This window comes from Rathayibacter sp. KR2-224, assembly GCF_049446075.1.
Classification (GTDB): domain Bacteria; phylum Actinomycetota; class Actinomycetes; order Actinomycetales; family Microbacteriaceae; genus Humibacter.
On the sequence record NZ_JBMSEB010000003.1, the window covers coordinates 225,547 to 340,889 of the forward strand.

Consider the following 115,343-nt stretch of genomic DNA (forward strand, 5'->3'; position numbering starts at 1 on the left):
ACCGTGAGCACTCTGTTGAGCAGCATGATGCCGTGCTCGCTCCATGCGGTGAGATCCCCATGCTCCGGTGTCTGCAGCCCGAGGTCGCTGCGCAGCTCGCGGTAGATGTTCTGCAGGCTCCGTGGGACGGGGCGAACGTGCCGTTCGACCGCGAACGAGAGCCCGATGGGATGCCCGGGCGTCGGGTAGGGATCCTGCCCGACGATGAGCACGCGAACGTCGGCGAGCGGGTACCGGAACGCGCGCAGCACGTTCGCACCCGCCGGGAGGTACGGACGACCGGATGCCACCTCCTGCCGCAGCCACTCCCCCATGGCCGCGATGTCGGCGGCGACGGGTTGCAGCGCCTCCGCCCATCCGGCATCCATTGAACCGTCCGCGACGAGTTCGGCGAGCGTCTTGGGCACTACGTGAGACTCCTCACGAGCACGCCCTTCTCGTCCTTGGTCACCGCCCACACCGTGCCCGCCCCACTCGCGCGCAGCGGACCCGATCCGACCGCCAGCACCGTTGCCTCGTCGATCGCGATCACCTCATCGAGTGCTCCCGAGTCGACGGCGGCGATGGCACGGGAGAGGTTGCCCCATTGCACAGCGTGCACGTCGACGGAAACGTCGATCAGCCCGAGCCCCTCCTCGATGGTCAACTCGTCGAGATCCTCGGCGGCTTCCTTGGGCGCCACCTCGACTCCGCCGATCAGCCATCCACCCAACAGCGCCCGGTCGGGAGCAATGGCGGCGCCCGCCGAGAAGCCCAGATACGGCACGCCCGATTCCACCTCGCGCCTGATCCTGGCGGCATGCGGGGCGAAGGCGGTCAGGTAGGCGGGCGTCAAGCCGCCACCGACGAGGATGCCGTCGGCTCCGTCGAGCGCCGATGCAGGCATCCGCTCGCCCTCGCCGACGACGGTGGTGCTCACCTGCACGGCGCGGTCCCCCGCCACCTTCCGCACGACAGCTGCGAGTTCGTCTCCGTGTCGCGGCTGGGCGCCCTCGCGCACCGTCAGCACCGCGATGGCCGCCGGCCTCTCGTCCCCTGCTCGCGCGACGGCCTCTGAGACGAATCCTCCGTAGACCGCCTCCTCGCTGCCGTCGCGGAATCCCCCGCCGACCAGGAACACGCTCATCCAGTCTCCTTCTCGTCTTCCGCGTCGTGCGGCGAATGCCCTGGCGGGTGATCCCGCCCCTCAGACCCGGTGTTGTGACGCCGAATGGTCTCGTTGAAGTACGAAACGACGGTGGCCGTCGTGATGCCGACGATGAGGATACCGCTGAGCACGAGCATGATCGCAAGCACGCGACCGAACGTCGTGACGGGAACCATGTCGCCGTATCCGACGGTGGCCATGGTGACCACCGCCCAGTAGATCGCGTCGCCGAGGCTGACGATGGTGGCACCGTGCGCGCCGCGCTCGGCCGCCACGATGGTGACCGAGATGGTGTAGATCCACAGCACGATGAACCCCAGCGCATACGTCACGAGACGTGCGCGCACGGCCGAGCCGGTGTGGGCACGGAAGAACGAGATCCTCCGCAGCTCCCTCAGCAGCCGGAACGGCCGGAAGATCGGCAACAGCGCCGCGAGCAGGTCGGGAACGTTGCTTCGCACGAAGGTCCATTTGTCGGCGGCCAGCGCCAGGCGCAGCACATAATCGACGACGAAGACGATCCAGATGGCGCCAAGAACGACCACGAGCAGCGCGCCTTCACCGTCACCGATCGATGGATCGAGGCAGCGGATGCTGTAGCCGACCAAGAAGACGACCGACAGCACCAGGAACGGCCACGAACTCCACCGTTCCCACGCGGCCGCCGCGCGTTCGCGGTCACTTGCGCTGTGGTCGCTCACACGCCTTCGTCACTTTCGGCTCGCGACACGCAGTTCGCCCCGGTGCAGCACGTGGGGCGCTGCCTGGGCGACGGGTTTGACGACGATGAGGTCGAGGTCGACGTGCGGCGGACGCTCGACGGCCTCCACGATCGTGTATGCGACGTCGTACGCGGTGAGCGGCTCCGGAACGCCCTCGTACGTCGCCTCCGCTCTTTCCCGGTCACCGCCGAAGCGCGACAACGAGAACTCCTCGGTCTGCACCATTCCGGGCGCCACCTCGATGACGCGCAACGGCTCCCCGTTCAACTCGAGGCGCAGCACCTCGGTGAGGGCGTGCTCTGCGAACTTCGCGGCGTTGTAACCGCCGCCTCCGGGGTAGACGGTGTGGCCCGCGATCGACGTGACATTGACGATGTCCGCGTGCCCGACTGCATCCGCCGACTGGCGCAGCAGCGGGAGCAGCGCCGAGATCACGCGCTTCGTGCCGAGCACGTTGACGTCGTACATCCAGGCCCAATCGTCTACCGACGAGTTCTCCACCGAATCGAGTCCGCGTGCTCCTCCCGCGTTGTTCACGAGCACCTGCACACCTTCGGATGCCAGGTGGTCGCGCAACGCGTCCACCTCGGCCTGCACGGTGATGTCGGCAGGGAACGCCTCTGCCCCCGTCTCGTCCGCGAGTGCCTTCAGGCGCTCGGCGCGGCGGGCAACTGCCGTCACCTCCCAGCCGTGCTCTCGCAGGAGGCGTACCGTCGCCTCGCCGATGCCCGTGCTCGCTCCTGTCACAACCGCCCGCTTGGATGCCATGTGTTCCATTGTGTCTGAACGCCGGAGCGCGGCGTCGGGATGGCCGGCCGGACGAGAAAGCTGCCCTCGTTCGACGAGACCGGGATTACGCCGTGTTGCACCTGTTTTTGGGCGGGAAAGAGGCCATGCCTAGCCTGAACACATGCGGCGCGAAGGTGCGCCGACCCCCGGCTGACCGTGCCAGAGGCACAACCGAGTACCGATCGGAAGAGAATCATGACTGACGCCGCACAATGGCAGTTCGAGACCACTCAGATCCACGCGGGCGCCGCCCCCGACCCGGTGACCAACGCCAGGGCGACGCCGATCTACCAGACCACGTCGTACGTGTTCAACAGTTCCGACCACGCTCGCAACCTCTTCGCGCTTGCCGAGTTCGGCAACATCTACACGCGCATCCAGAACCCGACGCAGGCCGTCGTCGAAGAGCGCGTCGCAGCACTCGAGGGGGGCACTGGCGCGCTGCTCGTGGCGAGTGGCCAGGCCGCTGAGACGTTCGCAGTGCTCAACATCGCCCAGGCTGGCGACCACATCGTCTCGTCGAGCTCGATCTACGGCGGCACCTACAACCTGTTCAAGTACACGCTCGGCAAGCTCGGCATCGAGACCACGTTCGTGGAGAACCAGGACGACCCCGAGGAGTGGCGTCGCGCGGTTCGCCCGAACACGAAGCTGTTCTTCGCCGAGACGGTGGGCAACCCGAAGGTCAACATCCTCGACATCGAGACCATTGCGGACATTGCACACGAGAACGACGTTCCGCTCATCGTCGACAACACGATCGCGACGCCGTACCTCATCCGTCCGTTCGAGCACGGCGCCGACATCGTGATCCACTCGGCCACGAAGTTCCTGGGCGGTCACGGCACCACCATCGGCGGCGTCCTGGTTGACGGCGGCCACTTCGAGTGGTCGAAGCACGTCGACAAGTTCCCCGGGCTCACCGAGCCCGATGAGTCCTACCACGGCGTCAGCTACACCCAGGCCGTCGGCGACGGACTCGCCTACATCATCAAGGCCCGTGTTCAGTTGCTGCGCGACCTCGGATCGGCCATCGCGCCGAACAGCGCCTGGCTGCTCATCCAGGGCATCGAGACCCTGTCGCTCCGCGTCGAGCGCCACGTGCAGAACGCACAGGAGATCGCCGAGTTCCTCGAAAGCCACCCAGATGTGGCATCCGTGAACTACGCGGGCCTGCCGACGAGCCCCTGGTACGCCGCCGCCAACAAGTACGCGCCGAAGGGTGTCGGCGCCGTGCTGTCGTTCGAACTCAAGGGCGGTGTGGATGCCGGTCGCGCGCTGGTCGACAACCTCGCCCTGTTCAGCCACCTCGCCAACATCGGCGACGTGCGCTCGCTCGTGATCCACCCCGCGTCGACCACGCACTCGCAGCTGTCTCCTGAGGAGCAGCTGACGGCCGGCGTCACGCCGGGACTGGTGCGCCTCTCGGTCGGACTGGAGAACATCGACGATCTGAAGGCCGACCTCGAGAAGGGTCTGGCGGCGGCGCGCGCGGTCGCGCAGTCGGACAGCGTCTCGGCGTAGTCCCGTCTGGCGCGCGATCCGTCGCGCTCGACATCTCGTAACAGCAGCAAACGCGATAAGGGCCCGGCTCCGCCGGGTCCTTATCGCGTTTGCGGCGACCTCGAGCCGGCCCCTCACCGACTCCTCTTCCGTAACACGGTACGGGCCGACCGCGCCATGGCAGCAGAATTGACCTCACCATGGACTGGCAGACCTCCGAAGACACCGTGCCGTCGAGCTTCATCACCGACGCGCAGGCGCGGTCTCTGCTGGGCAAGCCGCGGGCGACCGGGGCCTGGCGCGAGGGCGACCCGGTCGGAGATCGCCGGTTCCAGCGCATCGGTCCCCTCGCATTCGAGAGTGGCCGAACCCTCTCGAACGTCGTGATCGCATACGAGACCTGGGGCACCCTCGACGCCGACCGGAGCAACGCACTGCTCGTGCTGCACGCGCTGACCGGGGACAGCCACGTCGTCGGTCAAGCCGGGCCGGGGCATCCGACATCGGGCTGGTGGAGCGGCGTGGTCGGGCCGGGCCTCGCCATCGACACCGACCGCTGGTTCGTCGTCGCGCCCAACATGATCGGCGGGTGCCAGGGGACCACGGGGCCGGCATCCCTCGCCCCGGACGGAATCGAGTGGGGACCGCGGTTTCCATACACGACGATCCGCGACCAGGTCGTGGCCCAGGTCGCCTTCTCCGACGCTCTCGGCATCGACAGGTGGGCCGCAGTGATCGGCGGTTCCATGGGCGGCATGCAGTCGCTGGAGTGGGCCGTCGGGCATCCGGATCGCATGGACCGCGTCGCCGTCATCGCCGCGCCGCCGTTCTCCACGGCCGACCAGATCGCGCTCAACTCCGTGCAGATAGAGGCGATCCGCACCGATCCGTCGTTCCGTGCCGGACGATACTACGATGCCGACGACGGCGACGGGCCGCACGCCGGCCTGGCGCTCGCGCGGCGCATGGCCCTCCTGAACTACCGCAGCGCCAACGAGCTCAACGAGCGGTTCCAGCGCAGCTGGCAGAGCGGAATTAGCCCGCTCGGCGCGGGCGGTCGGTTCGCCGTGGAGTCATACCTCGACTTCCACGGCAACAAGTTCACCAGGCGGTTCGACGCCAACAGCTACATCACCGTGGTGAACGCGATGACCTCCCACGACATCGGTCGCGGCCGAGGCGGGGTGGATGCCGCGCTGGGCCTGGTGACGGCGCGTTCGCTCGTGCTGGGCATCGACAGCGACAGGTTGTACAGCGTCGAGGGGCAACAGGTGATCGCGGCGGGCCTGAGGAACAGCATCCACGGCGCTCACCCGATCGTGGTCCATTCCCCGTTCGGCCACGATGCGTTCCTCATCGAAGACGACCTGATCGGACCGCCCCTTCGGCAGCTGCTCGAGTCCTGACTCCCGCATTGGGGCCGGGGCGGGATATTGCGCGGTCCGATCACCCCATAATCTGTCTGTAGTGTGCCCCGCCCGATGCCCGGGTGCGACCCGGAGGACCGATGACGCGAACCGTCGAAGAGCGCGACCGCATGCTCGCGTTGGCCTCCAGCGCCGCCGGTATCCTCACGGCGGGCGTCGCACTCATCTGCGCCATCGTCCCGGGTGCGCTGTCGCAGGCCCCCGCCATGATCAGCGTCGTCGCGCTGTGCCTGCTCATCGTCGTCGCTTCACTGGCGCTGCGCACGCGCACCTCACCGATCCCGGTCGTCGTCACGTTGGCCGCCGCCATCATCGGGATCGTCGTCGTCGGCATGAGCGGCGATTCCGACAGCGTCGCCGCAACCTCGGTCCTGTCCATGCTGACGGCGGCATCGGCCAGCACCGCATTCCTGCTGGCGGCAGAGCCGCGCCGGCGCGTCATCCTCATCGTCGGCTTCGTCGCCGTGCTCGCGTCAGTCATCCCGGCGACGATCGGCGTGCAGGGCCGGCTGGCACCGGTCCTGTCCGTTGCCATCGGCAGTTGGACGTTCTGCACCGGCATCTCGATGTGGGTTGCGCGCGTCGTACCAGAGACGATCGGGCGGATCGAGGGCATGAGCGACGCCTACCGGACCGAGCGCCAGGCGAGCGAACTGGAGGCGAGGCGCAGGCAGAGCGCACGGCTCCTGCACGACACCGTGCTGGCCACGCTCACCCTGCTCGCCCACTCCGGGCGAGGCGTCGGCGAAGGGGCGCTGCGCGCCCAGGCGGCGGAGGATGCCGCTCTGCTGCGCCAGTTGCGCATGGGTTACACGCCCGATCCCGAGGCCTCCGGCGACTACCGCCTGCAGCAGGTGGAAGACTCCACGCTCGGCAACACGCTCGAGACCGTGAAACAACGCTTCCAGCGCATGGGACTCGACGTCGAGTGGCACGGCACAGGCCACGTTCTGCTGCCTGCCAAGACCCTTGACGCGTTCCTCCTGGCCCTCGCGGAATGTCTCGAGAACGTGCGAAGGCACTCCGGCGAGACGCAGGCGCACGTGACCATCACCGACGACGACGTGACGGTGCGAGCCATGGTCACCGACTCAGGGGTGGGCTTCGACACCGGAGCCGTGTCGCCCGGACGCCTCGGATTCACGGAGTCGATCGTCGCCCGTGTGCGCGATGTCGGCGGCAATGCGCGCCTGTTCAGCGCTCCCGGCTCAGGCACCACGGTCGTGCTGGAGGTGCCGAAGGCATGAGCAGCAAGCTGGACGCACGAGCCACGCACGTCTACACGGGGGTCAGCCGGCTTCGCGCGGGCACCATGGTGATCGCCGACGTGCTGGTCGTGACGTCGGTCTTGCGGTTCGTGTTCTGGGCGCCGTACTACCCGGTACTGGGCCTCGGCATCGTCGCGACCGCGCTGCTTCTGGTGGCCGCCGCGCTGATGTGGATCTTCCCCGTCGCGCGTGAGGTGCTGAGCGACCGAACTCGCTTCGCCATGCGTTTGGGAGTGTGTGCGATCATCCTCGGTCTCGACCTGGCGGCGTCCTGGGATCCGGGCTCGACCATCGTGCTTCCCTGCACGTGCATCGGGGTCGGTGGCCTGCTCGCCGCGTCGGTGACGGATCGACCGCCACGAGACATCCTGCTCGCCACAGGCGGGTTCGCTCTCATCCTCATCGTCGTGGTCGGCCTGCAGGTGCGTGAGCCGCTGGCGATCGCGCCCCGCCTCGCCTTCATCGCGATCTCGTGCGCCCCGCCCCTGGTCGGCGTCTCGCTGGTGCGCTCGTTCCGCTCGATCGTGCAGTTCCATTCCGAGATCGCGCAGACTCAGAGCACCACCAGCACGGATTTCTCGGTCGGGATGCTGGCGTCCGAGGAGCTCGAACGGCTCGACTTCGCGGCCGAGCAGCTTCTGGACGACGTGGCAGAGGGCAGGGCACCGCTGCCGCTGGACGAGGCGACCGCTGCGCGCGCGTCGTCGCTCGCGACGCAACTGCGACTGCACCTCGTCGAGGATCGCAGACAGACCTGGCTTCAGCATGCGGTGACTGAGTCGGCCGTGCTCGACCCGGTCACCGAGATCCACGACCCGGATGGGCTCGCCGCCTCACTGTCCGCACGGCAGCGCGACGGCCTCTTCTCGGCCATCTGGATGCTCGTCGGCAGCCCGTCGAAGGCCGCCACGTCGCTTCAGATCCACATCGCCAGGGGCGCGGATGCCGGGCCGCACGTGCACAGCCTTCAGATCCGGATCGAGACGACCGGCATCCCACGGCGCCAGATTGACCCGGCGGCGTGGCAAGCTATTCGCAGAGTGGGGCAATACACCGAGACCGGACAATCGGCTATGGTGCGCATCGAGGTGGACTGCCTTGTCGACGCCTCGGCCGATCGCTGAGCCGGCCGGATCAGCCGGCTTACACCCGATCGGCCCGGAAGAAGGAACACGCACGTGAAGCATGAAGCCCCCATCACGATCGCCATCGTCGACGATCACCGCATGCTCCTGGCCGCGCTGACCGAATGGATCAGAAGCGCAGCGGACGACATCGAGATGGTCGCCGCCGTGGCCACCTGGCCCGAGCTGCTCACGCACGAACGCTTCCCCGTCGACGTCGTGCTCCTCGACCTCGACCTGAAAGACAACATCCCCGTCTCGATCAAGCTGCAGGCGCTCAAGGCGGCCGGCGTGCGCACAATGCTGATGAGCGCATACTCCGACCCCAACGTGGTGCGCGAGGCGCTCGCCGCGGGAGCTCAGGGTTACATCGTCAAGAGCGAGACGGCCGACATGATCGTGGAAGCCATCCGCGCCGCGATGCGCGGTGACTCGTTCATCTCGGAAGAGCTCGACGTTGCGCTGAGCCAGAGCACGACTGGGTCGCCGAAGCTCAGCGCCCAGGAGCGCAGGGTCATGGCTCTGTACGGCGCGGGCGAGCCGGTGAAGTCGGTAGCGTTCAAGCTCGGCATATCTGACGAGACGGCGAAGAGCTACCTCAAGCGCATCCGCGAGAAGTACCGGGTGGCCGGATACGACGTCGGCACGAAGGTGGCGCTGCGCAAGCGGGCGATCCTCGACGGCATCCTGCTGCAAAACGACTGAGTCTTCGCGTTCGTCGCCCGCGGGTGGCCCGGCCGCTCACACCGCGCGGGTGGGCACGGTCGTGGTCGGCACGCCGTTGGTGGCGACGATGCCACCTGTGATGGTGGCGATGCCGCCGGTGTGGCCGGGCAGTGGGATGCCCCGTGCAGACCTGAGCCTGTCGAGCGCGAACGTGCCGATGGCCAGCACGAGGCCGAGCGCCGTCAGCACGAGTCCCACCCACACTGGCGCCCGGTAGCCGAGACCGGCGGCGATCGCTGCGCCGCCCAGGTAGGCGCCGAGCGAGTTGCCGATGTTCAGGGCCGAGTGGTTGAGGGCAGCGGCGATGGACTGGCTGTCGCGCGCGACATCCATCAGACGCGTCTGGATGGCGGGAGAGATGGCCGAAGACGATGCACCGACGAGGAAGACACCGACGGCCAGCGCGAGCCAGTACTGGGCGAAAAGGCCCAGACCGATCAGCGCCAGCATGAGCACGACGAAGAACGTGATCATCGTGCGTTTGACGCTGCGGTCGGCCATGGCCCCGCCGACGAGATTGCCGACGGTCATTCCCAGACCGCAGCAGACGAGCACCAGGGGTACGGCCCACTCGGGAAGTCCTGCCAGGTCGGTGACGATCGGGGCTACGTAGGTGTAGAGCGAGAAGAGACCGCCGAAGCCGATCGCTCCGATGGCGAGCGCGAACCACACCTGGATGCGACCGAAGGCCCGTAGCTCTCGCCGCATGGTCGCCTGAGGATTGCCGTCCTGCCATGGAACCGCCGCGAGAACGGCGACGAACGTCAACGCGAAGATCGCGGCAACGGCCAGGTAGGCGATGCGCCACCCGGCCTGCTGACCGATCCAGGTGATCGCGGGAACGCCCACGACGTTGGCGATCGTGAGGCCGGAAAGCACGAATGCCACGCCCCGTCCCCGCTTGCCAGGACCCATGAGGGATGCAGCAACCAGGCTCGCGATTCCGAAGTACGCACCATGTGGCAGACCTGCCACGAACCGCGCGAGCAGCACGAGACCGAACGTGGGCGCCAAGGCGGCCGCAACCGTGCCGAGAGTGAAGGTGACGAGCAGGGCGAGCAACAGCCGCTTTCGCGGCCAACGAGCGGCTGCCGCGGCAATGGTCGGGGCCCCGACCACCACGCCGAGCGCATAGGCAGAGATGATCCACCCGGCCTGTGCGTTGGCTTCAGCTGGGCTCACCGCGTACAGGTGCGGCAGCAGGTCCGACGCGATGTTCGGCAACAGCCCCATGGCCACGAACTCCGTGGCGCCGATGCCGAAGCCGCCGAGGGCGAGTGACAGCAGGGCAAGACGAGTGCGGGCCGGCGTGAGTGCCGGCCCGTGCGTGACGGGAGCCATGCATCAATGCTAGGCGCAGTGCGTTACATTCTCGAATCGATTCGATGAACGTAGGCGACCGGAATGCTCAAGGAGCAACGGCAACGGCCGGGCAGGCGCGGTTCTCAGCGATCCTGCGAGCGGAGGGCTTCCTCGAGCCGCTCGACCTTGCCGGTGAGCTCGCCGACATGGCCGGGCCGGATGTCTGCTTTGAGTACGAGAGAGACGCGCGAGCCGAATGCGCCGACGGCATCCGTTGCCCGTTTGACGACGTCGAACACCTCATCCCATTCGCCCTCGATCGTGGTGAACATCGAGTCGGTGTGGTTCGGCAGCCCCGACTCGCGCACGACGCGCACGGCGGCTGCGACCGCCTCGTGCACCGAGTCGTCTTCACGGCCGGTTCCGCTGGGTGCAACGGAGAATGCGACGAGCATGGCGTTTCCCTTTCGAAGCGATCGTGTCGCTCTTCAGTCTGCCCCACGCACCTCGGGCGGGAAGAGCTCGTCCGGCGAAACTGCGCCTGTGGGTCGACGCGATGGTTCCGCGGGGACGCTCTCCGCGGCATCCGCCTCCCGGGGTGCACCGGTGAGGGGCCACACCTCGTCAGCCGGTGGAACCGGTGAGTGCGCGGATGCCTGCCCGCGTCCGACTGTTCCCGTGCGCCACAACGCCACGACCGCGCAGCCCAGCACCACGAAGAGCATGACGTTGCGCACGGTCACTACTCCGAGCATCCAGGCGTTGAGGTACAGCACCTGCAGGTACAGGTACGGATAGAAGAGCTGCGTCAGCCCGGCCGTGACGGCGACCAGCACGGCGGGAGTGCGGAAGCGACGGCCCGCCGTGATGATGCCGAGGATGACCGGCGGGGCGAGCCAGTGGATGTACTGCGGCGAGCCGACCTTGTTGAACGCGATCAGCGTCGTGACGATCGCCAGCATGAGCTGCGGCAGAACGACGAGCGACGGCGCTTTGCGGAGGACGGCGCGTAGTCCGATGAGCGCAACGGCGACGACTGCGACGGCCAAGACGGGCGTCATCAATGCGCTCGTCTGGGCCACACCGGCTCCCAGCACCTGGAACGTCAGCAGAGTCTGGTCGTAGTAGACGCTTGCACCACCATGCAGAGCTGCCGCCCAGAGCCACGGAGCACTGATCGGGGCCTCGATCTGAAGGCCACGCCCCGTCTGCTGCGTGGCGAAGCTGAACAGGTCGGCTGCTCCGCCGAACGCGATCGCGACGATGCCGATGACGGCACTCGTGAACAACACGTAGCCGAGCACCCGCCACCTGGAGCGAGCAGCGATCACGACGGCGAGCACGATGCCGGCCGGCCACACCTTGATCCACGTCGCGATCGCGAGCAGAACGGATGCCACGGTAGGCCGCGCGGCAAGCCACACGACCGCGACGATCACGATGGCAACAGACACGGCGTCGAGCCGGCCGACGGCGATCGGGCCGAGCAGCAACAGGAATCCCAGCCACCACCAGGCGGCGACGAGCGCCCGCCGATGCCCGCGGGCGACGAGGACCGCGAACGCGATCACGTCGAACACGGTCACCATCGCGAGCCAGGCCATGACGTAGTTGTCGGCTCCAGCCACGAGCGGGATGAGCACCGGAACCATCGCAAGGAGCGGGTAGACCCAGGGGGCCGTCACCCCCATGAACGCGTATCCGTGCTGGGCGAGCTGCGCCCACGGCAGGTACACGATCGTCACGTCGCCGAGCGGCATGCCCTCGCCGAAAAGCGCGCACAACCACAGAACGACGTGCACGAGGAGGAACGCACCCCAGAGCGCGTATGTGTTGCGGGCGAGCGAGCGGATCAGGTTGCTCGCGCGGGCTTGCTGCCGGCGGGCGTCAACGGCGTCGCCGACCGCATCCGTCGCGGTGTCGGTCGCCATAGTCGTTCATGCTATCGATCGAGCTGCCGAAGCCTGCCGTCACGCATCCGTGCCGCCATCCCGGCCGGCCGCGACATCGCCGACGACCGCCGGCATCGCCTCCGCGATGTCGAGAGCCATGATCGGTCCGCCGCCATGCAGACGGCTTGCCGCCACCGCCGCCGCGCCGTGCAGCGCTGCGGCGGTTGCAGCCAGCGCGGCGAGCGCCTGGTGCCCGTCGCGCGCGATCTCGGCGCTGTGCGTGGCAACCAGAGCGCCCAGCACCCCGCCGAGCACGTCGCCACTGCCCGCGGTCGCCAGCCATCCCGCGTGCGGGCCCGTCGAGACGTCGATGACGTCCCCCTGAGGCGCCGCGACGTGCGTGACGTGCCCCTTCAGCAGCACCGTCGCACCCGTGAGGTCGGCCGTACGCGCCGCCCAGCCGTGGGCATCCTTCGCTATCTCCTCGGCGGATGCCGTCACGCCGTGATCGGCGAGCACCCTCGCGAGCTCGCGATAGTGCGGCGTGATGACCACCGGTCCGGCTGCCGAGGCGATCAGGTCGAGTGCCCCTGCGTCGACGACGGCCGGAACCTGCTGCTCGAGGGCCGAGCGCAGTCGCTCCTCGTTCGAGGCGTCGCGGTGCGAGGCATCCATTCCCGATCCGAGCAGCCACGCCTGCACTCGCCCGAACGCTGTCACCGTCTCCGGCCGCCGCTGCAGCACCACGCGAGCCGGCACATCGTCGCCCACGTAACGCACCATGCCAACACCCGTGCGCGACGCCGCCTCCACGCCGAGCACCGCGGCGCCCGGGTACTCGTCCGATCCGGTCACGACACCGAGCACACCCCTCGTGTACTTGTCGTCGTCTGGGCCGGGCACGGCGATCCAGGCACGGCAGTCTGCGAACGTCCAGTGTCGCGCGCCGTCGTCTTGGCCTTCGCTCTTCATGCCTTCACGATAGGTTGGCAGTCGGCTCCGTTCCCACCCCTTGTCGCGGGCGCGGAGAGCACAGTCGACGTGGAGAACGTGAAGCCAATGCCCATATCCCTCCCCGACCGGGTCGTGATCTTCGACTATGGCGAGGTCATCTCGCTCACGCCGACGGAGGCCGACCGGCAGGCGCTGATCACGATCGCCGGGGTTGATCCGGGCACGTTCTGGCCTCCGTACTGGCGGCACCGCGACGAGCTCGACCAGGGGACGCTGAGCATCCACGACTACTGGCGCCGTGTCGAGGCGGACAGCGGCGCGAACTGGTCCGAGAGCACACTGCATCTGCTGTGGGTGACGGACTTCAGGGGGTGGCTCAGCGTCGACACGGGCACGATCGACGTGTTGGTGGACCTTCGCGACGGTGGAACGCGGCTTGCCCTTCTCTCGAACGCAGGCGCGGACTTCGGCAGCTACTTCCGACGCGGCCTCATCGGATCGCTGTTCGATCAGGTATTCGTCTCGGGCGAGCTGCTGCTCGTGAAGCCGGATGCGGCGATCTTCCAGCACGCCCTCGACGAGCTCGGCGTGGATGCGGCACAGGCCGTGTTCATCGACAACAAGTCCGAGAATGTGGAGGGCGCGCAGTCGATCGGCATCACCGGCCACGTCTTCACGGGAGCCGCGGACCTGCGCGCTTTCCTGGAGTCGCTTGCCGGCTGACCGGCGACACTCGACGCCAATGCGAAGCCGACGGCGCAATCCTAAGCATTGCTCCGGTGCTCGCACGAAGAGTTCGAAAGCTTCGATGCCGGGTGAGGCCGCTACAACTGGAGGAATCAGTGCCCGACCTTTTCGACCCGATCGCCGTGCGCGGAACGCGATTGCGCAATCGCATCTTCACCGCCCCGATGTGCCAGTACTCGGTCATGAACCGCGACGGGGTTCCGACCCCGTGGCACCTCGTGCACCTCGGCTCGATCGCGGCAGGGGGCAGCTCGCTCGTGATCGCGGAGGCGACCGCGGTCTCGCCTGAGGGCCGCATCACCGACCGCGACACGGGCATCTGGAACGACGAGCAGGCGGATGCCTGGCGACCGATCGCGGACTTCGTCGCCTCACAAGGGGCCGTGCCCGGCATCCAGCTGGCGCACGCGGGGCGCAAGGCGTCCACGTGGTCACCCTGGGGCGAGGACGGCAGAGACGGCACGGTTCCCATCGAGCTCGGCGGCTGGCCCGCGCTTGCGCCCTCCGCCGTTGCGTACGAGGGTCTGGCGGTTCCGCGCGAACTCGACTCCGAGGGCATCGAGCGCGTGGTGCTGGACTTCGCGGATGCCGCCCGCCGCGCCGTGCGAGCCGGATTCCGCATGGTGGAGATTCACGCAGCGCACGGATACCTCCTGCACGAGTTCCTCTCCCCCGTCAGCAACCTCCGCACCGACGACTACGGCGGCACGCTCGAGAACCGGGCGCGTCTGCTGCTGAGGGTCGTGGCATCCGTTCGGGAAGCGATCGGAGACCTGCCCTTGTTCGTGCGATTCTCGGCCAGTGACTGGGCGCCGACCGGATGGGACGTCGACGCCTGCGCGAGTGTCGCGCGCTGGTGCGCCGACGCAGGCGCCGACCTCTTCGACGTCTCCTCCGGCGGCAACGTGCCTGCGAGCATTCCGGTCGGCCCCGGCTACCAGATTCCGTTCGCCGCGCGCATCAAGAAGCTGACAGGACTGCCCGTCTCGGCGGTGGGCATCATCACGGAGTCGAGGCAGGCGTCCGACATCATCACGTCGGGACAGGCGGATGCCGTCTCGCTGGCCCGCGAACTGCTGCGCGACCCGCACTTCCCGCTTCGAGCGGCACACGAGCTCGGCGTCGACCTTGACTACTGGCCAGGCCAATACCTCCGAGCCAAATGGCGCTAGCCCCCCTCCCTCCCCAGCTATGGGCGGTCAGGCCGCTAGACGGGCTCGAGTTCCGTGGACTGGCATCGGGTCTGGCGGGAGCCGAGCGAAGCTCGGCGGGGGCATGTCCGCGGAACTCGAGCCCGTCTAGCGGCGACTAGGACCGCCGAGTAGCGTCCTGCACTTCCCCCACGAGCTCCTCGATGATGTCTTCGAGGAACACGACGCCGAGGGTCTCGCCCGCAGGGCCGACGGTGCGTCCGACGTGTCCTCCGGAGCGCCGCATGAGTGCGAGCGCGTCTTCGATCTCGGACTCCGGCTCCAGTGGGATGAGCTTGCGGAACCGCCACGGCGGGATCGCGTCATGGTATCCGTCGCGTTCCAGGTCGAGCACGTCTTTGAGATGCACGTAACCGATCGGATCGCCTGCCGCATCCACGATGACGTAGCGGGAGAAGCCGTGCTTCGCCACGGCACGCTCCACGTCGGACGGGGTTGCGGTCTCGGGCAGGCAGACCAGCGTCGTCAGCCCGATCGCGACATCCTCAGCCCTCTTGGCCGAGAACTGGAACGCGTTGGTCAGGGTTCCCGTCCGGTCGGTGAGCACGCCCTCGCGGGTTGACTGGTCGACGATGGTGGCGACCTCGTCGAGGGTGAAGGTGCTGACGGCCTCGTTGACGGGTTTGACGCCGAAGACGCGAACGATGCCATTCGATGTGGAGTTGAGCGCGACGACGATCGGCCGGAACACCCTGGCGATGCCGACCAGCGGCGGCGCCAGCAGCAGGGCAGCACGGTCGGGCAACGAGAACGACAGGTTCTTCGGCACCATCTCGCCGAACACGACGTGCAGGAACGTGACGAGCACGAGGGCGATGGCGAAGGCGATGCCGGCGATCCAGTCGTCGGAGAGTCCGGTGAGCTTCAGCGGCAGCTCGAGCACGTGGTGAATGGCGGGCTCGGAGACGTTGAGGATGAGCAGCGAGCAGACGGTGATGCCCAGCTGGGTCGTGGCCAGCATGAGCGTCGCGTGCTCCATGGCCCACAGCGCTGTGCGCGCGGCTCGGCCGCCGTGCTCGGCCAACGGCTCGATCTGGGAACGGCGGGCCGACATGACGGCGAACTCCGCGCCGACGAAGAAGGCGTTGCCGGCCAGCAGCACGAACAGCAGCAGGATGCCTACCCAGTCAGGCATGGTCATCCCCCCGCTTATTCTGGTCGGTACGCGCCCCGCCGTCGTCGTCACGAGGTGTGTTGTTCCTCCGTTGCGCGTACCTCGACGGGTCGGTGTCCGGGTCCGGTGTGAATCGCAGCCGGTCGATGCGCCTGCCGTCCAGACGCTCCACGCGCAGCGTTCCGCCGTCGACGTGCACCTCATCGCCTGCGACGGGCAGTCGGTCGAGTTCGTTCATCACGAAGCCCGCGACCGTCTCATAAGGCCCTTCGTCAGGGATCTCGATGCCCGTGCGGTCTTCGAGCTCGTCGGGGCGCAGCATGCCGGAGATGGTGATCGAACCGGCCCCGCGCACGATGTCGGCCCGTGCACGGTCGTGCTCGTCTGAGACGTCGCCGACGAGCTCCTCTACGAGATCCTCGAGCGTGGCGACCCCGGCCGTTCCGCCGTATTCGTCGACCACGACCGCCATCTGGTAGCCCTTGCCGCGCAACTCGCTCAGGAGCGTGTCGAGCGTCATGGTCTCTGGCACGCGAACGGCATCCGTCTGCAGAGCGGACGCGGGCACGAGAGCGCGCCGTTCGATCGGCACCGACACCGCCTGCTTGACGTGCACGACGCCGACGATGTCGTCGATGTCGTCGTCGACCACCGGGAACCGTGAAAACCCGGTGCGCCTCGCGAGGGCGAGCACCTCCGTCGCCGGATCGGACCGGTGCACGCTTGCGACGCGCGGTCTGGGCGTCATCACGTCCGATGCCGTGTGCTCGGAGAACCGCAGCGTACGGTCGAGCAGCGTCGCCGTGTCCGACTCGAGCACACCGGCGCTCGCCGATCGGCGCACCAGGGATGCCAGTTCCTCGGCACTACGGGCACCGGAGAGCTCCTCCTTGGGCTCGACGCCGAGTGAGCGGAGCACGCCGTTCGCGCTCGCATTGAGCAGGGAGACGGCTGGGCGGAACACCGTCGTGAACACCGTCTGGAACGGGATGACGACCTTGGCCGTCGCACGCGGCAGCGCAAGTGCGAATCCCTTGGGGACGAGCTCGCCGAGGATCATCGACAGGAGCGTTGCGACGACGATGCCGACGATCGTCCCGATCGGCGAGAGCGCGGCGGTCGGCACGCCGATGGCTTTCATCGGTGAGGCGAGGAGCGAGGAGATCGACGGCTCCATCAGGTAGCCGGTGAGCAGCGTCGTCAGCGTGATGCCCAGCTGGGCGCTGGAAAGGTGCGTCGACGTGATCCTGAGGGCAGCGATCGTCATGCCCAACCGGGTCTCGCCGCGCTTGCGCCGCGCCTCGAGGTCTGCCCTGTCGAGATTGACGAGGGCGAATTCGCTGGCGACGAAGAATCCGGTTCCGACGGTGAGCACGAGCCCCGCGGCCAGCATGATCCACTCGGACACGTCGGTCACTGCTTCCTGATGGCGCCGCGATCGGAGTCTGCCGGGAGCAGCCGGCGAGGATCGCAGGGTGAACAGGGCGAACAGGCCGAGGGAGGGTCGTCCATTGTCCTGCCGAGTATACCGGCGCACCCGCCGCACGCCCGGGCTGCACCGGCCTCGTCGCTCTACTTCACCGGACGGATCCGTGCACGCCACATGAAATGATGGCGCAATGGATTCTGCGAACCTGACGCGCGCCGAGACATCCGCCCGCTCGGACGCGATCACCGTTCGTTCATATCGAATCGAGCTCGATCTCCGCGAGGCGGAAGATCCGTCGGTCGCCGGGTTCGCGACCACGACGACCGTCGAGCTCCAGACCGCCGAGCAGTCCACGTGGCTCGATTTCATCGGCCCCGAGGTGCGTGCCGTAACGGTCGACGGCCGGGCGCGGCCGGTCGAATTCGACGGCGCTCGCATCCGCATCCCGCTCGCCGATGAAGAACAAGCCTCAGCCGATCAACCGGCAACATTCGTCGTGACGGTCCACGCGCAGGCGCTCTACAGCCGAACGGGCGAGGGGCTGCACCGATTCACCGACCCGGTCGACGGCGAGACCTACCTCTACACGCACTACGAGCCCGCGGATGCCCGGCGCGTCTTCGCCTGCTTCGAGCAGCCCGACCTGAAAGCTCCCTTCACCTTCGTGGTGCACGCGCCAGCGGGCTGGACGGTGCTCTCGAACACCGAGGCCGCTTCGCGCGAGAAGCACGACGAATGTCAGACCGTCGTCTTCGAGCCGACGCTTCCGTTGGCGAGCTACATCACCGCCGTCGCGGCCGGGCCGTACCACGGCGTGCGGTCGTCGTGGAGCCGCGACGGCCAGGAGGTTCCCCTCGGGGTGTACTGTCGCGCGTCGCTCGCCGAGCATCTCGACGCCGACGAGATCATCGACGTGACCAGGCGGGGTCTCGAGTTCTTCACCAACGCCTTCGGCATGTCGTATCCCTGGGGCAAGTACGACCAGGTGTTCGTGCCCGAGTACAACATCGGCGCCATGGAGAATCCGGGCTGCGTGACGTTCACCGAGCGGTACATCTTCCGCGGTGCGGCGACGGACGCCCAGCACGAGGGCCGCGCGACGACGATCCTGCACGAGATGGCGCACATGTGGTTCGGCGACCTCGTCACGATGAAGTGGTGGGACGACCTGTGGCTCAAGGAGTCGTTCGCGGACTACATGGGCACCCTCGCCACGGCTGAGGCGACCGGATGGACGGATGCCTGGGTCAGCTTCGCCAACCGGCGCAAGGCATGGGCCTACCTGCAGGACCAGCTGCCGACGACGCATCCCATCGTCGCCGACATCGTCGATCTCGAGGCGGCCAAGCTCAACTTCGACGGCATCACCTACGCCAAAGGTGCTGGGGTGCTCAAACAGCTCGCGGCCTACGTTGGCCGCGACGCCTTCTTCGAGGGTGCAAAGCGGTACTTCCGCACCCATGCGTTCGGAAACACGACTCTCGACGACCTGCTCGCGGCACTCGAGCAGACCTCGGGCCGGGACCTGCATGCCTGGTCCCGCGAGTGGCTCGAGACGACAGGCATGACCACCCTCACGGTGCAGCAGGGGCCGGTCGGACTGGTCATGGTGCCCTCGGACGACCGACCACATCGTCTGGCCGTCGGCTGGTACGACACGGACGACCTAGGGGCCGTCGAGCGCCGAGAGCTGCGGGAGTTCGACGTGGCAGGCGAACCGGTGCGCATCGGCGACCGGGATGCCGCGCTCGTGCTCGTCAACGACACGGATGCGACGTACGCGAAGCTTCGGCTCGACGACCGATCGCTGGACACGGTCGAGTCCTCGCTCGGCTCGATCGCCGACCCTCTCGCTCGCGGCCTGATCTGGGCTGCGCTCTGGGATGCCACGCGCGACGCCGAGTACGCAGCCGGCCGATATTTGGCAGCGGTTCGGCAGCATGCACCAGCCGAGTCGAATACGGGACTGCTCGCCTCGGTGCTGGGGAACGCTTCGTTCGCGGTCGAGCACTACGTGCCGCGAGACGACAGGGACCGCGAGAGGTCGCGCTGGTCGGAAGCGACGTGGAGCGGGCTCTTCGCCGCTCGGGCGGAAGGCGGGGCGCAGCTGGCCTGGGCCAGAGCCGTTGCCGCGGCCGCGACGGTCGACGATTCCCGGGCCGACGACATCCGCGGTCTGCTCGACGGCACGACACGTGCACCCGACGGCCTGACACTCGATCCCGACCTGCGCTGGTCTCTGCTCACGGCCCTAGCCGCCACTGGGCACGCCGACGTCGACGATTTGCAGCGTGAACTGCAGCGCGACGACACCGCGACAGGTCGCACCGCCCTCATCCAGGCGCTCGCGGCACGGCCGCTGGAGTCCGTGAAGGCTGACGCCTGGCGCAGCGCCCTCGCGGACACCTCGCTGACCAACGATCGACTGCAGGCGACGATCGCCGGTTTCGTCGCAGGAGGCAGACGCGACCTGACGGCCCGATTCGACGACGAGTACTTCGCATCCCTCCGCTCCGTGTGGCAGGAACGCAGCATCGAGATGGCGGAGCGGATTGTTGTCGGGCTCTTCCCGCGTACCGACTCGACAGACGCGGTCGACCACTGGCTCGCAGCGAACGCGGATGCGCCTGCATCCCTTGTGCGCCTTGTCGCCGAGCGCCGCGATCACCTCGCGCGCGACCTGCGAGTGCGAGCGAGGAACGCCGGCCGTCGCGCCATCGGCTGAAGCCGATTACCAGCTGACCGGCAGCGCCTTGCCCTCCTCGTAGCCGGCAGCGGACTGGATGCCGACGAGCGCACGGTCGTGGAACTGCTTCAGGTTGCGGGCGCCCGCGTAGGTGAACGAGCTCCGCAGGCCGGTGGTGATCATGTCGACCAGATCCTCCACGGACGGTCGCAGCGGGTCGAGGTAGATGCGCGAGCTCGAGATGCCCTCGGCGAATAGCTGCTTGCGAGCCTGCTCGTAGGCATCCAGGCGCTCGAAGCGCTGCCTGACCGCCTTGGTCGACGCCATGCCCCAGCTCTCCTTGTAGAGCCGGCCCTGCTCGTCCGTCTGCAGCCGGCCAGGGGCCTCGACGGTTCCGGCGAACCACGAGCCGATCATGACGGATGCGCCGCCGGCGGCGAGCGCGAGCGCCACGTCGCGCGGGTACCGCACCCCGCCGTCCGCCCACACGTGCGCGCCCAGTTCGCGCGCCGTCTCGGATGTCTCCAGCACGGCGGAGAACTGCGGCCTTCCCACGGCGGTCATCATGCGGGTCGTGCACATGGCACCTGGGCCGACCCCGACTTTGAGGACGTCCGCACCCGCCGAGACGAGGTCACGTACCGCCTGCTCCGTCACCACGTTGCCCGCGACGATGGGAACACCCAGCCGGAGCTTCGCGACGCTGTGGATCGCGCGGCGCATGGCATCCTGATCGCCGTGCGCGGTGTCGAGCACCAGCACGTCGATGCCGGAGGACACCAGTGCCGTCGCCCGGCCCCCGACGTCGCCGTTGATTCCGAGTGCCGCGGCGACGCGAAGCCGGCCGTGCGAATCCAGCGCCGGCTGGTAGATCGTGGAACGCAGCGCGCCGGTGCGGCTCATCGTGCCGATGACGCGACCGTGGACGAGCACCGGGGCGAAGTGCAGGTCGGCGGCGTCGAGCAGGTCGAAGGCGGCACGGGCATCCGGCACGTCTTCGGCCTCGATGGAGGGCAGTGATCCGTGCAGCAGGTCGCCGAGGCGAGCGTCGGGAAGCGCCGATGCCAGGTCGACCGCCGCGAGGCATCCGAGGTACTTGCCCGTGTCATCGTGCAGCACGATGCCGTGGCCGACGAGCGGCGGCACGACCGTGAGGGCGTCCTCGACCGTCTGGTGAGGTCCCATGGCGAACGGCGAGTCGAACAGGGTGGGCTGCGCCTTCACCCAGTCGATGGCGGCTTCGAGGTCTTGAGGATGCATGTCCTGCGGCAGCACGCCGAGGCCGCCGCGGCGCGCGAGAGTGGCCGCCAGGCGGGGGCCGGTCACCGAGTTCATGTTCGCGGAGACGATCGGGATGCTCGCCCCCGTGCCGTCTTCAGGGGCGAGCGAGACATCGAGACGACTCGTCACATTCGAGCGACTGGGCACCAGGAACACGTCCGAGTAAGTCAGATCGTGCGTCGGCGCCGTTCCATAGAACTGCATGAGGCAACGTTATGCCGTGACCTGAGACCGTGCCATGCCGCGGCCACGGCATTCAGACGATTCGATTAGGCTTGATTCCTGGCCGGAAGGGCCGGTTCACATGGCGTGTCGTGACCCGCCCGGCGGCAGGATTCGAATCAACGAAGAGAGTGGGCGAACGGCTGTGTCGAGCCAGTTGACCGGTGTAGGAACGGAAGAGGGAGCCTCGGGAGAATTCGGAGCCAACGAGTGGCTCGTCGACGAGTTGTACGAGCAGTACATCGCAGACAAGAACTCTGTCGACAAGTCCTGGTGGCCCATTCTGGAGACCTACACGCCCGGTAAGTCCGCTTCTCCGAGCCACCCCGAGGAAACCGCCTCGGCGGGGAGCACCGCTCCCGCCCAGCCGGAGACTTCTGCCCAGACGCCCGTCGCGACACCGGCGGAGACCGCGAGCGCACCGGCCGGTACGCAGGCCACTGCCCAGCCGACCGCCGCACCCCAGGCTCAGGCATCCGCGCCGCAGGCGGCCACAGCGCAGCAGCCGCAGGCGACGGGTACTCAGCCGGTCGCCAGAACCACCTCCATCGCTCCGCGACCGGCGCCGGTCCCTGCGGACGCTCCGGTCACGGCTCCGCAGTCCGTGGTGCGGGAGGGCCAGCCGGAGCCCGAGGAGCGCCAGCCGGTCGTCACCCCGCTGCGCGGCATGGCCAAGTCGCTGGCGACGAACATGGATGCCAGCCTGAGCATCCCGACAGCTACCAGCGTTCGCACCATCCCTGCGAAGCTGCTGATCGACAACCGCATCGTCATCAACAACCACCTCGGCCGCACACGCGGCGGCAAGGTGAGCTTCACGCACCTGATCGGCTGGGCGCTCATCCAGGCGCTCAAGGAGTTCCCGAGCCAGAACGTGTACTACGACGTCGTCGACGGCAAACCGTCCGTCGTCTCCCCCGCGCACATCGGGCTGGGCATCGCCATCGACATCCCGAAGCCCGACGGATCCCGCGCCCTCCTCGTTCCCGCGATCAAGCGTGCCGAGTCGCTCACCTTCGGCGAATACCTCGCCGCTTACGAAGACCTCGTCAAGCGCGCCAGGTCGAACAAGCTCACGGCCGACGACTTCAGCGGGGCGAGCATCTCGCTCACGAACCCGGGCGGCATCGGAACAGTGCACTCGGTGCCGCGGCTCATGAAGGGCCAGGGCTGCATCATCGGCGCAGGGGCACTCGAGTACCCGGCCGAGTTCCAGGGCGCCTCCCGCAAGACCCTCACCACTCTCGGCGTCGGCAAGACGATCACGCTCACGAGCACGTATGACCACCGCGTCATCCAGGGCGCCGGGTCCGGCGAGTTCCTGAAGATCGTGCACGAGCTGCTGATCGGTCAGCGCAACTTCTACGAAGACATCTTCGCGGCGCTGCGCATCCCGTACGACCCCATCCACTGGGCAGAGGACATCAGCGTCGACATCGCCAGCGCCGTCGACAAGACGGCCCGCGTGCAGGAGCTCATCAACGCCTTCAGGGTGCGCGGCCACCTCATGGCCGACATCGACCCGCTGGAGTACAAGCAGCGCACCCACCCCGACCTCGACATCGCGAGCCACGGCCTCACGTTCTGGGACCTCGACCGTCAGTTCGTCACCGGGCGATTCGGTGGCGACAAGCGCACGATGCTGCTGCGCGACATCCTCGGCGTTCTTCGTGACTCGTACTGCCGCACAGTCGGCATCGAGTACATGCACATCCAAGATCCCGCCCAGCGCAAGTGGATCCAGGACCACGTCGAGGTCGCGTACGAGAAGCCGACCCACGACGAGCAGCTGCGCATCCTCGGCAAGCTGAACGAGGCTGAGGCGTTCGAGACCTTCCTGCAGACCAAGTACGTCGGGCAGAAGCGGTTCAGCCTCGAGGGTGGCGAGTCCACGATCGCCCTGCTCGATGCCGTGTTGCAGGAGGCCGCGCAGAACGGCCTCGACGAGGTCACCATCGGCATGGCGCACCGCGGACGTCTCAACGTGCTCACGAACATCGCGGGCAAGACGTACGGTCAGATCTTCCGCGAGTTCGAGGGCACCCAAGACCCGCGAACGGTCGGCGGTTCTGGCGACGTGAAGTACCATCTGGGCACCGAGGGCACCTTCACGGGCGCCAACGGCGAGGAGATCGCGGTGTACCTTGCCGCCAACCCGTCCCACCTCGAAGTGGTCGACGGCGTTCTCGAGGGCGTCACGCGGGCCAAGCAGGATCGCCGTCCTGCCGGCACCTACCTGACGCTGCCACTGCTCATCCACGGTGACGCGGCCATGGCCGGCCAGGGCGTCGTGGTCGAGACCATGCAGATGTCGCAACTGCGGGCATACCGTACCGGCGGCACGATCCACATCAACATCAACAACCAGGTCGGCTTCACCACCCCGGCCAGTGAGGCCCGCTCGTCGGTGTACGCCACGGATGTGGCGAAGACCATCCAGGCGCCCATCTTCCACGTGAACGGCGACGACCCCGAGGCCGTCGTGCGGGTGGGCCAGCTCGCCTTCAAGTTCCGCGAGGAGTTCAAGAAGGACGTCGTCATCGACCTCATCTGCTACCGGCGCCGTGGGCACAACGAGGGCGACGACCCGTCGATGACACAGCCGCTGATGTACAACCTCATCGAGGCGAAGCGCTCCGTTCGGCGCCTTTACACCGAGGCGCTGGTCGGCCGCGGCGACATCTCCGAGGAGGAGTACGAGCAGGCGCACAAGGACTTCCAGGAACGCCTGGAGCGCGCCTTCGCCGAGACGCACGCAGCTCAGACCGGCTCCATCCCCGTCGTGTCGGGCGATCCGAACGCGATCAACGACCTCGAGCGTCCGGACGCACAGCAGGATGCCGCGCACGGCGAGCTCGCGACCACGGGCGTCTCCGACTCGGTCATCCAGACCATCGGGCAGGCGTTCGACAACCCACCTGCGGGCTTCACCGTGCACCCGAAGCTTCAGCAGCTGCTCACCAAGCGCGTCGAGATGACCAGGAAGGGCGGAATCGACTGGGCGATGGGCGAGTTGCTCGCACTCGGTTCTCTGCTGCTGGAGGGCACCCCGGTGCGTCTCGTCGGTCAGGATTCGCGCCGCGGCACCTTCGTACAGCGCCAGGCGGTGCTGCACGACCGGGTGAACGGGCAGGAGTGGCTGCCGCTGGCGAACCTGAGCGACAACCAGGCGAAGTTCTGGATCTACGATTCCCTGCTGAGCGAGTTCGCCGCGATGGGATTCGAGTACGGCTACTCGGTCGAGCGGCCGGATGCCCTCGTGCTGTGGGAGGCACAATTCGGCGACTTCGCGAACGGTGCCCAGACCGTGATCGACGAGTTCATCTCGTCGGCCGAGCAGAAGTGGGGCCAGCGCTCGTCGCTGGTGCTGCTGCTGCCGCACGGCTACGAGGGACAAGGACCCGACCACTCCTCGGCCCGCATCGAGCGCTACCTGCAGCTGTGCGCAGAGAACAACATGACGGTGGCACGTCCCTCGACGCCCGCCTCCTACTTCCACCTGCTGCGGCGTCAGGCGTATGCGCGCCCGCGCAGGCCGCTCATCGTCTTCACCCCGAAGGCGATGCTCCGGCTCCGCGGTGCCACGAGCGACGTTCCCGACTTCACCACCGGCGCGTTCCGTCCGGTGCTCGACGACCAGCGTGCGGTCGACAAGAACGGCGTGAAGCGTGTGCTCGTCATGGCCGGCAAGGTCTACTACGACGTGAAGGCCGAGCTCGAGAAGAACCCCGACGATCGGGTGGCGCTCGTGCGAGCCGAGCAGTTCTACCCGTTCCCAGGGGACGAGCTGAAGTCGGTGCTGGCGTCGTATCCGAACGCCGAGTTCTTCTGGCTGCAGGACGAGCCCGAGAACCAGGGTGCCTGGATCTACATGGCGCTCTCGGCCGCGAAGGCCGGGCTGCCACCCTTCGGCGTGTTCTCGCGCGCGGCTTCCGCGTCGCCTGCAACCGGCTCGGCCAAGCGCCACGCCCAAGAGCAGGCCGAACTGATCAAGCGCGCGCTCTCGCTGTAAGCAGCTGCACGAAGGGGCCGGACGACACCGTCCGGCCCCTTCGTGCATCCAACGCCGGCGTCCCGTTCGTTCGCATGGGACTGCCGGTACCCGCCGTATTCAGGACATGCGGCGACGCATGCGAACAGTGTCGACGGTCGGCGATATGTCCTGAAAACGGGATGCCGCGGCAGACGACGGGACCGGACGCCATGGCGCAGCGCGGCGGCATGTCTCGCGAAAGGCGAGTGCCCCGGCTGCCGCTCGGTTAGTGCGTAGCCTGGATGCTCCGCAGCTTCGCCAGCACCTGCACCCGTAGCTGCTCGGGTGCGGTCTCCTTGCAGGCGCGCTGCACGACCTCGGTGAGCACCATGCCCACGTGCACCTCGCCCTCGCAATCGGTGCAGTTGGCGAGGTGCTCGCGGATGTCCGCTGCGTCGTCCGCCTGCAGCTCGTTGTGCAGGTACTCCTCGATGTCCTTCTTGGCCTTGTCGCAGCCGCAGTCGCTCATGTGGTGCTCCCGGTGTTCTGCACGGCGCCTGCCCGCTGCCGGGCCGCCCGTTCAGGGGCGGCGCTGTTCTCCACAGCGGAAAGCCCGCGCTCGTGCGCGTAGTCCGTCAACAGCTCCCGCAGCAGTCGTCTGCCACGGTGCAGACGACTCATCACGGTGCCGATCGGGGTCTTCATGATGTCGGCGATCTCCTGGTAGGAGAACCCTTCGACGTCGGCCAGGTACACGGCCAGGCGGAAGTCCTCTGGAATGGCCTGCAGGGCATCCTTCACGTCGGAGTCCGGCAGGTGGTCGATCGCCTCTGCCTCTGCCGACCTCGAGGTCGCCGAGGTTGCGGACGCAGCACCGCCCAGCTGCCAATCCTCGAGCTCGTCGATCGGGTTCTGGTAGGGCTCGCGCTGCTTCTTGCGGTACGTGTTGATGAACGTGTTCGTCAGAATGCGGTACAGCCAGGCCTTCAGGTTCGTGCCCTGCTTGAACTGCCCGAACGCGGCATACGCCTTGACGAAGGTCTCCTGCACGAGGTCTTGCGCATCGGCCGGATTCCGCGTCATGCGCAGCGCGGCCGCGTACAGCTGATCCATGAACGGAAGCGCTTGCTCTTCGAAGAGCGCGGCGACGTTCTGGTCTGAATCCTCGTGTGGAGTCGACATCACCGACCAGTCTAGGCCGGGCTCCCGGGTGACTCCCGAGAGCCGGGTGCCGTCGAAGTCCACCGGCGGAGCCGGGTTCTCGAGCAGTCCCATGGAGGGTCGGACGACCGGCGCGGCGTACTGTGAAGCGAGATCCCGCCCAAGCGAGAGCTGAGCGGTCGGGAGAGGTGCCAGGCCGAGCGCAGTCGCGCTGAGCTCTGCTTGCAGCAGTGCCTCCGGCATCCGCACGCTCCTCTCCTGGTCTTGCCCGTTGTCGATACTCTTGACAAGCGATGCTGATCTCGAAATATTCCGCGCCGGACTTCGACCCTTACGGCGACAAGAAGCCAGAGGAGCCGGATGCCCTGTGGCCGGCCCCGACGGCCGGGGGTCCGCTGCGCGCACGGCTGGCTCTGCCCGGCTCGAAGTCCATCACGAACAGAGAGCTCGTGCTCGCGGCGCTGGCGGATGCCCCGTCGCTGCTTCGCGCGCCCCTCCACTCCCGAGACAGCGCCAACATGGTCGCCGCACTGCGCGCGCTGGGCACGCGCATCGAGGAGCGCGAAGGAGCCGGCTCGTTCGGCGCCGACCTTCTGGTCACGCCCGGCGAGCTCAGTGGCAGCACCACGATCGACTGCGGCCAGGCCGGAACCGTGATGCGGTTCGTTCCCCCTGTGGCGGCGCTCGCGCTCGGCCCGACCACGTTCGACGCCGCCGACTCAGCACGCTCGCGCCCGATGGGCGGCATCGTCGCGGCGTTGCGCGCGCTCGGTGTGGACATCGACGACGCGGGACGGGGCGGTCTGCCTTTCACTGTGCACGGCACTGGACGGGTAGTGGGCGGTGCGATCGAAATCGACGCGTCGGCATCGAGCCAGTTCGTCTCGGCTCTGCTGCTGTCGGCCGCGCGGTTCGACGAGGGCCTGCGTCTCACGCACGTCGGCGACAGGCTGCCGAGCCTTCCGCACATCGAGATGACGATCGATGCGCTGGCACATCGCGGGGTCGAGGTGCAGAATCCCCGCGTCGGGGAGTGGATCGTGGCGCCCGGCACCATCGGCGCACGGGATGTGGACATCGAGCCGGACCTGTCGAACGCTGCTCCGTTCCTCGCGGCGGCGCTCGTCACGGGCGGCAGCGTCACGATCACGGGCTGGCCGGATGCCACCACACAGGTCGGCGCGGACCTCGCCGACATCCTGCCCGCGTTCGGTGCGACCGTGCAGCTCGACGGAAGTGCCCTGACCGTGAGCGGTGGAGACGGCATCCGCGGCGTGACTCTCGATCTGACGACGGGCGGGGAACTCGCGCCGACCGTTGCTGCTCTTTCTGCCCTGGCCGACTCCCCCAGCACCATCACAGGCATCGGACACATCCGGCACCACGAGACCGACCGTCTGGCCGCGCTGGCCACCGAGATCCGCTCCCTGGGTGGCGAGGTGGACGAACTCGACGACGGACTGCGGATCACGCCCCGGCCACTCCACGAAGGTGTGTGGCGCAGCTACGAAGACCACCGCATGTCGACAAGCGGAGCGCTCATCGGTCTGGCGGTGCCAGGCATCCGCATCGAGAACGTCGAGGCCACGCACAAAACGCTTCCGCAGTTCACCTCGCTCTGGCACAACATGCTGGGCCAGGTGAACCGTGGCCGGCATGCCATCACGGATGCCGCCCCTGCGACCGATGCGCGTACCGCGACGAGCTGAGCGAGGTCACGCGGCGTGAGCTGGTGGGACACCGAAGACGAGGACGAACCGTACGGCGAGTACGACGAGGCCTCGGTGCGGGTGCGCCCCAACCCCAAGGGCAGCAGGCCGCGTACCAAGACGCGCCCCGAGCATGAGGATGCCGTTGTCGCGCGAGTGCTCGGGGTCGACCGTGGGCGCTACACCGTGCTCGTCGACGAGGGCGGCCCCAAGGAGCACGAGGCGGTCGCAGCGCGGGCGAGCGAGTTGCGCAAGCAGGCGATCGTCACGGGCGACCGAGTCGACGTGGTGGGCGAGACCAGCGGCGACCAAGGCACGTTGGCGCGCATCGTGCGCGTCGGGGAACGCACAACGCTCCTGCGCCGCAGCGCCGACGACACGGATGCCGTCGAGCGCGTCATCGTCGCCAACGCCGACCAGATGCTCATCGTGGTCGCCGCAGCGAACCCCGAACCGCGCACCCGGCTGGTCGATCGTTACCTGGTCGCGGCGTACGACGCGGGCATCGCCCCACTGCTCTGCGTGACGAAGACGGACCTGGCCGACCCGAGCGAGTTCCTGGAGAACTTCGCCGGGCTCGACCTGCCGGTGTTCCTCAGCTCGTCGGCCGGAGCCAGAGACCACGTGCGCGGCGTCGCCGAAACGATCGCTCAGACGACCGCGAGCGCCTCGGGCATGCCGCTCGATGCATTGCGGCGGGCACTCGCCAAGCACGACACCGTGGCGGTGGGCCACTCCGGTGTGGGCAAGTCCACGCTGGTCAACGCCCTCGTGCCCGGCGCCGACCGCGCCATCGGCCACGTCAACGAGGTGACCGGCCGCGGCAGACACACCTCGTCGTCGACCGTTTCACTCAGGTTGCGCACGTCGTTCGGCGACGGTTGGATCATCGACACCCCCGGCGTGCGCTCGTTCGGGCTGGGACATGTGGATCCGGCAAACATCCTGCGCGCCTTCACCGACCTCGCCGCCATTGCCGAGAACTGCCCGCGCGGCTGCACGCACCTACCAGACTCACCGGACTGCGCCATCATCGACGCGGTAAATGCCGGAGTGCTCGGGGAGCGCGGCCACGCGCGACTGGACTCGTTGCAACGTCTTCTCGCCACGTTCGGCTGACGCCCACTTCGCTAGCGTTGAGCCATGAGCGACACGACTGCGAACCCGGCCCGACTCTCCCCAGGCGACACCGCACCCGACTTCACACTTCTCGATCAGGACGGCACGCGGGTGTCGCTGCACGACTACGCCGGACGCAACGTCGTCGTCTACTTCTACCCGGCCGCCATGACGCCCGGGTGCACGAAAGAGGCGTGCGACTTCCGCGACAACCTCAATTCCCTGGCTTCGGCCGGATACCAGGTGCTCGGCATCTCGAAGGACGATCCCGCCACTCTGGCGAAGTTCCGCGACCACGACAGCCTGAACTTCCCGCTCCTGTCCGACACAGATCTCACGGTCCACAAGCTGTACGGGGCGTACGGCGAGAAATCGCTCTACGGCAAGGTGGTGACCGGTGTGCTGAGGTCCACCTTCGTCGTCGATGCTGACGGCGGCATCCGTCTTGCCCTGTACAACGTGAAGGCGACGGGCCACGTCGCCTCGCTCCGCAAGAAACTCGGCCTCGCCGCTTAGAACCGTCCGCGCTCGAGACCTTTGCGTTCGCTGACGCTTGCAACGGGCGCCGGCCGGCGTCATTCCTTGTCCTGCCGAAACCGACCGATCAGCCCGCCACGATCGCACGCTCGACATCCTGGGATCGCACATGCATCGCGACGTGCGGAGAACCCTGGATCTCGACGGTCCTGCTGCTACGAGCGGCGCGCGCGAGTAGAGAGACCCAGTCCCTGCGTGCGACCGGATCGCGCGCACCGCGCACGAGCAGCACCGGAGCGGGGACGGTGGGGAGGACATCCTCCAGCCGGTAACCGAGCATGGAGGGCAGCACTGCCAGGTACCACCGCGGTCCGCACCTCAGGTAGTCGCCCATGACGAGCCGATTGCTGCGCGCGGTCTCGCAAGTCATGTCCCCGAACAGCCGCCATGCGGCACGCAGCGGCGAGCGGTCGACGGGAGCCATGACCGGACCGATCAGCACGAGCCGGCTCACCAGATCAGGCCGCACGACCGCCAGTCTTGTCGCGATCTGGGCGCCCATCGAGTGCCCGACGATGACGCAGTGCACCAACTTCCGATCGTCAAGCACACGAGCGACGACGTCCGCGTAGTCCTCCACCGTGTACGGCCTGGACGGCCTTGGCGCGCGACCGAAGCCGGGCAGGTCTAGCGCGATGGTTCGGCCATGCCGGGCGAGCAGGGGTGCGAGCCGCTCGAAGTAGCGCGAGCTGACCCCGATGCCATGCACGAGTATGAACGTCTCGGCCGCCGGTGCGCCTCGGTCGAACGTGACGACGGCGTCCGGTCGAGGGCTACGTCGTGACGGTGTTCGCGAACGGTGGGAACGCACTACGGCTCAGCGCGGCTTCGGCCGCACATCGTTCCCCGGCGCCGCGCCTCCGTCGGCGGTGTCGCCAGGAGTGACGTCCCGCGCCGTCGCCCGCGTCACCTGCGGCGTCAACACGAGTCCGACCCCCAGCAGCGCGACGACCAACAGCACCCAACCCGCCTCTGGCACGGCCGTCGCGCCCGTGAAAGAGCCGACCGCGACCGCGAGTACGATCAGGTGCCACGTGATCACGGATGACCTCATCCACGATCTCCTGCGTGCGGCGGCGACCGTCGTGAGCAGGAGCCAGACGGCACAGAGCGCGGCGATGACGAGCAGTGCGATTCCGCTCGCGAGATTGGCCGCCGAGGCACCGACTGCCTGAATGAGCAGCCAGATCACGAGTGCGATGAGAGCCGCCGATTGGAGCGCGAGGAGCGCGACGAGGCATCCGAGTAGCACAGGATACGAATTTTCGGGCCGGTCAACGCCGATATCGGGCATTTGTTTCCGGTCTGTGTTCACAGCGTTATCCCAATCGAAACTCTTGATTTGGCAGTACCAGTATGCGAGCATTTCTTGGTCGAGTTGCGCTCACAGGGTGGTGGGCAGGTGTCCGTCTCAGAGAACCAGTCCACCAGGCACTTCGGTCCGTTTCGGATCGAGCCCGTCGGTAAAGGTCCACCAAGATCATCACCCTGAACTCGTCGCTTACCCGAATTCCGACCGTTCGGTCATGCCCGGGCGTCACATGACGCACGCAATTTAAAGGAGCACCCCCATGGATTGGCGCGACAAAGCCGCCTGCCTGACAGCCGACCCCGAACTGTTCTTCCCCGTGGGCAACACCGGACCGGCGGTCGAGCAGATCGAGAAGGCCAAGGCCGTCTGCGCCCGGTGCACCGTGACCGAAGCCTGCCTGCAGTACGCCCTCGAGACCGGCCAGGATTCCGGCGTGTGGGGCGGACTCTCCGAAGACGAGCGCAGGGCGCTTAAGCGTCGCGCCGCGCGAGCGCGTCGCGCATCCTGATTCAACCGCCGGCCGAGACGACCGGCTTCACGCCTTGCTGAGATAGCGCAGCGGCACCTCGATAGTGACCTCGGTACCCGTCCCCACCATGGTGTGCCAGTCGATGGTGCCGCTCAGCTCCCCCTGGATGAGCGTGCGTACGATCTGCGTACCCAGGCCGTCGCCCACCTTGCCCTCAGGGAGCCCCGAGCCGTTATCGACGACCTTCACTGTGAGGGTGTCCGGCGAGCGGTGCGCGCTGATCTCCACCTCGCCTGAGCGTCCCGCGAGCCCGTGCTCGACGGCGTTCGTCACCAACTCCGTCAGGGCGAGAGCAAGCGGTGTCGCATACTCGCTCGGCAACTCCCCGAAGCTTCCGGACGATTTTGGATGCACGGTCGTGTTGTGCGTGCTCGCCACCTCTGCCACGAGCAGCAGCACCCGATCGAACACGTCGTCGAAATCCACGATCTGCGCGAGCCCCTCGCTCAGCGTGTCATGCACGACCGCGATGGCGGCAACCCGCCTCATGGCCTGACCAAGCGCGTCGCGCGCCTCTTCGGAGTGTGTTCGCCTCGCCTGAATGCGCAGCAGCGAGGCGACGGTCTGCAGGTTGTTCTTGACGCGGTGGTGGATCTCGCGGATCGTCGCATCCTTGGTGATGAGCTCCTGCTCCTGGTGCCGCATCTCCGTCACGTCACGACACAGCACGATGGCGCCGGTGCGCTCCCCGTGTGTGCGAATGGGAATCGTGCGCAGCGACACGGTCACCCCGCGCGCCTCGATGTCGGTTCGCCATGGCGCCCGCCCGGTCACGACCAGCGGCAGCGACTCATCGACGACGGAGTTGCCCGTGAGCAGCCTGGTCGTCACATCGGCGAGAGACTCGCCCTCGAGCTCCTCCGTGAAGCCCATGCGGTTGAACGCCGACAGGGCGTTGGGGCTGGCGAAGGTGGTCACGCCGTCCACGTCGAGGCGGATCAGCCCGTCCGAAGCACGTGGCGCACCGCGGCGCGGACCCGAAGGCGCGCCGAGGTCGGGGAAGTCGCCGGTGGCGATCATGCCGAACAGGTCGTTCGCGCAGGCGTTGAACGTGAGCTCCTGCCGGCTGGGCGTACGCGCCTCGCTGAGGTTCGTGTGCCTGGTCATGACGGCGATGGGGGTCGGAACAACCTGGGCGCTGGATGCCGACACGCGGCGGAAGACCGGAACCGCGCGCACCCGAGTGGGCATCTCCTCGTACCAGTCGGGCGCGTGCGAGTCCACGATGGCACCCGAATCGAACGCCTCGGTGGCCAGTACTTTCCACTCGGAGCGAATCGGCTGGCCGACGAAGTCGCGGTAGAACAGGGTGGCGGCGCTCGATGGCCTTGAATGCGCGACGGCGATGAACCCGCCTTCGGTAGGCACCCAGAGCACGATGTCCGCGAACGCCAGGTCGGCCAGCAACTGGCAGTCGCCGACGAGCAGGTGCAGCCATTCGATGTCTTCGGGGGTCGAACGGCCGTGCGCTACGACGAGATCACTGAGCGTGGACATCACCTCAGTCTAGGAGCGCGGCACCCCACTCCCGCGCCGTCACTTTCAGCCACTGATCGGCACGGGAGCGGCGGAAAGTGACAGCGCCCGGACCGAAACGAGCGTCGTACGAACAGGCTCAGCGAACGACCGAACTGCCTTGTTCAGACAGGCTCGGTGACCGGTCGAGGGCGTGCCGCATGCTTGCGCCTGCCGCGCTGCGGCTCTGGAAGGGGTGCCAGCTCGCGCTCCACGAATCTGCGGATCGCGGCGCGCGCCGGGGACTTGGGCGCGGCATCCTTCAGCGTGCTGCCGGTCAGGACGGCCAGGTCGAAGCCGGCTGGATCATCCGGAATGAGTGCAGCGGCTTCGAGACCGGCGAATCGCTGCAGTGTCGAGGCGACCTGAGCGAACGGGCTGGCCCCGACAGCGGATGCCCGCACTCGGTTCACGAGCACGTGCGGCGAGCGCTCCGGCGCCGCCTCGACGAGGTCTCCGAACGAACGCAGCAGTCGGGAGAGGCCCACGGGATCGGCCAGTCCAACGGCGACGATGTCGTCCGAGCCCTGCAGTGCAGCGAGTGTTGCGGCGTTGCGGCGGGGCGCGAACAGGTCGCTCGTGATCTCCTCGTCTGTCTCGAGGCTGAAGCCCACGTCGACCACCGTGTAGTCCACCCAGGTGCGGCACTGCGCGAGCACTCGTTCGACGCGATCGCTCGTCAACTCAGGCCAGCGCGACGCCCTCCCGATGCCGGTGAGCGCCCAGAACGCCCCGCGCGGGCTGGCGTATCGTTGTGCGACGCGCACGAGCTCGTCGTGGTTGAGCGCATCGGATGCCGCGAGGCGACAGGCTGCTGCGAATCCCGGTGCCTCGTCAAGGAGGCCCAGCGCAGGTGCCGTTGCCCCGCCGTAGGGGTCGGCATCGGCGAGCACGACGCTGTGCCCGAGCGCCGCCAGCTCTGCGGCGATCGTTATCGCCACAGACGTTCGCCCCGGCGCACCCGACGGACCCCATACCGAGACCACGCGGGAGGCATCCTGTGCGCCGAGGGGACCGCCGGCGCGCGATGGCACCGCCCGAACCCCTCGGAGCGACGGTTCGAGGGTGCTCCAGTCGGCCGTGACATCGAGCGAGTCGTACACGCCGAGCGCGAGCGCGTGCCTGCGCTCCGACTCCCCCGCGGTGAGCACGACGAGCCGTACACCGGCTCTGTCACAGGAGCTGACGACATCGGCCGAGAGCCGGCCACGACCCGCACCGACGACGGCGACGTCCACCTCCCGGGCGGCGAGTGCAGCGACGAGTTCCTTCCCGGCGGTCGTGCGGACGGTAACGAAGTGGCCCGAGGCTGCGGCTTCTGCAGCGACTCGCTCCTGCAATCGGCGATCGAGGCACAGCGCGATGGCGCTCATCCGTCGCCCTCCTCCCCGCCGAGCCGGCCGGTCGGAGCTGGAGTGCTGCCAGCAGCCGGTTCCTCACTCTCGGAGCCCGCGGCATCCGTGCTCGCAGATACGACTGAGATCACCTGACCGTCGGCGATGGCCTGCAGCACAGATGCCACTCGGCCGGCAGGAATGCGTAGCTCGACCGACACCGACCCACGATCGGCCACAAGGGCATCGTCGTGGGAGACCGAGACGACCACAGCGCCGGCGACCAGGACGGCAGGCGGCTTGTAGTTATTGTCGTTCGCCGCGTGGGCAGCCCACACGTCAGCCGTCGCGCCCGCCGTGATGGATGCCGCAACCGGCCCGGACGCCTTCACGACGATGCTCGTCAGCCCGGTTGCAGACGCCTCAGCCACTGCGGAGGCTGGCACGAGCTCGCCCTTGGGCACCGAACGCACCACCGTCGCGCCCTCCGGCAGGTGTCCGGCCGCAAGATACCTTCCGGAATCCGGCACTCGCACGTTCACGAGTTCAACATCCGAAACGGAGACGGCATCGCCCGCGACCAACGTGCTGCGCGCCACATAGACCTGAACGTTGCGGTTCTGGGCGGCCAGCAGCGCACAGACGCCCACCACAGACGCCACGATGAGCAGAATGCCCACTGCGAATCTGGGGTCGAACCAGAACCGCTTCGGCTTGCCGTCCGCCGTGCCGACCATGCTCCTCCTCGCGCCGATGGGCCGCCCGTGGGGCGTCCTCACAACCTGTCCACCGCGTTCCCCCGCTGCACCTGAGCGTCTTCTCAGCCGTAAACGCCGGTGCCGTAAGGGAAGTGCGTCACTCCATCGTGCCGATGCTGGGCAAGTCGTAGGAAAGTTATCCACACGACGAAGCCCCTTCGGGCGCTCCCGCCATAATCGAAGGCATGACGGCCGACCGAACGGATGATGTTGCACGCTTCCTGACGGTCGGCGACGCCGCCGAGCTGCTCAAGGTCGCCCCGGGCGACGTCGTCGCGCTCATCGAGACGGGCGAGTTGCCTGCCATCCGCGTCGGCCGACCGGGCGCGTGGCGTATCGAGCGCGTTCAGCTCGAGGAGTACATCCAGGCGATGTATGAGGAGACGCGACGCCGTGCCTTGTGGGACCAGTCGGACCTGGCGTCGATCCCCGAGCTGTCCGGTGGCCGCATCGTCTGGCCCGACAGGGACTGACGATCGAGCGGGTTGTCATCCAACCCGCACCATGATCAGCGCCGCCATCGGCACGATCCGGGTGCCGCGCACATTGCTCGGCCGCCTGGGAGAACCGGGGTCGTGCAGCGCGAGATCGAAGTGATCGCGAGCGACCCGATCGATGGTGCCGTGCAGCACGCCGGAGATGGTCGTGACCGTGACTGCGCTTCGCCTGCGGGCGAGATCGCGCAGCGCGAATGCCAAGCCGAGGCGGTCGATCAGGCGAGGCGCGACATCCTGCCCGCGCGAGGCATCCGGGTCGGGTTCGGCCTGCAGGCTGTCGGCGAGCTGGCGGTCGTCGAGCCCGACAGATGTGATGGCGTCGAGCGGCACGAGCACGCGAACGGATGCCCGCGACGGCGCCGACCCACGCTCGTCGCTCAGCAGGTCTCCCGACACCCAGTCTCGGCCGAACGTCGTCGGCCGCAGCCGCGTGGTGCTTCCGTCGGCAAGCCAGAGGTTCAGCGGGGCATCGCGACCATCGTCTGCCCCGGAGGCAGCACGTAGTCGATTCCGCAGCGAGAGCCGCCCAAGCCGCAGCCTCTCCTCTTCGACGCGCAGCTCGAGGTCTTCGACGCCGAGTTCGTGTTCGAGCTGGCTCTCCAAGTCGTCGAACAGGTTGTCCCAGCGCATGAGACGCCAACGTAGCGCGGCTTCGCCCGCCCGAGAGCGCTTTATCAACAGGGCATCAACGCCGTGGACCCACCTGTCTGACCACTGCTTGAGTGACATGCCAAACACCCGAAGGCGGGTCTTCGCCCCCTTTCCCCGCTACGACCGCAGGGAGTATCGATGAGCCAGGCCGCGTTGCCCAGCGAACCGCGCGACGTCGCATCAGACGATTCAACAGACGACGAGCAGCACAGACTCGGCGGTGTCACCGCACGTCGTCGCGCACCCTCCGGCCACGGTCTCGGAGACGACTTCTTCATGGCACAGCCGTCGCGGCGCGCGGATCTGCCCGACCCTGAACCCCTGCTGACCAACCTGGCGCGGTGCATTCTCGAGGTGCTCGCGGGTGCTCGCGAACTCGAGCAGCTGAATCGGTGGGTGACCGACGACGTCTACGCGACGCTACTGCACAGAACGGTGCTGGCGGAGAGGGCGAGACGCGTGAAGGGTCAGAAGGCGGTGCGACCGGCACTCAGCGTCTTGAGCACGCACGTTTCCGAGCCATGCGACGGGGTCGTCGAGGCGACCGTCATCGTGCGAAACCCGGTGCGGGTGCGCGCCGTCGCCATTCGCCTCGAGGGCCTCGATCGGCGCTGGCGGGCGTCGGCGATCAGCGTGCTCTGACCGGGGACCGGGGTGCGTTCCCGGGCGTGCGCGGCTGCGCGCTGCCTGCTGGGGCCCCCGACGGCCCATCACACTCGTGCTCAGGTGCAACCTCCTCGAGTCTGTGCTCGGTCCCCGTCGCCGACGGTGTTCGATATTGTGTGATTTTGGGCATTGCCGAGTGTGGATGTGTGCGCCTATGGTGTGCCTTGAAACGATTCGCTACTGACGTGTCGAGGAGGACATGGTGGTACGTCTAAGCCGCACAACACGTGGGTTGGCAGCCGCAGCGCTCTCCGTGGCGATGATCTTCGGAGCGACGAGCGGGGCGGGCGCCGTTCCGACGGAAGTAGCTCAGAAGAGCGATACAGCGGCGACGCACACGATCACCTTCGATAAGTACTCACTCATGATCGACGGCAAGCGCACCATGATCTGGTCGGCGGAGTTCCATTACTGGAGGCTGCCCAGCAAGAGCCTGTGGCTCGACGTACTGCAGAAGATCAAGGCAGAGGGCTACAACGCGGTATCCATCTACTTCGACTGGGCCTACCACTCCCCCAAACAAGGAACGTACGACTTCAGCGGAGTACGGGACGTCGACACGCTCCTCGACATGGCTCAGCAGGTCGGCTTATACGTCATCGCCCGTCCCGGCCCGTACATCAATGCCGAGACCGACGGCGGCGGATTCCCAGGTTGGCTGACGCAAGTGGCGGGCAGGGCGCGCAGCGACGCTGCGGACTACCTTGCCGCCGCGGACGAGTGGCTCAGCCACATCGACTCGATCCTCGCCAAGCACCAGCTGACCAACGGCGGCGGCACGATCATCCTCGACCAGATCGAGAACGAACTCGCCTCCACAGGTACGAGCCAGAAGAATTACATGAACCACCTGTATGCGAAGGTGCGTTCCGACGGCATCCAAGTTCCGATCTTCCACAACGACAAAGGACGCAACGGCGTCTGGGTCCCGCAGAACTCCAACGTGCCGGGGACGGTGACCGGCCCCACTGACCTCTATGCATTCGACGGATACCCCGGTGGCGCCTGCAGCACGAACGGTACGCCTGGCAGCCCGGCGGCGGCGCCCGACTGGGGGCTCTGGGGCGCCGGCGGCGCTAAAGGCGGCTCTACAGCATCACCGAACACACCTGGATTCGCGGCAGAGTTCGGCGGCGGCTGGTTCGACTACTGGGGCAGCGTCGGAACCTACCCGTGCACGGCACAACGAGAGGGTTCCGGGTATGAGCGAGTGTTCTACGGAACGAACATCGCCAACGGACTGAGCATCCAGAACTTCTACATGACGTATGGCGGCACGTCATGGGGCTGGCTGCCCGCACCCGTCGTCTACACCTCCTACGACTACGGCGCTGCCATCGACGAGGCACGGCAGATCCGGCCAAAGGCGAGCACGATGAAGGAGCTGGGTCTCTTCCTACAGAGCGTTGCGCCGCTGACGAAGCTGACGAAGTCGGATCCGGTCACGGCGTCATCCGGCAAGGTGAAGGTCTATAACGACGTGAACCCCGACACGGGGACTCACTTGTACTTCGCCGTGCACAATCCGTCGAACGCGACGACCGACGACTCGTTCACCTTCCCGCTGTCGACCCCGGACGGCCAGTACACCGTTCCGCAATCCGGAACGCTGCGACTGAACGGTCAGGACGGCAAGATGCTCGTCGCCGACTACGACATGGACGGCCAGCACCTGGTCTACTCGACCTCCGAGATCATGACTCACCTGCATCGCTCCAACGGCGATCTGGCGCTGCTCTACGGGCGCAATGGCGAGCAGGGCGAAACGGTGCTGCGCTATACGTCCGCTCCTGACGTGACGGTGCTGTCCGGCGACGTCAGCGCCCACTACGACCAAGCGACCGGGGATCTGCGACTCGACTACACGCATTCGGGTCTCGCCGAGTTGCGCATCACAGGCGGCGGGCGCAGCGCCTTCACGCTGCTGCTCGCCGACCAAGATACCGCCGACACGTTCTGGCACCAAGACACGGCGGCCGGCCCCGCGCTCGAACGTGGCCCGGAACTCGTGCGCGCTGCGTCGATCGAGGGGACGACGCTGAAGCTCTCCGGAGACACGAAGGACGCCAGCGACCTTCAAGTGTGGGCTCCCGACGGCGTCAGCGCCGTCACGTGGAACGGAGCACAAGTCGCGACGGTCGCAGGAGCTGATGAAAGCCTGAGCGCGTCCACCCGCCTCCCGGGTGCGGACCCCGTCGACCTGCCCGATCTGACGAAATCGAGCTGGTCGTATGCGTCGGGCACGCCGGAAGCCGATCCGGGGTTCGACGACTCATCGTGGACCACCGCTGACAAGACCTCCACAACGAGCACCACCAAGCCCCCGACCGGCGCGCCCGTGCTCACCGCCGACGACTACGGGTTCCACCAGGGCGACGTCTGGTACCGCGGCACGTACACGGGCTCGGCCGACACGACAACCCTCCGCCTCAATTACGGCGGCGGGGGCGCCGGGATGCTTCAGACCTGGCTCGACGGGGTGTACCTGGGCCAGAACGTGCTGGCATCCGGGGTGAGCGCACCACCGACCACCGGGACCGCCGTGTTCGCGATTCCACAGGGTCTGCGCACCGGCAAGCACGTGCTCGCCGTGATGGTGCGGAACGACGGGCACAACGAAGACGGGGGCGTCAACGACGCTCAGAAGGAGGGCCGCGGCCTCATCGGCGTCACGACGACCGGTGGCGCGACGAAGACCGCAATCGAGTGGAAGATCCAAGGCGATCTCGGCGGCGAAAGCGTTATCGACACGGCGCGAGGGCTGAACAACGTCGGCGGGCAATACGGCGAGCGCAAAGGGTGGTATCTGCCAGGGTTCCCGGACCAGTCGTGGCCAGCAACCACGCTTCCCGCCTCCTCTGCGATGCCCGGCACCACCTGGTACCGCACCTCCTTCTCGTTGAACGCTCCGAAGGACGAAGATCCGTCGCTCGGCCTCACCATCGGCGATTCATCCACGCCACGATCCGGCGGTGCGTACCGCGCCCTCATCTACGTGAACGGCTGGAACGTGGGGCAGTACATCGCCGACGTGGGACCGCAGCACACGTTCGTATTGCCCAACGGCATCCTCGATCCTCGCGGACACAACACAGTCGCCATCGCCGTCACGAGCGATGGCGGTCCAGGGAATGCCCTTGAATCGGTGAGGCTCGTGGATCTCGGCACGGTGCGCGGCGGCGTTCCCCTGGCGCAGAACGAGGCATCGAGCTACAGCGCCTCGGTCTACGGGTCGCCGAAGCTGCCGTCCACCGTGACCATGGACTCGCTGACATCGGATGTCGCCGGGACGGTGAAGGGTGGCAGTACCTTGCACCTCACCGGTGTGCTGACGAACCACTCGGGGGCGGCGGCGAGACTCTCCAGCGACCTGGATCTCCCGGACGGCTGGACGTCCGACCCCAGCGGCGCCGTCAAGACCGCGCCGCTGACGCCTGGCTCTTCCGCGACGCTGACGTGGACGGTCCAGATCCCGCAAGATGCGGCATCCGGCAGCTATGCGATCGCGGCGGAGAACACAGTCGCGCAGGCGAACCGATCGACGAGCACCGGGCGCTCCCTGGCGCTGTCGGTACAAAGCGCAGGCGAGCACTACGTCAGCGATCTTCCATGGGACTCGAGTGCGAGTGGCTGGGGAACGATCGGGCGCGACGTCAGCGTGGGCGGCGGCGCGATCACCGTTGGCGGCACTGTCTACGCCAAGGGCATCGGCGTCAACTCGATCAGCACCGTGACTCTCACACTGCCTAGTGCGTGCACCACCTTCTCGAGCGTCGTCGGACTGGATGCCGGCGCGGGCGGCAAAGGATCGGTGACGTTCCAGGTCTACGGCGACGGAACGCTGCTGAAGCAGACATCCACGATCGCGGGGACAGCTGCACCGATACCCCTAGTCGTCGACATCACCGGAGTGAAGCAGCTGACGCTCACCGTCGGCGATGCCGGCGATGGCAATGGGCACGACAACGCCGATTGGGCGGACGCCAAGGTCGAATGCGCACCGTGAGCTGACGAACGAAAGAGGTGCGTCAGCGCCGGCGCCGCTCCTGGGCTCGGCGCTCGGCACGGTTCACTGGCGCCTGCTCTGCGGACTCCGCGCGCTGCCCGAAGGCGCCGCGGGAGGGGGGCTGCTGCTGCGGTGCAGGCTCCTGCTGGGTCGCCAACTGGCGCTGCCTGGCCCGTTCGGCACGATCGGTCGCCGCTCGCTCAACCTGACCGCGCTGGTTGCGCACCTCGACGCTTCCGTCGTCGCTCGGTGCTGTGTAGCTGAGCCTCTGCTGCTCATTGGCCGACGGCGCAAGACCCTTGGCCTCGACCTCGGTGATCTCACCAGCCGCCTGCGTCACCTCGACCTCGAGGTTGAACAGGAACCCGATCGACTCCTCGCGAATGGCGCCCATCATCTGCTGGTACATCGCGAAGCCTTCGCGCTGGTACTCGACCAGCGGGTCACGCTGCGCCATGGCCCGAAGACCGATGCCGTCCTTGAGGTAGTCCATCTCGTACAGGTGGTCCCGCCAGCGACGGTCGATGACCGACAGCACGACCCGTCGTTCGAGTTCGCGCATGGCGGCCTCGCCCAGCTGCTCTTCGCGGCGCTGGTAGGCGAGGCGGGCATCCGAGAGGATCTCGCGCTTCATGAACTCGCGGTTCACCCGGCCCTTGTTGCCGACCTCGGCCACCACCTCGTCGATGGTGATCCCGACGGGGTAGAGCAGCCGCAGGTCGGACCAGAGCGCGTCGAGGTCCCAATCGTCGGCGTTCGCCTCAGACGTGTGCTGGTCGATCACTTCGGAGACCACGTCTTCGAGGAACTGCTGCACGCGCTCGTGAAGGTCGTCGCCCTCGAGGATGTGTCGGCGGTCGCTGTAGATCGCCTCGCGCTGGCGGTTGAGCACGTCGTCGTACTTCAGCACGTTCTTGCGGATCTCGGCGTTGCGGGCCTCGACCTGCGCCTGCGCAGAGCGGATGGCCCTGCTCACGACCTTCGACTCGATGGCCAGGTCGTCCGGCACATTGCTGCGGCCCATGAGGCTCTCGGCGGCACCCGCGTTGAAGAGCCGCATCAGGTCGTCGGTGAGCGACAGGTAGAAACGGCTCTCGCCCGGGTCACCCTGGCGGCCGGATCGACCGCGCAGCTGGTTGTCGATACGCCGCGACTCGTGGCGCTCGGTACCGAGCACGTAGAGGCCGCCAACCTCGATGACCTTCTTCGCCTCCTCGGCGACCTCGGCCTTCACCCGCTCGTAGACGGCATCCCATTCGGCCTCGTATTCGTCGGGGGTGTCCACGGGGCTGAGGCCGCGTGCGTTCATCTCGGCGACGGCGAGGAACTCGGCGTTGCCGCCGAGCATGATGTCGGTACCGCGCCCTGCCATGTTCGTGGCCACCGTGACGGCGCCGAGCCGGCCGGCCTGCGCAACGATCGCCGCCTCACGAGCGTGGTTCTTCGCGTTCAGCACCTCGTGCCGCACGCCCTTCTTAGCCAGCAGCCGGGACAGGTACTCGCTCTTCTCGACGCTCGTCGTACCGACGAGAACGGGCTGGCCCTTGTCGTTGCGCTGCACGATGTCTTCGGCGACCTGGTTGAACTTGGCCTCCTCGTTCTTGTACACGAGGTCGGACATGTCCCTGCGAATCATCGGCTTGTTCGTCGGGATGGGGACGACGCCGATCTTGTACGTCGACATGAACTCGGCCGCCTCGGTCTCGGCGGTACCGGTCATGCCGGAGAGCTTCTTGTAGAGACGGAAGTAGTTCTGCAGGGTGACGGTGGCGAGCGTCTGGTTCTCGGCCTTGACCGGCACACCCTCCTTGGCCTCGATGGCCTGGTGGATGCCCTCGTTGTAGCGTCGTCCGACCAGGATGCGGCCCGTGTGCTCGTCGACGATGAGCACCTCGTCGTTCATCACGACGTAGTCCTTGTCGCGCTTGAACAGGGCATTGGCCTTGATGGCGTTGTTCAGGAACGAGATCAGAGGGGTGTTGGCCGACTCGTAGAGGTTGTCGATGCCGAGATAGTCCTCGACCTTCTCGATTCCGGGCTCGAGCACGCCGACGGTGCGCTTCTTCTCGTCGACCTCGTAGTCGACGTCGGGCACGAGCCGCGTTGCGATGCGGGCGAACTCGTTGAACCAGCGGTTCGCCTCGCCGCTGGAGGGCCCGGAGATGATGAGCGGGGTGCGCGCCTCGTCGATGAGGATCGAGTCGACCTCGTCGACGATCGCGTAGTAGTGGCCGCGCTGCACCATGTCGGATGCCTGCCACGCCATGTTGTCGCGCAGGTAGTCGAAGCCGAATTCATTGTTCGTGCCGTACGTGATGTCGGCCAGGTACTGCTCGCGCCGCTCGTCTGGCGTCTGCCCGGCCAGGATGACGCCTGTCGTCATTCCGAGGGCGCGGAACACGCGCCCCATCAGCTCGCCCTGATAGCTGGCGAGGTAGTCGTTGGTGGTGACGATGTGCACGCCACGGCTGGCGATGGCGTTGAGGTACGCCGCGGTCGTGGCGACCAGGGTCTTTCCTTCACCGGTCTTCATCTCGGCGATGTTGCCGAGGTGAAGGGCCGCACCGCCCATGATCTGCACATCGAAGTGCCGCATGCCGAGCGTGCGAACGGATGCCTCGCGCACGGCGGCGAACGCCTCAGGCAGCAGGTCGTCGAGCGATTCGCCGTTGCCGTAGCGCTCACGCAGCTCGACGGTCTCGCTGCGCAGCTCCTCGTCGGTGAGGGATTGGAAGTCTTCCTCGAGCGCGTTCACGGCACGGGCGTACGCCTCGAGCCGCTTGAGCGTGCGGCCTTCGCCGACACGCAGCACCTTTTCGAGAACTGAGGCCACTGATGCACTCCAAGTGGTTCAAGGGGACACCGTCATGGCATCCGTCGTCCCGGGTTGGACGCGTGCCGACCTACCGGGCGGCAACGGACCCATGTTACCGGGCTGTGACCTGAGGATGCCGGACGCCCGCTGAAGGAATGCCGCACGGCTGCAGGCAGCGCGCTCCGCACCGAAATGCGCAATAGCCGGGTGCGGTGGGCGCCCAACGCCGCTAAGTCCGCCTGTCGTGCAGGTGCCGGGAGCAGCACATCCGCTCCCGGCACCTGTCCGACACTGTCCGGCGACCGCAGAAGCGATCAGCAGGTCGGCTCAGCCTCGACCGAACTTGCGAGAGGCCGTTGCCACCTCCTGCAGCTCCTCCGCGTTCTCATCGAGCGCGATGACGCCGTAGTCCCAGCCCTTGCGGCGGTATACGACCGATGGCCGGTTCGACTCCTCGTCGATGAAGAGATAGAAGTCGTGACCGACGAGCTCCATGTAGTAGAGCGCGTCGTCGACCGACATGGGCACCGAGGCGAACACCTTCTTGCGGATGACGACCGGGCAGTAGTCCTCCGCCGGCTCCGCCTCCTCCTGCTGTGCCGACTCATCGATGACCGGCACGGCGCCGGTGCGCACCTGCTCGAGCACGGTGACCGGCGCGGGCGTGACATCCACTCGTCCGAGGCCGACGGTGGAGGCTTCGCGGACCGAAGGAGGTCTGTGTAGTCCGCGGTGGATCTTTCTGCGATCTTTGGCGCGCCGCACGCGCTCGAGTAGCCGACCTATCGCGAGGTCGAACGCCGCGTACTTGTCGGCGGCGGTGGCCTCGGCACGAACGACGGGACCTGGGCCAATGAGCGTGAGCTCGACCCGATCGTCGCCGTTCTGACCTCCGGACTTCTCGTTATGGCGGGAGACCTTGATCTCCAGCGAGAGAGCTCGCTCGGCGAGCGAGCCGACCTTGGCAGCTTTCTCCGTCGCATACTCACGGAAGCGATCGGTAATGCCCACGCCGAGTCCGAAGATGTTGATTTCCATGGCGACCTCCTGCTTCAAGTGCGGCCGTCGCCCGTACGGAAAGGGCGGCTGGACCGGCACCTTTTCCCCCCACCGTAGACCGGGGGCTGGCGGATGTCACCAGCTACTTGCCGAGGAGTCCCTGGGTGTCTCGCCTGGACCGCCAATGTGACGATTCCCGCTCGGTGAACTCGGCGGTGCACGCGTGACAAGCCAAGGCCGTCACCCGGTCACGGAAACGTGGAACGGTCAGGTCGCGCGCCGAGTCGCCTCCCCCTCGGAGCCCGCCACAGCCCGTGCCACCGCCTCAGCCCGAGCCTCCTCCTCCGCCCCAGCCGCGGCCTCCGCCTCCGCCTCGGCCTCGCCCCCAGCCTCCGCGTCCACTGTCGCGGCGGCGCCAGAGGACGGCGGATGCCTGCGAGGCGTCCTGGCGAGCACGGCGGCACCGATTACGTGCGCTCCCCCGGATGCCAGCGCCCGCCGTGCCTCCAGCAGGGTCGCCCCGGTCGTGAGGATGTCGTCCACGAGTAACACCCTCTCCCCCGCCACCCAGCCGCGCGGCTCCAGCCAGTGGTCGCGGTTCGCGCGTCGCGATTCGGCCGTCAGTCCCGACTGATCCGCGGCCTGACGACGGGCACGGAGGGCGGGTCTCGCTCGGAGGCCTGCACGCGCGAGCAGCAGGCCGACCGGCGAGTAGCCACGCGTGCGCAGCGCGGCCCACGACGACGGCACGGTGACGAGCTGCACGGCGCGCGGGGATGCCCGCGCGCGCCCGCCACCGCCCCACGACAGTTCGTCTGCACCGGGAGAGAGCCGGCCATCGGGAGCCCGTGCAGAGAGACCGTTCGTCGAGACACGTGTCGAGGACGAGCTGGGCGAGTCGCGGCCGTCGGCGGCACGAAGGGCCGCCGCTATAGCGGCAGCGAACGATGGAGCGAGCCGGGCGGCCGCGTCCGTGCGCCCGCCGTCCTTGTAGGCGGCGAGCGTGGAACGCACGGCTCCCGAGTAGTCGTGCGCGTAGGTCACGCTGAGCCCGTCGAGGTCGACGCGACGCACTCGCGGGACGAGCTGTGCGGCGCAAGCGTCGCAGAGCGCGCGGTCGGGCGCGGAGCATCCTGCGCACGCGGTGGGCATGAGCACGGCCAGAGCATCGAGGAGCGCGGGCTGCAGCCGAGCACCCAGCAGCCCGGTCGACGTGCCGGGTGACCGATCGGGAGCTCGTGGAAAGCGTGCCATGTGTCGAGCCTGCCGAGGAACGGCGAGCCGTGGTCGCCCGGCGGTGCCAATTGTGGGGAGCCGGCCTCCCACCTCGACTTGGGACGCCGAGAGCAGAAGACGGAAAGCGAACGCCGGTCTACGGCTTGCCGAGCTGCTGGCCGATGAACTGCACGCCGTCGGCACGTTGCTGCCAGCCGGTTCCGCGCGGCCACTGCAGGGATCCGTCCGAGGTGAGCACCCAGTAGTAGGGGGCCTGGCCGACCGGTCCGATGGCCGCGCCCTTGCTGGGTCCCGGCACCGTCTGCGTGTCGCCGCCCACGGTCTGGACGTCGATCGAGCTGTCGTCTCCCGGGCCGACCGTCAGCACGCCGACCGTCAGGTCGTCGAGCCACGTGAGCGACGTCGCCGTGCCGCCGATGACCGGACCGAGGTTGATCGGCGTCGAAACGCTCTCAGGCCTCCCGCTGGCGGTGCGCACGACGCCGGCGACCATGATGTCGGTGCCCGAGTCCGTTCGCACGATGGCAGCGAGCCGTGTGCCGTCCCGTGACATCTCGATCGCGACCAGCGAGCGCGCATCCGGCCACGCCACGCTGAGGGGGCCGGGTGCGCCAGACGGGCCGAGCACCAGGAGGTCGGAGGGCGACCCGGCAGCAGCGCTCCAGGCGTAACCCGACGGGTCGAGGGTCGGAGCGATCAAGCCGGGCCGGGTGTCCAGCTGGATGGGGTCATCCGTATCGGCTCGCACCACCCAGGCCGCGTTCGCCCCGAGCACGACCGCGGTGTGATGGTCGGCCGAGAGCGAAGCGGCGCGCGGCGCCAGGGACTGGACCTTCGACGAGACATCGGGGATGTCTGCAACGCCCGATCCAGACAGCAGACCGAACTTGCCGCCACGGAACACGAGCGCATTCGAGTCGACGCCTGGGTCCTGGGTCGGCTGTGCAGGCAGCGCGTCCGACACGGGTCGCTGCACACCCTCGATCGAGATGCGCACGTTGGTGATGCCTGCGACCGACGCGAGCGACTGCGAAAGCTGCAGCTGCATGCGGGCAAGCGCGACGCCATCCGCGGCTCCGGCAGTGCTGTTCAGGTCGACGTCGGCCTGGCCGCCGGTGACCGTCACGGAGTCGGACGTGAGCTGGGATCCCTGTGGGAACGCCGTGACGTAGGCGCCGGCCAGCCACCTGGCGGGGCCCTGCACGAGCTCCTTCACGACTCTCGTCTGCAGCGAGGCCGGCGAGTTGGGGAACCATCGCTGATCGGGCACCAGGTACGAGAGATCCGGGCTGAAGAAGAAGAGCGAGTGCGGTGCGAACACGCTCGGGAAGCGCGAGCTGTCGATGACGACGCCGTTCGGCGCCTTGGAGATGCGCCACTGTCCGTCTTGCTTGACGAACGTGTACTGCTGCTGGATGCCCGTGGACGACTCAGCCCTGCTGTACGTGCCGTCCGCGTCCACGAACGCCACGGGGGTCACTGTGAGCTGCTTGTGCCCGTCGTCCGTCGCCTCGTAATCCCGGTTGGCGCCCGTATCGACAGTGACCGAGGAATCGGGGTTCCACTTGCTGCGGAATGCCGTGGCGAGGAACTCCCTGGCCACCTGATAGTCGCCCTGCGGCGACACCTGGGCCTGGATGAAGCCCTTCAGAATCTCGTCCTGCGTCGCGCCGTGCTGCGGTGGACTCGGCAGGAAGTCGACCTGCCCAAGACCTCCGCTCTGCGCGCTGATCGGGCCGACCTCTTTCACGGCACTCGTACGTGGGATCTGTGCACACCCGGCGACGAGCACCAGGGCCGCCAGCGCTGCGACGGAAGCCAGCACCCCACGTCTGCCGCGCATACCGAACCGCTTCATGCCTTCACCGTCCCTTCCCGATCGCCGTGCCCGTCGTGCCTTCGACCCTCTCCGCGCCACCATGCGTTGCGGCGTTCGTGACCGGATGCCCGTCCCTGCCGCCCGGACCCTTCCCCATCGTGGTCCGCGCCGTCATGCTTGGCGCCGATCAACTCATGGCCCATCGGGCGGTTGTCGGTGTCGCGCGGGGCATCCTCTGGGGCCAGAGGTATCGGGGACGTCAGGATCGGCTCCCCCGGTACTCGCGGCAGGGTGAGCCGGAAGTTCGATCCGTGACCCGGGCTCGACCAGACATCCAGCCATCCGTCGTGCTTCGCCGCGTCTTCGAGCGATATGGCCAGCCCGAGCCCCGTGCCGCCGATGGTGCGTTTGCGCGACGGATCGGCGCGCCAGAACCTGTCGAAGACGTGCGAGACTTCGCGTTCGGTCATGCCGAGGCCGTAGTCGCGCACGGCCAGGGCGACCGCCGATTGATTGCTGTCGACCGTGACCACGATGGGCTCTCCCTCGCCATGTTCGATCGCGTTGCCGAGAAGGTTGCGCAGCACGCGGCGCACCCGCCTCGGGTCCATCTCGACCTCGAAGTACCCGCCAGGCGCGTCGAGCCGGATCTCCGACCCGTTCGTCACGGCGAGCGGGCGCATGTCGTCGACCGCGTCCTCCGCAAGGCGCACCAGGTTGGTCGGCTCGAGTTCGAGCACCACGGAGCCGGCGTCGTAGCGACTGATCTCCAGCAGATCGGAGAGCAGCCGGTCGAAGCGCTCGATCTGTGTATGCAGGAGTTCGGCCGTGCGCGCGGTGGCCGGCGGGAAGTCTTCGCGCTGGTCGTAGATCACGTCGCCGGCGAGCCGGATGGTGGTGAGCGGTGTCCGCAGCTCGTGAGAGACATCGCTGACGAAGCGCTGCTGCAGCTGCGAGAGCGTCGCGAGCTGCGTGATCTGGCGTTGCAAGGCATCCGCCATGCCGTTGAACGACCTGGCCAGCGTGGCGAACGCGTCTTCGTTGGCGATGGGCATGCGCACCTCGAGGTCGCCGTCCGCCAGGCGCTGACTCGTCTGCGCTGCCAACCGGATCGGCGTCACGATGAGCCGCACCACGAGGTACGTGATTCCCGCGATGAGCAGGAGGAGGGCAAGGCCGACGATGAGAAGCGTGCGCTGTACGAACAGCAGCGTCGCTTCCGAGTCGGAGAGGTCATACCCGATGTACAGCTCGTAGCGTCCGGCCGTGGACAGCTGCAGTTCGGAACCGACCACGATGCCCGGCCTGGTCGTGCCGTCGGAGCCAGGCAGTGCGACGGATTGTGCGAACACTGCGTGCGGCGAGGATTGCACCGCCTTGCGAAGGTCTTTGGTGATCACGTCGCGCCCCGACCCGAACGTGGACACGCCGACGGGTGCTGCCGTGTCGATGCTCTGCCCCGGAACCCGGAAGGATGCCACGAGCCCTGTCGTCGTGGAGTTCTTGATGTCGCCGAACACCTGCAGAAAGAGGTTGTCGATCGACTCTGGATCGGTGGCATCCGACGCATCGAGCTTCTTCTGGGCATCCGTCGTGGCCCTGGCCGAGTCGTGGTACGCCTGGTCGAGCCGGGACTGGTAGAGCCCGTTGCCCACGATGAACGAGACGAGAAAACCGGCGACGAGCACGGCCGCACCGGTCAGTGCGACCGTGCTCAGCACGGTGCGGAACTGCAGGGATGTGCGCCACAGGTGGGCGAGACGCCCAGGCCACTCACGCCACCGTCGCCAGTCGACGCCGAGGAACATCAGGAGCTCGTCAGGGTGTGGCGCCTGCGCGGTAGCCAACGCCGCGCACCGTCATCACGATCTTCGGGTTGTCTGGGTCTTCCTCCACCTTGGCGCGCAGCCGCTGCACGTGCACGTTCACCAGCCGGGTGTCGGCCTTGTAGTGGTAACCCCACACCTGTTCGAGCAGCATCTCGCGCGTGAACACCTGCTGCGGCTTCGAAGCGAGCGCGATGAGCAGGTCGAACTCGAGCGGCGTGAGGTTGATGCGCGCGTCACCGCGGCGCACCTCGTGGGCCGCGACGTCGATCTCGACATCGCCGACTCGCAAAGTGTCTGCGGCGGGAGAGGATGCCGACGGGCGCAGTCTCGTGCGGATGCGCGCTACGAGCTCCTTCGGGTTGAACGGCTTCACCATGTAGTCGTCGGCACCGGACTCGAGGCCCTTGACCACGTCGGCGGTGTCCGACTTCGCGGTGAGCATGATGATCGGCACGCCGGACTCCGAGCGGATGCGCGAGCACACCTCGATGCCGTCCATGCCGGGCAGCATCAGGTCGAGAAGCACGAGGTCGGGCTTGCTCGCATGAAAGCTGTCGATCGCGATGGCGCCATCCGCGCAGAAGCTCGGGTCGAAGCCCTCTGTGCGCAACACGATGCCGATCATCTCGGCCAATGCGGTGTCATCATCGACGACCAGTATTTTCGCGTTCATGCCAGTCAGGGGTCCTGATTCCTCTTCAGTGCCCGCGGCAGGCGACCACGCGGGCGAGACCATGGCACAAGAGTAGTCGACACACTCGGAGCGCCCGCTTGGCGCGGCGGCCGGCCAGATGCCCAAGTCGCCTCAGGCACCCCGCCAGCCCAGGCAGGCTGCGTGGAACGCTCGTTGTGTCAGGATGATGGAACCCGGCACGGGCTCGGCGCGCCTTGCCCGTCGCAGGCGAGCGATGGCAGGTAGTCAGCGGTGAGCGATTCCGACGAAGCGGACCGATCCCAGACCGGCCGAGAGTCGTGGCCGCCACCGGCCGGACCGCCCGCTCCCCCGGTGCAGGGATCCTGGCAGCAGGGCTGGCAGCAGCACAGTTGGCAAGAGCAGGGCTGGCAGCAGGCGTCCTGGCAACAGCAGGGCTGGCAGCAACCAGGCTGGCAGCAAGCGGGTTGGCAAGAGCAGGGCTGGCAGCAAGCCGGGCAACCCAGCTGGCAGCAGCCTCAACAGTTCGGCTGGACGCCCCCACCCAGGCCTGGCCTGTTCCCGTTGCGTCCTCTTCCGTTCGGCACGCTGTTCGGCACTCCGTTCCGGGTGCTGCGCCACAACCCGCGCGCGACCGTGGGCGGTGCACTCATCGTGCGCCTCATCACCACCGTCGCAACGGTGCTCATCGTCGGGCTCAGTGCGGCCTTCGCCGTGCTGCGCATAGCGGCCACCGATCAGGACTCCGGCCCCGACGCTCAGCTCATCACCGCGGGCAGCATCGCGATTCTCGCCGTTGCGCTACTGATCTCGATCGTGGTCTCGCTCATCGGAACCGCGCTCGTTCAGGGGCTCGTGGCATCCGAGGTGGCACGCGGTGCGCTGGGTGAGAAGCTGACCCTGCGCGCCCTGTGGCACGCGACAAGGGGCCGACGCTGGCGCCTCATCGGCTGGACGGTGCTGCTCGCGGCTGCGGCCGTGGCATCCATCGGACTCGTCGCGTTGGGTGCTGCCGCGTCGGCGCTGGCCGGCTCGTGGGTGGCGACCGTTCTCGTCGTCGTGCTCGCCGTGGCGGGCCTCGGCGTGCTGTGGGTGTGGGTCGGCACGAAGACGGCGCTCGTGCCGAGCGTCATCGTCGTCGAGAAGACAGGCATCTTCTCGGCGCTGGCCAGGTCGTGGCGCCTCACCGACCGCTCGTTCTGGCGCACCTTCGGCACCCTCGCCCTGGTGGCCGTGGTGTGCTCGGCGGCGACGTCGATCGTGACCATTCCGCTGCAACTGATCTACACGATCATGATCTCGGTCATCAGCCCGACGGGATCGTTGCAGAGCGGCAACGCCATCACCGTGACGATCGTCTACTACGTCATCACCCTGATCGTCGACGTTCTCCTCGGCTCCATAGTGTCGGTCGTCGAGGCTGCGACGGCCACCACGGTGTACCTCGACCTCAGGATGCGCCGCGAAGGCCTGGATGCGGATCTGCGCCGGGTGGTCGACGAGCGGGCAGCAGGCATCCGTGACGAGCGCGATCCGTTCGCCACCCCGGTATGGACGACGCAGCAGGCGGCTGCCCCGTACGGATGGATGCCGTGATCCCTCCGCTCAACCCGGACGGGCCGACCGCGCAGGAATGGCTGCGGCAGGAGCTTGCCAAACCCGAGTACCAGGCGGAAAAACCCACCTGGTTCGACCGCGTGGCGCAGCAGATCGGTGACTGGTTCTCGTCGCTCGGGGCGAACTTCGGCGGCAACGGTGCCTGGATTCTCGCGAGCATCGGTATCGCCATAGTCGCGGCACTCATCGTGGCAGCCTTCGTCGTGTTCGGGCTGCCACGGCTGCGTCGCCGCGCCCCCGCGTCTGTCGTGTTCGACGAGGACGACGGCCGCAGCACCGCCGATCTGCGCAAGGATGCCGCGAGCGCGGCGAGCGGAGGCAGGTACGCCGAGGCCGTGCGTGACCTGTTCCGCGCCATCGGCCGTTCGCTCGGCGAGCGCACCATCGTGCTGCTGCTTCCCGGTACCACGTCTCAGGAGCTCGCCGCCGAGGCGGCCTCCGCCCTACCGGAGTTCGCCGAGAGGCTGCGCGCGGCCGCCATGCTCTTCGACGGCGTGCGCTACCTCGGCCGCACCGCGGACCGAGACGACTACGAGTCGCTTGCCGCACTCGATCGAGGCCTCGCGAGAGCCGTGCCGAGGCTCGACGCCACCGCCGCCGCCGTGCCACAGGGCCAGAGCGACTCTTGGGACCCGGAGGAGCCGCGCACATGACAGCCGCGCAGACGACGACGCCCGCCCTGTCGCGCACGCCACGGCAGAGCCTGAAGCGAGCGCGCGGCTGGATCGTGCTGGTCGTCATCCTCGTGCTTGGCTCGGGTATCGCTGCGGCGATCCAGCTGTCGCTCGCGTCGACATCCCTCGATCCGATGGGCGCCTCCAACCCCGGTCAGCAGGGTGGCCAGGCTCTCGCCAGAGTGTTGGCGGCGCACGGTGTCGACGTGCGTACCGCGCACTCCCTGCAGGAGGCGCGGCAGGCGGCATCTTCTCCTGCCGAAACCACCGTGCTGCTGTCCGATCCGAACGGCATCCTGGATGCCGCCCAGCTGCGCACGGTGCTCGCCCTCGGTTCCGAGGTGGTCGCCATCGACCCGGGCTTCCCAGCGCTCTCCACGATCGCTCCTGGGGTCGCTCCGGCGGGCAGCCCGGCCGATTCCGCTTCGAAGACGCCGCGGTGCACAGACGTGCCCGCCGCGCAGAATGCGGGCTCGGTCGCCGGCGTGCGCTCCGCCTATCGAGTGACCCGTTCCGGCACCGGATGCTTCCCGGTCGGCACCGCGTACGCGCTCGCCCAGGTGCGCAACGGCGGCGCGACCGTCAGCATCGTCGGTCCGCGCCTTTTCGACAATGAGGACATCGGCCGGGCGGGCAACGCGGCGCTCGCCATCGGGCTCCTAGGGTCGCATCGCACGCTGGTGTGGTACCTGCCGTCAGAGGCCGATGCCGGGGCGGCAGGCGCGCCCAGTATCGCCCAGCTCACGCCGGCGTGGTTGACGCCCGTGATCCTGCTGCTCATCGCGACCGTGGTGGCCGCCGCAGTCTGGCGCGGACGTCGGCTCGGCCCTCTCGTCGTCGAGAACCTGCCGGTGGTCGTGCGTGCGGGCGAGACCGTCGACGGTCGCGCGCGACTGTACCTGACGGCATCCGCTCGCACACACGCGCTCGACTCCCTGCGAGTTGGAGCGCTGCGCCGCATCGGATCACTGTGCGGGCTGCCGCGCACCGCCCACGTCGACCAGGTGGCCGCCGGCGCGTCCCAGCTCTCCGGCTGGTCGCCGGGCGAGGTGCGCGACGTATTGCTCGACGGAACGCCGCAGACGGATGCTTCGGCACTCGACTACGCCTCGCGTCTCCTCGCCCTCGAAGCCGCCGTTCGCGAGGCGGCACGCCGCCTTCCCTAGCCGCGGCAGCAGACTCAGTAGGCTCGCACTGACCCGCCACCCAGGAGAGATGTCCATGTTCGACTCCACGACCACGTCCGACCCGCGTGCCGCGTTCGCGGCGGTGCGTGCCGAGGTGGCGAAAGCGGTCGTCGGACAGGACGCCGCGGTCACCGGCCTGCTGGTCGCACTCCTGACGGGCGGGCACGTGCTGCTGGAGGGCGTGCCCGGCGTGGCGAAGACCCTGCTGGTGCGCTCGCTCGCGGCATCCCTCTCTCTCGAGATGACCCGCGTGCAGTTCACGCCAGACCTGATGCCGGGCGACGTGACGGGCTCAGTCGTCTACGACGCCAGATCGGCGGCTTTCGTGTTCCGGCACGGGCCGGTATTCACGAACATCCTGCTGGCCGATGAGATCAATCGGACTCCGCCGAAGACCCAGGCAGCGCTGCTTGAGGCGATGGAGGAGCGACAGGTGAGCGCGGACGGCGAGACCATGGCGCTACCGCAGCCGTTCCTCGTCGCGGCGACGCAGAACCCGATCGAGTACGAGGGCACCTACACGCTGCCCGAGGCGCAGCTCGACAGGTTCCTGCTCAAGCTCGTGCTCGACCTGCCGGAGCGCGACGCCGAGTTCGAGGTGCTGCGCCGCCACTCAGCCGGCTTCGATCCGCGCGAACTGGATGCCGCAGGCATCCGCCCCGTGATCGACGCCGCCGGGGTGCTGCGAGCACGAGGCGACGTGCAGCGCGTGGCGGCCGGCGCCGACGTTCTCGCGTACATCGTCGACCTCGCGCGTGCGACGAGACACAGTCCTTCCGTGCGCTTGGGCGTCAGCCCCCGGGGCGCGACAGCCCTTCTCGCCGCAGCCAAGGCCTACGCATGGCTCAGCGGCTACGACGCGATCACGCCGGATCACGTGCACGCCATGGCGCCTGCAGCGTGGCGGCACCGCATGCAACTGCAGCCTGAGGCGGAGCTGGAGGGCGTGACGACCGACGGCATCCTGCGCTCAGTGCTGCAGCAGGTGCAGGTTCCGCTGTAGGAGCGCAGGTGGCCGTCAGCGGGCGCTTCGTCGCCCTCCTCGCCGTCGGGCTCGTGCCCGTCGTGCTGCTTGGCGCAACGGCGCCCGGCGCGTACCTCGCGCTCGGCTGCTGGCTGTTGTTCTGCTGCGTGCTCGGCGTGGTCGACCTGATGGCGGCATCCTCTCCGCGACGCGTGCTTCTGGCCCGCAGCATCCCCGCCCGGGTCCGGCTCGGCGAGACCGTGACCGCCACGATTGCGGTGACCAATCTCGGTACGCGTCGGCTGCGTGGAACGCTGCGCGACGGCTGGCAGCCGTCGGCCGGTGCGGCTCCGAGCAGGGCGGGGCTCGACGTGCCGGCCGGCGAACGACGGATGCTCCGCCTCACCCTCACCCCGCGCCGTCGTGGCACGCGGCGGGTGGAGTTCGTGGCGATCCGCGCAGCCGGCCCGCTCGGCCTGTGGTCGCGTCAGGCGACACTCGCGGCGCCCGGGGAGTTGCGGGTGCTTCCGCCGTTCCACTCGCGCAGGCATCTCGCCTCGCGCATCGCCCGGCTGCGCGAGCTCGACGGATCCACTCCCGTGATGGTGCGCGGCGAAGGCACCGAGTTCGACTCGCTGCGGGAGTACGTCGCAGGCGATGACGTGCGCTCGATCGACTGGCGGGCGACGGCACGCACGTCGGCCGCGGCCCGCGCCGGCTCGGGCATCATGGTGCGCACGTGGCGCCCAGAGCGCGATAGGCGCGTCGTCATCGTCATCGACACCGGCAGGTCGTCGGCGGCCCGGATCGGAGACGAACCGCGGCTCGACACCTCGTTCGAGGCGGCGCTGCTGCTCGCGGCGCTCGCCGACAAGGGCGGTGACCGGGTCGACGTGCTGGCGTTCGACCGACGCGTTCGCGCAAGAGTGAGCGGCGCGAAGGGTCCTACGCTGCTCTCAAGGCTGGTCGGTGCCCTCGCCCACGTGCAGCCCGAGCTGATCGAGACGGACTGGTCAGCTGTGCCGGCGCAGGTAAGAGCCATCACGCACAGGCGGGCCCTCGTGGTGCTGCTCACGGATGCCTCGGCACCCGGCTCCTCTGGCGGCTTGCTCGCAGCGCTGCCGCCACTCACCGGATCGCACGCAGTAGTAGTGGCGTCGGTGCGCGACCCGCGCGTCACCGAACTCGCGGGGACGGCGATCGACGCGACGCGAGCCGGACGGAGCCGAATGGAGTCGTTCTACGGCGCGGCAGCTGCGGAGCGGGCACTGCTCGATGCCGGCCGGGTCGCGGAGGCGATACGCATGAGCGGCGCAGGCACAGTGAGTGCGGAACCGGCCGAGCTGCCGCCCGCGCTCGCCGACAGGTATCTCGAGCTGAAGGCATCCGGCCGGCTCTGACTCCTGCACGTCCAGACCGACCTGTCTGTCGCGACATGCGGCGAAATCGGATAGACCGAACCTGAGAGATCCCTTAGCGTCTGAGATAGGCGCCGGGGCGCATGTCCTCGTGCAGAGTCTGCCTACGCCTATTCGATCCGCAAAGGAAAGTGAAGATGTCTGAGTCAACTCCCGCGGCGGCCTCACCGGAGGCCACCGTCTCTCCGTCTCTCGGCGCCCGCCTCGCGGCCGAAGCGTTCGGGACCTTCCTGCTGGTGTTCTCCGTCGTCGGCACCGCGATCTTCGCCGCCGGTTTCAACGGCGGCAAGGGCGCGCTGAACGTCGGATTCCTCGGCGTCGCCATCGCGCTCGGCCTGTCGGTCGTGATCGGCGCGTACTCGTTCGGCCCCATCTCGGGCGGACACTTCAACCCCGCTGTCACGCTCGGTCTGGCAGCCGCCGACCGATTCGCGTGGCGGGATGTGATCGGCTACATCATTGCGCAGCTCGTCGGCGGCATTATCGCCTCCAGCATCATCCTGTGGATCCTGGCGGGTTCGAAGGACGCCAAGGGCGACTTCCTGACAACGCAGTTCAAGGGTGCGTCGACGGGCTTCGACGTGCTCTCGCCAGGCGGATACGGGTTCTGGTCGGTCTTCATCATCGAGATCGTGACGACGGCGTTCTTCCTCTACGTGATCCTCGGTGTCACGCACGTACGCGCAGCGGCCGGCTTCGCGCCGCTTGCGATCGGACTCACGCTGACGACCATCGCGCTCATCGCGATCCCGGTCTCGAACGGCTCGTTCAACCCGGCCCGTGCCCTCGCGACGGCGATCTACGGTGGTCCGGATGCCATCGCCCAGGTCTGGGTCACGATCGTCGCGCCCATCATCGGCGCACTGATCGCCGGATTCACCTACCGCTTCCTGTTCGACCGCGCGCGCGACGCCGTGCGCAAGGCATAACCGGCTCGACAACACCGCCGGTTGAGTAGCTCCGGCACCGCCGGTTGAGTAGCTCCGCACCGCGGAGCGTATCGAAACCCCCATCGTCAAAGGGCTTGGTTTCGATACGCGGCTTCGCCGCTACTCAACCGGCGGTTCCGTACTTAACCGGCGGTGCTGTACTTAACCGGCGGTGCCTGGCGTTCGGTCAGCCCGCGACGAGGCGGGTGACGGCATCCGCGTCTTCGAGGTCGCCGGACTCTCCTGCGCGCACGGCGCGACGGCCCAGCACGAGCATGTACGCAAGGAACGCCGCGAGCGCGAGCGCCCCGATGGCGATCTTCGCCCACACAGGTAGCCCGGACGGCGTGACGAACCCCTCGATCAGGCCGGAGCAGAACAGGCTGATCGCGGTCCCGACAGCCACGGCGAACAGTGTCCTCCCCTCCTGCGCCAGCGCCTGCCCCCGCGTTCGCGGACCCGGCGCGATCCACGCCCAGAAGATGCGGAGCCCTGCCGCCGCCGCCACGAAGAGCGACGTGAGCTCGAGCATCCCGTGCGGAAGGATGTACGAGAACATCACGTCCACCCGGTCGTAGTGCACGAAGATGCCGGCGGCGACCCCTAGGTTCACCGCGTTCTGCATCAGGATGTACGGCACGTAAACGCCGAGGATTCCCGTTGCGATGCTCTGCGCCGCGAGCCACGCATTGTTTGTCCACACCTGCCCGGCGAACGAGGCCGCGGGATTGCGCGAGTAGTAGTCGATGAAGTCGTGGTTGAGGTACTGCTTCAGGTCGGCGTCGCTTCCGACGGTGGCGAGAGCACGCGGATCGGACACCAGCCACCAGGCGGCGAGGAAGGCCACGAGCGCCGTTCCGATCGCGACGAAGAGCGTCACCCAGCGCACCCTGTACAACGCGGCGGGCAGCGAGATCACGAAGAATCGGGCGACGGCCCCGGCCGCGCTGGAACGGGAGCCGGTGAAGCGCAGGCGGGCAGCCGAGATCAGGGTCGCAAGGCGGTCGGTGTACGCACTGTCCCCGTCGTCGGAGCTGAGAGCCGACAGCTGAGTCGCGGCCTGCTGATACCCGCCGATCAGCTCGTCGGATGCCTCACCGTCGAGCCTGCGCCGTGCGGCGAGCGCGCCGAGGCGCTCCCACTCCGCGCTGTGGGCTGCTGCGTACGCGTCGGCATCCATGGATGTTTAGATGGTAGCCATGACGGGCCAGCCGGCGGGTGCTCCTCGCTACGCCGACAGCGCCGCGGGCGAGTACCGCGACGACGACCGTCAATACAGCGGCGAGGCCGTGGCGTTCGACGCACGCGCCGCCACCTTCGCGCTGCGGGCCGCCGGCCTCATCATCGACGTCGCCGCCGCGTATGCGCTCGTGCTGCTGTCGTTCTGGGCGCTCTCTTCCGCACACCGGGTCATCGACGCTGCGGCGAGCGCGGCCATCCAGGTCGCCATCGTCGCAATCGTCTTCGTCGTGCTGCCCACGGTTGTCGAGACGCTCACGCACGGCCGCAGCCTCGGCAAGCTCGCCATCGGTGCTCGCATCGTGCGCGATGACGGCGGGGCCGAGCAGCTGAGGCACGCCTTCGTGCGCGCGCTCGCAGGGTCGGTGGAGATCTACCTCACCTTCGGTGGTATCGCGGCAGTCGTCGGCCTGCTCAGCCCTCGATCCAAGCGCTTCGGCGATCTGCTTGCCGGAACGTATTCGCAGCTGCAACGGATGCCCGCGGCTCCCCCGCCGCCGCCTCCGCTTCCCCCGCATTTGGCGGGTTGGGCGGCCGTCGCAGACGTGGCGGCCCTGCCGCCACGTCTCGCGAGACGCATCGCCGAGTTCCTCCGCCACGTCGGTACGCTGACACCTGATGCCCGAGCCCGCGTGGCAACGGAACTCGCCCGTGAGGCCTCATCCTTCGTCTCCCCGCTGCCCGACACCGACGCGCAGTCGTTTCTCGTCGCCGTCGCCGCGCTGCGACGCGACCGCGAATACGCGGCACTCATGGGCGAACGCGCGCGGCTGGAACGTGTCGCCGGCGCATTGACGGCGCTGCCCCCAGGGTTCCCGCGCCGCTGAAGCGTCGGGTCGGCACGCGTTGCCGGGCGCCGCGAGCCGTAACGCGGACGATTGCCCCATCGGGTCTGGACCAAGGCTCGCGGCATGGGTTAGGGTCGACTGAGTTAGGTAGGCCTTACCTACTTCGTGACGTCCGGACCGCGGTCCGGTCGACTGCGCCACGTTCTCCCGATTGCGCCAGAAAGCGTGGCGCAATCGCGCAGGACTGGCGCAGTCGCGCCCGTCGGCCTCAGCGTCAGTACCGGTACTGGTCGGACTTGTACGGGCCCTCCACCGGAACGCCGATGTATGCGGCCTGGTCGGGCGTGAGCGTTGTGAGCTCGACGCCGAGAGCGTCGAGGTGCAGCCGTGCGACCTTCTCGTCCAGCACCTTCGGCAGCGTGTGCACGCCGAGCGGGTAGGCATCCAGATTGCCTCGCAGCTCGATCTGCCCAAGCACCTGGTTCGTGAACGAGTTGCTCATCACGAACGACGGATGCCCCGTGGCGTTCCCCAGGTTCATCAGCCTGCCCTCGCTCAGCACGAGCACACTCCGGCCGGTCGGCAGACGCCACTCGTGCACCTGCGGCTTGATCTCCACCTTTTCTGCGCCCTCGAGCGACTCGAGCGCCGCCATGTCGATCTCGTTGTCGAAGTGGCCGACGTTGGCGACGATCGCGAGGTGCTTCATGGCCAGCAGGTGCTCGAGCCGCACGACGTTCTTGTTGCCGGTGCCCGAGATGAGGATGTCCACCTCACCGATCACGGACTCCAGCTTCGACACCTGGAACCCGTCCATGGCGGCCTGCAGCGCGTTGATCGGGTCGACCTCGCTCACGATGACCCGAGCGCCTTGCCCGCGCAGCGCCTCGGCAGCACCCTTGCCCACATCGCCATAGCCGGCGACGAAGGCCACCTTGCCGCCGATCAGCACGTCGGTCGCACGGTTCAGCCCATCGACGAGCGAGTGCCGGATGCCGTACTTGTTGTCGAACTTGGACTTCGTGACCGAGTCGTTGACGTTGATCGCCGTGAACTTCAGTTTGCCGTCGCGCTCGAGCTCGTACAGGCGGTGAGCGCCGGTCGTCGTCTCCTCGGTAACACCGATGATGTCGGCCGCGGTTCGCGTCCACGTTTCGGGTGACTCGGCAAGGGATGCCCGCAGCAGGTCGAGGATCACGCGATATTCGTGCGAGTCGTCTGGCGCGGCATCCGGAACCCGTCCCTCCCGCTCGAATTGTGCTCCGAGGTGCACGAGCAGCGTGGCGTCTCCGCCGTCGTCGAGGATCTGGTTTGGGCCGATGAACTCGCCGCCGGATGCCTGCGCCTCTGCACTCCAGTCGAAGATGCGGTTGGCGCACCACCAGTACTCGTCGAGGCTCTCGCCCTTCCAGGCGAAGACCGGAACGCCGCGGGGCTGGTCGACGGTCCCGCTCGGTCCGACCACGACGGCCGCGGCAGCCTCGTCTTGCGTGGAGAAGATGTTGCAGCTCGCCCATCTCACCTGCGCGCCGAGCGCGACGAGGGTCTCGATGAGCACCGCGGTCTGCACAGTCATGTGCAGCGACCCGGCGATGCGTGCACCTGCCAGCGGCTGTGTATCGGCGAACTCCGCACGAAGCGCCATGAGGCCGGGCATCTCCTGCTCGGCCAGGCGCAGCTGGTGGCGTCCGGCCTCGGCGAGCGCGAGGTCACGCACCCGGTACTCGAACGGCCCCGGCGCGGCATCCGTTCCGCCTGCCGGGCTCTCGTCGTGCGCTGTCTGCGCGGAGTGCGAAGCGTGCGTCGCCAGGTCCTGGGAGCTCAGGGAAGTCATGGGTCTCATTCTCTCAGGCCGCCGCTGGGTGTTATGGCCCCGGCGGGCTCAGAGGGCGCCGAGGCCGCCGAGGCCCTGGGGCTCGCCGATCACCTGGTGACGCACGACCTGCCACCCGATGGGAGCCGACAGCCGCTCCGCGTGGATGGCGCACAGATCGTAGGTGTGCGGTTCGTGCGCCAGCGACAGCGGCCCGAGCACCACCATCGAGTCGGCGTAGTCGTACGTCAGCGTCGCCACGGCCTCACGCGGGCACGCGACCTTCGAGCACGTTCGGGCCGTCATCAGGCCACCAGACTACTCGTGGGCGGTGCACAACTGCGGCGCGCGGCGAACCACGACACAGCGTGTCGCAGCCCGCGTCACCGCACCTAGGATTGGCGACATGCCCCGATCACGACCCGTGCGGTACGCCACACCGGTACGTCGTTCCGATCGCCACGGCCGGGGCGCGCGCGGACCCGTGACTGGACCGCATCTGCCCCTGCTGCAGGACCGCATCGACGTTTTCGAGATGACGGTTGCGAGCACCGCAGACTTCATTAAGGGCCTCTGGCCCGACGAGCTCTCCGACATGCGCGTGCAGATCGCCGCCGCCCCCTCTGCCGCCCTGGGGTACGAAGAGGTGCAGCGCTGGGGCGTGGATCCGGCCACCAAATCGATCACGCTCTACCGCGTTCCCATCGAACGGCTCGCGAAGCTGCACCGCAACGATGACCTGCATCGGAAGCTGCTCATCGAGAGCTGCGTGCTGCGCGCGGTCGCCGAGCTCCTCGGTCGCGACCCGTGGGATCTTGCGCCCGGCCGCTTCGGCCACTTCTGACGCATTCCTGGCGATCGCCTCGGCAGGCCGGCTGACTCTCGCGCCGACTCCGGGTGAGCGTGGTCGGCGCCTACCGCGGATACACCGTGATGGGTTGCGCGAGCGGCCCTGGCGGGTTCAGCGCGAACGACGACGACTCACCGTCGGCCGTGAGGCTCACGGATGCCCGCAATCCGCTGGCCCCATCGATCGTGTACGAGCCGTGCGAGGTGACCTGAACGGCAACGCCCTTCCCCGCCGGCACCGAGACCTGCTGTGCGGCTCCGCTCTTGGGCGTCAGGGTGACCTTGGCGTCCGTTCGGCCCGTGTTGGCGAGGTGCAGCGTGGGAGCGGATCCGGAGGGCACCGCCATCATCGCCTTCTCCCCGAGCGGGCTGCTTGCGACGAACCATGCGAAGTCCTGCGTGGCGGCCTCGGCCTGTGCAGTCGCCGACTGGTCCCCGCTGGGCGCGGCCGCGGCATCCACGGTGCGTGCGGCCGCGACGACGGGAACGTCGGAGGTGACCTGGACGGTGTACGAACCGTCGATGAGGTGGTCGAACGTCACCTCTCGAACAGTTCCGCCCTGCATGGTGACGTGTGAGGTGGCCGCGACGCCTTCCGTGGTCTCAGAGGTGGCGGTGACCGTGACGTGGGCGACGCTCGTACCTGGCGCGAGCAGGCGCACCGACGGCAGTTGGCTGGATCCGCTGTCCGAGCCTGCCGTGATGCGACCGACGTTCGCAACGGTCATCCCAGGGATCACAATGCTCTGCGCAGGAGCCGCGGTCGGGCCGGCCAGCTCGACGCCTTGCGGCGCCAGGCCCTGCACGCTGCTCTGCTGCAGCGACGCGTAGACGCTGCCGCCGCTGGCCTGAATATGCACGACGGATGCCTGCACGTTCGGCACGATGCCTGTCAAAGGAACCACGAGCTGCGACCCGGCCCGCACGACAAGACCCCTGGCGCCCGGCGCCTCCGCACGGCCCGCCTCGGTGTAGACGGTCAGGTCGACGGTGGCCTCCACCTTCGACGGGTTGCTGAGCAGCACAAGGCTCGATGAGCCGAGCGTCGTCGAACCGGCCACGAGCCAGCTGTCCGACGTGGCCTCGCCGCACGCGGCAGCTGCGAGCCCGGCGAGATCGGACTCCTGCGCCCGCTGCGACTGTGCCCCCGCGACCAGCGGTCGGGCAGCCGAGCCGTCCGCCTGCGTGCTGATGGTGCGGGGTGCCCCTCCGCCCCCGTGCACGCTCGGCGTCTGCAGACTGCGCTGGGCAATGGACGTTGTGACGCTCGTCACGATCGATGGCGAGCCGATCGACGAGAGCGAAGACGCGTCGGTAGCGTCGCTCAGATCGAGCAGGCCGCCCGGGCAGACGCGCTCCTGGTCGGCGGGAACGGGTGTGACCTTCTGAGCGGCCGGCGCGATGTGCAGGTTGGGCAGCGGCAGAAGGGCAGCGCCGGCCAGCGCTGCGACCGCGACACCGACCCCGATCACCCCGGCAAGGATGCGCACACTCCCCCGCGCGATGACGCGGCCACTGCGGGCTCTGTTCCCCGGCTTCGAGCGCTGCTGGCGCGGGTTCTTGGCCCTCGGACTCTTGACTCTCGATGCCTTGGGCGCCGCGCCTGGCTCGCTCGCACCGGCAGCCGAGTCCCCGTCGACCGCACCAACGGCGGCCGTGCCGGTGCCCGGCGTCGCCGGAGCGGATCCCTCCTGGTCGAATGTCGCCTCATCGGACGCGCCCGGTTCAGAGGTGTCCACCTCGCCCGTGTCTACGGAGTTCGCGTCCCCCGCGGTCGAGGTCGCGTCGGTCGCGTCCACGTCTGCTGCGTCGCCGGCCACACCGTTCTCCGCCGGCGTCTGGCCGCTCGGGGTCGTGCTATCGGACATCGCGGCCCCCGTCCACTCGGTACTCGGCTCGGTACTCGGCCGATCGATCGGATGCCGTCGCCACTTCCGCTCGCTCCACGGTTCGCTCGTCGATCTCGCCGGTCTCGGGCGACGCGTACCCACTGGTCAGGCCGGAATCCCCGTATCCTCCCGAATCGACGTCCGTCGTTCGGTGGTCCTCGACGCGCTCGACGTCGACACCCTCTGAGGCCGAACCCGGTTCGGCATTCGCGCCAGTTGCGGCATCCGTGCCGATCGTATCTCCGGTGTTCGCGGGCTCCTGACCTCCCCAGGCATCCCCGTCTGAACTGCTTCCACCGGCCACGCCGGCACCGCCGTCGACGCCGCCTGGGGCGTCGAGCGGTTCACCGTCGGATGCCGTGCCCCTGCGCTTCCCTTGCCGCCCGAGCACCTCGGCCGCGGTCGGACGCCGAAGGGTGCCTCGCTCGGCCCGCCCGGTCGGTAGCGCGAGCAGCAGCGTCAGGCCGAACACGATCCCGAGCGCGACCAGAACGACGACGCGTTGCCAGCCGCCGGCATCCGGTGGAATCGGCACCGCGTGCTTCTGCTGAGGAACGCTCCACAGCACCGAGTCGTCGGTGGAGGCCACCTGCGTGAGCAGCGGATTGCTGTCCAGAGCCGTCGCGGCTCTCGCCTGAGTGGACGATGCTGGCGAAAGCCCTTCGCCTGCTGTGGTCTGCAGCAGCACGAACGAGACTCCGAAGTGGCGAAGCAGCGCCGAGGCATCCATTCCGCTCGTCGAGGTGAGGTTGCCCGCCAGGGTCGCCAGACGGCGCTGGTCCGGCGTCAGCGTGGGGCTCGTGGCGCTCAGCGTGCTCTGGTCGTCGAGCGTCTCGCCCTTGCCGTGCACGAGCTGTGCGCCGAGGGATCCGTCGGACTGCGGCGACAGCCGCAGGGTTCCGATCCGCGGACGAGTCTGCGCCTGCGCGGTCGCATAGGCGGGCAGCGCATCGGTGGCGCCCGCAACGATCGAGGATGTCTGCAACGGCACCGCGATCGCCAACGGCGCGATCGCCACGGCAACGAAAGCGACAGTGACGGTTGCAGGCCAGATCGCGAATCGGCCGAGCGCGACGAGCGCCATGGTCGCCGCGGCGATCAGACCCAGCCAATACAGGCTGAGCGCACTGCCGGGCCAGAGCGTCACGGCGGCAGCGCCCTGCGTCGACACGGCGACATGCAGGGCGACGATCGCCGTCGCAAAACCGAGCAAGGCGCCGACCAGGCACAACGTGGCACGGATCGTGCCGCGCAGGAACAGGGAGAGCAGTGCGAGGATGCCCACCGGCGCCATCAGGATCGGCACCACGATAGACGGCACCATGCCGCTGATGCCGAAGACGCCGCTCAGCGTCTGCCAACCACCGAGATCCGGGTCAGCGAAGCCGAGCGCGACATGCAACGGATGCCCCGAAGCACCGGGCAGCGGGAGGCCGGGGTCCGCGAACACGGCAAGCGGCGTGCCCCGAAGCAGCTGTTGCACAACGAGCGGGGCGAACAGCACGATCGCCGGGATCGGCACGAGCAGCACCCTGGCTACCCCTCGCCCGGACAGCGCCGAGGCGATCACCCAGATGACGAAGAGTGCCGGCGCCAGCAGCGGCGCAGAGGCGATCACCGCTGCCGCGAGGATGGCGGTGGTCGCCGCGGCGGCCCACGACCGTTTCGCTGCGGTTCCGGCAAAGAACAGCCAGGGCAGCAGGAGGTGCACGATGACGCCGGCCGGCCTGCCCTGCTGCAGTGCATCGAACAGCATGGGGGCGAGCGCCCAGACGAGGGCGAAGGTGGCGCGCAGCACGGCGCGGTGGGTGAGTCGGGTTGCCAGGAACCACGCTCCGAGCGCCGCGAGCGGCAGGGCGGCGAACCACAACAGCACGATCGCGAACGAAGGCTGCCAGAAGGTGAGGCTGCCGAGCACGGCGAGCACACCGGTGAACGGGTCAGCGGCTCCGACGAATCCGATGCCGATGTCGCGCCACCCGTATCCGAGGTTCGACCACAGCGTTCCAATGTCATTGAGCGGGAGCAGTCCCCCGCCGCTCACCTGCGACGAGCCGAGGAGCGGTGCGAACAGCGCGATGCTCATCAACGCCGTGGCAAGCACGACCCACGCGCCGCCCCCGCTGAAGAAGTTAAGCTCGCGGCGCTCGCCGTGCTGCCGCACCAGGCTTGTCTCACGGCGCAGGGCGCGCATGCGCCGCACCTCGGCACGCGGGATGCGCAGCGGCGCGATCGCTTTCCACTTCACCGTGCGTACGCGTTTGATCGCCCCACGCGCCTGTCCGATGTGGCTTCCGCCGAACGCGGTCGCCAACGCCGCCGCGAACTCCCCGATGATGGCGCCTGGCTGCTTGCTCAGCAGCAGGCCAAGGGATCGGATGACCGCCAGCGGCACGAGCGACAGCCAATGGAACACGAGTGCGAACGCTGGCGCATAGGCCATGCGCCTGTGCAACTGCGCGGCCCTGCGCTGCCTGTACTGCCTCCGGCGCTGCCTGCCGCGCGGGCTTCGCGGCTGCAGGCTCACGCCGTCCGCGGCGGATGCGACGCGCGCACCCGGCACGATCACGACGCGATAGGCGGCGAGCCTGGCCCGCACACAGAGGTCGAGTCCCTCGTCGAACGCGGTCAGTGCCGGATCGAAGCCGCCGAGGCGTTCCCACACGCTGTGCCTGATGAGCATGCCAGCGGCGGGCACTCCGAGCATGTCGCTCGTCCGGTCGTGCTGCGCCTGGTCGAGTTCGTCCTCGACGGGCACGATGGTCGCCCCGAGCCGCGTCATCGACAGCCCGAGTTCGCGAATAACGGATGCCTCGTCCCAGTCGACGAGCTTCGGCCCGGCTATGGCGACCGACGGCGACACCGCAACCGTGTCGATCAGGTGGGCGAGAGCTTCCGGTTCCGGAGCGGTGTCCTGGCCAAGGAACCACAGCCATTCGTCATCGGAAGACGACGGCGGCACCACACGCGCCGCCACGCCGAGCGCCGTGCCGAAGGACAGCTTCTCGGTGGAGGCCAGCAGATGGTCGGGTGAAGCAGCGGATGCCGCCGCGGACGTCGCCTGGTCGGAGTCGACGCCGATCACCACCAGGGAGTCCACGGGACGGGTCTGCGAGGCGAGAGCATCCAGGGTGCGCGCGAGGTGCTCAGCACCCCTGTGCGCAACGAGGATGGCGGTGACTGTCGGAGGCATCGCGGACAGCCTAGGCAGGTGCGTGCGGAATCCTGGTGACCCCGGTCGCGTGCTGGCCGAATTGCCTTCTCAAGTCGTGCGCCGAGGCGCGCTCAGACCGCGCGCTTGCGCAGCTTGCGACGTTCGCGCTCCGAGAGTCCACCCCAGATCCCGAATCGCTCGTCGTTCTGCAGCGCGTACTCGAGGCACTGCGTACGCACTTCGCACGACCCGCAGATCTTCTTGGCGTCCCGCGTCGATCCACCCTTTTCCGGGAAGAACGCCTCGGGGTCGGTCTGCGCACACAGTGCATCCGACTGCCACGCCAACGCATTCTCGTCGTCTTCTTCGACCGATCGAACCCCCGGCACCCCAAGCCGAACGGGATCGATGAACCAGTTTTCGGGTACCCCCGGTCGATATTCGCTCATCGCCATATCGAACTCCCCACCTGTGTTGCCACGCTCGCCGTGTCCTTGCCAACACAGGGCGTTTCACTAATTACAGCGGTGTAGTTCGCATGCGTCAAGTCGCAAATCGTAAAGGCTCAAGCGGGGCTGGAGGGTTTGCGACGCGCCGCGAACAAGCAACGATTTTCCGCCGGGCCGACCAGGCGCTCTGCGGCTGGCTCCGTCAGTCCTCCGCGGCCTGCCGTGCGCGCCATGCGCTCTCGACCATCTGGGCGAGTGTGTGCCGCATCTGCCAGTCCAGATCGCGTGCCGCGAGCTCCCCCGACGCCACAATGCGGGCGGGATCCCCTGGACGCCGCGGTGCGATCTCCGGCGCGAAGTCGATGCCCGTGACCTGCGCCACCGTCGACATGATCTGGCCGACGGAGACGCCGTCACCGCTACCAAGGTTGTATGCCGGTTCGAGCGCGGTGCCGTCCTGGAGCCGCTGAGCGGCCACGACGTGCGAGTGCGCGAGGTCAGAGACGTGCAGGTAGTCGCGCACGCAGGTGCCGTCAGGAGTCGGATAGTCGTTGCCGTTGATGCGGGGCGTGCGGCCCTCCAGCAAAGCGTCGAAGACCAGCGGAAAGAGGTTGTGGGGGCTGCTGTCGTAGACGTCCGGATAGCCCGACCCGACCACGTTGAAGTAGCGCAGGCTGGTGTGGCGCAGGCCTGTCGCAACGGCCTGGTCGCGCAGCAGCCACTCGCCGATCAGCTTCGATTCCCCGTATGGCGACTCGGGCGCCTTCGGGGTGTCCTCGGTCACCAGGTCCACGTCCGGCGTGCCGTACACCGCGGCGCTGGATGAGAACACGATCGTTTCCACCCCTGCCTCCTGCATTGCGGCAAGCAGCGTGGCCGTTCCCGTGACGTTCTGCTCGTAGGTGTGCAGCGGTCGCTGCACCGAGACGCCCGCGTATTTGAAGCCCGCGATGTGCATGACGCCGTCGATTCGGTAGCGCGAGAAGACGTCACTGAGCATGGCGCCGTCGAGAATCGTGCCGCGCACGAACGGAACGCCGGCGGGCACGAAGCTCCTGTGCCCGCTCGAGACGTCATCAACGACGACCGCCTCGATGCCCGCCTCCGTGAAGGCGCGCACCACGTGCGCGCCGATATATCCGGCGCCGCCGGTCACCAACCAAGCCATGCCCCCAACCTATCGGCGACTGAGGCGAGAGCGATGCGAGCTTGCTCGCATCGCCGAGCGGATGGAGCCGGCGAGCGGCACAGCCGCGATACAGACGATTGAGGTTCGGTCGAGGGAGCTTGCTCACTCGACCGAACCGATTGAGTCTGTTGAGCGCGCGGCGCGAACATCGGCGACTGAGGCGAGAGCGATGCGAGCTTGCTCGCATCGCTCTGCGGATGGAGCCGGCGAGCGGCACAGCCCGAACATAGGCGCGTCCCGCCCTACCGGTTCTCGGTCGCTACGAAGAGCACTCCCCCGTCGCTGGGCGCGAAGCTCAGCACACCCTCGTCCGGAGAGACGAACACCGCCTCGCCGCGCGAAACGGTCTCGCTGCTGTGCACGCCACTCACCGAGGCCGAACCGGCCGTGCACAGCACGATCGCGGGACCCGTGAGCTCGAGCGAGGCATCCGCCGTCACGTAACCGAGCCGGAAGTCGGGCACGTCCGGGGTGAACAGCTCGAGCGCGCCCACCCGCGAAGGCGCCAGCAGCGGGGCGGGCACTGGCGTGAAGTCGAGCACGCGAAGCAGCTCGGGCACGTCGATGTATTTGGGAGTGAGGCCGCCGCGCAGCACGTTGTCCGACGCCGCCATCAGTTCGATGCCGGTTCCGGAGAGGTAGGCGTGGATGTTCCCGGCCGGCAGATACAGCGCCTCACCGGGATCCAGCGCCACCCTGTGCAGCAGCAACGCGACCACGACGCCGGGGTCGCCGGGGCAGGCATCCGCGAGCAACCGAACGACGTCGAGCTCGGGAATGGCGCGCCCCTCAGGTGAACGTGCGATCGCGGTCGCCTGGGAGACGATCTCTTCGGCCGCCTCACCGCCGCCGAGGAGCAGACCGACCCCGGCCCGGAGCGCCGACTCTTCGTCCTCACCTGAGGCGAGCATCCCGCGCAGCACGCCGAGCTCGTCGCGCTGTAGTCCGGCCCGTCGCCCCGCGCCGATCAACCGGTCGAACACCGCCACCGACGTGCCGACATCGCGGAAACCGCATAACGCGTCAAACGGCGTCACGGCGAAGATGAGCTCCGGCTTGTGGAACGGGTCCTTGTAGTTGCGCTCGGGCGAGTCCAGCCGGATGCCCAGCTTGTTCTCGCGCTCGAATCCCGCCCGCGCCTGCTCGGGAGACGGATGCGCCTGGATCGACAGCGGCGCGGCCGCCGACAGCACCTTCAGCAGAAAGCCGAGCCGTGGTGCGCCAGCGTAGGACTCGTCACGCTGCCAGGTCTCCCCGAGGGTCGCGGACGGCTCCTGTGCGATCAGCTCCGCGAGGTTCGCCGCCGTGTGCGTCGGGTGCACCAGCCGGCTCGGTGAGCCGGGATGTGCGCCAAGCCAGAGCTCGGCCTCGGGCTTGCCTGAGGCCGGCCTTCCGAGCAGATGAGCGATGCCGTGCGAGGAGCCCCACGCGTAGTCGCGAGGTTCGTTGTCGATGCGCACAAACATCCGCGCCCGCCCTTTCTTCCGGTTAGTCGCAGAGTACCAACGGCCTTGGGACGGCGGATGCCCGTGCCTAGGCTGACCGCATCCCGACCAGCCAGCGGTCGTGCAGTGCGCGCCTCGCCTGCTGCATCACGACCGCTCTACCAGTGCGATGGAGCAGACATGGCATTCACGCCGCTTGCAGCCGACTTCTACGGTTTCGAAACCGAGCTCAGCGATCAGGAGAAGGAGGCGATCGGCGCTCTCCGCGAGTACCTCGAGACCGAGGTGCGGCCCATCGTGAACGAGTACTGGGAGCGGGCGGAGTTTCCGAAGCAGGTCATTCCGGAGCTGCACAGGCTGGGTGTCGCGTCGTTCGGCTGGGCCGAGACGAAGCCGTTCCCGAACTCCGCGGTCTTCCGCGGGTTCGTCGCGCTGGAGCTGGCGAGAGTGGACGCGTCGGTCGCCACGTACGTGGGGGTCCAGAACGGGTTGGCCGCCGGCGCGGTGTGCGCGTGCGGCTCGAAGGAACAGCGCGACGAGTGGCTGCCGAAGCTCGCATCAGGCGAGATCATCGGGGCGTTCGGCCTGACCGAGCCGCTGTCCGGGTCGGATTCAGCCCAGGGTCTGCGTACGACCGCCGAGCGCCAGGGCGACGAGTGGGTCATCAACGGCTCGAAGCGCTGGATCGGCAATGCCACGTTCAGCGACATCACGATCATCTGGGCGAAGGATGTCGCAGACGGCCAGGTGAAGGGGTTCATCGTGCCGACCGAGACCTCCGGCTACCACGCAACGAAGATCGAGGGCAAGCAGGCACTGCGCGCCGTTCAGAACGCCGACATCACGCTCGAGAACGTGCGCGTTCCCGAGTCCTTGCGCCTGCAGAATGCCAACTCGTTCCGCGACACCGCGAAAGTGCTTCGCGCCACTCGCGCTGAGGTGGCGTGGGCGGCCGTCGGCCTCGCGGTCGGGGCGTACGAGGCCGCAGTGAAATACGCGACCGAGCGCATCCAGTTCGGCAAGCCGATCGCAGCCCACCAGCTCGTGCAAGACCTGCTGGCCAAGTCGCTGGCCAACATCACCTCGTCGCTCGCACTGGTCGTTCAGGTCTCACGGATGCTCGACGCCGGCACCCAGCGCGACGAGCACTCCGCCATGGCGAAGGCCTTCGCCACTTCGCGGATGCGCGAGACAGTGGCGTGGGCGCGCGAGATCTTTGGCGGCAACGGGATCGTGCTGGACTACGACGTCGCCCGCTTCTTCAACGACGCAGAGGCCATCTACTCCTACGAGGGCACGCGGGAGATGAACACCCTCATCGTCGGCCGCGCCATCACGGGTATCGGCGCGTTCGTGTGAAGGGGACGGTCGAGCAAGCTCGCCCGTCTGATCCTCAATTGCCCATATCGTTGCGTTGCAACTCACGGACTCAATCGGCTCGGCCACACGAGCAAGCTCGCGCGGCTCTCGCCTCAATCGCCCATAAAGTGAGTCGCATGACACAGACTTCGCCGGTGACGGCGCCACGCACCGTGCCCACCGGCCAAGGCTGGCTCGTCGCCTTCGCAGGCTTCTCGTTCTTCACACTCTTCGCCGGCGAGTTCTGGCGCAACAGCATCAGTTGGCTCGGCTGGGGCATCGTGGCCGGGCTGTGTCTGGTCGTGAGCGTCGTGTTCCTGGTGCGGGCGCATCCTTGTGTGCCGATCCGCAAGTGGCCGAAGACGCTGCTGCTGTTCCTGCTGCTGTGCATCGTCTCGATCGCGTGGTCCGCCTACCGCACCGAGTCCGCCGTGGCCGCCGTCGCTCAGCTGGCGACGGCAACGGCTGGCGCGTTCTTTGCACTCTGCCTGTCGTGGCAGCAGATTCTGCGCGCGCTCGGTGCGGCGTTCCGCTGGATCATCGGCCTCTCCCTCGTGTTCGAGCTGATCGTGTCGGTGTTCGTGCGGCATCACATCCTGCCGTTCTTCACCACATACAAGTACCCGTCCGGCAAGCTGCCCGACGCGTTCTACTGGAGCCGCGACCTGCTCTTCCACGGCGGCAAGATCCAAGGCATCGTCGGCAACAGTGACATCCTCGGCATGATCACCCTGTTCGCCCTGATCGTGTTCGGCATCCAGCTCGCCGACCGTGTCGTGAACCGCACGGCCGGAATCGTCTGGTTCGTGCTCGCCGCACTCACATTCCTCCTCACCCGTTCGTCGACCGTCATCGTCGCGTTGGCCTTCGTCGTTCTGGTTCTGCTGTTCGTCTGGTGGGCACGCAGCGTGCGTCAGAGCAAGAGAGTGCCCGTCTACGTGACGGCGACAGCCGTTGTGGTCGTGGGCGTCGGATCGCTCACGCTGTTCTGGGGAACGGTCACGAAGCTGCTCGGCAAGACCTCCGACCTCACGGGACGCACCGACATCTGGGAAAAGGTCATCCATCTCGCCCAGGAGAGGCCCGTCGTCGGGTGGGGCTGGATCAGCTACTGGGCGCCGTGGGTCGAGCCTTTCAAGGGCCTCGCCATTCGCAACAAGGTGGAGTACCTGCAGGCGCACAACGCCTATCTGGACGTCTGGCTGCAGCTGGGCATCCTGGGTCTCGTCATCTTCGCGCTGCTAGTCGTGACCACATTCGGTCGCAGCTGGTTCATGGCTGTGGACCGGCCGCCGTTCGACAGCCAAGGTGTCGTGCGGGCGGACGTTCGGTACTCGGCCATCACGCTCCTCCCGTTGCTGATGCTGGCGGCCCTGATCGCGCAGTCGTTCGCCGAGAGCAGGATGCTCATCGAGGCCGGGTTCGCGCTACTCGTCGCGTTCAGCATCAAGACGAAGCTCGAGCGCCCGTAACCGCCGACTGACCATCCCGGGACGGCGAGTGAGCCGACGTTAAGATGAAGCATGCCCGCCTCGCCCGTCGACGTACCTGACCTCGGGTGCGCTACGCAGTGACGTCCACAGCACGGCCCGTTCCGCGGTGGTTCGCCCTCACGAGGGCGCTGTTCGAGTCGGCGAAGTTCTCACGTGCGCTCTCGTTGTGCATCGTCGCGTCGGCGTTCTTGACCACAGCGATCAAGGATGTCATCGGCTGGCCAGGCCTCATCGGCGTGCTGACAGCGGTCGTCGCCCTGTCCGTGTGCTCGTTCGCCGCGCACTGGGACGTGATCGAGTGGCACGGCCTCCTGCCCGTTTCACTGCTCGTGTTCGTCGGCTGGTGCGCCGTGTCCCTGGTCTGGAGCACGTATCAGTGGGCAACGCTTGCCGCGGTCCTCTACCAGTGGATCTTCACGTTCCTCGCCCTCTACCTGGCGCTTGTGCGAGATGCCATTCAGATCGTGCGCGTGATCGGCGACGTACTCAGGGTCTTGCTGACGGCATCCCTCGCCCTCGAATTGCTCAGCGGACTGATCATCGACGCACCGATCAAGTTTCTGGGCATCGCAGGAAACCTTGTGCACGGTGGTCCGATCTCCGGGCTTTTCGGCAGTCGAAACCAACTCGGGCTGGTGGCGCTGATCGCCATCGTGACGTTCATCGTCGAGTGGCGAACCAAGTCGGTGACCACAGGAGTGGCGGTCTTCTCCTTCGTCGTCGCCGCGCTGTGCCTTGCCTTCACCAGCTCGCCCGTCATCGCGATCATGATCGTGGTGATCCTGCTCGCCGCCTTAGCTCTCTTCGGCGTCAGGCACATCAGGAACGACCGGTGGAAGTTCGCGGTGCAGGTCTCGCTCGGCGTCGTGACCACCTTGTTCGCGGTGCTGGGGTTCATCTTCCGCGCGCCCATCATCGATCTGCTGCACGGGCGATCCGTCATTGACTCCAGGTACGACGTGTGGCTGCAGATCTGGCACCTCATCCCGGTCAACGAGCTGCTCGGCTGGGGCTGGATCGGCTTCTGGCGGGGCTCGCTGCCCCCGTACTCGCTGATCAACGCGATGACTGGGGCGCCGCACGCCAACGGGTTGAACGCATTCCTGGATGTCTGGCTGCAGGTCGGTCTCGTCGGCTTCCTGCTGTTCCTCCTGTTGCTCGGCCTCGCCATGTTCCGTTCGTGGTTGCTCGGCTCCAACAAGCGCAGCGTCATTTACGCGTGGCCGCCCCTCATCCTGATCGCCCTCATCGGCACCGGGATGGCGGAGAGCACGATGCTCTACGAAAGCGGCTGGATGCTCGCAGTCATCTGCACCGTCAAGGCGTCGCAGGGCATGTCGTGGCGGCAGGCGCTGCCGGTGTCGACCGAGCGGGCCGAGTAACGCTGGCCCTAACAGGTGCTGGGTACGACCGTGCTGGAATGCTCTTCCTTGTGCCGCAGCGAGCGGCCCGTCACCCCATTCGACCGCACGCGTTCCGATACCAACTCATACAACTCCGGCGCATAACGCGCTTCGCGTCGCACTCCTCGCTTTCTTACGGAGCCGATGTCTTCGCGTAGCGCCTCGTCGACGCTGGCCGTACCCGACAATCCCGACCCCACGAACGGCTGCCGCGATGCGCGCGCATTTCGGCCACATCTTCGAGCAAAGCGTCCGTACTGGGGCGCCGAACCGCATATCAGCCGTCTTTGCAGACTTCTTCCCGGCCAGTCCGCCAAAATCGTCCCGACTGCTCATAGGCGTTCGGGGCGTGGGTCCGTTAGCGTCGCATGCGCCAAATCGTAATGGTCCCCCTGCTGCCAGCCGAGAGGGGATATGCCTTCGATCCGACCCTCTCGAGTTGTGCAGCATAGATTCGCCCCCAATCATCAGGGCACTCGCTATCGGTGATGACCCAAGCCACTCCCGCCTTCCTGGCGGAAGAAGCGTCGAGAGTGCCCTTCGCTCGAGCGTCAAGAACCTTGTCAATCGCCGCCTTCTGTGACGGCCAGGCCATGCCGAGATGATAGAAGGCCGTGGCCACGCCGGCATTGATCTTCATCGTTTTGGGGTCGATGCAGTTGTCGACAAGGGTGAGCGGGCCCGGGTTTGTACCGTTCACGCTCAACGCTAATGCAGCCACCGCTTTGTCACGAGGGTCGTTCAATGCGATGGTCCCGTGGTAACTGGTCGCGAACGCGAATCGTGCCCAGTCCACCATCGACGCCGCGGCGACCACCATGCTTGCGGCCAGGCAGACTGCAGCCGCGCGCGATATCCAGTCCGGCCCACCACCTGCGCGGTGCCACGTCACATTTCGCGCCAACGAGACGCACATTGGGACGATGGTCATGGCGACAAGAGTGAACCCGTCGATCCACAATCGGTACGGCTCGGCGTTCACACCCCATAGGTCGTTGGTTGAAAGCAAGAACCAGGCCGTGCCGAACCCTAGGGCATAGGCGGTCCATCGTGAATCACGTCGAACGAAACCGAAGACCCCCACGATTATGAGCGGAAGAACGAGAGCAAGAGAAGCGACCCATCCCTTCGAGGGTTCGAGCCCAAGATTGACGTTCGACGCAACGCGATACGTGAGAAAGGGATCGTGCCCGACGATTCCCGAAACCGTGAGGATCACTTGCGGTAACGCTCCCATTGCGATCGCAGCAACCCACGTTGCAGCGATCCCGTGAGTCTTGACGATGAGCAGGACAATACCCGGGATAGTGCTGGAGAGGCCGAACACCAGGGTTGGCAGCTGGCCGACGTGAGAGGCCACAAATGGGCCTGCAATGAAAGCGGCGACCAGCATCGCGGCAGAGAGAATCGCAAGTTTCCATGCACAATATCGATGCAGAGTCCAGATGGCAGCAGTGAAAAAGGCGCAATAGACGATCGCAATGAAGGAATACGTCTGAACGGAGGCCAACAATCCGAACGCTAAGCACACAACGAATGTGGTGATGCCGCGGAGTCTTTGCGAGCTAGGTCGCATCCAGATCGCAATTAGGACAAGCGCTCCGATGCCGGCAATGCACAGCGCGAATGACTCACCGTTCAGCGTATAAAGAACGCCGAATGCGCCCCACAGAACTGCGTGGGACCTCATGGTCAAATACCACGCCTGCGGGTCGAACAGCCATGCAAAGGTACCGAGCGTAAACGGCAGTGGCGCAAACAGTCCACACCACCAACGTCCGCCGATACGGATGAGCACAAGTGCGAGCACGACCACTAGCGCGAGCTGAACCGTCATGCCGACGACGTTCCATCCGGTGACCGGCGCGACTGCGAATATACGTGCGACGACGCCCAGCAGCACGTAGTACGCGTGCGGGTAGTAGTTAGCCCCTGTCATCGTGTCGGGTTCGAACAGTCCGAACTGGCCATCGGCAACGTTTTTGACAATGGCGAGGTAACCGTATTGATCGTATGAGAAGTAGTCCCTCAGTTGCCCGAGCGGCGACGTCCCGCGGGCGATGAGCCAGCCCGCCTGTGTTGCAAGGTAGACGATCGCAGCGAACGCTGCCGTCAAGAAGGGAACCCACAGTCTTCGCGCCACGGGCCCGTCGTCGGGTTGATCGATCATGGTCGCTCCGGTTCCGCCATCGACAGGCACGCAAGGTATGGACGCCTCACTAGGGGCCCGTGACATAATAGCCGCCGGCTCGAGGCAGACTTTTGCCGTTCATTCAGGCGTGCTGGCGTGCTCCGCTGGAACTCCTCAGCGGTTACTGCTGCACCGGCCGCATCATCGCAAGGCAGTAAGGAAGTCAGTGACGCTGAGTCCAGAACCGATCGAACCGGAACTGATCGACGGCGCCGAAAATTCTGAGCCGAGTGCGCGCAGAGGCTTTGTCTTGGTACTCGCCGCAACTGCAGCGGTTGGGGTCTGCGGCTACATCATTACGTGGCTTGTTCCGCGAGTGATCGGGGTATCGCCATATGCTGAGTTCGCAATTTTTTGGTCGTTCATCTTTCTCGTTGCAGCTGCTCTTTCCGGAGTCCAGCAAGAGATGGCGCGTGCATCCCATCCCTCGGCAGAATCTAGCTCGGGTGGCGCCCGAGCCCATCCGCGTCGATTTGCTGCTGTGTTCGGTGTCGTCGTGCTCGCGGTACTTCTGGCCACCGGCCCGATCTGGGTGGCACTGGCGTTTCAAGTCAACGGATGGGCACTTGTCGTACCAGTCGCGTTCGGAGGCGCCTGCTACGTACTCCTCGCGACACTCACCGGCCTCTTGTATGGCCGGAGCGATTGGAATCTGATCTTCGTCGCGATCATTGTCGAAGGATTGGGACGGCTCGCTATGGTCGGCGTCACCGTTGCCCTAACGCACGACGTGATCGCTCTCGCTTGGGCCGTGGTGATTCCCTTCGGGCTCGCGTTCGTTACGACCGCTTCGCTCTACGCCTGGAAGCGGTCTATTCATGCTCCCCTTGATGTCGGATATCGGACTCTGAGCTGGAATGTGGCGCGTACAGTAGTCGCCGCCGCCGCGATGGGCGTTCTCGTAAGCGGTTATCCACTCGTCTTGGGGATGACTTCTTCCCATGTGCCACACAACATCCTTGGCGCCGTGATTCTAGCGTCAACATTGACCCGAGCGCCATTGATCGTCGTGGGTATGGCTCTGCAAAGCTATCTCGTCGTGTTCTTCAAGTCTCGATCGGGCGCCCTAGGGCGATCGATATGGGCGCTGCTGGCAGTGGTCGTGATACTGGGGATTCTCCTGACTTTGCTTGCTTCGCTTTTCGGCCCACCGGTGTTTGCTTTCCTCTTTCCCGACGCTCCACTCCTCAGTGGCGCTTTCATGGCTGCTCTAGTCGGTTCGTCGATCCTTGTCGGTGCACTATGCGTTACGGCACCCGCGGTCCTCGCTATGTCACGCCACGCGCTCTTCACGGCAGGCTGGTTGACTGCTGCGATCGCAACAGTCTTCGTGTTAGTCCTTCCGCTGGACTTCATGGCTAAGACCGTTGCTTCGCTGATTGCTGGCCCGTTGGTGGGCCTGGCTGTGCACCTGGTGGGCATCCCACTGGCCCTACGGAATCGGGCGGGAACGGCTCCTCAGGCCACTAAGAGATAGGTCACGGACACTAAGAGATAGGTCACGGACAGGTTCAAGTCGCCGACTCCGCCGGGAATCGAATCTTCGGATTGAAGCCGACACCGCAAATCAGTTGCTTAGTCATCGACCAACGCAGGCCCAACGCCACGCGTCCACGATGCATGCCCAATTGCACGCGGGCACAGAAGATCAAGTACGAGGCCAAGCTCTGGTGATGCAGCCGGAATGACGCCTCGTTCCGGACGCCGTGCCTGAACTTCCATGCATTTCTGTCATCGATTAGACCAAAATTCACGCCCTTGTTGTCGCCCATGTCGTGGACGACAACGCTGTCGAGCACCTGCACCCCCGGACAGGCTTCTGTTACACGAAGCGTGTACTCGTGATCATCGAACCAAATGAAGTATTCCGAGTAGGGCAGGCCATACCTCTTGAGCACCCAGCGCGGGAACAATACTGAAACGAACGAGCAGCTGCGCACCATCACCGAACGTGATCCGCGCGCGATAAGTCGCGCCCAATCCCAAGTAGTTTCCGGGTTGTTCATCTCACATATGTTTCCGTCCGTATAACGAACGAGAGAACAAGCGAACGGAACGTCCGGTCCCAACTCGTCTACCGCATTGCCGTATCCGTCGAGGAGCACCTGGAGTGCGTCATTCGCCGGGTAGCAATCATCGTCCATAATCCAAACGAAGTCGGCGCCGCGAGCATAAGCCCGTGACATCCCCGTGGAGAACCCTCCGGCCCCTCCGAGGTTCTCGGGGAGGGAAACCACTTCGATGGTCAGGGGGGAATCGAGGGTGCCGAGGTAGGCGGCTGTGCCATCGGTCGAGGCATTGTCTACGATGACGACCCGATCGGGCTTCCTGGTCTGCGCCTCGATCGAGGCGATAACGTTCTTCAGCTTCTCCAGCCGATTGAACGACACGACGACGGCGCTTACTTGCTCCACTCCGTGAACTTCCTCTCTACCCAGCTGTCGGCAGACTCAAGCTCCGAGAATGCCTCAGCCAGCTCTGCTTCCCGCGCCCACAACTCGGCTCTGAACTCTTCGTTATGCGCAGCGCGCTTGACCACGTCCGCGGCTGACCTCACGAATTCGTCGGGATCCCGGGGAATTAGGGCATCTGAAGGAACGATCGTGCGCTGCGAGCCGACATCCGCCGACAGGACGGGAACGCCTAGCGCGATTGCCTCAAGAGCTGTCAGTGCGATGCCCTCATTCTGAGAACTGATTACGAGCATGTCGGTCATCTCAAGGGTCTCCTCGACTGGCGCACGCTCACCTCGAAGGATGACCACGTCGCGCAAGTTGTGCCGCTCGATTTCGCGCTGCACGAAAGATTCGAGGACACCACTGCCCTGGATGACGGCGCGAACCGGCATTCCCAGACTCCGACGAAGCTCCTCGACTAGCTTCAGGAAGAGATGGGGGCGCTTTTGATGGGCGAACCGCCCGACAAAACCCACGTTGAATGAATCCGGATTTACTCGAGCTCGCACCGCCGTGACTCGCGTCGTATCCATCGTTAGGCCGATCAACGGCGCGAGGACGATCTTCTCAGGAGCGACCCCTTGGACGTCCCGCAGCCATTCCTCCAGTTGCGGTGAAATGACGTGGTGCGTATCGATGCTCTCGTCAAGTAGCACCCCGAAAGCCGGGTATCCCCCACCGTTGTACTCGAGTATGTGTTGGGAATCCACGACTGGAGTCCTAGGGACACGGCGGCGAAGCCATGGGAGCCGGTCGTACAGCCATCGACAATGATGGACGTATATTCCCCGCACATCCCAGTTGCGCACTATCGCATCCAAGAGCGGCTCGGAATACTCAGGCTGCCCGATCGGATGAGTCAACGGAATCACGACGGCGTCGGCGAGTTCCGGGTGCGTGATCCAAGGGTGGGGCGAAGCAACATCCGTAATGACGACAGGCACGAGGCCGTGCTCTGTCGCAACCTGGATTGTTTTCAGGGCCCAACGCTCGGCGCCACCGAGATCAAGCCAGTGAAGCCCGAACAAGACCGCTGCAGCGTTGTGGTTAGGTTCGGCCAGCGGTGACACTTCGGGATTGTGATTGCTCCTCGCTATGCGGGTCGTGTACAGCGACGCTTCACGACCACGAATCAGGCGCTGACGCACTCGGTCGTAGGCGAACGGATAGCGTCGCTCCACGGCCATTCTGATTCCCCAGTACAGGCCGTGACGGATGAGCGAGGCATCTTCGTCCGCCCCAGGATCGGTATCGAGGACGATGTGTCGTTCTCCGGAGTCTGCTTCAGGCATGAATTGCTTGCCCTTAGGCCTGAAGTGTTGGTGAAGCTCGCCCTCTGCAGTGCTCACGATCGTGAACTCGCCGATCCACGTTGGGTGGTGCTTTGGCTTCGACCGGGTAGCGACATCAGTGAGCGATGAACCGAATCCACGTGCCGCAACGTAGACGTTCACATCGAGTGACGTGCCGGGAGTGTCAAGGGCGTGGAAGTTGAGAGCGCCTACAAGCAATGCACGCTGCCTAGCGCTCAAGGTTTCGCCGATCGAGGAAAGCTCGGACCCTTCGGTGACGGTAAAAGTGGCGACCCGGTCGAAAAGGCGGGAGATGCGCATGGCTATAGCGAGTCCTCTGATCAGCAGGGGTACGGACACAAGGTGGCAGGGCGCCGCAGACATCCTAACGGGGCCCGAGGGAGGTGCCCTGGGTCCGCTTCGGCTTCCTTAGGCGCGTACCTCGCTCGGCACCACATCGTCCGCGGCCCGCTCAGGAATGTGCTGCAACGACATTCGTCGCATCGCCCTACGGGACGGTTCCTCGAAGAACCTCCAGAGACAATACCCGGCGGCGAGTGCAACGAACGGAAGCAGTATGAAGCCAAGCTTGCTCCCCACGCTGCCCGGTGCCAGCCAGCTGAGGCGCCCCTGAAGGAACCAGAAGATCTCAATGAGCGGCATGTGCACCAGATACACGCTGTACGACGCCATTCCGCCAACAACGAACCACCTCATCCCGAGGACACGTGGAAGCAGTTGGTCGCCGACGGCAAGACATCCGACCAACACGAACATGAACGGAACTACAAGAGCACCCCAGCGCTGGTGGCCCGTGAACCAAATTGCATAGGCGAAGGCGACGAACGCAACGACCGCTACGCACGCCAGGATGGAGGCCACCCATCGAAGTCGGGGAGTCAGGTCGACCTTGGAAAGCGCGTAATACAGAAGGCAACCGGCAAGGAACTCGCAGACGATGCGGAGCAGCCACATGTAGGGCGCGTACACCGACCCAAGGGCCAATGCGAACAGGACCACCGGGCTCACCACGACAAGGCCCATCAGGCCCAGCACACGCGCTCCGAACGCACGGCCGAGGCGATAGAGGACCAAGGCAACGACGGGGAACATCAAGTACGCCAGACTCTCGGCGGACACCGTCCACGCTGCACCGTTCCATGTCAACCTGTTCGAATCAGGCTCGGTCCACTGCACCACGAGAAGCGCCTGACGGAAGAAGCTGAGAACGCTGTAATCCCTGGGTGCGACGGGGTCGCTTGCGTGGAAGATGAGGAATGAGCCGTGCCAAACGGCGCAGAACAGCAGAGTCAGAAAATACGCGGGCCAGATCCGCGCAAGTCGTGCCCACCAGAACTTGACGGTCGCGCTCCTATCGAGAGATACACCCATACGCTCCGCGTAATTCAGGGCGATCACGTATCCGCTCACGATGAAGAACAGGTCGACCCCGTAGTCACCGTGAATGATGACGGGCCCAATGACGTCATAGACCCGAGGAAACTCACTCGCGATGTTCCCGCGAAGGTGGAACAGGATGACCCACACGGCCGCCAGGATGCGGACACCGGTAATCGCGTGGATCTGGCGAACCTGCGTGTTCGAGTTCGACGCCGTCTGGGGCAGGCTGGATGTCACGGGATCCTCTCATCGACACGGGCGGGCGATCCGCCGATGATGCCGACAAAGTCTCTCACAAGCCCGATCCGATCCTGGGACCGGGCCGCAAGGCGAGCTTCGTCTGACGACTACACTTATCGACGTTTACGACATCCGAGCAGGAAGTCGGCCCCCGCCCTCCCCGTAGGCAGTTTCCCGAAGGAATCACACACTGTGACGAGCACAGCAGCCACCGGCACCCAGAGCTATGTCACGCCCGGGCATAGCCGAGGGTTGATCGACGTCTTCCGATACCGATACTTGTTGCGGCTCCTTATCCGCAAGGGCATACAGACCCGGTACCACGGTTCCGTACTCGGCTGGACCTGGTCGTACGTCAAGCCGGCCGCGCAGTTCTTCGTCTACTTCTTTGCCCTTGGAGTGTTTCTCGGCCTCAACAAGGGTGTGCCGAACTTCCCCATCTATTTGTTTTCGGGGATGATCGTGATCAACCTCTTCGGGGAAGCGTTCACCAACGCAACTCGCTCGATCGTCGACAACGGTGCTCTCGTACAGAAGATCTACTTGCCCCGCGAGCTCTTTCCACTCGCTGCCGTGTTCGTCGCTTTTGTGCACTTCCTTCCTCAGGTGGTGGTCCTCTTCATTGGCTGCCTCATTACAGGATGGGTACCGGGTTGGCTCGCAATCGCGTCATTCCTCTTGGGCGTGCTCATCGTGACTGTTCTCTCAACGGGCCTGGGCTTGCTCTTTGGGGCGATCAACACCTCATTCCGTGACGCTCAAAATCTGGTCGATCTGTTCCTTCTCTTCGCCACCTGGGCATCTCCGGTCCTCTATCACTGGAACTCGGTGCAGTCGTCCCTCCCGCCGTGGGCGCAGAACGTCTACATGCTGAATCCGCTCACTCCTGCGGTAGAACTCATGCATCTTGCGTTCTGGTCCCCGACCCTGCACGGCGCGCAGCCCGCTGGCCCGCCAAATCTGATGCTCTTCTCTGCGATCGCCCTGGTGACGTCTATCGTGATCCTGGTGCTCGGACAGCTAACGTTCCGGAAACTCGAGGGCCGCTTTGCCCAAGATCTCTAACATTCCGAGGGGTGCAGTGCTTCAGTTGGACCTAGAATCGACCCTCACGCCGAGCATCATCGTCAAGGACGTAACCAAGACGTTCAAGCTGCGGCACACGCACTCGTTCAAAGAAGCGTTCCTCGGATTCATCCGACGTAAACAGCTTTCGACGATGTTCTCCGCGTTGGCTGGAGTGTCCCTCGAAATTAACGAGGGCGAGTCGGTCGCGCTGCTGGGCTACAACGGCTCTGGCAAGTCAACGCTGCTCAAGCTCATCTCCGGCGTGCTACTCCCGGACAAGGGCCGAATCCTGACGCGCGGACGATTGGCCGGGCTTATCGAGGTTGGGGCGGGTTTCCATCCCGATCTGACCGGGCGCGACAACGTCTACCTGAACGCGGCGATCCTAGGAATGACACGCAAAGAGATCGATGAGAGGTTCGACGACATCGTCGCTTTCTCAGAAATCGGCGGCTTCATCGATACCGAGGTGAAGCACTATTCCTCAGGTATGTTTCTGCGGCTTGCATTTTCTGTCGCAATCCACACCGAACTTGATATCTTACTGGTCGACGAGATCCTAGCCGTCGGCGATGCTCCGTTTCGCGAGAAATGTCAGCTCAAGATTAAGGAACTCATCGAGCAAGGCAAGACGATGGTGGTCGTCAGCCACGATCTAGAGATGGTCTCCGCCCTATGCGACCGCGGCATCGTGCTCCGTCGCGGCAACGTTGTCTTCGACGGACCAATATCCGCCGCGATCACGGCCCTTTCAGAGGACTGATACGTCAGTGCGGCAAACCAGAACGCGGTGCTGAATGCCCGCCTCGCATTGCGCTCGCTGTGCGACCCGAGTGTTGTCGACGTTTTGGCACATCGACTCACTCGGATGTCGCGCTCGTTGCCTGGCGGTCGAACAGCGGACGTAGCTTGTTCTCGAACATCGAGAGGGCCGCGCCGATAGCCATGTGCATATCGAGATACTGATAGGTGCCCAGGCGTCCGCCAAAGAACACGTGATGTTCCGAGGCGCCAAGCTCACGATAGGCAAGAAGGCGAGCTCGGTCATCAGGAGTGTTGACCGGGTAGTACGGCTCGTCCTCGGTTAGCGCGAACCGCGAGTACTCCCGCATGATGACGGTCTTTTCTGGGTTGTAGTCCCTCTCCGGATGGAAGTGCCTGAACTCGTGGATGCGTGTGTACGGCACGTCGAGGTCTGCGTAGTTCATGACAGACGTTCCTTGGTAGTCACCGACGTCGAGGACCTCGCGCTCGAAGTCGAGTGTTCTCCACGAGAGCGGACCTTCGGAATACTCGAAGTAGCGGTCTACCGGGCCGGTGTACACGACCGGAATGGACCCAATAGCTGCGCTCTTATTGAAGGGTGTTGCTGCATCGAAGAAGTCGGTATTGAGCAACACGTCTATCTTGGGATGATCCGCCATACGGTTGAGCCACGCCGTGTACCCCTCAACGGGCAGCCCCTCATAGGTGTCGTTGAAGTACCGATTGTCATAGGTGTATCGGACCGGCAGCCGGCTGATGACCTCGGCGGGCAAGTTCGTCGGATCGGTTTGCCATTGTTTTGCCGTGTAATCACGAACGAACGCTTCGTACAGGGGGCGCCCGATGAGCGATATCGCCTTATCTTCCAGGTTCGATATCTCCCCTGAAGAGTTCTCCGCCGCATGGCTGGCAACAAGCTCGCGAGCCTGGCTCGGTGAGTATGCCGAGCGGAAGAACTGGTTAATCGTCCCAAGGTTTATAGGTAGCGGAAATGCTTCGCCGCGATGCGTCGTATACACACGGTGCTGATAAGCCGTGAACTTCGCGAACCGGTTGACGTACGACCAGACCGTTTTGTTCGACGTGTGAAACAGATGGGCTCCGTAGCGGTGGATCTCGATGCCCGTCTCCGGCTCGACCTCGCTGTAGGCGTTGCCGCCGATGTGGGCCCTGCGGTCGATGACCGCCACACGCAGACCGAGCTCTTGTGCGCAGCGTTCGGCAACCGTGAGCCCGAAGAATCCAGACCCAACTACCAGAAGGTCATAGTCCATTCGGCGAGTTCCTCTCAAAGACTAAGTGCAAGCTGAGCACGTACCAGGGTACAGACCGCTTCCGTGACGACGATGACGACGATGGGCCGCCCATGGGTGGTCTCGCAACGCAAGCCGCTGGCCTCTTAGTCATTCGGCGATACCTTGCGAACGCTGATCTTCCGATAGACCAATCGGCGCACGGTGGTGGGAACGAAGCGGTACCCACCCCGTACGACGACGTTTCGGATGAATTGGGCCAAGCTCGTGAAGCGTTCCCGTCGAAGCACGACCTGCAGCTGGACTTCACTGCTGAAGAGTTTCCACCCTCCCCTGCGGTGGTAGGCACCGGCATCGATTCGATACATCACTAAGGGATCCGTCAGATTTTCGGCCCGCGCTCCATGTTGGATCATGCGCGCGAACAGCCAATAGTCCTCCATGAGCCGGAGTTCACGGTATCCGCCCGCATCCAGCACGGCGGATTTTCGGTAAACAACGGTCGGATGGTTGAACGGGTCCTTGAACCGCGCGGAACGAGCGATCGTTTCGGCGCCCGAGGGGGGGACGCGTCGACCCCAGACCTTACCGTCCTCATCAAACTCGAGCATCCCCGACCCGACCAGGTCATATCCTGATTCCAGCAGGGGAATCTGGCGCTCGAAACGTTGGGGCAACGAGATGTCGTCGGCATCCATTCGGGCGATGAACTCGTTCTTGCAGGCAGCAAGTCCCATCGTAAGCGCCTTGGCCAGGCCTACGTTTTTATGGAGAACCACGAGGTTGACTGGCACGAGCGAGCTTTGAACGACCGATCTGATGGCGCGCGCCAGGCCATCAGGGACGGGCCCATCCTGTACCAGGACGACCTCCGCGGGAGTTCTCGTTTGGTCGGTGACCGCGCTCTGGAAGGCCCGGAGGAAGTGCGCAGCGCGGTCTGCGTGGTAGACGGGGAGCAAGAGCGAAAACGGCTGACCAGATTCCGTCATAGGGCGGACTTGGCTCTCGATTCCAGCCGCTCAACAGCGTCGGCCCGTACACCGTACGCATCGAGTGCTACGGAGTTGGGCGCTGGCCTCGTTTTGATCCCCTGCCTTAAGCCATCGACCAGACCCCGGCGCAATACTGCCCTGTCGTGAGAACGGACGAACGTGCGAAGCCAACGCAACAGGGTGGAAACCAGATAGATCGCCTTCTCGCCGACAGAGAGCGACCGCGAGTGGGCAAGCATCCAGATCTTGTTCCGTACTTCGAATAGGAATCGTGCCCCTGGATCGGCGTCGGTGGATCCGAACTGCCGTGTTTTGTGCACCACAACACTCCGGCACGCAAGGTAACCGCGACCGTATCGAAGCAACCGAGCAGAGTACTCGAAGTCGTCATTCCATAGGAAGTAGTCGACGATCGGAAGCCCCAGCGACCGTACTGCGCTGCCCTTGATGAGCAACGAAACGAATGATGCAGAGCGCACCGGATAGCACTGATATTTCGCAGCGCGCGCCACCGATCTCCGGCTCGCGAATGGCCGAACGCGAGGAGTGTTCATCGGGTGGGGCCTGCCGTCGATCCACTCGACCCGTGATCCGACAAGATTTGTGTTGTGCGGTGAGACTTCGACAACGCGCACAAGTTCTTGGAGTGCAGTCGACGTGGGCACCGTGTCGTCGTCCATGACCCACACGTAGTCCGCGTCATGATTCTCCACGGCCTCGGCGATGCCCACCGCGAACCCGCCAGCCCCTCCCGTGTTCCGCGGCAAGCTGAGCACATGGACACCGGGCACAATCGACCGAGCCGTAGCGGCTGAGTCATCGGTTGAAGCGTTGTCGACGACAACGATCGCATCGGGGGCGACAGTCTGCGCGAGGATCGCTCTCAAACACTCTTCGAGGAGTGCCGTCCTGTTGTACGCAACGACCACCGCCACCACCCGCGGAGCCCTTCCCCTGCATTCAGTCATACGAGATTCCAGGATCGCGTAGGGGAGCTGAGGCTCTGGACAGAAGCGACTCACTGCCCTCCGTCCTCCCCCAGAAGCGCGCCCGCCCCAAGATCCACGCCAGTGTGACAAGTGCAATAAGAATCAGCGCCGCCACCTCAATTCCGGCACCAGGGCTCACGAACGCGACATGCACGGTGCTCCCGCTCGAACTCTCCGGGACGTCCAAAGTCATCAAGAAGCCGTCCGTCCTCCTTGAGGATATGGCGGCTCCATCGACCTGATATCCCGGCCATGCAATGCGGCTCAACGCCACCTTTCCGCCGCCAGAAGGCACTTTCTCAACTTTGAAATCGATCCCCATCGCGTCTTCATGCGTCGCTCGGACAGTCACACCGTTCGATGTCCATACGATGCCGCCGGCAGGCCTCACCGGATGATTCCGCACGATGAGCCTCGTTATGGAGTCATCGTGGACAACGTGCCACCCGATCGGCACACGCGACCACACGGATTCGGGCACCACGCTCTTAACTACTTGCACCGAGCTGACGGCGATGTCATCCGCAAGAGTGTTGCCAGACTCCGACTGCTTCTCGAAGAGCTTGGTGTACAGCTCTGGGCAAGTCGCTCCCTGATACTGCATGCACATTGCATCGCCGTACCCGGGATAAAAGACCGTCGTGTAGGCGTTCTGGACCCGTGCCTCTGGCACGTACCAGAGGTTCGCCACCAAGGTCTCAGACCAGTCGCTTGTGCGGATCACCCCGTTGAGCGGTCCACCGACCACGATCACATCTCCGACAGCTTGGCGAAGCACACTTCGATACTGCGAATAGTCATGTGGTATCTGATAGTCGAGAAGCGGTCCACGAGGATGCGTCGCGTGCTGCGGTATGACTAAACCGACGGTCCCGACAATGGCGACTGCCGCAGCGAATGCCGGCCATCGACCATGGCGAATGCTCTCGAAGAACCGCATCCGTCCCGTCGACTCCGACAAGGCTCCAAGGTAGAGCAGCCACAGACCGCCGGCCAACGCCACGAAGCAGACAACAATGGGAGCAAGGAACTCAGGAGCAAAGGAGAACGTAAGCCACGAGCTCGCCGCTGCGACTGTGAGAGCGATCGTGAAGCGCGTCCTACTCATGGACGCCCGCGCCCGCGACAGGCCAAGCGTGAGCATCACGCCGACGGCGATCACCAGATACGGCATCATACGAATCGGAATCCGCAAGGGACCGACGTCACTCGGCAGAAGCACTCCGATGAGCGCTGCGCCGAACAGGATAACGACGCTCGCTCGGGCGCGAAGAAGCCTTAGGAGGGGCTTCCAAGCTACGAAGGCAAAGGCAGGGAGCAGCCACGAGACGTAGATGAGCGGCGCGTGGGGAAAAAGGTTGCCGAACACGTTTACCGAAGTTGCCCCGACCGGAGAACTCGAGGCCGCTAGCGAGCTCAGGTTCGTCGTCAGCAGTCCCGTATTGACTACCGACTGAACTCGACCGGACGACGGCGCTGTCAGCAACGAGGGGAGATGCACGATCAGCCCGAAGGAAACGGCGACCGCGAGCAAGCCGATAGTACGTATCCACGTAGGGCGGTGGCCAGAAAGCACCGCTTCAACGAAGATGGCGATGAGTGCGATGCCAAGAAAGATCGTCGCGTGAACGTAACCGATGCCGATAACGGCCATAACGCTGCAGATCGCGAGTAGCGGCGACTTGCCACCGAACGCGGCACGGCGCGACAGCGCCCAGGCGAGCGGCCAGAGGCTCCAGGCCATTAGCCCGTTCACCCATGAGGTGGCATCCAGATAGAGGGTGACACCCGCCAGCGGCAGAACTACACCAAGGACCGCGGCGAACGGACGAGTGATGCCGAAGGTTCGACCGAGAACGTATCCCCCGAAGCTTCCGACGCATAGACAGATTAGCTTCACGATCGTGGCGTAAACAAGCGCGTTGTCGAAGGCATGAGAGCCGACGCCGACTACCCAGAGAATCGGACTGAAGAGGCCCCAGGCTCCCTCGGACAGGTAATTCCCAGATTGCCAGACGGTCGGGTTGATCAGAGACCAGTCGCCGGACAGGACCCTCGTGCCGATCTTGTACCACTGACCGATTGCGCCGGCTTGCGTGTCGTCGATGAAGTAGTACCCATGGTTGAACGCGAGGGGGATTAATCCTGCCGCAAGGACCGCAACGACAGCGAAGGCGGGCCAGAGCAAGCGTGGGGGCACCAGAGAATTATGCCTTACGGCGGAACGGACCACTGTCAGGCAGGTCGCGGTAGGGTTTCTGCTGACCATGCGCGATGGTAGCCGCGTGGACTTGCCGATCTGACAACGCATCTTCACCATGAGGGCGTGCCGTAAGGACCATTCGTGACCCACCCACTCGTGTCAGTTGTAATCCCCGCGTACAACAACGACGCTTACATCCGTAAGACTCTAGAGTCCGTGCTCGCGCAGACCTATCCATCGATCGAACTCATCGTTGCCGACCACTCCTCTTCGGACCGCACCCTCGAGGAGGTGTCCCGGTTCACTTCAGACCCTCGCGTAACAGTCTTGACAACCCCCGGCGGCGGTGGAGCGCTACGCAACTGGAACCGCGTCTCGAGTGCGGCTACCGGTAAATACGTGAAGTTGGTATGCGGCGATGATCTGCTGCGAAGCGATATCGTGGCCAGACAGGTTGAAGGTCTTGAAGCGAACCCCTCAGCCAGCCTGGCAGCATCCCAACGAAGCATCGTCGATGCAAACGACAAGGCCATCGTAAGGGCTCGCGGCCTTGCCGGATTGCATGGCCTCGTCCCTGGCAAAGAAGCGGTGCGGCGGACTGTTAGAGCCGGAGCGAACATCTTTGGCGAACCTGCATGCGTCATGATTCGTCGTTCTGCGTTAGAAGAGGTCGGATATTGGGACTCCCGGTACCCGTATCTCATCGATGAAGCAACATACGTGCGAGTTCTCCTTACCGGCGACCTGTTCGCGCTGGCGGAGCCAATGGCGTCGTTCCGCGTGTCCCATACACAATGGAGTGTCCGTCTAGTGAAGGAACAAGCGGAGCAGGCTTCTGCTTTCCATAAGTGGCTCGGTAAGGAGCATCCCGAGGTAGTCAGCCCGGGCGACGTTCGGCGAGGGAACGCCCAGGCTCGCAGGACAGCACAACTGCGCCGCCTTGCGTACACGCTCCTGAAACGCCGGATGGGGGCAGCCCAGGGCCCCGGCCCGCAAAAGGCAGGAGTTGCGCGATGAGTGAGAGCGAGACAGTCTCAACCCAGCTTCCAGCCGATCACTCGATCTCAATCGTGGTCCCTGTTTACCAAGGCGAAAGAACCCTCGCTGGTCTGATGGATGAAATCAAGCCACTAACTTCGCCGCAGATTACGACCGGTGGACACTCCTGGGTCGTCGGTGAGGTACTCCTCGTAAACGACAACGGCCCGGACAACTCAGCGGCGGTGATGCGCATGTTGAGCAAAGACTTCTCTTTTGTTCGACCTGTATGGCTGTCGCGAAATTTCGGCCAGCATGCGGCGACGCTCGCTGGAATGGCTTCCGCCGGCGGCGACTGGGTCGTAACGCTCGACGAGGACGGACAGCACGATCCGTCCGACATCGGCGCGCTCCTCGACGCTGCGATGGAGCGGCAGTCCCCGGTCGTCTATGCGAAAGCGCTTAATGAAGCGCCTCACGGGTTCCTACGCAACTCCGCATCGAAAACAGCCAAGTGGATGCTCGCTAAGGTATCGGGTACAACGAACGCTAGCGAGTACAGCAGTTTCAGACTCGTCCTCGGGAACATCGCGCGCAGCGTCGCCGCCTACGCCGGATCAGGCGTCTATCTAGATGTCGCTCTGGGCTGGGTGTCCAACCGGATCGCGACTGCTCCGGTCACCCTCCGTGAAGAGGGAGACCGCCGGTCCGGATATTCCCCTCGAAGACTATTCGGACACTTCCTCCGCATGGTGCTCACCAGTGGAACACGGGCACTTCGGGCTGTGGCGATTCTCGGATTCATCATCGGAATCATCGGAATCATCTTTGCAATAGTTGTGCTCATCGAGCGCGTCGTAGGAGACATAGCCATCGCAGGGTGGGCGTCGACCGTCGTGATCGTGCTCCTAAGCTCGGGCGCAATCCTCTTCTCATTAGGCGTCGTGGCCGAGTACATCGGCATAAATGTCAATATGGCGATGGGGAAGCCCCCATACCTCATCACCACGGATCCTGACAACGGACCTCTCGGTCGACCGCCCCGCGTAACTCATGGCCGTTGACGCGCTGATCATCGGATCCCGCGGACTTCTCGGCTCGGCCATCGTTCGCGCAGGGGAGGCCCGTGACGATTGGAGCGTCCGTAGCACCCCGCCTCTGCCCTGGCAGGATCCGCATCTCGTTGGGGAGCAAGTCGCCGCTGCGGTCGAAGCGTTGGTCGTTTCGGCCTCACGCGCGGGTTCAAATTGGGCGGTGGTTTGGGCAGCAGGCGCTGCCGTCACGTCATCATCAAAGGAAGACCTTAATGCTGAACTAGACACATTCTCCCGTTGTGTGAAAGCCATCCGCGCGGCTGCATCGACTCGTGGGACCTTCTTCTATGCATCATCGGCGGGAGGCGCATACGCGGGGTCCTCAGGTCCACCGTTCGACGAGACGACGCTGCCTGCGCCCTTATCGCCTTACGGAGAATTGAAGCTCGCGGCGGAGGCCATCGCCACTAACGAACTGACACCCCACGGTATCAACGTCTGCATCGGGCGGATAGCCAATTTGTATGGTCCTGGACAACGACTAGACAAAATGCAAGGTCTGATATCTCACCTTGCCGTCGCCCAGTTCTCGCCGAGGCCGGCTACGATCTACGTTTCACTGGACACAATCCGCGACTACATTTATGTAGACGACTGCGCGTCTCTGATTGCGGACCTGATCGAAGAAGTCAGCGACAGTTCGGGAGACGCGGGCGAGGGCGTCTCAGTCACAAAAGTGCTCGCGTCCGGGCGGGGCGTTACCATCGGTGAACTCATAGGCGAAATTGGCCTCATTAGCAAGCGCCGTCCGAACGTGATGATCGGCTTCTCCCGGGCCGCCGAATACCAGGCGAGGGATCTACGCTTGCGGTCTCGCGTGTTGCCACACCTGGATGCTCGCTCTTTGACTTCGCTCCCGGCTGGAATCGCAGCGACTATGCGCGACATCATGTTCAGGATTCAAGAACCCCCGCCGCTTGACCGCCAAGAACCGACCCCGCCGCTACTTAAAGGCCAGTGACCGCGTCCAGCAATTGACGCAAGTAGATTCCGTAGCCGCTCTTGACGAGTGGTTCCGCGAGCGTCCTCAGCTGGGATGTGTCAATCCAGCCATTCCGCCACGCGATCTCTTCGATGCAGCCGATCTTCGTGCCCTGGCGATGTTCAATAACCCGAACGTAATCGGAAGCCTGCATCATGGACTCGAACGTGCCGGTGTCGAGCCAGGCGGTGCCCCGGTCGAGCACCTGAACCTTGAGCTTGCCTGCCTGCAGATAGCGCTCGTTCACCGTCGAGATCTCAAGTTCGCCTCGGGCACTCGGCTCAATCGTCTTCGCTATCTCGACAACATTGTTGTCATAGAAGTAGAGGCCGGGCACGGCGTAGTTGCTCTTCGGGCGCTCCGGCTTCTCTTCGATGGATAGTGCCCTGAAGTCGTCGTCGAATTCCACGACGCCGTAGGCCCTGGGGTTGCTCACGTGGTACGCGAAAATCCTCGCGCCTTCGTCGCCCGTCACGTGGCGAAGGGCTGTGCCCAGCCCTGTGCCGTGGAAGATATTGTCGCCGAGCACCAGGGCGACCGCCTCCTCACCGATGAATTCCTCGCCGATGATGAAGGCCTGCGCGAGTCCGTCGGGCGAGGGCTGTACTGCGTATTCCAGCCGGATGCCTAGCGCCGAGCCGTCGCCGAGGAGGGCCTTGAACTGCTCATTGTATTCGGGCGTCGTGATGATCAGAATCTCGCGGATTCCCGCCATCATGAGCGTTGACAACGGGTAGTAGACCATGGGCTTGTCGTAGATCGGCATGAGCTGCTTGGAGATGCCCTTGGTGATTGGCCAGAGGCGAGTACCCGACCCGCCCGCCAGAATAATGCCGCGCATGCTAATTCGCTCCGTTCAGCGAGGCGTAGAAGGCCTTCGCTTCGGCATAGTCTGGAAGCAGACCTCTGTCGCGAGCGGCGAAGAGCGTTGGTGCGTCCGTGTCCTTGGGCGACAGCAGTAGCTCGTGGGATACCAGCGGAAAATCGAGTGCAATTTCAGGGTCGAGCGGGTTGATCTCGTGCTCGCGATCTGGGGTGTACACGTCGGACACCAAATAGGTCACGATCGCATCATCGGCGAGTGCAACGAAGCAATGTCCAAGGCCCTCGGCGATGTATACGGCTCGACGATCAACATCGTCGAGTAACACAGCATCTGACTGTCCAAATGTCGGGGATCCGACTCTGATGTCAATCGTGAAGTCAAGGACCGCGCCTCGTAGGCAGGTCACATATTTGGCTTGTCCTACCGGGATGTCAGCGAAATGGACTCCTCGTACCGAACCCTTTCGCGAGACAGACGTATTCCCTTGTCGTAGGTTCAGCGGGTGGCCGACCACGTCCTCGAGGCGGTCGAATCTGTACCACTCGAGGAACACGCCGCGGTCATCTCGGTGCTGCACGGGTGTGATCTCGTAGGCATCGGGTACGGACAACTCGCGGATCTGCACCGGGTGAGTCTACCAATGACGAGACTGGCGGACCCTGCACCTCCCGCGTTGCAGCCGTCTCCAGCCAGAGAAGCTGAAGCAGCTCAGAATGCCCGTTCGCTAGACTGTCTCGGCCTCCCACCCGTCGTCCGCGGGTCCTCTCTCGAGTAAGAAAGCATCCGCACCGCATGAAGATCCTCGTCACCGGCGGCGCCGGTTTCATCGGCTCGAACTTCGTTCACTATCTGATCGACAACACCGATCACGACGTGACGGTGCTCGACAAGCTCACCTACGCCGGCAACCTTGCGTCCCTGGCTTCTCTGCCCGACGACCGATTCACGTTCGTCAAGGGCGACATCGCCGACGCGGAGTTGGTCGACCGCCTGTTGGCGGAGCACGACGCGGTCGTTCACTATGCGGCCGAGAGTCACAACGACAACTCCCTGGCCGATCCCGAGCCCTTCGTGCACACGAACCTCGTCGGAACATTTACGCTGCTCGAGGCCGCTCGCAAGCACGGCATCCGGTACCACCACATCTCCACGGACGAGGTCTATGGCGACCTCGAGCTCGACGACCCGGCGCGCTTCACCGAATCGACGCCGTACAACCCCTCGAGCCCGTACTCCTCGACAAAGGCCGGCAGTGATCTTCTGGTGCGCGCATGGATGCGGTCGTTCGGCGTTCAGGCCACCATCTCGAACTGCTCGAACAACTACGGTCCGTACCAGCACGTCGAGAAGTTCATCCCCCGGCAAATCACGAATGTGCTCCGCGGTGAGCGACCGAAGCTCTACGGCACGGGCGAGAACGTGCGGGATTGGATCCACGCCGATGACCATTCCTCTGCAGTCCTCACCATCCTCGAGAAGGGCCGAATCGGCGACACCTATCTGATCGGTGCAGACGGCGAGAAGAACAACAAGCAGGTCGTCGAACTCATCCTGACCGAGCTTGGCCAGCCCGCAGATGCCTACGACTTGGTCAACGACCGCCCGGGACATGATCTCCGCTACGCCATCGACTCCACGAAGCTCCGCAGTGAACTGGGTTGGACGCCCAAGTACGGCGACTTCGCCGCCGGCCTCGCCGCGACCATCCAGTGGTACAAGGACAACGAGGACTGGTGGGCGCCGCAAAAGCAGGCGACGGAAGACCGCTACAAGGCGCAGGGGCAGTAGCGGGTGCGCTATCTCGTCACGGGCGCGTCCGGCATGCTGGGCCACGACCTACAGCAGGCACTCCTCGGCCGAGAGGTGACGGCCTTGTCCCGTTCCGAACTGGATGTCACCGACCGGAGCGCGGTCTTCGACGCCGTAGCTGGTCACGATGTCGTCTTCAACGCCTCCGCATACACGAAGGTGGATGACGCGGAAACGCATGAGGACGCGGCCTTCGCCGTCAACGCGGTCGGCACCGAGAACCTCGCCATCGCAGCACACGAGACCGGTGCACGGCTCGTCACTATTTCCACGGACTACGTGTTCAAAGGCGACGCGACAACGCCCTACCCCGAAAACGCTCCCCGCGATCCGCTGAACGCTTACGGACGCACGAAGGCCGCGGGCGAAGAACGTGCGCTAACGGCCTATCCAGACGGGACCTACATCGTGCGCACGGCGTGGTTGTATGGCGCGCACGGCCCGAACTTCGCACGAACGATGCTGCGCCTGGCCGCCTCGCACGACACGGTGAGCGTCGTCGACGACCAGCGCGGCCAGCCCACCTGGACCGCCGACCTCGCCGAGCAGTTGGTGCGGCTCGTAGACATGGACGCGCCAGCGGGCATCTACCACGGCACCGCGAGTGGCGAGACGACCTGGTTCGGTTTCGCGCAGGCCGTATTCGAACAGGCCGGCCTCGATCCCGAGCGGGTCAAGGCCACGACGAGTGCAGACTTCTCGCGGCCCGCCGCTCGACCCGCCTATTCCGTGCTTGGTCATGACGCCTGGGGCGCAGCCGGCATTCCCGTGATGCGAGACTGGCGAGAGGCGCTGGCCGATGCGTTCGACCGAAAGGCATTCGATGACAACGCTGAGGGTGATCGTTGACGATGTGCTCACTGATGTGCCGGACGGCATCTCCCGTTACAGCCTCGAACTGACACGACAGCTGATCGCAACGGCGCCGCGCGGCTGTGTCGTCGAGGGCGTGACGGCCGCGAGAAGCGAAACGGATCGTCGGCTGCTTCAGCAGTTACTGCCCGGCCTCGTCGGCGTGCACGCGTTGCCTGTCGGCTCCCGTGAGCTCGCCCTGGCATGGCAAATGGGCGTGAAGCTGCCCATGGGGGGCGGCCTCATCCACGCACCGAGCCTGCTCGCACCGTTGTTCAAGCATGATTCTTCGGACTCCGTCGACCAGACCACGGTCACCGTGCACGACGTATCCGCTTGGACAGCCCCTGAGGCCGTCGGCGTCGTCGAGGCAGCATGGCAGAAGGCGATGGTCAAGCGCGCGCGCAAGTTCGCGGATGCAGTGGTTGTTCCGACCCACGCGGTCGCGCAACAACTCGGCGAGGTGGCAAAGCTGGGAGACCGCATCCGTGTCATCGGCGGTGCGCCTGCCGACACGCTCCGCGTGCCTGAAGATGCGGACGCCCGTGCTGAAACCCTGCACTTACCCGAGCGATACATCGCAACGGTGTCGAGCCTCGATCCTCGCAAGGGCCTGCGGGCACTGATCGCGGCCATGGCCCGACCGTGCCTGCAAGGGATGCCGCTCGTCATCGTCGGCCCCGAGGAGCACCACGGCGAACACGTGTCGACCGTTGCCATGGAGTCGGGGCTCCCAGAAGGACGCGTGCGCACGCTAGGAAGCCTGGGAGACGCCGACCTCGCCGTCGTGCTCAGCCGCGCGGCAGTGTTCGTGTATCCAAATCTCTCGTCGGGGTTCGGGCTCCCCGTCATCGAGGCCATGCGCTTCGGCACGCCAGTCGTCCACTCCGACGATCCCGCCGTCGCGGAGGTCGCTTTCGGCGCGGGAGTCACCGTGCCGCGCGAAGACGCGGACGGCTATCCCTCAAGGCTTGCCGAAGCGGTCGCCGCCGTCCTGGTGGACGAGGAGTTGCGGGAGCGCTTGCGATTCGCAGGGATGGACCGCGCTGCCGCCTTCAGCTGGCGAGCCTCAGCGGAATCCGTGTGGCAACTGCACGCTGAGCTATGACCTGCCCCTCCGCCGGCGGATGTCCTCCGGCTCTTCATCCCGAATCGGATGGCTAGACTGCGATGTCGGCCAGCCAAGCATCCAGCCGCACGTGAAGTGCTCGACCGTTCAGGACCATGCCCTCCATCACCTACCAGCCCCGCCTCGTCGCCTTCGACCTCGACGACACGCTTGCGGCATCGAAATCGCCGCTGCAGCCCGCCATGGCCGAACGCCTTATCGCTCTGCTCGACGCGGTGCCGGTGTGCATCATCTCGGGCGGACAGTTCGGGCAGTTCTCGAAGCAGGTCGTGGAGAAGCTGAAGGATGCCTCCCCGGCGGCACTCGGGCGTCTGCACCTCATGCCCACCTGCGGCACCCAGTATTACCGCTTCGTCGAAGAGACGTGGACCAAGGTCTACTCGCAAGATCTGAGCGCCGACGAGAAGTCCCGAGCCCTGGCCGCTGTCGAGTCACAAGCTCGGCGGTTGGGGTATTGGGAGGAGAAGACCTGGGGGCCCATTCTGGAGGATCGGGGTTCTCAGATCACGTTCTCCGCATTGGGTCAGTCAGCGCCCGTCGGGGTGAAGACAGCATGGGATCCCACGGGCGAGAAGAAGAACTCGTTGCGCGCCGCAGTGCAAGAGCTGCTGCCAGACCTCGAAGTGCGCTCGGGCGGGTCGACCTCGGTGGACATCACCCGGCAGGGCATCGACAAGGCATACGGCATGGGCAGGCTTTCTGAACTGACGGGGATCCGGCTCACCGACATGCTCTTCATCGGCGACCGCCTCGACCCGGATGGCAACGACTACCCCGTGCTCGCACTCGGAGTTCCCACGCTGGCGGTGCGCGGGCCCGACCACACGGTCGAGGTGCTCGACGAGTTGATCCCTCGGCTGTCGGTGACGGCCGGCTGACCCGCTCGCGGCCCGACGACCACGCAGACCGGTCCAACGACGCCGCCTGCGATCCGGGCGCTTACCCGGTTCGCGGGCGGCGACTCAGGTTGCGGGTTCGACCAGTCCCGCGTCGTAGGCGAGGATGACCGCCTGCACGCGGTCACGCACGCCTAGCTTCGTGAAAACGCGGCTGACGTGCGTCTTGACCGTCTGCTCCCCTATGAACAGGTCCTTCGCGATCTCCGAATTCGAACGCCCGCGACCGACGAGTACGAGGATCTCCCGCTCCCGCTCGGTTAAGCCGACAAGCTCTTGCACTCGACGCGGAGCCGGTGGGCGCTGTGAGGCGAACCGCTCGAGCAGCCGCCTGGTCACGCTGGGCGCGAGGAGCGCATCACCTGCTGCCACCACACGCACGGCCTGCACGAGTTCGTCGGGCAGGGCGTCCTTGAGCAGAAAGCCGCTCGCCCCTGCGGCGAGCGCGTCGTACACGTAGTCGTCGGCGTCGAATGTGGTGAGCACGAGCACGCGGGGCACATACGGCTCGCCCCGGCTCGGGTTCACGAGCTCCCTCGTCGCCTCAATTCCGTTCACGTTCGGCATGCGCACATCCATGAGCACCACGTCCGGTCGCAGACTCCTCGCCAACGCAATCGCCTCGGCACCGTCAGCGCCCTGCCCGATGACTCGAATGCCGTCTTGCGCGTCCAAGATCGCCGAGAATCCGGCACGAACCATCGCCTGATCATCGACGACAAGCACCGTGACGGTCACGCTGCATCCTCTCTCTGGCGAAGCGGGATGGCGGCACGAACCACGAAGCCGCCGTCATCCGTGGGTAGTGCCTGCAGAGTGCCACCGTGCAGCTCGACCCGCTCGCGCATCCCGCGGATGCCCTGCCCGCCGGCATCCGTTGCGCCTGCTGCGGCCGCGCGGACGGCTGGTGCGGAGTTTCGCACCTCCACGTTGAGGTTCCTGCCGGTGTGCTCGAGTGTCACGAGAGTGTCGGCCCCTGTTGCGTGTCTGGCGACGTTGCTCAGCGCCTCCTGAACAACGCGGTAGACGGTCAGCGACACCACAGGATCCAGGGCGAACACGACCTCTTGAGAAAGACCGTTGCTCAATTCGACTCGTGAGCCGGCGCGGGATGCAGAGCGGATCAGTTGCGGAACATCCGATGCCGTCGGTTGCGGTACCACCTCCCCCGGCGCGTCCTCGTTGCGCAGCACCCTGAGAAGAGCACGCATCTCGCCCATCGATTCGCGGGCAAGCGAGGCGATGCTGTCGAACTCCTCTACGACGTCCACCGGCAGAGACGGCAAGCGGTACTTGGCCGAGGATGCCTGCACCTGGATGGCGCTCATCCCGTGCGCCACGACGTCGTGCAGCTCCCTCGCCAGCCGGGTGCGCTCTTCCGCTTCTTGCCTCCGCGCGAGCTCGGCGGCGGACACGGCGCGTTCTCGCCGCAGCTGGGCACGTGCGGCGTTCCACCTGCCCACGAGCAGTCCGACAAGCCAGGCGATTGCGGAGACCGATGCGAACACGATGAGGTCGGCCGTGGCGGCACCCTGTACCGGCTCCGGCACCGGGCTCGTGAAGGCGATGATCGTCGCACCGAGCACGCCGACGAGCACGGCCGTGAGTCCCGTGAGCCACTGGGTTCGCGTGACGAGGAGAACGACCGTGACGTGGGCGATCATCGAGGTAACCATGACCGGCCATGGTCCGCCGGGTGGCGTAACGAGCGCGAAGCCGAAAACTCCGAGCACACTCAGCGCCGCGGCGATCGGCGGATTCAGCAGGCCGAGAACCATCGCCGCGGCCTGAATGCCCGCCAGGAGCAGCGCAATGGCGACCGGCACCCCGAATGCGGATGATGACAGCGATGAGCTGACCGTGAGCACCGCTGCTGCGCCGAGCACCACCAGCGTCCAGAGCACAATCGAGGCAGGCGCGCGCTGAGCGGCGCCGGTGAGAAGAGGCGTTCGCTCCCCCTCGCCTGCCGCGCTCGCGTCCGGATCCGTCATTCCGCTCCGATGCTTTCCGCTTCGCGCTGGTCAGGCTCAGCCTCTGCGCGGGTCGACTGTGCAGTACGAGACCGTGACGGCCGTCGCGTGATGAGCCGGATCAACAGGTCGACCAGCACCCCTGATGCCAGCCCTCCAACGATTCCGACGAGCATACCGAGCAGTGCGTTTCCGTGAAGCAGGTGTCCGGCCAGCAAACCGATCGCAACCGAATACACCGCCCAACTGATGCCTGCTACGACGGAGAGAAGGAAGAACTTGCGTCGAGGGAATCCGGAGGCGCCGGCGACGAGGTTGACGGCCACGCGGCCGACGGGCACATAGCGAGCCGTCATGAGGAAGAGCGCTGGCCGCTTCGCAATGCCGCGACCCGCTGCCTGGAGGGCGGAGCGCATGCGAGCACGGCGCATCCAGCCGAACCGTTCAAGTCCAACAGTGCGCCCGATGGCGAAAGTCAGGTTGTCGCCGGCAATAGCCCCGATGGCTGCGCAAGCGATGACCAGCGCGATATTGGGCTGTCCCACAGATACGGCCGCGGCGGCCGCTCCAATGACAACAGATTCGCTGGGCACCGGCGGGAAGAATGCGTCGATGAGCACGGCCAGCACGATCACGATCGGTACCCAGGGCGTAGAGACGGCGGCAGCGATGAACGCGTTGATGGCGTCGATGATGGTCCCCTCTCGACTACCGCCAAGACGACGGCATGAGACCAGCATTCGGCACTCGAGTGTCTGCCGCGTCACCCTGTGGTAGCCGATTGCCCCTACCGCGGGGTGATTTCGAGATAGAACTCCTACGGCTTCGGCGTCGCCGTCGGCGGGGCGACGGCCTTCTGCACCATCGAGTGGATCTGGTCGAAGTTCGGGTTCGACGGATCGACGGTCGGTGGCACGAGCTCGAGGTTCTGCACCGGAAGGGTCCGGGTCTTCATCCCGAGGTCAGCGAAGTATCCGAGCATCGATTGCGGTATGTCGGTCTTCACCACTTGCTGGCCGGCCTTGGCGATGTCCTGGAACTTTGTCGCGACGGTAACCGGCGTGAACTGCTTGAGGATGGCATCCTCAAGTTCACGCTGGCGTGCCATGCGGTCGTAATCACTCGTGGATTCCCGGGACCGTGCGTACCACTGGGCGGTGTATCCGTTCATATGCTGCACGCCGGGATAGATCCAGCCCGTCACCCCGTTGCCTTGGGCATCCCCGCCGATCGGCAGCTTCTCCTTGACGTCGATCGTGACGCCACCCAGAGCGTCGATCAACTGTGAGAAGCCATCCATGTCAATGAGCACGTAGTACTGGATCTTCAGCCCCGTCACGCCCTGCAGAGCGTCGCGCATCGCTTCAATTCCAGGCTGACTGTTCTGCTTGGTGGCGTTCGGGTACAGCTTCGACTTGTAGAGCTCGACCTCCGTGTAGATCGAGTTGAGCTGGCAGACATCCACGTCGCAGTTGTCGTTGTAGCCATAGCCGTCGGGGTACAACTTCTGCATGGGCGAACCGTCGCTGAACGGCACCGGGTCCAGATCACGTGGCACACCGATCGAGACGGCCTGCCCGGTGTTCGCGTCGATGCTGAGCACCGACATGCTGTCCGGCCGCATACCGTCGCGGCCGGGTCCTGCGTCGCCGCCGAGAAGCATGATGTTGTAGCGGCCATTGACCGGCGGCTCGGACGCCGCCGCGGAGAAGATGCCGGAGAGCGCGCCACGCGCCGTACCGGCGAGCACCGCCCCGTACGCGGCAGTGCCGGAAACGACGACGAGCAGCAGCACGGCGAAGGCCGCGATTCCCGCCCGCGCGGACGGACGCGCTTTCACCAGTCGCACCAGACGCACGGTGTCCAGCGTCAGCACGACCCAGAGAATGGCATAGAGCGCGAGCAGGATCTGCAGCACCCAGAGCGCGAGCGTCTGCGTGAAGAACCCGACGACAGCGGTGGGCTTGACGAGGTAGACGATGAAGACCGTGATCGCCGAAAGCCACAGGATGAACGTGGTGATCAGGCCGAAGCGTCCGAGCTTGCGGTTGCCGGCAAGCACTTGAGCGCTCCCAGGCATGAGGAAGTTGAGCGCGACGAGCCACCAGCCCCTGCGCGTCATCACGTCGCGGGAGCCGGAATTCGGGTACCGGATCGGGTTGGCGATGGTCATAGCGATGAGAGAAGGTCCGCGTTCTTCTGTTCGACGAGGTCGATGAGGCTGGCAGCGTAGTCGGCGAGACTGGCAGCAAGCGCGTCGTCGCTCGTGGCGAGGATGCGAGCGGCCAGGATGCCGGCATTCTTCGCGCCACCGATCGCGACGGTGGCGACCGGGATACCGGCGGGCATCTGCACGATCGACAGCAGAGAGTCAAGACCGTCCAGTTTCGCGAGCGGAACGGGCACTCCGACGACGGGCAGGGTCGTGACGGAGGCCAACATTCCCGGCAGCGCGGCCGCACCACCTGCTCCCGCGACGATCACCTTGATTCCCCGCGAGGCAGCGTTCTTTCCGAACGCGATCATCTTCTCCGGGGTGCGATGAGCCGAGACGACCTCGGCCTCGTAAGGCACGCCGAACTGCGCGAGGGCCTCCCCCGCCGCCTGCATGGTGGCCCAGTCGGAATCGGACCCCATGACGATCGACACAAGCGGGGGCTCGGTGGAGTTCACGCTGGGCATGAAAACCAGGCTAGGTCTCAGTCCTGGAAGAACGCCGCTGCGCCACGCGCCTGGTACGCGACCTCGTCGATATCGTCGCCACAGACTGTGACGTGCCCGACCTTGCGGCCAGGACGCGACTCTTTGTCGTAGCTATGGAACTTCGCCGTCGGATGCTCGCGCATGGCCTCCGCATAGCGGTCGGGCATGGTCGCCTCCTCGGGTCCGCCGAGCACGTTGATCATCATGGACCAGGGCTGGAGCGTTCCCGTCGCCCCGAGCGGCAGATCAAGCACAGCGCGCAGGTGCTGCTCGAACTGGCTGGTCGTGGAACCGTCGATGGTCCAGTGGCCACTATTGTGCGGGCGCATCGCAAGCTCGTTCACCAGTACGCGGCCATCACGTGTCTCGAACAACTCAACCGCGAGCATGCCTGTGACGCCGAGGCCCTCGGCGATGCGGACGGCGATGTCTTCGCTGAGCTCTGCGATGTTGCCCGCCGACCCGCGCGCGGGCGCGACGACCTCGGCGCAGATCCCGTCACGCTGCACCGTCTCGACGACGGGCCAGGCAACGATTTCGCCCGAGGCTCGGCGCGCCACCTGTTGCGCGAGTTCCCTACGGAAGTCCACGAGTTCTTCGACGAGCAGGGAACCGCCATTGCCGTCCTCGGCGAGCGCCGTGAACCAGTCGTCAACGTCAGTCGGGGCCGCAACAACCCGTACACCCTTGCCGTCATATCCGCCACGAGCGGTCTTCACCACGGCCTGGCCGCCATGGCCGTTCAGGAAGTCATTCAGCTGCTCGGGATTCTCCACAGCAGCCCAGTCCGGCACGGGAAGCCCGAGCTCGGACAGCTTCTGACGCATCAGCAGCTTGTCCTGTGCGTACTGCAACGCGTCCGGCCCAGGATGCACCGGCATTCCGGTCTCCTCCAACGCACGAAGCACAGACTGCGGCACGTGCTCGTGGTCGAAGGTAATGACGTCGACGGTCTTCGCGAACGCGAGCACCGTCTCGAGGTCTCGGTAGTCACCGACAGCCGATGCTGCAATAGCTGCGGACATGCCTTCCGCTTCCGCGAGCACCCGGATGCCCACACCCAACTCGAGTGCCGCCGGAATCATCATCCGTGCGAGCTGTCCTCCACCGATCACGCCGACTGTCTTGGCCACTCTGAAAGCCTATCCGGCGGTGCCCTCGGTGCTCGTGGCCGGAAACATAGCTCTCCGTTCACCGGCAGGTCAGTCTGTACAGGTATTCACAGTGAGCGGGCAAGTACTAGGCCGCTCACAAGTGGCACGGATACGCTCACGTGCGTCCGTTCGGAGTCCAGACCGGCGGTCAGAAGAATCGGTCCAGGGGGTGTCGACCATGACTCGAACTGAAGACATCGCAGCGTCGTCAAGCGTCGCGCGCGGTCTCCGTTCCCGCTGGATCCCTCAACTCGTTCAACTGCTCAAATTCGGCGCTGTCGGCGGTGTGGGCGTTGTGGTCAACTTCGCGGTCTTCAACGGGCTGTGGCTCACGATCTTCAACCCGGTGACGATGCCGCACGGTCCACTTCTTGCGACCGTCGTCGCGACCCTGGTCGCCATCGTCGTGAATTGGCTAGGGAACAGGTACTGGGCGTTTGCTGCGGAGCGGCAAGGCAACACCGCTCGCGAAGGGCTCGAGTTCTTCGTGGCGAGCCTCATCGGCATGTGCGTTCCACTGATCTGCATCGCTGTGTCCCGGTACGCGCTGGGGTTCCACTCGCTGCTTGCCGACAACATTTCGAGCAACGTAGTCGGGCTCGTGCTCGGCACCGGCGTGCGCTACGTGCTGTACAAGTTTTGGGTCTATTCCCCGCGTCGAGCGGCGCGGCCCAGCAAAGACAGCCGCAGGCACAACGACACTGGTGAAAGCACCGGACAGACCGATCACTCTGGGCGCCTAATTGCGGGCCGGATCGACAGCGCTTCCACGGACTGACCACCGCGGCACCCCGCTCAGAGTGGCCGGTTTCCCTGTTCTGTCAGGACGGACCCCGTATTCCAACCCGATGGGTAGAGCCGCTGGCTGTTCTCCATGAGGTCATGCAACGCCTCCGTGACGACTTCCGCGCGAGGTACATCCCGTAACCGCGCGACGGTCTTCTCATCCATCGCTCCGATCACGATGGTCCCGCTCCGGAACATGCCCTGCAGCCACGATGTGCGCAGGGTGATGGTGTAGCCACGGCTGTGCAACAGCTCTCGGCGTTCACGGACGAAGAGACCCCGCCGAATGATAAGTCGGCGAGTAGTTACGGTGTAGCGAGTCGTGAGCCAGGAGCCGAGCGGGAGGAGGAACAGGAATATGGCGAGAAGCAACGCCGCAATCCAGATTGCGAGGCTGATCCAACCGCCATACGCCGAGCCGAAGTACGACGCCGCTCCGCAGATGGCAATCAGGGCAACCGAGGGCCAGAACAGCTGACGGGCATGCTGGCGCAGGCGTGCCACCACACGCTCCGCGGGCGGCACTCCGTACCCGTCAGTGAGCGCCATACGCCCATTAATAGCGCAGGTGGGTGACATCTCCCGCTGAGACTGCCGTGCGCCGCCCATCCGATTCGACTACAAGGCGCCCGCTTTCGTCGAGCCCCGTCGCTAGGCCGACGAGGTCTTTCGCCCCGGGAAGCTGCACGCGCACGATCCGCCCGATCGTGGAGCACGCGTCGGCCACTGCCATTTGTATGCCCGATGCGTCAGCGTCACCTCTGCAGGCGGCAAAGCTCGTGTAGAGCGTGCGGAACTCACGCAAATAAGTGGCGAGGATCCAGTCGGGGTCCGTCCCTGCACCGACGATCGACATCGATGTTGCCGTCGGCACAGGCAGTTGGTCTTCAGACATGGCCAGGTTCACACCGGAGCCGATCACCACCGCTTCGGCCCCGACCACCTCCGCGAGGATGCCGCACACCTTCTTCTCGTTGATGAGAACGTCGTTCGGCCATTTCAGCTCGGTTGTTGCGCCCATCGACGCCAAGGAACGGGTCATAGCTAAGCCGGCAATGAGGGGCAGCCAACCAAGCCTCGAAAAAGGCGCGATACCTGCCGCGTGTGGGTACAACAGCACCGAAGCTGCGAGCATCGTTCCCGACGGTGCGGCCCAAGAGCGACCGAGCCTACCCCGCCCAGCAGTCTGGGAATCGGTGGCAACGACGGTGAACTCCGGAAGAATTTGCGGGCCCATACCGTCAACTAGACCGGAAAGGTGATCGTTGGTCGACCCGGTCTCCGGAAGAATGTACAACCTCGGGACTGTCGCCGATGTGTTAGGTAATCGCAAACCTGGTCCTCGCCACTGTGTGTCTCCACGATACGACGAGATGGACGCATATTCTTGACCAGTTGGTCATGGTCTAGGGGGAAGAACCAGATGCGAATGAAACTCTGGACGTCAGCTATGGCCTTGTCCCTTGCTGCCTGCGCCCTCAGCTCCGCCCCTTTTGACGCCGCAGCCACGGCAGCCACGGCTCGAACAACGATCTCAGCCGGCGCTGCCACCGACCGTTCTATGGAGAGTCAGGAAGGTTCGACGAAAAACGGCGCACGACAGGGGGCGGATGATCAGAGTGGGAATCCGCCACTTGCCCAGATGAATATCGCGGGTGATCACACCATGGGATCCACGATCACGGAGAGCGGTGAGAGGCTCCTTGCCCCCGAAAGCGAGACGCCGGGCGTTACAACACCGATCGACTATCATGCTCAACTCAAAATCGCTCCTGCAGCATACGTGGCCTCCGCGTCGCAACCATCCTCAGGCGCGCTCGGGTTCGACGTGAGTGCTTACCAAGTCTTGAACATTTCGGACTGGCAGCGCGCTTGGGCTAACGGCGCTCGATTTGCGTACATCAAGGCAACCGAAAGTACGGATTACGCCAGCAGCCAGTTCACCGAACAATACAATGACTCATACGCCGTCGGCATGATTCGTGGCGCATACCATTTCGCTACCCCAAATACTTCCTCCGGAGCAGCCCAAGCGAATTTTTTCGTGAGCCACGGAGGATCCTGGAGTGCGGATGGAAGAACTCTGCCACCCCTTATCGACCTCGAATACGACTATGCACCGAATTCTGACGCGTGTTGGGGACTGGGCCAGGCGGCAATGGTGTCCTGGATCGCCGACTTCTCGTCGACTGTGATCGCTCGCACCGGACGTGCGCCCGCTATTTACACGACCACCGACTGGTGGAATCGTTGCACCGGGAATACCGGAGTTTTCAGCTCCAATCCCCTCTTCATAGCCCGTTGGCCAAGCGATATCTCCTCCGGCGCCGGGACGCTACCGGCCGGCTGGTCGTCGTGGTCCCTCTGGCAATACGCCGATTCAGGCGTGTTCCCAGGGGACCAGGACGTATTCAATGGCAATCTCAACGACCTCATTTCCTTTAGCGCTCCAGGGGCGCAAGGTGGGTACTTCGTACGGACCTCATCAAATCCCAACCTCTACCTGCTCGCCGGCAGCCAAAAGTACTTCGTCCCCTCGATGGACATCGTGAACAACCTCGCGCCTCTCCAACCCGTGCGCTTGGTCAGCCAAGCGACCCTAGACGCCATCCCCACCTCGCCAAATCCCGCCTCGCTTCTGGTGCGAGATTCGAGCAGTGGGGACATATCCCTGATGCAAGGGGGCGTTCGACACCATTTCCCGAGCTGCGAATTGGTAGCCGCTTTTGGTTACTCGTGCAACAGCCCTACAAACCTCACGCCGCTCCAATATGCGCTACTCACTGCCGGCGCGGACATGACTCCGTTTTACCTTCTTTCTGGCTCCTCTGTGGTGAGTTACATCAGTGGCGGAAACAGCTACCCCGTTTACGAATGGCGTGACGCGATTGCGATGAACGGTGGAACGCCGCCATTCGTTGCAACCATGGGGTCGGATGCGGCCAGCCACCTTTTGGCAAGCCATGCCGTTGTAGCACCCCTTTCTCTGGTCAAAAGTGATTCCTCAGCCAACATCTATATGATCGATGGTCTTTCGAGGGCTTACTATGTGTCTTCATTTTCGGTTGCTGCCGAATACGGCGCGAATAGCTATCGCGTGATTCCACAGACGCTTCTTGGGTCTTACACCCTGGTAAGCACAAGCATCACTATCGCGCCACAATGTTCGTCTCAGCAGTACCTCGTGTCGCAGGGAAGCCTCTACACCTGGAACGCGTCGAACGGTGCGGGCGGATTGACGCCCATTGGCCTCGACCCTCTAACCTGTTCTCTACTTCCAGGAAATGGGAGTATCAGCGGCACTCTTTTCATCAAGTCGACCAGCGGGGTGAGCGTCTTCTTTGTGTCGGCGGGTCACCGAACATACTTGCCAACGTGGGATGCACTGCTTCAGCAGAACGGTGGCAAGGTTCCCACAATTGTCCCGTTAAACGATGGAACCGTTTCCTCGATTCCGCCTACCGCTCTCGCATTTCAGTCGGGGCAAGTGGTGCGAACAGTGGCGGACCCTAACGTGTATCTGATAGACGGGAACGTTCGCCGTCTCGTCACATCGTTAGCGACCGTCAGCCAGATTGGCCTCCCGCAATGGACCTACGTCGACGATGTCCTGTTGAACGACTATCCGATAGCCACTGGATCGCTGACGCGGGTCGTGACGTGCGCCACGAACACCTACTTCGGAGTCAACGGAACTCTTCAACCTTTGACGTCTTCTAGTGTCACTGGCATTCCCGCCACCGTCCTGACGTCAAACACGTGCGCGAACCTGAAGCCCGCCGATACGACCCCCTTGACCCAAGTGTTCGCAATGGAGTCTTCGAGCCCCACGATCTACCTGATCACCTCCGGCCAGAAGCGGCCCGTATCGACATGGGATCGACTATTGCAGCTGAACGGGGGCAAGCAACCATCATATTTCGTGACTGACCAGGGAGGCTTGGCCGATATCCCCACTGGGCCCTCGGCCTGAGCCCGCTCCAGTTCAGCGAACTAGCGCCCGGGGTCGTTTTTTGTGCCCTTCCGTCAACGAAGGCGGCCGAAGGCCTGCTTGTAAAGTGAACGGGTGACCGACATCTCCACCCCCGACGCCACCGGTGCCGCCGAGGCGCAGACCGACGCCCCTCTCGACACGACGACCGCCGGCCGGATCGCCGATCTAAAGGTCCGCTATCACGAGGCGGTAACGGCGAGCGGGCAAGCGGCCGTCGAGAAGCAGCACGCCAAGGGCAAGCTGACGGCTCGGGAACGCATCGATCTACTGCTCGACCCCGGCTCGTTCGTCGAATTCGACGAGTTCGTGCGTCACCGTACGCACGCGTTCGGCATGGAGAACAAGCGCCCGTACGGCGACTCGGTGGTGACGGGCATCGGCACCATCCACGGGCGCAATGTCGCGGTGTTCAGCCAGGACTTCACCATCTTCGGCGGATCGCTCGGCGAGGTTGCGGGCGAAAAGATCATCAAGGTCATGGACCACGCCCTAAAGACTGGGGTGCCGATGATCGGCATCCTCGACTCGGGCGGGGCTCGCATCCAAGAGGGTGTTGTCGCGCTCGGCAAATACGGTGAGATCTTCCGGCGCAACACGCAGGCATCCGGTGTCATCCCGCAGATCTCGATCGTCATGGGACCGGCCGCCGGTGGCGCCGTCTACTCCCCCGCACTCACCGACTTCGTCATCATGGTCGACAAGTCGAGCCACATGTTCGTCACCGGCCCCGACGTGATCAAGACCGTGACCGGCGAAGACGTCGGGTTCGAAGAACTCGGCGGCGCGCTCACGCACAACAAGATCTCGGGCGTCAGCCACTACCTGGCATCGGACGAACAGGATGCCCTCGAGTTCGGGCGGGCGCTCATCAGCTTCCTGCCTGACAACAACCTCACCGACCCGCCGGTCTACGAGGCCGAGCCTGAGCTGGAGATCACGGATGCCGACCGCCGGCTCAACGAGGTCATCCCCGACTCCCCGAACCAGCCGTACGACGTGACCACGATCATCGAGCACATCGTCGACGACGGCGAGTTCCTCGAGATCCAGCCCCTGTTCGCGCCCAACATCGTGATCGGCTTCGCTCGCGTCGAGGGGCACTCGGTGGGCATCATCGCCAACCAGCCGAACGCCATGGCGGGAACGCTCAACATCGATGCCGGCGAGAAGGCCGCTCGATTCGTGCGCTTCTGCGACGCGTTCTCGATCCCGATCCTCACGCTCGTCGATGTGCCCGGATACCTGCCAGGCACCGATCAGGAGTGGACCGGCGTCATCCGCCGCGGTGCGAAGCTCCTCTACGCATACGCGGAGGCCACGGTGCCACTCGTGACGGTCATCACGCGCAAGGCCTACGGCGGCGCTTACATCGTGATGGGGTCGAAGCAGCTAGGCGCCGACATCAACCTGGCCTGGCCGACCGCGGAGATCGCGGTGATGGGCGGGCAAGGTGCGGTGAACATCCTCTATCGCAGCGAGATCAAGCGTGCGGAGGAATCCGGCGAGGATGTCGCCGCCGTGCGCACCAAGCTCGCCAACGAATACCTGTACAACGTCGCCTCGCCGTTCCTGGCGGCCGAACGCGGAGAACTCGACGGCGTCATCGAGCCGGCAGCAACGCGCGTGTCTGTGATCAAGTCCCTTCGCGCGCTCCGCTCCAAGCGGGCAACGCAGCCGCCCAAGAAGCACGGGAACATCCCGCTGTGATCGCACCGCACACCACGCTCGCCGAGCGCGCGAGCGGGCACTGAGGGGAGGCATCCATGGCGAAGCACAGGCCGGTGCCCGAGGTGGACGCCTCGCAGATCGAGTTCCATACCAAGGGGCTTTCGGAGGAAGACATAGCTGCGGTCACCGCAGTGCTGACGGCGGCACTGCGTGAACAGGCCGCACAACGTGGTCCCGCGACGGATGCCGGCCCCTCGGCATGGCAGCGCAGCCAGCGACACCTGCGCACGCCACTCGTGCGCGGACCCGGCGCGTGGAGAAGCTGGAATGGGAGCCGTTGAGCGCGTTTGTACCCCGAAATCCGGGGCGGAAACCGCGTGATCGCGCGGGTGCGGGGAAATTGTCCCCCGGATGTCCCCCTAAATGACGACTTTCGCTCTTGCGTGATCCCGACCATTATTGATGTTGCTAGGTGTCTCTCTTCTGAGATTCACCGCCATTCATTCGCCGACTAGGGTAAGCGGGCGAGTGTTTTGGGGGCGAGTCGGGGCGATATTCGGGTTATCGCCCCGACTCGGGGCTTCCAAGGGGCGCCGGTCCAAGACCGGCGCCCCTTGATGCATCTCCGGGCCGTTCCCTTGACGCATTTCGGGGTGGAGCAGGCGAGCTGAGCCCGGTCAGCGCCTACACCGTCGAACGGGCTTCAGCCGCTCGCGGGATCTCCAGCCAGAGCTCCACCTCGTCGTCGGCACCCTCGGACTCCGCGGCCGCGGTGTCGACGGCATCCCTTGGGCCGACCGAGCCGTCCCCCGACCGCAGCCCCACGACGGTCACGGCGACCGGAGAAGCGCTCTCGACCGTTCGCACGACGAGCTTGTCCGCGCGCGAGTCGTGCAGCGCTTCGGCCAGGCGGGCGTGGATGCGGTCGCGATTCGGTTCGTCGAGGCCGTCAAGACCGCCATCGTCCAGCAGTACGACCGTCGCACCGCGGCGCCGGGCGGCGAGCACCTGGTCGCGCACGACGTCGTCGAGCAGAGCGCGCCCGCGGATCTCGTCGCGCATCCCCGCCTCTAGCAGCAGGCACTCGGCCCGCTCCTCTTCCGTCAGAACGCCGCCGCTGTCGGCGATGCGCGTGAGCATGGGCGCCGCCCTCCGGTACGTCTCCTCGAGCCGCCGCTGGCGCTCCACGACGTGCGCCTCCTGTTCGGCATGCCACTCCACGACCTGACGCTCCGCGCGGGCAAAGCGCGAGGCATCCCGGGTCATGGCGCCGAGGGCACGCGTGACGACCGCGGCCGCGGCCACCCACACCACGCTGCCGACCACGCCAAGGGCTCCGAGGGCGACCACGCCCGCGACCACGAGCGTGTGGACCACGAGAAACGCGATGCCGATCCACGCGAACACGTTGCGCCTTCGCACCATGACGATGGTCAACAATGTGCCGATGGCCGCCACGTACCAGGTGGCGTAGCCGTTCTCGCGGGTGAGGTCGAGTTGACCGGCCACGAGCACGGGCACGGCCACGCACACCGCGAGGTCGAATGCGGCGATCCAAGCGGGCAGCACCATGCGGCCGGCGTTGAGCAGCGACAGCGCGGTCGCCACCGCATAGAGGCAGATGGCGACGATCACGGGCGCCGGATGCCGGTACTCGGCCATGGACGCCACGCCGAGCACGACGTGGTACGCAGAGAACAGGGCGGCGAGCGTGACCAGCAGGCCGCGTGAAACGGCTATCACTCGCTCGCCTCCTCTTCGGCAGCCGGATGCCATTCCAGCCGCACCGTCGTACCATCCCCTGGCGTGGAGTCGATGGATGCCTCTCCCCCCGCGAGCGCGACGCGCTCCTTGATCGAGACCTCCAGTCCGAGCCGCTCGGGAGCTATCGACCGCATGTCGAACCCCTTGCCGTCGTCCGAGATGACGACGAGCACGCCGCCCTCCGTCGTGGCCTCGACCTGCACGCTGCGCCGGACGAGGAGGCCTCCGGCGTGTTGCGCGCTGTTCACCATCGCCTGCATGGTGGCCGAATACAGCGCCTCCGCTACATGGGCCGGGATCATTGCGTCCCCCGACCCGCGCGGGACGATCGAGAACGGAACCGTGAACGACCGGGCAGCCGAGACGATGCGGTCGCGCAAGCTGCTCGTCGCCGTCAGCTCGTTCGGGTGGTCGGGGGCGGCGAACTGGGCGGACGTGTCGAGGTGACCGAGGGCATCCTTCGCCATCGAGGCCGAGATGGCCATCGCCTCCGGCGTTCGTGCGCTCGCGGCGGAGATCAGGGTGGTGAGCACGCTGTCGTGCACGATGGCATCCACCTCGACGCGCTCCGCCTCAAGGGCGTGAGCGCGCACTGCCACCTCGTACCGCTCCAGGGCGGCGGCCTGTCGGGCGTCCACCTGGCTCGCAGCCTGACGCAGCATGGTCATGATCGCCAGCAGGATCGACGCGAAGATCGCGGCGTACAGTCCGTCGAGCACCGACGTCTCGACCGCGCTGGGTCCTGCGGTCACCGCGAGCACGACCGCGTACAGCAGCGGCGCCACGATCGTGTAGACGGCGGCGAGAACGAACGGCATGGCCAGGGCAGCGCACGCGGTCGAGACGGTGAGCAGGTACCAGAGCCACGGGCGCGCGCCCTCGAAGTGTGCGGCATCCGCCATGCCCTGCTCCCACAGGGCCAGCCCGAGCAGGTAGCCGATGCAGAAGGTGATGGCCGCGGCACGCACCGTGCGGCCGACGAGGGCCGCGACGCCGAGCCACGCGAGTGAAGCGAAGAGCACGACGGCGACGGCCACCGTGTATGCCGGATGCACGTGCCTGGCCTGCATTATGACGACGGGGATGACCTGCAGCCCGAAGACCCAGCTGAAACCGGCTATTGCCCGCGCGGCCAGGCGCTCGATGCGGGCCCTGCTCAGCGGGTTGGCGTTCGCCGCCGATGGAACGGGGGCTGCCGCAACGTCAGCGAGAGGCATCCGCTCCCCCGGACCCTCCGGGGGCGTCGGGGGCGAGCCCCGGCAGGATGCCGTCTTCCACTGCACGGCGCAGCAGGTCGACCTTCGTGGGTGCTGGGCGCCCTACCTCGACGTACTTCGTGCGCACGCGATCGAGGTGCTCTCGCGCCGTCGAGTGTGCGATACCGAGCTGCTCGGCCACGGCCTTCAGGGGCAGCCCGGAGGCGTAGAGGTGGAGCACGTCGCGCTCGCGTCTGCCAAGCTGAGCCTTCGCGAACTCGCTGTCGGCGTCGATGGCGCTCGCCCACTCGAGATTGTTCAGCACCTCACCGGCGGCGACCGATTTGATCGCGGCGATCACCGTCGTCGTTGGAGCGGACTTCGGGATGACACCTGCGGCCCCAGCCGCCAGCGCCTCCCGCACACCGGCCACCTGATCGGCGATGCTGTGCACCAGCACACCCGCGCCGGTGGCCTGCACCCGCTTCACGTTCTCGGTGATGCTGGACCCGTCGCCGAGCGACAGGTCGAGCACGATCACGTCGCACCCGTCGTCGGGCAGGGCTTCGAGCACCACCGTGACCGTCGGGCCTGTGGCGACCACGTCGTACCCGGCGTCGCGGCAAGCAGCCTGCAGGCCCAGACGCACGGACTCGTGGTCGTCGACGATCCCCACGCGCACCATGGCACTCATGCTAGCGGCGTGGAGCACCCATTCCACGACTCTCGTCTAGGTTTTCTCGCTGTGTCGTCTCACTCCGAGCGCACGAGCGACGCGACGACCTCGACGTGGTGCGTGTTCGCGAACAGGTCGAACGCACGGGAGCCGCGAAGCTCGTAGCCGCGCTCGGTGAGCCAGCTCAGGTCGCGGGCCAGTGCGACGGGATCGCACGCGACATAGACCAACTGCGCCGGCGCGAACGCCGTCAGCAAGTCGACGACGTCACGGCCCGCGCCGCTGCGCGGCGGGTCGAGCACGACCGTGGCGTTGCGGAGCCGGGCGCGCTCGCCCGCCGACGACTTCGCCGTGAGCTCGCGGAGGTAGTCCTCCACGCGTGCGGTGACGGTTTGTGCGCCCAGCCACTCGGCCAGGTTGGATGCCGCATGATCCGTGGTGTCTTCGTCGGCCTCCACGCTCGTGATGCGCGTCGTCGGCCCGAACCGGTCCCCGACGGCCGCGGCCAGCAGCCCCACACCGCCGTAGAGATCGAGATTGAACGCGCGCGGATCGAAGAGCGAGTCGTCGACGGCATCCTGCACTGCCCGCGTCAGCGTCTGCGGGGCCTTGCGATGCACCTGCCAGAACCCGGTCGAAGCCAGGGCGAATCGCCTGTCGCCTACGCGTTCGTGCACAAGCTGAGGATGCCTGCCCATGCCGCCCGCGGCATCCCGCTTCGTCACCGTGGTGAAGCCCTCGCTCGTCACCGCCACGTCGATCGTGCCGCCGCTCGTCTGCAGCGTGCCCAGTGGTGCGGCGCGCTCGACCGCCTCGATCGCCAGCGGTAGCTCGTCGACGGGCACGACGCGGTGCGACCGTGCTGCGTATGGGCCGACGTTGCCGTGTTCGTCCACCTGCAACCTCACCCGGGTGCGCCAGCGCGTACCGTTGCGCTCGTCGTCGCCGGGCAGCGCCTCTACGACGGGCGCGTCGTCGATGCCCGCCATACGGGCGAACGCATCGGCGATCACGCGATGCTTGAGCTCGCGCTGGTGGCTCAGCTCGATGTGCCCGAACTCGGCGCCGCCCGCGCGCTCTGCCGGGTCGCGTTCGACGTCGCACGCCTGCCAGACGTGCGGCCTCCTGTGCTCGGAAGCCGCCAGGACTCGCACCGTCTCCGCTCGCCAGAACCGCTCGTGCCGCGTATCGCTCACGCGGGCCAGCACTCGCTCGCCAGGCATGGTGTCGCTGACGAAGACGACACGTCCCTCATGCCTGGCGACGAACACGCCGCCGTGGGCGACGCCCGTGACGTCCAACTCGATCTCGGCCTGGTGCTCCGGCGGCACGGATGCCTGCTCCGCACGAACAGGACGGCCGGCCGCGCGCCCTCCTCGTCGTGCTGGTGGACGGGACGTGCGGCGGCGGTCGGGGCGAGGCATCCGATCATCGTCGCATACCGGTCTGCGTGGGTTCCCGGCCGTGCTGAGGCTCGCCCGAACACCCGGCACAAT

The 115,343-nt window shown here is 65.9% G+C and carries 96 protein-coding genes (1 of these 96 running past the window's edge); 41 read left to right on the top strand and 55 right to left on the bottom strand.

What is annotated here, in order from left to right; all coding sequences use genetic code 11:
• The 4 genes in view from ACO2Q7_RS16040 to ACO2Q7_RS16055 are tightly spaced (at most 9 nt apart) and all read right to left on the bottom strand, a layout consistent with a single transcriptional unit that may run on beyond the window.
• On the bottom strand, positions 1-407 hold the 5' portion of the coding sequence (locus ACO2Q7_RS16040) for a uracil-DNA glycosylase (RefSeq protein WP_423356715.1). It extends 283 nt beyond the left edge of the window; only the first 407 of its 690 coding nucleotides appear in the window; its start codon is at positions 405-407; its stop codon lies off the left edge, out of view.
• The gene (locus ACO2Q7_RS16045; RefSeq protein WP_423356716.1) at positions 407-1,126 is read right to left on the bottom strand and encodes a Type 1 glutamine amidotransferase-like domain-containing protein; all 720 of its coding nucleotides are present in this window, start codon (positions 1,124-1,126) and stop codon (positions 407-409) included. The genes ACO2Q7_RS16040 and ACO2Q7_RS16045 overlap by 1 nt, the downstream gene beginning before the upstream one ends.
• Positions 1,123-1,848 carry a potassium channel family protein gene (locus tag ACO2Q7_RS16050; RefSeq protein ID WP_423356717.1) on the bottom strand — a complete coding sequence of 242 codons (726 nt, stop codon included), beginning with the start codon at positions 1,846-1,848 and terminating at the stop codon, positions 1,123-1,125. The genes ACO2Q7_RS16045 and ACO2Q7_RS16050 overlap by 4 nt, the downstream gene beginning before the upstream one ends.
• 9 nt (positions 1,849-1,857) lie before the next feature.
• The gene (locus ACO2Q7_RS16055; RefSeq protein ID WP_423356718.1) at positions 1,858-2,637 is read right to left on the bottom strand and encodes an SDR family oxidoreductase; all 780 of its coding nucleotides are present in this window, start codon (positions 2,635-2,637) and stop codon (positions 1,858-1,860) included.
• A 216-nt stretch (positions 2,638-2,853) separates the two neighbouring features.
• Here ACO2Q7_RS16055 and ACO2Q7_RS16060 point away from each other — a divergent pair, with 216 nt between their 5' ends.
• The 5 genes from ACO2Q7_RS16060 to ACO2Q7_RS16080 all read left to right on the top strand — a co-directional run bounded on the left by ACO2Q7_RS16060 (position 2,854) and on the right by ACO2Q7_RS16080 (position 8,685).
• Positions 2,854-4,182, top strand: coding sequence for a bifunctional o-acetylhomoserine/o-acetylserine sulfhydrylase (locus ACO2Q7_RS16060; RefSeq protein ID WP_423356719.1), 1,329 nt, complete (start codon positions 2,854-2,856; stop codon positions 4,180-4,182).
• 179 nt (positions 4,183-4,361) lie between these two features.
• On the top strand, positions 4,362-5,567 hold the full coding sequence (gene metX, locus ACO2Q7_RS16065) for a homoserine O-acetyltransferase MetX (protein WP_423356720.1): 1,206 nt from the start codon (positions 4,362-4,364) through the stop codon (positions 5,565-5,567).
• Between the two features lie 101 nt (positions 5,568-5,668).
• On the top strand, positions 5,669-6,835 hold the full coding sequence (locus ACO2Q7_RS16070) for a sensor histidine kinase (RefSeq protein WP_423356721.1): 1,167 nt from the start codon (positions 5,669-5,671) through the stop codon (positions 6,833-6,835).
• Positions 6,832-7,980 (top strand): hypothetical protein, encoded by a 1,149-nt coding sequence (locus ACO2Q7_RS16075; RefSeq protein ID WP_423356722.1) that lies wholly within the window; start codon positions 6,832-6,834, stop codon positions 7,978-7,980. Before ACO2Q7_RS16070 ends, ACO2Q7_RS16075 begins: the two co-directional genes overlap by 4 nt.
• A 54-nt stretch (positions 7,981-8,034) precedes the next feature.
• Positions 8,035-8,685: a response regulator gene (locus ACO2Q7_RS16080; RefSeq protein WP_423356723.1), complete on the top strand. Its 651-nt coding sequence runs from the start codon at positions 8,035-8,037 to the stop codon at positions 8,683-8,685.
• Between the two features lie 36 nt (positions 8,686-8,721).
• Here ACO2Q7_RS16080 and ACO2Q7_RS16085 read toward each other — a convergent pair whose 3' ends face one another.
• The 4 genes from ACO2Q7_RS16085 to ACO2Q7_RS16100 form a co-directional block, all read right to left on the bottom strand.
• Positions 8,722-10,047, bottom strand: a complete 1,326-nt coding sequence (locus ACO2Q7_RS16085) for an MFS transporter (protein WP_423356724.1) — start codon at positions 10,045-10,047, stop codon at positions 8,722-8,724.
• 104 nt (positions 10,048-10,151) lie between these two features.
• A complete protein-coding gene (locus ACO2Q7_RS16090; protein WP_423356725.1) occupies positions 10,152-10,463 on the bottom strand; it encodes a thiamine-binding protein in 312 nt (103 codons plus the stop codon).
• Between the two features lie 33 nt (positions 10,464-10,496).
• Complete coding sequence (locus tag ACO2Q7_RS16095; protein ID WP_423356726.1) at positions 10,497-11,939, bottom strand: hypothetical protein; 1,443 nt, start codon at positions 11,937-11,939, stop codon at positions 10,497-10,499.
• A 39-nt stretch (positions 11,940-11,978) separates the two neighbouring features.
• Complete coding sequence (locus ACO2Q7_RS16100; protein ID WP_423356727.1) at positions 11,979-12,872, bottom strand: ADP-dependent NAD(P)H-hydrate dehydratase; 894 nt, start codon at positions 12,870-12,872, stop codon at positions 11,979-11,981.
• Between the two features lie 87 nt (positions 12,873-12,959).
• On the opposite strand from ACO2Q7_RS16100, the gene ACO2Q7_RS16105 reads away from it, so the two are divergent.
• On the top strand, positions 12,960-13,577 hold the full coding sequence (locus ACO2Q7_RS16105; protein ID WP_423356728.1) for an HAD family hydrolase: 618 nt from the start codon (positions 12,960-12,962) through the stop codon (positions 13,575-13,577).
• 119 nt (positions 13,578-13,696) lie between these two features.
• Positions 13,697-14,773 (top strand): NADH:flavin oxidoreductase/NADH oxidase, encoded by a 1,077-nt coding sequence (locus ACO2Q7_RS16110; protein WP_423356729.1) that lies wholly within the window; start codon positions 13,697-13,699, stop codon positions 14,771-14,773.
• A 136-nt stretch (positions 14,774-14,909) separates the two neighbouring features.
• On the opposite strand, the gene ACO2Q7_RS16115 is transcribed toward ACO2Q7_RS16110, so the two are convergent.
• Positions 14,910-15,947, bottom strand: a complete 1,038-nt coding sequence (locus ACO2Q7_RS16115) for a hemolysin family protein (protein WP_423356920.1) — start codon at positions 15,945-15,947, stop codon at positions 14,910-14,912.
• Complete coding sequence (locus ACO2Q7_RS16120) at positions 15,940-17,319, bottom strand: hemolysin family protein (RefSeq protein ID WP_423356921.1); 1,380 nt, start codon at positions 17,317-17,319, stop codon at positions 15,940-15,942. Before ACO2Q7_RS16120 ends, ACO2Q7_RS16115 begins: the two co-directional genes overlap by 8 nt.
• 226 nt (positions 17,320-17,545) lie before the next feature.
• On the opposite strand from ACO2Q7_RS16120, the gene pepN reads away from it, so the two are divergent.
• The gene (pepN, locus tag ACO2Q7_RS16125) at positions 17,546-20,080 is read left to right on the top strand and encodes an aminopeptidase N (RefSeq protein WP_423356730.1); all 2,535 of its coding nucleotides are present in this window, start codon (positions 17,546-17,548) and stop codon (positions 20,078-20,080) included.
• 6 nt (positions 20,081-20,086) lie between these two features.
• Here pepN and ACO2Q7_RS16130 read toward each other — a convergent pair whose 3' ends face one another.
• Positions 20,087-21,526, bottom strand: a complete 1,440-nt coding sequence (locus ACO2Q7_RS16130; protein ID WP_423356731.1) for a GuaB1 family IMP dehydrogenase-related protein — start codon at positions 21,524-21,526, stop codon at positions 20,087-20,089.
• Between the two features lie 163 nt (positions 21,527-21,689).
• Here ACO2Q7_RS16130 and ACO2Q7_RS16135 point away from each other — a divergent pair, with 163 nt between their 5' ends.
• Entirely contained in the window at positions 21,690-25,556 is a 3,867-nt protein-coding gene (locus tag ACO2Q7_RS16135) for a multifunctional oxoglutarate decarboxylase/oxoglutarate dehydrogenase thiamine pyrophosphate-binding subunit/dihydrolipoyllysine-residue succinyltransferase subunit (protein WP_423356732.1), read from the top strand.
• A gap of 247 nt (positions 25,557-25,803) precedes the next feature.
• Here the strand turns inward: ACO2Q7_RS16135 and ACO2Q7_RS16140 are convergent, their stop codons facing one another.
• Positions 25,804-26,046 (bottom strand): zf-HC2 domain-containing protein, encoded by a 243-nt coding sequence (locus ACO2Q7_RS16140; RefSeq protein ID WP_423356733.1) that lies wholly within the window; start codon positions 26,044-26,046, stop codon positions 25,804-25,806.
• Entirely contained in the window at positions 26,043-26,699 is a 657-nt protein-coding gene (locus ACO2Q7_RS16145; RefSeq protein WP_423356922.1) for a sigma-70 family RNA polymerase sigma factor, read from the bottom strand. Before ACO2Q7_RS16145 ends, ACO2Q7_RS16140 begins: the two co-directional genes overlap by 4 nt.
• A gap of 272 nt (positions 26,700-26,971) precedes the next feature.
• On the opposite strand from ACO2Q7_RS16145, the gene aroA reads away from it, so the two are divergent.
• Genes aroA through bcp form a run of 3 tightly spaced genes read left to right on the top strand, consistent with a single transcriptional unit; the run spans position 26,972 to position 30,022 of the window.
• On the top strand, positions 26,972-28,387 hold the full coding sequence (gene aroA, locus ACO2Q7_RS16150; protein WP_423356734.1) for a 3-phosphoshikimate 1-carboxyvinyltransferase: 1,416 nt from the start codon (positions 26,972-26,974) through the stop codon (positions 28,385-28,387).
• A gap of 15 nt (positions 28,388-28,402) precedes the next feature.
• Positions 28,403-29,506, top strand: coding sequence for a ribosome small subunit-dependent GTPase A (rsgA, locus tag ACO2Q7_RS16155; RefSeq protein ID WP_423356735.1), 1,104 nt, complete (start codon positions 28,403-28,405; stop codon positions 29,504-29,506).
• Positions 29,507-29,530: 24 nt separating this feature from the next.
• Positions 29,531-30,022 (top strand): thioredoxin-dependent thiol peroxidase, encoded by a 492-nt coding sequence (gene bcp / locus ACO2Q7_RS16160; protein WP_423356736.1) that lies wholly within the window; start codon positions 29,531-29,533, stop codon positions 30,020-30,022.
• Positions 30,023-30,110: 88 nt separating this feature from the next.
• Here bcp and ACO2Q7_RS16165 read toward each other — a convergent pair whose 3' ends face one another.
• Complete coding sequence (locus ACO2Q7_RS16165; protein ID WP_423356737.1) at positions 30,111-30,854, bottom strand: alpha/beta fold hydrolase; 744 nt, start codon at positions 30,852-30,854, stop codon at positions 30,111-30,113.
• 6 nt (positions 30,855-30,860) lie between these two features.
• A complete protein-coding gene (locus ACO2Q7_RS16170; protein ID WP_423356738.1) occupies positions 30,861-31,295 on the bottom strand; it encodes a hypothetical protein in 435 nt (144 codons plus the stop codon).
• A gap of 319 nt (positions 31,296-31,614) precedes the next feature.
• Here ACO2Q7_RS16170 and ACO2Q7_RS16175 point away from each other — a divergent pair, with 319 nt between their 5' ends.
• A complete protein-coding gene (locus tag ACO2Q7_RS16175; RefSeq protein ID WP_022901605.1) occupies positions 31,615-31,863 on the top strand; it encodes a WhiB family transcriptional regulator in 249 nt (82 codons plus the stop codon).
• A 27-nt stretch (positions 31,864-31,890) separates the two neighbouring features.
• On the opposite strand, the gene ACO2Q7_RS16180 is transcribed toward ACO2Q7_RS16175, so the two are convergent.
• The 3 genes from ACO2Q7_RS16180 to ACO2Q7_RS16190 form a co-directional block, all read right to left on the bottom strand.
• Entirely contained in the window at positions 31,891-33,381 is a 1,491-nt protein-coding gene (locus ACO2Q7_RS16180) for a sensor histidine kinase (RefSeq protein ID WP_423356739.1), read from the bottom strand.
• A 143-nt stretch (positions 33,382-33,524) separates the two neighbouring features.
• Entirely contained in the window at positions 33,525-34,772 is a 1,248-nt protein-coding gene (locus ACO2Q7_RS16185) for an AAA family ATPase (RefSeq protein WP_423356740.1), read from the bottom strand.
• The gene (locus ACO2Q7_RS16190; protein ID WP_423356741.1) at positions 34,769-35,470 is read right to left on the bottom strand and encodes a hypothetical protein; all 702 of its coding nucleotides are present in this window, start codon (positions 35,468-35,470) and stop codon (positions 34,769-34,771) included. The genes ACO2Q7_RS16185 and ACO2Q7_RS16190 overlap by 4 nt, the downstream gene beginning before the upstream one ends.
• 206 nt (positions 35,471-35,676) lie before the next feature.
• Here ACO2Q7_RS16190 and ACO2Q7_RS16195 point away from each other — a divergent pair, with 206 nt between their 5' ends.
• The gene (locus tag ACO2Q7_RS16195; protein ID WP_423356742.1) at positions 35,677-35,964 is read left to right on the top strand and encodes a helix-turn-helix domain-containing protein; all 288 of its coding nucleotides are present in this window, start codon (positions 35,677-35,679) and stop codon (positions 35,962-35,964) included.
• A 15-nt stretch (positions 35,965-35,979) separates the two neighbouring features.
• Here ACO2Q7_RS16195 and ACO2Q7_RS16200 read toward each other — a convergent pair whose 3' ends face one another.
• The gene (locus tag ACO2Q7_RS16200; protein WP_423356743.1) at positions 35,980-36,618 is read right to left on the bottom strand and encodes a hypothetical protein; all 639 of its coding nucleotides are present in this window, start codon (positions 36,616-36,618) and stop codon (positions 35,980-35,982) included.
• A 159-nt stretch (positions 36,619-36,777) separates the two neighbouring features.
• Here ACO2Q7_RS16200 and ACO2Q7_RS16205 point away from each other — a divergent pair, with 159 nt between their 5' ends.
• Both ACO2Q7_RS16205 and ACO2Q7_RS16210 read left to right on the top strand, forming a co-directional pair.
• On the top strand, positions 36,778-37,281 hold the full coding sequence (locus tag ACO2Q7_RS16205) for an Rv3235 family protein (RefSeq protein WP_423356744.1): 504 nt from the start codon (positions 36,778-36,780) through the stop codon (positions 37,279-37,281).
• Positions 37,282-37,504: 223 nt separating this feature from the next.
• A complete protein-coding gene (locus tag ACO2Q7_RS16210; RefSeq protein WP_423356745.1) occupies positions 37,505-41,311 on the top strand; it encodes a beta-galactosidase in 3,807 nt (1,268 codons plus the stop codon).
• A 22-nt stretch (positions 41,312-41,333) separates the two neighbouring features.
• Here the strand turns inward: ACO2Q7_RS16210 and secA are convergent, their stop codons facing one another.
• The 6 genes from secA to mtrA all read right to left on the bottom strand — a co-directional run bounded on the left by secA (position 41,334) and on the right by mtrA (position 50,682).
• Positions 41,334-44,144 (bottom strand): preprotein translocase subunit SecA, encoded by a 2,811-nt coding sequence (secA, locus tag ACO2Q7_RS16215; RefSeq protein ID WP_423356746.1) that lies wholly within the window; start codon positions 44,142-44,144, stop codon positions 41,334-41,336.
• Positions 44,145-44,453: 309 nt separating this feature from the next.
• A complete protein-coding gene (hpf, locus tag ACO2Q7_RS16220) occupies positions 44,454-45,164 on the bottom strand; it encodes a ribosome hibernation-promoting factor, HPF/YfiA family (RefSeq protein ID WP_423356747.1) in 711 nt (236 codons plus the stop codon).
• A 228-nt stretch (positions 45,165-45,392) separates the two neighbouring features.
• Positions 45,393-46,379: a ComF family protein gene (locus ACO2Q7_RS16225; RefSeq protein ID WP_423356748.1), complete on the bottom strand. Its 987-nt coding sequence runs from the start codon at positions 46,377-46,379 to the stop codon at positions 45,393-45,395.
• 118 nt (positions 46,380-46,497) lie between these two features.
• Positions 46,498-48,219, bottom strand: a complete 1,722-nt coding sequence (locus ACO2Q7_RS16230; protein WP_423356749.1) for an LpqB family beta-propeller domain-containing protein — start codon at positions 48,217-48,219, stop codon at positions 46,498-46,500.
• The gene (gene mtrB / locus ACO2Q7_RS16235; RefSeq protein ID WP_423356750.1) at positions 48,216-49,988 is read right to left on the bottom strand and encodes an MtrAB system histidine kinase MtrB; all 1,773 of its coding nucleotides are present in this window, start codon (positions 49,986-49,988) and stop codon (positions 48,216-48,218) included. The genes ACO2Q7_RS16230 and mtrB overlap by 4 nt, the downstream gene beginning before the upstream one ends.
• Before the next feature lie 10 nt (positions 49,989-49,998).
• A complete protein-coding gene (gene mtrA / locus ACO2Q7_RS16240; protein ID WP_423356751.1) occupies positions 49,999-50,682 on the bottom strand; it encodes an MtrAB system response regulator MtrA in 684 nt (227 codons plus the stop codon).
• Positions 50,683-50,934: 252 nt separating this feature from the next.
• Here mtrA and ACO2Q7_RS16245 point away from each other — a divergent pair, with 252 nt between their 5' ends.
• The 6 genes from ACO2Q7_RS16245 (at position 50,935) to ACO2Q7_RS16270 (ending at position 57,450) form a co-directional block, all read left to right on the top strand.
• Positions 50,935-52,257: a hypothetical protein gene (locus tag ACO2Q7_RS16245; RefSeq protein ID WP_423356752.1), complete on the top strand. Its 1,323-nt coding sequence runs from the start codon at positions 50,935-50,937 to the stop codon at positions 52,255-52,257.
• A complete protein-coding gene (locus tag ACO2Q7_RS16250) occupies positions 52,212-52,931 on the top strand; it encodes a DUF4129 domain-containing protein (RefSeq protein ID WP_423356753.1) in 720 nt (239 codons plus the stop codon). Before ACO2Q7_RS16245 ends, ACO2Q7_RS16250 begins: the two co-directional genes overlap by 46 nt.
• Positions 52,928-54,118, top strand: coding sequence for a DUF4350 domain-containing protein (locus ACO2Q7_RS16255; protein ID WP_423356754.1), 1,191 nt, complete (start codon positions 52,928-52,930; stop codon positions 54,116-54,118). Before ACO2Q7_RS16250 ends, ACO2Q7_RS16255 begins: the two co-directional genes overlap by 4 nt.
• A 55-nt stretch (positions 54,119-54,173) precedes the next feature.
• Complete coding sequence (locus ACO2Q7_RS16260; RefSeq protein ID WP_423356755.1) at positions 54,174-55,142, top strand: AAA family ATPase; 969 nt, start codon at positions 54,174-54,176, stop codon at positions 55,140-55,142.
• An 8-nt stretch (positions 55,143-55,150) separates the two neighbouring features.
• Positions 55,151-56,503, top strand: a complete 1,353-nt coding sequence (locus ACO2Q7_RS16265; protein WP_423356756.1) for a DUF58 domain-containing protein — start codon at positions 55,151-55,153, stop codon at positions 56,501-56,503.
• Between the two features lie 155 nt (positions 56,504-56,658).
• The gene (locus tag ACO2Q7_RS16270; RefSeq protein ID WP_423356757.1) at positions 56,659-57,450 is read left to right on the top strand and encodes an aquaporin; all 792 of its coding nucleotides are present in this window, start codon (positions 56,659-56,661) and stop codon (positions 57,448-57,450) included.
• A gap of 187 nt (positions 57,451-57,637) precedes the next feature.
• Here the strand turns inward: ACO2Q7_RS16270 and ACO2Q7_RS16275 are convergent, their stop codons facing one another.
• Positions 57,638-58,630, bottom strand: coding sequence for a stage II sporulation protein M (locus ACO2Q7_RS16275; protein WP_423356758.1), 993 nt, complete (start codon positions 58,628-58,630; stop codon positions 57,638-57,640).
• A gap of 19 nt (positions 58,631-58,649) precedes the next feature.
• On the opposite strand from ACO2Q7_RS16275, the gene ACO2Q7_RS16280 reads away from it, so the two are divergent.
• Positions 58,650-59,516, top strand: a complete 867-nt coding sequence (locus tag ACO2Q7_RS16280; RefSeq protein ID WP_423356759.1) for an RDD family protein — start codon at positions 58,650-58,652, stop codon at positions 59,514-59,516.
• A gap of 235 nt (positions 59,517-59,751) precedes the next feature.
• Here ACO2Q7_RS16280 and ahcY read toward each other — a convergent pair whose 3' ends face one another.
• Positions 59,752-61,311 (bottom strand): adenosylhomocysteinase, encoded by a 1,560-nt coding sequence (gene ahcY, locus ACO2Q7_RS16285; protein ID WP_423356760.1) that lies wholly within the window; start codon positions 61,309-61,311, stop codon positions 59,752-59,754.
• A 48-nt stretch (positions 61,312-61,359) separates the two neighbouring features.
• Positions 61,360-61,596, bottom strand: a complete 237-nt coding sequence (locus tag ACO2Q7_RS16290; RefSeq protein ID WP_423356761.1) for a DUF3499 family protein — start codon at positions 61,594-61,596, stop codon at positions 61,360-61,362.
• Between the two features lie 100 nt (positions 61,597-61,696).
• On the opposite strand from ACO2Q7_RS16290, the gene ACO2Q7_RS16295 reads away from it, so the two are divergent.
• Complete coding sequence (locus ACO2Q7_RS16295; protein WP_423356762.1) at positions 61,697-62,134, top strand: metallopeptidase family protein; 438 nt, start codon at positions 61,697-61,699, stop codon at positions 62,132-62,134.
• A gap of 70 nt (positions 62,135-62,204) precedes the next feature.
• Here the strand turns inward: ACO2Q7_RS16295 and ACO2Q7_RS16300 are convergent, their stop codons facing one another.
• The 5 genes from ACO2Q7_RS16300 to manA form a co-directional block, all read right to left on the bottom strand.
• The gene (locus ACO2Q7_RS16300) at positions 62,205-64,007 is read right to left on the bottom strand and encodes a DUF5719 family protein (protein WP_423356763.1); all 1,803 of its coding nucleotides are present in this window, start codon (positions 64,005-64,007) and stop codon (positions 62,205-62,207) included.
• Complete coding sequence (locus tag ACO2Q7_RS16305; RefSeq protein WP_423356764.1) at positions 63,997-67,221, bottom strand: glycosyltransferase; 3,225 nt, start codon at positions 67,219-67,221, stop codon at positions 63,997-63,999. Before ACO2Q7_RS16305 ends, ACO2Q7_RS16300 begins: the two co-directional genes overlap by 11 nt.
• Positions 67,222-67,313: 92 nt before the next feature.
• On the bottom strand, positions 67,314-67,637 hold the full coding sequence (locus tag ACO2Q7_RS16310; RefSeq protein WP_423356765.1) for a WhiB family transcriptional regulator: 324 nt from the start codon (positions 67,635-67,637) through the stop codon (positions 67,314-67,316).
• A gap of 196 nt (positions 67,638-67,833) precedes the next feature.
• Positions 67,834-68,799 carry a UDP-glucose 4-epimerase GalE gene (galE, locus tag ACO2Q7_RS16315; RefSeq protein ID WP_423356766.1) on the bottom strand — a complete coding sequence of 322 codons (966 nt, stop codon included), beginning with the start codon at positions 68,797-68,799 and terminating at the stop codon, positions 67,834-67,836.
• Positions 68,800-69,062: 263 nt separating this feature from the next.
• Positions 69,063-70,286, bottom strand: coding sequence for a mannose-6-phosphate isomerase, class I (gene manA / locus ACO2Q7_RS16320; RefSeq protein WP_423356767.1), 1,224 nt, complete (start codon positions 70,284-70,286; stop codon positions 69,063-69,065).
• 159 nt (positions 70,287-70,445) lie between these two features.
• Here manA and ACO2Q7_RS16325 point away from each other — a divergent pair, with 159 nt between their 5' ends.
• The 3 genes from ACO2Q7_RS16325 to ACO2Q7_RS16335 all read left to right on the top strand — a co-directional run bounded on the left by ACO2Q7_RS16325 (position 70,446) and on the right by ACO2Q7_RS16335 (position 74,499).
• Positions 70,446-71,624 carry an acyl-CoA dehydrogenase family protein gene (locus tag ACO2Q7_RS16325; protein WP_423356768.1) on the top strand — a complete coding sequence of 393 codons (1,179 nt, stop codon included), beginning with the start codon at positions 70,446-70,448 and terminating at the stop codon, positions 71,622-71,624.
• Between the two features lie 137 nt (positions 71,625-71,761).
• The gene (locus ACO2Q7_RS16330) at positions 71,762-73,096 is read left to right on the top strand and encodes an O-antigen ligase family protein (RefSeq protein ID WP_423356769.1); all 1,335 of its coding nucleotides are present in this window, start codon (positions 71,762-71,764) and stop codon (positions 73,094-73,096) included.
• Between the two features lie 98 nt (positions 73,097-73,194).
• On the top strand, positions 73,195-74,499 hold the full coding sequence (locus tag ACO2Q7_RS16335) for an exopolysaccharide production protein (RefSeq protein WP_423356770.1): 1,305 nt from the start codon (positions 73,195-73,197) through the stop codon (positions 74,497-74,499).
• A 379-nt stretch (positions 74,500-74,878) separates the two neighbouring features.
• On the opposite strand, the gene ACO2Q7_RS16340 is transcribed toward ACO2Q7_RS16335, so the two are convergent.
• Positions 74,879-76,690: a hypothetical protein gene (locus ACO2Q7_RS16340; protein ID WP_423356771.1), complete on the bottom strand. Its 1,812-nt coding sequence runs from the start codon at positions 76,688-76,690 to the stop codon at positions 74,879-74,881.
• A gap of 187 nt (positions 76,691-76,877) precedes the next feature.
• Between ACO2Q7_RS16340 and ACO2Q7_RS16345 the strand changes: the two genes are divergently transcribed.
• On the top strand, positions 76,878-78,188 hold the full coding sequence (locus ACO2Q7_RS16345) for a lipopolysaccharide biosynthesis protein (RefSeq protein ID WP_423356772.1): 1,311 nt from the start codon (positions 76,878-76,880) through the stop codon (positions 78,186-78,188).
• A 34-nt stretch (positions 78,189-78,222) separates the two neighbouring features.
• Here ACO2Q7_RS16345 and ACO2Q7_RS16350 read toward each other — a convergent pair whose 3' ends face one another.
• The 3 genes from ACO2Q7_RS16350 to ACO2Q7_RS16360 form a co-directional block, all read right to left on the bottom strand.
• A complete protein-coding gene (locus ACO2Q7_RS16350) occupies positions 78,223-79,125 on the bottom strand; it encodes a glycosyltransferase family 2 protein (protein WP_423356773.1) in 903 nt (300 codons plus the stop codon).
• A complete protein-coding gene (locus ACO2Q7_RS16355) occupies positions 79,113-80,780 on the bottom strand; it encodes a glycosyltransferase (protein ID WP_423356774.1) in 1,668 nt (555 codons plus the stop codon). The genes ACO2Q7_RS16350 and ACO2Q7_RS16355 overlap by 13 nt, the downstream gene beginning before the upstream one ends.
• A gap of 108 nt (positions 80,781-80,888) precedes the next feature.
• A complete protein-coding gene (locus ACO2Q7_RS16360; RefSeq protein WP_423356775.1) occupies positions 80,889-82,097 on the bottom strand; it encodes an acyltransferase family protein in 1,209 nt (402 codons plus the stop codon).
• Between the two features lie 195 nt (positions 82,098-82,292).
• On the opposite strand from ACO2Q7_RS16360, the gene ACO2Q7_RS16365 reads away from it, so the two are divergent.
• Positions 82,293-83,165, top strand: a complete 873-nt coding sequence (locus ACO2Q7_RS16365) for an ABC transporter permease (RefSeq protein WP_423356776.1) — start codon at positions 82,293-82,295, stop codon at positions 83,163-83,165.
• 16 nt (positions 83,166-83,181) lie between these two features.
• Positions 83,182-83,931 carry an ABC transporter ATP-binding protein gene (locus ACO2Q7_RS16370; protein WP_423356777.1) on the top strand — a complete coding sequence of 250 codons (750 nt, stop codon included), beginning with the start codon at positions 83,182-83,184 and terminating at the stop codon, positions 83,929-83,931.
• 97 nt (positions 83,932-84,028) lie between these two features.
• Here the strand turns inward: ACO2Q7_RS16370 and glf are convergent, their stop codons facing one another.
• The 4 genes from glf to ACO2Q7_RS16390 all read right to left on the bottom strand — a co-directional run bounded on the left by glf (position 84,029) and on the right by ACO2Q7_RS16390 (position 89,436).
• On the bottom strand, positions 84,029-85,207 hold the full coding sequence (gene glf / locus ACO2Q7_RS16375) for a UDP-galactopyranose mutase (protein ID WP_423356778.1): 1,179 nt from the start codon (positions 85,205-85,207) through the stop codon (positions 84,029-84,031).
• A gap of 125 nt (positions 85,208-85,332) precedes the next feature.
• Positions 85,333-86,175, bottom strand: a complete 843-nt coding sequence (locus ACO2Q7_RS16380; protein WP_423356779.1) for a glycosyltransferase — start codon at positions 86,173-86,175, stop codon at positions 85,333-85,335.
• Positions 86,172-87,116 (bottom strand): glycosyltransferase family 2 protein, encoded by a 945-nt coding sequence (locus ACO2Q7_RS16385; protein WP_423356780.1) that lies wholly within the window; start codon positions 87,114-87,116, stop codon positions 86,172-86,174. The genes ACO2Q7_RS16380 and ACO2Q7_RS16385 overlap by 4 nt, the downstream gene beginning before the upstream one ends.
• Before the next feature lie 22 nt (positions 87,117-87,138).
• On the bottom strand, positions 87,139-89,436 hold the full coding sequence (locus tag ACO2Q7_RS16390; protein WP_423356781.1) for a hypothetical protein: 2,298 nt from the start codon (positions 89,434-89,436) through the stop codon (positions 87,139-87,141).
• A gap of 90 nt (positions 89,437-89,526) precedes the next feature.
• On the opposite strand from ACO2Q7_RS16390, the gene ACO2Q7_RS16395 reads away from it, so the two are divergent.
• From ACO2Q7_RS16395 to ACO2Q7_RS16405, 3 genes are read left to right on the top strand one after another with little or no spacing between them, the layout of a single operon-like run.
• Positions 89,527-90,387 (top strand): glycosyltransferase family 2 protein, encoded by an 861-nt coding sequence (locus ACO2Q7_RS16395; RefSeq protein WP_423356923.1) that lies wholly within the window; start codon positions 89,527-89,529, stop codon positions 90,385-90,387.
• Positions 90,384-91,412 (top strand): glycosyltransferase, encoded by a 1,029-nt coding sequence (locus ACO2Q7_RS16400; RefSeq protein WP_423356782.1) that lies wholly within the window; start codon positions 90,384-90,386, stop codon positions 91,410-91,412. Before ACO2Q7_RS16395 ends, ACO2Q7_RS16400 begins: the two co-directional genes overlap by 4 nt.
• A complete protein-coding gene (locus ACO2Q7_RS16405; RefSeq protein ID WP_423356783.1) occupies positions 91,402-92,403 on the top strand; it encodes an NAD-dependent epimerase/dehydratase family protein in 1,002 nt (333 codons plus the stop codon). The genes ACO2Q7_RS16400 and ACO2Q7_RS16405 overlap by 11 nt, the downstream gene beginning before the upstream one ends.
• On the opposite strand, the gene rfbA is transcribed toward ACO2Q7_RS16405, so the two are convergent.
• Positions 92,390-93,265 (bottom strand): glucose-1-phosphate thymidylyltransferase RfbA, encoded by an 876-nt coding sequence (gene rfbA, locus ACO2Q7_RS16410; RefSeq protein ID WP_423356784.1) that lies wholly within the window; start codon positions 93,263-93,265, stop codon positions 92,390-92,392. The genes ACO2Q7_RS16405 and rfbA overlap by 14 nt on opposite strands.
• A 1-nt stretch (position 93,266) precedes the next feature.
• Positions 93,267-93,875: a dTDP-4-dehydrorhamnose 3,5-epimerase family protein gene (locus tag ACO2Q7_RS16415; protein ID WP_423356785.1), complete on the bottom strand. Its 609-nt coding sequence runs from the start codon at positions 93,873-93,875 to the stop codon at positions 93,267-93,269.
• A gap of 167 nt (positions 93,876-94,042) precedes the next feature.
• Here ACO2Q7_RS16415 and rfbB point away from each other — a divergent pair, with 167 nt between their 5' ends.
• The 4 genes from rfbB (at position 94,043) to ACO2Q7_RS16435 (ending at position 97,918) form a co-directional block, all read left to right on the top strand.
• A complete protein-coding gene (gene rfbB / locus ACO2Q7_RS16420; RefSeq protein ID WP_423356786.1) occupies positions 94,043-95,038 on the top strand; it encodes a dTDP-glucose 4,6-dehydratase in 996 nt (331 codons plus the stop codon).
• 3 nt (positions 95,039-95,041) lie between these two features.
• Positions 95,042-95,908: a dTDP-4-dehydrorhamnose reductase gene (rfbD, locus tag ACO2Q7_RS16425; RefSeq protein WP_423356787.1), complete on the top strand. Its 867-nt coding sequence runs from the start codon at positions 95,042-95,044 to the stop codon at positions 95,906-95,908.
• Positions 95,883-97,019 carry a glycosyltransferase family 4 protein gene (locus ACO2Q7_RS16430; protein WP_423356788.1) on the top strand — a complete coding sequence of 379 codons (1,137 nt, stop codon included), beginning with the start codon at positions 95,883-95,885 and terminating at the stop codon, positions 97,017-97,019. Before rfbD ends, ACO2Q7_RS16430 begins: the two co-directional genes overlap by 26 nt.
• A gap of 116 nt (positions 97,020-97,135) precedes the next feature.
• Complete coding sequence (locus ACO2Q7_RS16435) at positions 97,136-97,918, top strand: HAD-IIB family hydrolase (RefSeq protein ID WP_423356789.1); 783 nt, start codon at positions 97,136-97,138, stop codon at positions 97,916-97,918.
• A gap of 84 nt (positions 97,919-98,002) precedes the next feature.
• Here ACO2Q7_RS16435 and ACO2Q7_RS16440 read toward each other — a convergent pair whose 3' ends face one another.
• The 6 genes from ACO2Q7_RS16440 to ACO2Q7_RS16465 all read right to left on the bottom strand — a co-directional run bounded on the left by ACO2Q7_RS16440 (position 98,003) and on the right by ACO2Q7_RS16465 (position 103,742).
• Positions 98,003-98,674 (bottom strand): response regulator, encoded by a 672-nt coding sequence (locus tag ACO2Q7_RS16440; protein ID WP_423356790.1) that lies wholly within the window; start codon positions 98,672-98,674, stop codon positions 98,003-98,005.
• Positions 98,671-99,927, bottom strand: a complete 1,257-nt coding sequence (locus ACO2Q7_RS16445; RefSeq protein WP_423356791.1) for a sensor histidine kinase — start codon at positions 99,925-99,927, stop codon at positions 98,671-98,673. The genes ACO2Q7_RS16440 and ACO2Q7_RS16445 overlap by 4 nt, the downstream gene beginning before the upstream one ends.
• Positions 99,924-100,646 carry a DedA family protein gene (locus ACO2Q7_RS16450; protein WP_423356792.1) on the bottom strand — a complete coding sequence of 241 codons (723 nt, stop codon included), beginning with the start codon at positions 100,644-100,646 and terminating at the stop codon, positions 99,924-99,926. Before ACO2Q7_RS16450 ends, ACO2Q7_RS16445 begins: the two co-directional genes overlap by 4 nt.
• A 77-nt stretch (positions 100,647-100,723) precedes the next feature.
• A complete protein-coding gene (locus ACO2Q7_RS16455; RefSeq protein WP_423356793.1) occupies positions 100,724-102,079 on the bottom strand; it encodes an LCP family protein in 1,356 nt (451 codons plus the stop codon).
• The gene (purE, locus tag ACO2Q7_RS16460; protein ID WP_423356794.1) at positions 102,076-102,588 is read right to left on the bottom strand and encodes a 5-(carboxyamino)imidazole ribonucleotide mutase; all 513 of its coding nucleotides are present in this window, start codon (positions 102,586-102,588) and stop codon (positions 102,076-102,078) included. Before purE ends, ACO2Q7_RS16455 begins: the two co-directional genes overlap by 4 nt.
• 17 nt (positions 102,589-102,605) lie before the next feature.
• Complete coding sequence (locus ACO2Q7_RS16465) at positions 102,606-103,742, bottom strand: 5-(carboxyamino)imidazole ribonucleotide synthase (protein ID WP_423356795.1); 1,137 nt, start codon at positions 103,740-103,742, stop codon at positions 102,606-102,608.
• A 199-nt stretch (positions 103,743-103,941) separates the two neighbouring features.
• Between ACO2Q7_RS16465 and ACO2Q7_RS16470 the strand changes: the two genes are divergently transcribed.
• Positions 103,942-104,541, top strand: coding sequence for a GtrA family protein (locus tag ACO2Q7_RS16470; protein ID WP_423356796.1), 600 nt, complete (start codon positions 103,942-103,944; stop codon positions 104,539-104,541).
• A gap of 17 nt (positions 104,542-104,558) precedes the next feature.
• Here ACO2Q7_RS16470 and ACO2Q7_RS16475 read toward each other — a convergent pair whose 3' ends face one another.
• Positions 104,559-105,098 (bottom strand): PH domain-containing protein, encoded by a 540-nt coding sequence (locus ACO2Q7_RS16475; RefSeq protein WP_423356797.1) that lies wholly within the window; start codon positions 105,096-105,098, stop codon positions 104,559-104,561.
• A gap of 7 nt (positions 105,099-105,105) precedes the next feature.
• The gene (locus ACO2Q7_RS16480) at positions 105,106-105,846 is read right to left on the bottom strand and encodes a biotin--[acetyl-CoA-carboxylase] ligase (protein ID WP_423356798.1); all 741 of its coding nucleotides are present in this window, start codon (positions 105,844-105,846) and stop codon (positions 105,106-105,108) included.
• A gap of 264 nt (positions 105,847-106,110) precedes the next feature.
• Between ACO2Q7_RS16480 and ACO2Q7_RS16485 the strand changes: the two genes are divergently transcribed.
• The 3 genes from ACO2Q7_RS16485 (at position 106,111) to ACO2Q7_RS16495 (ending at position 110,552) form a co-directional block, all read left to right on the top strand.
• On the top strand, positions 106,111-108,522 hold the full coding sequence (locus tag ACO2Q7_RS16485) for a lysozyme (RefSeq protein WP_423356799.1): 2,412 nt from the start codon (positions 106,111-106,113) through the stop codon (positions 108,520-108,522).
• Between the two features lie 102 nt (positions 108,523-108,624).
• The gene (locus ACO2Q7_RS16490) at positions 108,625-110,250 is read left to right on the top strand and encodes an acyl-CoA carboxylase subunit beta (RefSeq protein ID WP_423356924.1); all 1,626 of its coding nucleotides are present in this window, start codon (positions 108,625-108,627) and stop codon (positions 110,248-110,250) included.
• A 56-nt stretch (positions 110,251-110,306) separates the two neighbouring features.
• Positions 110,307-110,552 (top strand): acyl-CoA carboxylase subunit epsilon, encoded by a 246-nt coding sequence (locus tag ACO2Q7_RS16495; RefSeq protein ID WP_423356800.1) that lies wholly within the window; start codon positions 110,307-110,309, stop codon positions 110,550-110,552.
• 343 nt (positions 110,553-110,895) lie between these two features.
• Here the strand turns inward: ACO2Q7_RS16495 and ACO2Q7_RS16500 are convergent, their stop codons facing one another.
• The 4 genes from ACO2Q7_RS16500 to ACO2Q7_RS16515 form a co-directional block, all read right to left on the bottom strand.
• On the bottom strand, positions 110,896-111,954 hold the full coding sequence (locus tag ACO2Q7_RS16500) for a hypothetical protein (protein WP_423356801.1): 1,059 nt from the start codon (positions 111,952-111,954) through the stop codon (positions 110,896-110,898).
• Positions 111,951-113,192 (bottom strand): sensor histidine kinase, encoded by a 1,242-nt coding sequence (locus tag ACO2Q7_RS16505; RefSeq protein WP_423356802.1) that lies wholly within the window; start codon positions 113,190-113,192, stop codon positions 111,951-111,953. Before ACO2Q7_RS16505 ends, ACO2Q7_RS16500 begins: the two co-directional genes overlap by 4 nt.
• A complete protein-coding gene (locus tag ACO2Q7_RS16510) occupies positions 113,179-113,856 on the bottom strand; it encodes a response regulator (RefSeq protein ID WP_423356803.1) in 678 nt (225 codons plus the stop codon). The genes ACO2Q7_RS16505 and ACO2Q7_RS16510 overlap by 14 nt, the downstream gene beginning before the upstream one ends.
• Positions 113,857-113,924: 68 nt before the next feature.
• Entirely contained in the window at positions 113,925-115,271 is a 1,347-nt protein-coding gene (locus ACO2Q7_RS16515) for a class I SAM-dependent RNA methyltransferase (protein ID WP_423356804.1), read from the bottom strand.
• Positions 115,272-115,343: the final 72 nt, after the last annotated feature.

Bases quoted from the DNA above. Each gene is read 5' to 3' on its own strand.
- ACO2Q7_RS16045 (WP_423356716.1), bottom strand. From the start codon at position 1,126: ATGAGCGTGTTCCTGGTCGGCGGGGGATTCCGCGACGGCAGCGAGGAG.
- ACO2Q7_RS16055 (WP_423356718.1), bottom strand. From the start codon at position 2,637: ATGGCATCCAAGCGGGCGGTTGTGACAGGAGCGAGCACGGGCATCGGC.
- ACO2Q7_RS16060 (WP_423356719.1), top strand. From the start codon at position 2,854: ATGACTGACGCCGCACAATGGCAGTTCGAGACCACTCAGATCCACGCG.
- metX (WP_423356720.1), top strand. From the start codon at position 4,362: ATGGACTGGCAGACCTCCGAAGACACCGTGCCGTCGAGCTTCATCACC.
- ACO2Q7_RS16070 (WP_423356721.1), top strand. From the start codon at position 5,669: ATGACGCGAACCGTCGAAGAGCGCGACCGCATGCTCGCGTTGGCCTCC.
- ACO2Q7_RS16075 (WP_423356722.1), top strand. From the start codon at position 6,832: ATGAGCAGCAAGCTGGACGCACGAGCCACGCACGTCTACACGGGGGTC.
- ACO2Q7_RS16085 (WP_423356724.1), bottom strand. From the start codon at position 10,047: ATGGCTCCCGTCACGCACGGGCCGGCACTCACGCCGGCCCGCACTCGT.
- ACO2Q7_RS16090 (WP_423356725.1), bottom strand. From the start codon at position 10,463: ATGCTCGTCGCATTCTCCGTTGCACCCAGCGGAACCGGCCGTGAAGAC.
- ACO2Q7_RS16095 (WP_423356726.1), bottom strand. From the start codon at position 11,939: ATGGCGACCGACACCGCGACGGATGCGGTCGGCGACGCCGTTGACGCC.
- ACO2Q7_RS16100 (WP_423356727.1), bottom strand. From the start codon at position 12,872: ATGAAGAGCGAAGGCCAAGACGACGGCGCGCGACACTGGACGTTCGCA.
- ACO2Q7_RS16105 (WP_423356728.1), top strand. From the start codon at position 12,960: ATGCCCATATCCCTCCCCGACCGGGTCGTGATCTTCGACTATGGCGAG.
- ACO2Q7_RS16115 (WP_423356920.1), bottom strand. From the start codon at position 15,947: ATGCCTGACTGGGTAGGCATCCTGCTGCTGTTCGTGCTGCTGGCCGGC.
- ACO2Q7_RS16120 (WP_423356921.1), bottom strand. From the start codon at position 17,319: ATGCTGGCCGCGGGGCTCGTGCTCACCGTCGGAACCGGATTCTTCGTC.
- pepN (WP_423356730.1), top strand. From the start codon at position 17,546: ATGGATTCTGCGAACCTGACGCGCGCCGAGACATCCGCCCGCTCGGAC.
- ACO2Q7_RS16130 (WP_423356731.1), bottom strand. From the start codon at position 21,526: ATGCAGTTCTATGGAACGGCGCCGACGCACGATCTGACTTACTCGGAC.
- ACO2Q7_RS16140 (WP_423356733.1), bottom strand. From the start codon at position 26,046: ATGAGCGACTGCGGCTGCGACAAGGCCAAGAAGGACATCGAGGAGTAC.
- ACO2Q7_RS16145 (WP_423356922.1), bottom strand. From the start codon at position 26,699: ATGTCGACTCCACACGAGGATTCAGACCAGAACGTCGCCGCGCTCTTC.
- aroA (WP_423356734.1), top strand. From the start codon at position 26,972: ATGCTGATCTCGAAATATTCCGCGCCGGACTTCGACCCTTACGGCGAC.
- bcp (WP_423356736.1), top strand. From the start codon at position 29,531: ATGAGCGACACGACTGCGAACCCGGCCCGACTCTCCCCAGGCGACACC.
- ACO2Q7_RS16175 (WP_022901605.1), top strand. From the start codon at position 31,615: ATGGATTGGCGCGACAAAGCCGCCTGCCTGACAGCCGACCCCGAACTG.
- ACO2Q7_RS16180 (WP_423356739.1), bottom strand. From the start codon at position 33,381: ATGTCCACGCTCAGTGATCTCGTCGTAGCGCACGGCCGTTCGACCCCC.
- ACO2Q7_RS16185 (WP_423356740.1), bottom strand. From the start codon at position 34,772: ATGAGCGCCATCGCGCTGTGCCTCGATCGCCGATTGCAGGAGCGAGTC.
- ACO2Q7_RS16190 (WP_423356741.1), bottom strand. From the start codon at position 35,470: ATGGTCGGCACGGCGGACGGCAAGCCGAAGCGGTTCTGGTTCGACCCC.
- ACO2Q7_RS16195 (WP_423356742.1), top strand. From the start codon at position 35,677: ATGACGGCCGACCGAACGGATGATGTTGCACGCTTCCTGACGGTCGGC.
- ACO2Q7_RS16200 (WP_423356743.1), bottom strand. From the start codon at position 36,618: ATGCGCTGGGACAACCTGTTCGACGACTTGGAGAGCCAGCTCGAACAC.
- ACO2Q7_RS16205 (WP_423356744.1), top strand. From the start codon at position 36,778: ATGAGCCAGGCCGCGTTGCCCAGCGAACCGCGCGACGTCGCATCAGAC.
- ACO2Q7_RS16210 (WP_423356745.1), top strand. From the start codon at position 37,505: ATGGTGGTACGTCTAAGCCGCACAACACGTGGGTTGGCAGCCGCAGCG.
- hpf (WP_423356747.1), bottom strand. From the start codon at position 45,164: ATGGAAATCAACATCTTCGGACTCGGCGTGGGCATTACCGATCGCTTC.
- ACO2Q7_RS16225 (WP_423356748.1), bottom strand. From the start codon at position 46,379: ATGGCACGCTTTCCACGAGCTCCCGATCGGTCACCCGGCACGTCGACC.
- ACO2Q7_RS16230 (WP_423356749.1), bottom strand. From the start codon at position 48,219: ATGAAGCGGTTCGGTATGCGCGGCAGACGTGGGGTGCTGGCTTCCGTC.
- mtrB (WP_423356750.1), bottom strand. From the start codon at position 49,988: ATGTTCCTCGGCGTCGACTGGCGACGGTGGCGTGAGTGGCCTGGGCGT.
- mtrA (WP_423356751.1), bottom strand. From the start codon at position 50,682: ATGAACGCGAAAATACTGGTCGTCGATGATGACACCGCATTGGCCGAG.
- ACO2Q7_RS16250 (WP_423356753.1), top strand. From the start codon at position 52,212: ATGGACGACGCAGCAGGCGGCTGCCCCGTACGGATGGATGCCGTGATC.
- ACO2Q7_RS16255 (WP_423356754.1), top strand. From the start codon at position 52,928: ATGACAGCCGCGCAGACGACGACGCCCGCCCTGTCGCGCACGCCACGG.
- ACO2Q7_RS16260 (WP_423356755.1), top strand. From the start codon at position 54,174: ATGTTCGACTCCACGACCACGTCCGACCCGCGTGCCGCGTTCGCGGCG.
- ACO2Q7_RS16270 (WP_423356757.1), top strand. From the start codon at position 56,659: ATGTCTGAGTCAACTCCCGCGGCGGCCTCACCGGAGGCCACCGTCTCT.
- ACO2Q7_RS16275 (WP_423356758.1), bottom strand. From the start codon at position 58,630: ATGGATGCCGACGCGTACGCAGCAGCCCACAGCGCGGAGTGGGAGCGC.
- ACO2Q7_RS16280 (WP_423356759.1), top strand. From the start codon at position 58,650: ATGACGGGCCAGCCGGCGGGTGCTCCTCGCTACGCCGACAGCGCCGCG.
- ahcY (WP_423356760.1), bottom strand. From the start codon at position 61,311: ATGACTTCCCTGAGCTCCCAGGACCTGGCGACGCACGCTTCGCACTCC.
- ACO2Q7_RS16290 (WP_423356761.1), bottom strand. From the start codon at position 61,596: ATGACGGCCCGAACGTGCTCGAAGGTCGCGTGCCCGCGTGAGGCCGTG.
- ACO2Q7_RS16295 (WP_423356762.1), top strand. From the start codon at position 61,697: ATGCCCCGATCACGACCCGTGCGGTACGCCACACCGGTACGTCGTTCC.
- ACO2Q7_RS16300 (WP_423356763.1), bottom strand. From the start codon at position 64,007: ATGTCCGATAGCACGACCCCGAGCGGCCAGACGCCGGCGGAGAACGGT.
- ACO2Q7_RS16305 (WP_423356764.1), bottom strand. From the start codon at position 67,221: ATGCCTCCGACAGTCACCGCCATCCTCGTTGCGCACAGGGGTGCTGAG.
- ACO2Q7_RS16310 (WP_423356765.1), bottom strand. From the start codon at position 67,637: ATGGCGATGAGCGAATATCGACCGGGGGTACCCGAAAACTGGTTCATC.
- galE (WP_423356766.1), bottom strand. From the start codon at position 68,799: ATGGCTTGGTTGGTGACCGGCGGCGCCGGATATATCGGCGCGCACGTG.
- manA (WP_423356767.1), bottom strand. From the start codon at position 70,286: ATGTTTGTGCGCATCGACAACGAACCTCGCGACTACGCGTGGGGCTCC.
- ACO2Q7_RS16325 (WP_423356768.1), top strand. From the start codon at position 70,446: ATGGCATTCACGCCGCTTGCAGCCGACTTCTACGGTTTCGAAACCGAG.
- ACO2Q7_RS16330 (WP_423356769.1), top strand. From the start codon at position 71,762: ATGACACAGACTTCGCCGGTGACGGCGCCACGCACCGTGCCCACCGGC.
- ACO2Q7_RS16340 (WP_423356771.1), bottom strand. From the start codon at position 76,690: ATGATCGATCAACCCGACGACGGGCCCGTGGCGCGAAGACTGTGGGTT.
- ACO2Q7_RS16355 (WP_423356774.1), bottom strand. From the start codon at position 80,780: ATGCGCATCTCCCGCCTTTTCGACCGGGTCGCCACTTTTACCGTCACC.
- glf (WP_423356778.1), bottom strand. From the start codon at position 85,207: ATGGACTATGACCTTCTGGTAGTTGGGTCTGGATTCTTCGGGCTCACG.
- ACO2Q7_RS16380 (WP_423356779.1), bottom strand. From the start codon at position 86,175: ATGACGGAATCTGGTCAGCCGTTTTCGCTCTTGCTCCCCGTCTACCAC.
- ACO2Q7_RS16390 (WP_423356781.1), bottom strand. From the start codon at position 89,436: ATGGTCAGCAGAAACCCTACCGCGACCTGCCTGACAGTGGTCCGTTCC.
- ACO2Q7_RS16400 (WP_423356782.1), top strand. From the start codon at position 90,384: ATGAGTGAGAGCGAGACAGTCTCAACCCAGCTTCCAGCCGATCACTCG.
- ACO2Q7_RS16405 (WP_423356783.1), top strand. From the start codon at position 91,402: ATGGCCGTTGACGCGCTGATCATCGGATCCCGCGGACTTCTCGGCTCG.
- rfbA (WP_423356784.1), bottom strand. From the start codon at position 93,265: ATGCGCGGCATTATTCTGGCGGGCGGGTCGGGTACTCGCCTCTGGCCA.
- rfbB (WP_423356786.1), top strand. From the start codon at position 94,043: ATGAAGATCCTCGTCACCGGCGGCGCCGGTTTCATCGGCTCGAACTTC.
- ACO2Q7_RS16430 (WP_423356788.1), top strand. From the start codon at position 95,883: ATGACAACGCTGAGGGTGATCGTTGACGATGTGCTCACTGATGTGCCG.
- ACO2Q7_RS16435 (WP_423356789.1), top strand. From the start codon at position 97,136: ATGCCCTCCATCACCTACCAGCCCCGCCTCGTCGCCTTCGACCTCGAC.
- ACO2Q7_RS16445 (WP_423356791.1), bottom strand. From the start codon at position 99,927: ATGACGGATCCGGACGCGAGCGCGGCAGGCGAGGGGGAGCGAACGCCT.
- ACO2Q7_RS16450 (WP_423356792.1), bottom strand. From the start codon at position 100,646: ATGCTGGTCTCATGCCGTCGTCTTGGCGGTAGTCGAGAGGGGACCATC.
- ACO2Q7_RS16455 (WP_423356793.1), bottom strand. From the start codon at position 102,079: ATGACCATCGCCAACCCGATCCGGTACCCGAATTCCGGCTCCCGCGAC.
- purE (WP_423356794.1), bottom strand. From the start codon at position 102,588: ATGCCCAGCGTGAACTCCACCGAGCCCCCGCTTGTGTCGATCGTCATG.
- ACO2Q7_RS16470 (WP_423356796.1), top strand. From the start codon at position 103,942: ATGACTCGAACTGAAGACATCGCAGCGTCGTCAAGCGTCGCGCGCGGT.
- ACO2Q7_RS16475 (WP_423356797.1), bottom strand. From the start codon at position 105,098: ATGGCGCTCACTGACGGGTACGGAGTGCCGCCCGCGGAGCGTGTGGTG.
- ACO2Q7_RS16485 (WP_423356799.1), top strand. From the start codon at position 106,111: ATGGAGAGTCAGGAAGGTTCGACGAAAAACGGCGCACGACAGGGGGCG.
- ACO2Q7_RS16495 (WP_423356800.1), top strand. From the start codon at position 110,307: ATGGCGAAGCACAGGCCGGTGCCCGAGGTGGACGCCTCGCAGATCGAG.
- ACO2Q7_RS16505 (WP_423356802.1), bottom strand. From the start codon at position 113,192: ATGCCTCTCGCTGACGTTGCGGCAGCCCCCGTTCCATCGGCGGCGAAC.
- ACO2Q7_RS16510 (WP_423356803.1), bottom strand. From the start codon at position 113,856: ATGGTGCGCGTGGGGATCGTCGACGACCACGAGTCCGTGCGTCTGGGC.
- ACO2Q7_RS16515 (WP_423356804.1), bottom strand. From the start codon at position 115,271: ATGCCTCGCCCCGACCGCCGCCGCACGTCCCGTCCACCAGCACGACGA.